The 112748-nt window shown below is 65.2% G+C and carries 104 protein-coding genes, 1 tRNA gene and 3 pseudogenes (1 of these 108 running past the window's edge); 53 read left to right on the top strand and 55 right to left on the bottom strand.

All coding sequences use genetic code 11. The annotated features are described in order from the left end of the window. The 4 genes from fdhF to ACUY1T_RS08410 all read left to right on the top strand — a co-directional run. Positions 1-2401: the 3' portion of a formate dehydrogenase subunit alpha gene (fdhF, locus tag ACUY1T_RS08425; protein WP_446021799.1), read on the top strand. It extends 503 nt beyond the left edge of the window; only the last 2401 of its 2904 coding nucleotides appear in the window; its start codon lies off the left edge, out of view; it ends in the stop codon at positions 2399-2401. Next, the gene (gene fdhD / locus ACUY1T_RS08420; RefSeq protein WP_446021798.1) at positions 2394-3224 is read left to right on the top strand and encodes a formate dehydrogenase accessory sulfurtransferase FdhD; all 831 of its coding nucleotides are present in this window, start codon (positions 2394-2396) and stop codon (positions 3222-3224) included. The genes fdhF and fdhD overlap by 8 nt, the downstream gene beginning before the upstream one ends. Before the next feature lie 7 nt (positions 3225-3231). Then, entirely contained in the window at positions 3232-3474 is a 243-nt protein-coding gene (locus ACUY1T_RS08415; protein ID WP_446021796.1) for a formate dehydrogenase subunit delta, read from the top strand. A gap of 301 nt (positions 3475-3775) precedes the next feature. Next, positions 3776-4435, top strand: coding sequence for a L,D-transpeptidase family protein (locus ACUY1T_RS08410; protein ID WP_446021794.1), 660 nt, complete (start codon positions 3776-3778; stop codon positions 4433-4435). Between the two features lie 13 nt (positions 4436-4448). Here the strand turns inward: ACUY1T_RS08410 and ACUY1T_RS08405 are convergent. The 9 genes and pseudogenes from ACUY1T_RS08405 to ACUY1T_RS08365 form a co-directional block, all read right to left on the bottom strand. After that, a tRNA-Sec gene (locus ACUY1T_RS08405) sits at positions 4449-4544 on the bottom strand. 45 nt (positions 4545-4589) lie between these two features. Beyond that, positions 4590-6530: a selenocysteine-specific translation elongation factor gene (selB, locus tag ACUY1T_RS08400; RefSeq protein ID WP_446021792.1), complete on the bottom strand. Its 1941-nt coding sequence runs from the start codon at positions 6528-6530 to the stop codon at positions 4590-4592. Continuing rightward, a pseudogene (selA, locus tag ACUY1T_RS08395) lies at positions 6527-7354 on the bottom strand (L-seryl-tRNA(Sec) selenium transferase); the annotation flags it as partial. The pseudogene selA and the gene selB, both read right to left, overlap by 4 nt. A 4-nt stretch (positions 7355-7358) precedes the next feature. Then, entirely contained in the window at positions 7359-7979 is a 621-nt protein-coding gene (locus ACUY1T_RS08390; protein WP_446021790.1) for a hypothetical protein, read from the bottom strand. A gap of 80 nt (positions 7980-8059) precedes the next feature. Continuing rightward, entirely contained in the window at positions 8060-8998 is a 939-nt protein-coding gene (fdhE, locus tag ACUY1T_RS08385; protein ID WP_446021789.1) for a formate dehydrogenase accessory protein FdhE, read from the bottom strand. Then, on the bottom strand, positions 8995-9684 hold the full coding sequence (locus ACUY1T_RS08380) for a formate dehydrogenase subunit gamma (RefSeq protein ID WP_446021787.1): 690 nt from the start codon (positions 9682-9684) through the stop codon (positions 8995-8997). Before ACUY1T_RS08380 ends, fdhE begins: the two co-directional genes overlap by 4 nt. Beyond that, a complete protein-coding gene (gene fdxH, locus ACUY1T_RS08375; protein WP_446021785.1) occupies positions 9681-10637 on the bottom strand; it encodes a formate dehydrogenase subunit beta in 957 nt (318 codons plus the stop codon). The genes ACUY1T_RS08380 and fdxH overlap by 4 nt, the downstream gene beginning before the upstream one ends. A gap of 22 nt (positions 10638-10659) precedes the next feature. Beyond that, entirely contained in the window at positions 10660-13728 is a 3069-nt protein-coding gene (fdnG, locus tag ACUY1T_RS08370) for a formate dehydrogenase-N subunit alpha (RefSeq protein ID WP_446021783.1), read from the bottom strand. A 213-nt stretch (positions 13729-13941) separates the two neighbouring features. Beyond that, positions 13942-14358, bottom strand: coding sequence for a hypothetical protein (locus ACUY1T_RS08365; protein ID WP_446021781.1), 417 nt, complete (start codon positions 14356-14358; stop codon positions 13942-13944). A 210-nt stretch (positions 14359-14568) separates the two neighbouring features. Between ACUY1T_RS08365 and ACUY1T_RS08360 the strand changes: the two genes are divergently transcribed. The 12 genes from ACUY1T_RS08360 (at position 14569) to ACUY1T_RS08305 (ending at position 30809) form a co-directional block, all read left to right on the top strand. Next, positions 14569-15909, top strand: coding sequence for an MFS transporter (locus ACUY1T_RS08360; RefSeq protein WP_446021780.1), 1341 nt, complete (start codon positions 14569-14571; stop codon positions 15907-15909). Between the two features lie 10 nt (positions 15910-15919). Further along, positions 15920-17086, top strand: a complete 1167-nt coding sequence (locus tag ACUY1T_RS08355) for a ChaN family lipoprotein (RefSeq protein WP_446021779.1) — start codon at positions 15920-15922, stop codon at positions 17084-17086. 191 nt (positions 17087-17277) lie between these two features. Next, a complete protein-coding gene (locus tag ACUY1T_RS08350; RefSeq protein ID WP_446021777.1) occupies positions 17278-19860 on the top strand; it encodes an EAL domain-containing protein in 2583 nt (860 codons plus the stop codon). Positions 19861-20341: 481 nt separating this feature from the next. Then, positions 20342-22075, top strand: a complete 1734-nt coding sequence (locus ACUY1T_RS08345) for a PilZ domain-containing protein (protein ID WP_446021775.1) — start codon at positions 20342-20344, stop codon at positions 22073-22075. Positions 22076-22327: 252 nt separating this feature from the next. Further along, positions 22328-22732: a ribonucleotide reductase subunit alpha gene (locus tag ACUY1T_RS08340; protein ID WP_446021774.1), complete on the top strand. Its 405-nt coding sequence runs from the start codon at positions 22328-22330 to the stop codon at positions 22730-22732. A 127-nt stretch (positions 22733-22859) separates the two neighbouring features. Further along, on the top strand, positions 22860-23423 hold the full coding sequence (gene ahpC, locus ACUY1T_RS08335; RefSeq protein ID WP_446021772.1) for an alkyl hydroperoxide reductase subunit C: 564 nt from the start codon (positions 22860-22862) through the stop codon (positions 23421-23423). A gap of 173 nt (positions 23424-23596) precedes the next feature. Then, a complete protein-coding gene (gene ahpF / locus ACUY1T_RS08330; protein ID WP_446021771.1) occupies positions 23597-25153 on the top strand; it encodes an alkyl hydroperoxide reductase subunit F in 1557 nt (518 codons plus the stop codon). 232 nt (positions 25154-25385) lie between these two features. Continuing rightward, positions 25386-26408, top strand: a complete 1023-nt coding sequence (locus tag ACUY1T_RS08325) for an amino acid ABC transporter substrate-binding protein (protein ID WP_446021769.1) — start codon at positions 25386-25388, stop codon at positions 26406-26408. Positions 26409-26584: 176 nt separating this feature from the next. Further along, positions 26585-27613 carry an amino acid ABC transporter substrate-binding protein gene (locus tag ACUY1T_RS08320; protein ID WP_446021767.1) on the top strand — a complete coding sequence of 343 codons (1029 nt, stop codon included), beginning with the start codon at positions 26585-26587 and terminating at the stop codon, positions 27611-27613. A gap of 115 nt (positions 27614-27728) precedes the next feature. Beyond that, positions 27729-28919: an amino acid ABC transporter permease gene (locus tag ACUY1T_RS08315; protein ID WP_446021766.1), complete on the top strand. Its 1191-nt coding sequence runs from the start codon at positions 27729-27731 to the stop codon at positions 28917-28919. Positions 28920-28929: 10 nt separating this feature from the next. Continuing rightward, the gene (locus ACUY1T_RS08310) at positions 28930-30030 is read left to right on the top strand and encodes an amino acid ABC transporter permease (RefSeq protein ID WP_446021765.1); all 1101 of its coding nucleotides are present in this window, start codon (positions 28930-28932) and stop codon (positions 30028-30030) included. A 50-nt stretch (positions 30031-30080) separates the two neighbouring features. Further along, a complete protein-coding gene (locus ACUY1T_RS08305; protein ID WP_446022434.1) occupies positions 30081-30809 on the top strand; it encodes an amino acid ABC transporter ATP-binding protein in 729 nt (242 codons plus the stop codon). Here ACUY1T_RS08305 and ACUY1T_RS08300 read toward each other — a convergent pair. From ACUY1T_RS08300 to ACUY1T_RS08290, 3 genes are all read right to left on the bottom strand, one after another. Beyond that, a complete protein-coding gene (locus tag ACUY1T_RS08300; RefSeq protein ID WP_446021763.1) occupies positions 30787-32322 on the bottom strand; it encodes a diguanylate cyclase domain-containing protein in 1536 nt (511 codons plus the stop codon). The two genes, ACUY1T_RS08305 and ACUY1T_RS08300, sit on opposite strands and share 23 nt — an antisense overlap. A gap of 104 nt (positions 32323-32426) precedes the next feature. Beyond that, on the bottom strand, positions 32427-32855 hold the full coding sequence (locus tag ACUY1T_RS08295; RefSeq protein WP_446021761.1) for a hypothetical protein: 429 nt from the start codon (positions 32853-32855) through the stop codon (positions 32427-32429). A 128-nt stretch (positions 32856-32983) separates the two neighbouring features. Beyond that, positions 32984-33574 (bottom strand): histidine phosphatase family protein, encoded by a 591-nt coding sequence (locus ACUY1T_RS08290; RefSeq protein ID WP_446021759.1) that lies wholly within the window; start codon positions 33572-33574, stop codon positions 32984-32986. Between the two features lie 170 nt (positions 33575-33744). On the opposite strand from ACUY1T_RS08290, the gene phnD reads away from it, so the two are divergent. The 6 genes from phnD to ACUY1T_RS08260 all read left to right on the top strand — a co-directional run bounded on the left by phnD (position 33745) and on the right by ACUY1T_RS08260 (position 39942). After that, entirely contained in the window at positions 33745-34746 is a 1002-nt protein-coding gene (phnD, locus tag ACUY1T_RS08285) for a phosphate/phosphite/phosphonate ABC transporter substrate-binding protein (protein ID WP_446021757.1), read from the top strand. A gap of 68 nt (positions 34747-34814) precedes the next feature. Then, positions 34815-35621 (top strand): phosphonate ABC transporter ATP-binding protein, encoded by an 807-nt coding sequence (gene phnC, locus ACUY1T_RS08280; RefSeq protein ID WP_446021755.1) that lies wholly within the window; start codon positions 34815-34817, stop codon positions 35619-35621. Continuing rightward, positions 35608-36417 (top strand): phosphonate ABC transporter, permease protein PhnE, encoded by an 810-nt coding sequence (gene phnE, locus ACUY1T_RS08275; protein WP_446021753.1) that lies wholly within the window; start codon positions 35608-35610, stop codon positions 36415-36417. Before phnC ends, phnE (ACUY1T_RS08275) begins: the two co-directional genes overlap by 14 nt. Then, positions 36411-37220 (top strand): phosphonate ABC transporter, permease protein PhnE, encoded by an 810-nt coding sequence (gene phnE / locus ACUY1T_RS08270; protein ID WP_446021751.1) that lies wholly within the window; start codon positions 36411-36413, stop codon positions 37218-37220. The genes phnE (ACUY1T_RS08275) and phnE (ACUY1T_RS08270) overlap by 7 nt, the downstream gene beginning before the upstream one ends. A 121-nt stretch (positions 37221-37341) precedes the next feature. Further along, complete coding sequence (locus ACUY1T_RS08265) at positions 37342-37770, top strand: host attachment protein (RefSeq protein WP_446021750.1); 429 nt, start codon at positions 37342-37344, stop codon at positions 37768-37770. A gap of 108 nt (positions 37771-37878) precedes the next feature. After that, positions 37879-39942 (top strand): methyl-accepting chemotaxis protein, encoded by a 2064-nt coding sequence (locus tag ACUY1T_RS08260; protein ID WP_446021748.1) that lies wholly within the window; start codon positions 37879-37881, stop codon positions 39940-39942. 20 nt (positions 39943-39962) lie between these two features. Here ACUY1T_RS08260 and ACUY1T_RS08255 read toward each other — a convergent pair whose 3' ends face one another. Beyond that, positions 39963-40889 (bottom strand): LysR family transcriptional regulator, encoded by a 927-nt coding sequence (locus ACUY1T_RS08255; RefSeq protein WP_446021746.1) that lies wholly within the window; start codon positions 40887-40889, stop codon positions 39963-39965. Positions 40890-41035: 146 nt separating this feature from the next. Here ACUY1T_RS08255 and ACUY1T_RS08250 point away from each other — a divergent pair, with 146 nt between their 5' ends. Further along, positions 41036-41812, top strand: a complete 777-nt coding sequence (locus ACUY1T_RS08250) for a ferredoxin--NADP reductase (RefSeq protein ID WP_411795646.1) — start codon at positions 41036-41038, stop codon at positions 41810-41812. A 344-nt stretch (positions 41813-42156) separates the two neighbouring features. On the opposite strand, the gene glnK is transcribed toward ACUY1T_RS08250, so the two are convergent. The 3 genes from glnK to ACUY1T_RS08235 all read right to left on the bottom strand — a co-directional run bounded on the left by glnK (position 42157) and on the right by ACUY1T_RS08235 (position 44327). Continuing rightward, the gene (glnK, locus tag ACUY1T_RS08245; protein ID WP_086509163.1) at positions 42157-42495 is read right to left on the bottom strand and encodes a P-II family nitrogen regulator; all 339 of its coding nucleotides are present in this window, start codon (positions 42493-42495) and stop codon (positions 42157-42159) included. A gap of 133 nt (positions 42496-42628) precedes the next feature. Beyond that, complete coding sequence (locus tag ACUY1T_RS08240) at positions 42629-43951, bottom strand: ammonium transporter (RefSeq protein WP_446021744.1); 1323 nt, start codon at positions 43949-43951, stop codon at positions 42629-42631. Between the two features lie 37 nt (positions 43952-43988). Then, a complete protein-coding gene (locus ACUY1T_RS08235; protein WP_159555400.1) occupies positions 43989-44327 on the bottom strand; it encodes a P-II family nitrogen regulator in 339 nt (112 codons plus the stop codon). Between the two features lie 290 nt (positions 44328-44617). On the opposite strand from ACUY1T_RS08235, the gene ACUY1T_RS08230 reads away from it, so the two are divergent. Further along, complete coding sequence (locus ACUY1T_RS08230) at positions 44618-44947, top strand: accessory factor UbiK family protein (protein WP_446021742.1); 330 nt, start codon at positions 44618-44620, stop codon at positions 44945-44947. 235 nt (positions 44948-45182) lie between these two features. Then, positions 45183-46688: a YifB family Mg chelatase-like AAA ATPase gene (locus ACUY1T_RS08225; RefSeq protein WP_446021740.1), complete on the top strand. Its 1506-nt coding sequence runs from the start codon at positions 45183-45185 to the stop codon at positions 46686-46688. A 6-nt stretch (positions 46689-46694) separates the two neighbouring features. Here ACUY1T_RS08225 and ACUY1T_RS08220 read toward each other — a convergent pair whose 3' ends face one another. Further along, complete coding sequence (locus tag ACUY1T_RS08220) at positions 46695-47174, bottom strand: hypothetical protein (protein ID WP_446021738.1); 480 nt, start codon at positions 47172-47174, stop codon at positions 46695-46697. After that, positions 47168-48151 (bottom strand): alpha/beta hydrolase, encoded by a 984-nt coding sequence (locus ACUY1T_RS08215; RefSeq protein WP_446021737.1) that lies wholly within the window; start codon positions 48149-48151, stop codon positions 47168-47170. The genes ACUY1T_RS08220 and ACUY1T_RS08215 overlap by 7 nt, the downstream gene beginning before the upstream one ends. 307 nt (positions 48152-48458) lie before the next feature. On the opposite strand from ACUY1T_RS08215, the gene ACUY1T_RS08210 reads away from it, so the two are divergent. Next, a complete protein-coding gene (locus ACUY1T_RS08210) occupies positions 48459-50633 on the top strand; it encodes a malate synthase G (protein ID WP_446021735.1) in 2175 nt (724 codons plus the stop codon). A 97-nt stretch (positions 50634-50730) separates the two neighbouring features. Here the strand turns inward: ACUY1T_RS08210 and ACUY1T_RS08205 are convergent, their stop codons facing one another. From ACUY1T_RS08205 to ACUY1T_RS08180, 6 genes are all read right to left on the bottom strand, one after another. Next, positions 50731-51663, bottom strand: coding sequence for a substrate-binding domain-containing protein (locus ACUY1T_RS08205; protein ID WP_446021733.1), 933 nt, complete (start codon positions 51661-51663; stop codon positions 50731-50733). An 82-nt stretch (positions 51664-51745) separates the two neighbouring features. Further along, positions 51746-52525, bottom strand: coding sequence for an ATP-binding cassette domain-containing protein (locus ACUY1T_RS08200; RefSeq protein ID WP_446021732.1), 780 nt, complete (start codon positions 52523-52525; stop codon positions 51746-51748). Further along, the gene (locus tag ACUY1T_RS08195; protein WP_446021730.1) at positions 52522-53607 is read right to left on the bottom strand and encodes an ABC transporter permease; all 1086 of its coding nucleotides are present in this window, start codon (positions 53605-53607) and stop codon (positions 52522-52524) included. Before ACUY1T_RS08195 ends, ACUY1T_RS08200 begins: the two co-directional genes overlap by 4 nt. A 56-nt stretch (positions 53608-53663) precedes the next feature. Further along, positions 53664-54683: a substrate-binding domain-containing protein gene (locus ACUY1T_RS08190; RefSeq protein ID WP_446021728.1), complete on the bottom strand. Its 1020-nt coding sequence runs from the start codon at positions 54681-54683 to the stop codon at positions 53664-53666. 121 nt (positions 54684-54804) lie between these two features. After that, entirely contained in the window at positions 54805-57327 is a 2523-nt protein-coding gene (locus ACUY1T_RS08185) for a PAS-domain containing protein (RefSeq protein WP_446021726.1), read from the bottom strand. 1 nt (position 57328) lies between these two features. Further along, on the bottom strand, positions 57329-58081 hold the full coding sequence (locus ACUY1T_RS08180) for a response regulator (RefSeq protein WP_446021725.1): 753 nt from the start codon (positions 58079-58081) through the stop codon (positions 57329-57331). A gap of 231 nt (positions 58082-58312) precedes the next feature. On the opposite strand from ACUY1T_RS08180, the gene ACUY1T_RS08175 reads away from it, so the two are divergent. Then, entirely contained in the window at positions 58313-58729 is a 417-nt protein-coding gene (locus ACUY1T_RS08175; RefSeq protein WP_434233119.1) for a PaaI family thioesterase, read from the top strand. On the opposite strand, the gene ACUY1T_RS08170 is transcribed toward ACUY1T_RS08175, so the two are convergent. Next, positions 58702-59109, bottom strand: coding sequence for a DUF423 domain-containing protein (locus tag ACUY1T_RS08170; RefSeq protein WP_446021723.1), 408 nt, complete (start codon positions 59107-59109; stop codon positions 58702-58704). The two genes, ACUY1T_RS08175 and ACUY1T_RS08170, sit on opposite strands and share 28 nt — an antisense overlap. 104 nt (positions 59110-59213) lie before the next feature. Here ACUY1T_RS08170 and thiS point away from each other — a divergent pair, with 104 nt between their 5' ends. From thiS to trmB, 3 genes are read left to right on the top strand one after another with little or no spacing between them, the layout of a single operon-like run. Beyond that, the gene (gene thiS, locus ACUY1T_RS08165) at positions 59214-59414 is read left to right on the top strand and encodes a sulfur carrier protein ThiS (RefSeq protein ID WP_263581705.1); all 201 of its coding nucleotides are present in this window, start codon (positions 59214-59216) and stop codon (positions 59412-59414) included. A 59-nt stretch (positions 59415-59473) separates the two neighbouring features. Beyond that, positions 59474-60271 carry a thiazole synthase gene (locus ACUY1T_RS08160; protein ID WP_446021721.1) on the top strand — a complete coding sequence of 266 codons (798 nt, stop codon included), beginning with the start codon at positions 59474-59476 and terminating at the stop codon, positions 60269-60271. Positions 60272-60295: 24 nt separating this feature from the next. Beyond that, complete coding sequence (gene trmB / locus ACUY1T_RS08155; protein WP_446021719.1) at positions 60296-61033, top strand: tRNA (guanosine(46)-N7)-methyltransferase TrmB; 738 nt, start codon at positions 60296-60298, stop codon at positions 61031-61033. Positions 61034-61043: 10 nt separating this feature from the next. On the opposite strand, the pseudogene ACUY1T_RS08150 reads toward trmB, so the two are convergent. Continuing rightward, positions 61044-61898, bottom strand: a pseudogene (locus ACUY1T_RS08150) (DMT family transporter); the annotation flags it as partial. An 86-nt stretch (positions 61899-61984) separates the two neighbouring features. On the opposite strand from ACUY1T_RS08150, the gene ACUY1T_RS08145 reads away from it, so the two are divergent. After that, entirely contained in the window at positions 61985-62893 is a 909-nt protein-coding gene (locus tag ACUY1T_RS08145; RefSeq protein WP_446021717.1) for a LysR family transcriptional regulator, read from the top strand. Between the two features lie 220 nt (positions 62894-63113). Here the strand turns inward: ACUY1T_RS08145 and ACUY1T_RS08140 are convergent, their stop codons facing one another. Continuing rightward, the gene (locus ACUY1T_RS08140; protein ID WP_446021715.1) at positions 63114-64031 is read right to left on the bottom strand and encodes an AEC family transporter; all 918 of its coding nucleotides are present in this window, start codon (positions 64029-64031) and stop codon (positions 63114-63116) included. A gap of 134 nt (positions 64032-64165) precedes the next feature. On the opposite strand from ACUY1T_RS08140, the gene ACUY1T_RS08135 reads away from it, so the two are divergent. Beyond that, a complete protein-coding gene (locus tag ACUY1T_RS08135) occupies positions 64166-64678 on the top strand; it encodes a hypothetical protein (protein WP_446021713.1) in 513 nt (170 codons plus the stop codon). Further along, positions 64675-65268, top strand: a complete 594-nt coding sequence (locus ACUY1T_RS08130) for an SCO family protein (RefSeq protein ID WP_446021711.1) — start codon at positions 64675-64677, stop codon at positions 65266-65268. The genes ACUY1T_RS08135 and ACUY1T_RS08130 overlap by 4 nt, the downstream gene beginning before the upstream one ends. Before the next feature lie 43 nt (positions 65269-65311). On the opposite strand, the gene ACUY1T_RS08125 is transcribed toward ACUY1T_RS08130, so the two are convergent. From ACUY1T_RS08125 to ACUY1T_RS08095, 7 genes are all read right to left on the bottom strand, one after another. Beyond that, positions 65312-66352 carry a prolyl oligopeptidase family serine peptidase gene (locus ACUY1T_RS08125; RefSeq protein ID WP_446021709.1) on the bottom strand — a complete coding sequence of 347 codons (1041 nt, stop codon included), beginning with the start codon at positions 66350-66352 and terminating at the stop codon, positions 65312-65314. A gap of 10 nt (positions 66353-66362) precedes the next feature. Then, on the bottom strand, positions 66363-67046 hold the full coding sequence (locus tag ACUY1T_RS08120; protein WP_446021707.1) for an FKBP-type peptidyl-prolyl cis-trans isomerase: 684 nt from the start codon (positions 67044-67046) through the stop codon (positions 66363-66365). A 102-nt stretch (positions 67047-67148) separates the two neighbouring features. Next, entirely contained in the window at positions 67149-67592 is a 444-nt protein-coding gene (locus ACUY1T_RS08115) for a universal stress protein (RefSeq protein WP_446021705.1), read from the bottom strand. A 31-nt stretch (positions 67593-67623) separates the two neighbouring features. Next, positions 67624-68907 (bottom strand): TRAP transporter large permease, encoded by a 1284-nt coding sequence (locus tag ACUY1T_RS08110; RefSeq protein WP_446021703.1) that lies wholly within the window; start codon positions 68905-68907, stop codon positions 67624-67626. A gap of 24 nt (positions 68908-68931) precedes the next feature. Then, positions 68932-69510: a TRAP transporter small permease gene (locus ACUY1T_RS08105; protein ID WP_446021701.1), complete on the bottom strand. Its 579-nt coding sequence runs from the start codon at positions 69508-69510 to the stop codon at positions 68932-68934. Positions 69511-69737: 227 nt separating this feature from the next. Continuing rightward, positions 69738-70754 (bottom strand): TRAP transporter substrate-binding protein, encoded by a 1017-nt coding sequence (locus ACUY1T_RS08100; protein WP_446021700.1) that lies wholly within the window; start codon positions 70752-70754, stop codon positions 69738-69740. A gap of 101 nt (positions 70755-70855) precedes the next feature. Further along, positions 70856-71380, bottom strand: a complete 525-nt coding sequence (locus ACUY1T_RS08095) for a TIGR02444 family protein (protein ID WP_446021698.1) — start codon at positions 71378-71380, stop codon at positions 70856-70858. Between the two features lie 76 nt (positions 71381-71456). Here ACUY1T_RS08095 and ACUY1T_RS08090 point away from each other — a divergent pair, with 76 nt between their 5' ends. After that, positions 71457-73409 carry an ATP-binding cassette domain-containing protein gene (locus ACUY1T_RS08090; RefSeq protein WP_446021696.1) on the top strand — a complete coding sequence of 651 codons (1953 nt, stop codon included), beginning with the start codon at positions 71457-71459 and terminating at the stop codon, positions 73407-73409. A gap of 91 nt (positions 73410-73500) precedes the next feature. On the opposite strand, the gene dtd is transcribed toward ACUY1T_RS08090, so the two are convergent. The 3 genes from dtd to thiD all read right to left on the bottom strand — a co-directional run bounded on the left by dtd (position 73501) and on the right by thiD (position 75741). Further along, on the bottom strand, positions 73501-73938 hold the full coding sequence (gene dtd, locus ACUY1T_RS08085; protein WP_446021695.1) for a D-aminoacyl-tRNA deacylase: 438 nt from the start codon (positions 73936-73938) through the stop codon (positions 73501-73503). A gap of 62 nt (positions 73939-74000) precedes the next feature. Beyond that, positions 74001-74846: a universal stress protein gene (locus tag ACUY1T_RS08080; RefSeq protein WP_446021693.1), complete on the bottom strand. Its 846-nt coding sequence runs from the start codon at positions 74844-74846 to the stop codon at positions 74001-74003. Between the two features lie 82 nt (positions 74847-74928). Continuing rightward, positions 74929-75741 carry a bifunctional hydroxymethylpyrimidine kinase/phosphomethylpyrimidine kinase gene (thiD, locus tag ACUY1T_RS08075; RefSeq protein WP_446021691.1) on the bottom strand — a complete coding sequence of 271 codons (813 nt, stop codon included), beginning with the start codon at positions 75739-75741 and terminating at the stop codon, positions 74929-74931. 35 nt (positions 75742-75776) lie between these two features. Between thiD and ACUY1T_RS08070 the strand changes: the two genes are divergently transcribed. Further along, a complete protein-coding gene (locus ACUY1T_RS08070; RefSeq protein ID WP_446021689.1) occupies positions 75777-76208 on the top strand; it encodes a YqaA family protein in 432 nt (143 codons plus the stop codon). A 39-nt stretch (positions 76209-76247) separates the two neighbouring features. Here the strand turns inward: ACUY1T_RS08070 and ACUY1T_RS08065 are convergent, their stop codons facing one another. From ACUY1T_RS08065 to ACUY1T_RS08045, 5 genes are all read right to left on the bottom strand, one after another. Further along, positions 76248-77651, bottom strand: a complete 1404-nt coding sequence (locus tag ACUY1T_RS08065; RefSeq protein WP_446022432.1) for a TRAP transporter large permease — start codon at positions 77649-77651, stop codon at positions 76248-76250. Between the two features lie 10 nt (positions 77652-77661). Further along, the gene (locus tag ACUY1T_RS08060; RefSeq protein ID WP_446021687.1) at positions 77662-78210 is read right to left on the bottom strand and encodes a TRAP transporter small permease subunit; all 549 of its coding nucleotides are present in this window, start codon (positions 78208-78210) and stop codon (positions 77662-77664) included. A 128-nt stretch (positions 78211-78338) separates the two neighbouring features. Further along, positions 78339-79094 carry an endonuclease/exonuclease/phosphatase family protein gene (locus ACUY1T_RS08055; protein WP_446022430.1) on the bottom strand — a complete coding sequence of 252 codons (756 nt, stop codon included), beginning with the start codon at positions 79092-79094 and terminating at the stop codon, positions 78339-78341. Positions 79095-79177: 83 nt separating this feature from the next. After that, positions 79178-79828, bottom strand: a complete 651-nt coding sequence (locus ACUY1T_RS08050; protein WP_446021685.1) for a thiol:disulfide interchange protein DsbA/DsbL — start codon at positions 79826-79828, stop codon at positions 79178-79180. A gap of 183 nt (positions 79829-80011) precedes the next feature. Further along, a complete protein-coding gene (locus tag ACUY1T_RS08045) occupies positions 80012-80632 on the bottom strand; it encodes a c-type cytochrome (RefSeq protein WP_446021684.1) in 621 nt (206 codons plus the stop codon). Positions 80633-80889: 257 nt separating this feature from the next. Here ACUY1T_RS08045 and yihA point away from each other — a divergent pair, with 257 nt between their 5' ends. Next, positions 80890-81507 (top strand): ribosome biogenesis GTP-binding protein YihA/YsxC, encoded by a 618-nt coding sequence (gene yihA, locus ACUY1T_RS08040; protein ID WP_446021682.1) that lies wholly within the window; start codon positions 80890-80892, stop codon positions 81505-81507. Between the two features lie 28 nt (positions 81508-81535). On the opposite strand, the gene ACUY1T_RS08035 is transcribed toward yihA, so the two are convergent. The 7 genes and pseudogenes from ACUY1T_RS08035 to argH form a co-directional block, all read right to left on the bottom strand. After that, the gene (locus tag ACUY1T_RS08035) at positions 81536-82294 is read right to left on the bottom strand and encodes an HAD family hydrolase (protein ID WP_446021680.1); all 759 of its coding nucleotides are present in this window, start codon (positions 82292-82294) and stop codon (positions 81536-81538) included. Between the two features lie 2 nt (positions 82295-82296). Then, a complete protein-coding gene (locus tag ACUY1T_RS08030) occupies positions 82297-83211 on the bottom strand; it encodes a tyrosine recombinase XerC (RefSeq protein WP_446021678.1) in 915 nt (304 codons plus the stop codon). Then, on the bottom strand, positions 83204-83941 hold the full coding sequence (locus ACUY1T_RS08025; protein WP_446021676.1) for a DUF484 family protein: 738 nt from the start codon (positions 83939-83941) through the stop codon (positions 83204-83206). The genes ACUY1T_RS08030 and ACUY1T_RS08025 overlap by 8 nt, the downstream gene beginning before the upstream one ends. A gap of 34 nt (positions 83942-83975) precedes the next feature. After that, complete coding sequence (dapF, locus tag ACUY1T_RS08020) at positions 83976-84809, bottom strand: diaminopimelate epimerase (RefSeq protein ID WP_446021674.1); 834 nt, start codon at positions 84807-84809, stop codon at positions 83976-83978. Continuing rightward, a complete protein-coding gene (gene lysA / locus ACUY1T_RS08015; protein WP_446021672.1) occupies positions 84809-86101 on the bottom strand; it encodes a diaminopimelate decarboxylase in 1293 nt (430 codons plus the stop codon). Before lysA ends, dapF begins: the two co-directional genes overlap by 1 nt. 60 nt (positions 86102-86161) lie before the next feature. Beyond that, positions 86162-86272: pseudogene (gene lptM / locus ACUY1T_RS08010) on the bottom strand (LPS translocon maturation chaperone LptM); the annotation flags it as partial. Then, positions 86269-87687, bottom strand: a complete 1419-nt coding sequence (gene argH, locus ACUY1T_RS08005) for an argininosuccinate lyase (RefSeq protein ID WP_446021669.1) — start codon at positions 87685-87687, stop codon at positions 86269-86271. The pseudogene lptM and the gene argH, both read right to left, overlap by 4 nt. Positions 87688-87944: 257 nt before the next feature. Here argH and hemC point away from each other — a divergent pair, with 257 nt between their 5' ends. From hemC to ACUY1T_RS07985, 4 genes are read left to right on the top strand one after another with little or no spacing between them, the layout of a single operon-like run. After that, complete coding sequence (gene hemC, locus ACUY1T_RS08000) at positions 87945-88883, top strand: hydroxymethylbilane synthase (protein WP_446021667.1); 939 nt, start codon at positions 87945-87947, stop codon at positions 88881-88883. Beyond that, on the top strand, positions 88884-89681 hold the full coding sequence (locus ACUY1T_RS07995; RefSeq protein WP_446021665.1) for a uroporphyrinogen-III synthase: 798 nt from the start codon (positions 88884-88886) through the stop codon (positions 89679-89681). Positions 89682-89687: 6 nt separating this feature from the next. Further along, entirely contained in the window at positions 89688-91214 is a 1527-nt protein-coding gene (locus ACUY1T_RS07990) for a uroporphyrinogen-III C-methyltransferase (protein WP_446021663.1), read from the top strand. After that, the gene (locus ACUY1T_RS07985; protein WP_446021661.1) at positions 91211-92479 is read left to right on the top strand and encodes a heme biosynthesis HemY N-terminal domain-containing protein; all 1269 of its coding nucleotides are present in this window, start codon (positions 91211-91213) and stop codon (positions 92477-92479) included. The genes ACUY1T_RS07990 and ACUY1T_RS07985 overlap by 4 nt, the downstream gene beginning before the upstream one ends. A gap of 64 nt (positions 92480-92543) precedes the next feature. Here ACUY1T_RS07985 and ACUY1T_RS07980 read toward each other — a convergent pair whose 3' ends face one another. Together ACUY1T_RS07980 and ybiO are read right to left on the bottom strand one after the other, a co-directional pair. After that, a complete protein-coding gene (locus ACUY1T_RS07980) occupies positions 92544-92708 on the bottom strand; it encodes a hypothetical protein (RefSeq protein WP_446021660.1) in 165 nt (54 codons plus the stop codon). A 246-nt stretch (positions 92709-92954) separates the two neighbouring features. Further along, positions 92955-95267: a mechanosensitive channel protein gene (gene ybiO / locus ACUY1T_RS07975; RefSeq protein WP_446021658.1), complete on the bottom strand. Its 2313-nt coding sequence runs from the start codon at positions 95265-95267 to the stop codon at positions 92955-92957. Positions 95268-95608: 341 nt separating this feature from the next. On the opposite strand from ybiO, the gene ACUY1T_RS07970 reads away from it, so the two are divergent. From ACUY1T_RS07970 to ACUY1T_RS07920, 11 genes are all read left to right on the top strand, one after another. Beyond that, the gene (locus ACUY1T_RS07970) at positions 95609-96583 is read left to right on the top strand and encodes a hypothetical protein (RefSeq protein ID WP_446021656.1); all 975 of its coding nucleotides are present in this window, start codon (positions 95609-95611) and stop codon (positions 96581-96583) included. Between the two features lie 146 nt (positions 96584-96729). Then, positions 96730-98820, top strand: coding sequence for a type VI secretion system Vgr family protein (locus ACUY1T_RS07965; protein WP_446021654.1), 2091 nt, complete (start codon positions 96730-96732; stop codon positions 98818-98820). A 3-nt stretch (positions 98821-98823) separates the two neighbouring features. Next, positions 98824-99795 (top strand): DUF4123 domain-containing protein, encoded by a 972-nt coding sequence (locus ACUY1T_RS07960; protein WP_446021652.1) that lies wholly within the window; start codon positions 98824-98826, stop codon positions 99793-99795. Between the two features lie 3 nt (positions 99796-99798). Beyond that, entirely contained in the window at positions 99799-103446 is a 3648-nt protein-coding gene (locus ACUY1T_RS07955; RefSeq protein WP_446021651.1) for a toxin VasX, read from the top strand. Continuing rightward, positions 103439-104461, top strand: coding sequence for a hypothetical protein (locus ACUY1T_RS07950; protein ID WP_446021649.1), 1023 nt, complete (start codon positions 103439-103441; stop codon positions 104459-104461). Before ACUY1T_RS07955 ends, ACUY1T_RS07950 begins: the two co-directional genes overlap by 8 nt. Then, entirely contained in the window at positions 104442-104645 is a 204-nt protein-coding gene (locus ACUY1T_RS07945; protein ID WP_446021647.1) for a hypothetical protein, read from the top strand. Before ACUY1T_RS07950 ends, ACUY1T_RS07945 begins: the two co-directional genes overlap by 20 nt. Beyond that, positions 104638-105645, top strand: a complete 1008-nt coding sequence (locus ACUY1T_RS07940) for a hypothetical protein (RefSeq protein ID WP_446021645.1) — start codon at positions 104638-104640, stop codon at positions 105643-105645. The genes ACUY1T_RS07945 and ACUY1T_RS07940 overlap by 8 nt, the downstream gene beginning before the upstream one ends. A gap of 542 nt (positions 105646-106187) precedes the next feature. Continuing rightward, on the top strand, positions 106188-106643 hold the full coding sequence (locus tag ACUY1T_RS07935) for a hypothetical protein (RefSeq protein WP_446021643.1): 456 nt from the start codon (positions 106188-106190) through the stop codon (positions 106641-106643). Then, the gene (locus ACUY1T_RS07930; RefSeq protein ID WP_446021641.1) at positions 106624-106815 is read left to right on the top strand and encodes a hypothetical protein; all 192 of its coding nucleotides are present in this window, start codon (positions 106624-106626) and stop codon (positions 106813-106815) included. Before ACUY1T_RS07935 ends, ACUY1T_RS07930 begins: the two co-directional genes overlap by 20 nt. Next, on the top strand, positions 106808-107827 hold the full coding sequence (locus ACUY1T_RS07925) for a hypothetical protein (protein ID WP_446021639.1): 1020 nt from the start codon (positions 106808-106810) through the stop codon (positions 107825-107827). Before ACUY1T_RS07930 ends, ACUY1T_RS07925 begins: the two co-directional genes overlap by 8 nt. Next, a complete protein-coding gene (locus ACUY1T_RS07920; protein WP_446021638.1) occupies positions 107808-107999 on the top strand; it encodes a hypothetical protein in 192 nt (63 codons plus the stop codon). Before ACUY1T_RS07925 ends, ACUY1T_RS07920 begins: the two co-directional genes overlap by 20 nt. A 167-nt stretch (positions 108000-108166) precedes the next feature. On the opposite strand, the gene ACUY1T_RS07915 is transcribed toward ACUY1T_RS07920, so the two are convergent. Then, a complete protein-coding gene (locus ACUY1T_RS07915; RefSeq protein WP_446021636.1) occupies positions 108167-108961 on the bottom strand; it encodes a hypothetical protein in 795 nt (264 codons plus the stop codon). A gap of 238 nt (positions 108962-109199) precedes the next feature. On the opposite strand from ACUY1T_RS07915, the gene ACUY1T_RS07910 reads away from it, so the two are divergent. Both ACUY1T_RS07910 and crcB read left to right on the top strand, forming a co-directional pair. Then, on the top strand, positions 109200-109580 hold the full coding sequence (locus ACUY1T_RS07910) for a CrcB family protein (protein WP_446021634.1): 381 nt from the start codon (positions 109200-109202) through the stop codon (positions 109578-109580). After that, entirely contained in the window at positions 109577-109966 is a 390-nt protein-coding gene (gene crcB / locus ACUY1T_RS07905; protein ID WP_446021632.1) for a fluoride efflux transporter CrcB, read from the top strand. The genes ACUY1T_RS07910 and crcB overlap by 4 nt, the downstream gene beginning before the upstream one ends. A 29-nt stretch (positions 109967-109995) precedes the next feature. On the opposite strand, the gene pgi is transcribed toward crcB, so the two are convergent. The 3 genes from pgi to ACUY1T_RS07890 form a co-directional block, all read right to left on the bottom strand. Next, positions 109996-111654 carry a glucose-6-phosphate isomerase gene (gene pgi / locus ACUY1T_RS07900; protein ID WP_446021630.1) on the bottom strand — a complete coding sequence of 553 codons (1659 nt, stop codon included), beginning with the start codon at positions 111652-111654 and terminating at the stop codon, positions 109996-109998. A gap of 41 nt (positions 111655-111695) precedes the next feature. After that, the gene (locus ACUY1T_RS07895; RefSeq protein WP_446021628.1) at positions 111696-112175 is read right to left on the bottom strand and encodes a methylglyoxal synthase; all 480 of its coding nucleotides are present in this window, start codon (positions 112173-112175) and stop codon (positions 111696-111698) included. Further along, positions 112172-112748, bottom strand: a 577-nt coding sequence (locus ACUY1T_RS07890; RefSeq protein WP_446021626.1) for a pyruvate kinase, incomplete at its 5' end; no start/stop codon positions are given. The genes ACUY1T_RS07890 and ACUY1T_RS07895, both read right to left, overlap by 4 nt.

Genomic DNA, 112748 nt, shown 5'->3' with positions numbered 1-112748 from the left:
CTTCGACCCCAGCAAGTGCATCGTCTGCTCGCGCTGCGTGCGCGCCTGCGAGGAGGTGCAGGGCACCTTCGCCCTGACCATCGAGGGGCGCGGCTTCGAGTCCAAGGTCGCCGCCGGGCAGAGCGAGGCGTTCATGGATTCCGAATGCGTCTCCTGCGGTGCCTGCGTGCAGGCCTGTCCGACCTCGACGCTGATGGAAAAATCGGTGATCGAGCAGGGCCAGCCGGAACACAGCGTGGTCACCACCTGCGCCTATTGCGGCGTTGGTTGCTCGTTCAAGGCCGAGATGCAGGGCGATCGGGTGGTGCGCATGGTGCCGTACAAGGGCGGCGACGCCAACCACGGCCACTCCTGCGTCAAGGGCCGCTTCGCCTTCGGCTACGCCACCCATCCGGACCGGCTCAAGACGCCGATGATCCGCGAGTCGATCGACCAGCCCTGGCGCGAGGTGGGCTGGGAAGAGGCGATCGCCTTCGCCGCCGAGCGGCTCAAGGCGATCCAGGCGAAATACGGCCGCGAGAGCGTCGGCGGCATCACCTCGTCGCGCTGCACCAACGAGGAGACCTACCTGGTGCAGAAGCTGGTGCGTGCGGCATTCGGCAACAACAACACCGATACCTGCGCCCGGGTGTGTCATTCGCCCACGGGCTTCGGCCTCAAGGCGACCCTGGGCGAGTCCGCCGGCACCCAGACCTTCGATTCGGTGATGAAGGCCGATGCCATCGTGGTCATCGGCGCCAACCCCACCGACGCCCACCCGGTGTTCGCCTCGCAGATGCGTCGTCGCCTGCGTCAGGGCGCCGAGCTGATCGTCGTCGACCCGCGTCGCATCGACCTGCTCAAGACGCCGCATCATCACGGTGCCCAGCATCTTGCCCTGCGCCCCGGCACCAACGTGGCAATGGTCAACGCCCTGGCCCACGTGGTGATCAGCGAGGGGCTGGAAGACCGTGAGTTCATCGCCAAGCGCTGCGATGAGTCGGGTTACCTGGCCTGGCGCGAGTTCATTCTCGACGAGCGTCACTCGCCCGAGAACGTCGAGGCGATTACCGGCGTGCCCGCCGAGCAGGTGCGCCGTGCCGCGCGCACCTACGCCAACGCAGCCAATGGCGCGATCTACTACGGTCTCGGCGTCACCGAGCACAGCCAGGGCTCGAGCATGGTGATGGGTATCGCCAACCTGGCGCTGGCCACCGGCAACATCGGCCGCGAGGGCGTGGGCGTCAACCCGTTGCGCGGGCAGAACAACGTCCAGGGCTCCTGCGACATGGGCTCTTTCCCCCACGAGCTGCCGGGCTATCAGCACGTCGGCGACCTCGCCGTGCGCGAACGCTTCGAGGCGGCCTGGGGCGTGGCCATCGACGACGAGCCGGGGCTGCGCATCCCCAATATGTTCGATGCCGCCGTTGCCGGCGACTTCAAGGCGCTCTACGTGCAGGGCGAGGACATCGCCCAGTCCGATCCCAATACCCAGCACGTGGAGCAGGCGCTGCGCTCGCTGGAGTGCCTGATCGTGCAGGACATCTTCCTCAACGAGACGGCCAAGTTCGCCCATGTGCTGCTGCCGGGCTCCTCCTTCCTGGAGAAGGACGGCACCTTCACCAACGCCGAGCGGCGCATCAACCGGGTGCGCAAGGTGATGCCGCCGCTGGCCGGCAAGCAGGACTGGGAAGTGACCGTGGACCTGTCCAATGCGCTGGGCTACCCCATGCACTACGACCACCCGGCGCAGATCATGGACGAGATCGCCAGCCTCACGCCGAGCTTTACCGGCGTCAGCTACGCGCGGCTCGACGAACTGGGCAGCATCCAGTGGCCGTGCAACGAGGAGCACCCGGAAGGCATGCCGACCATGCACATCGAGGACTTCCCCATCGGCCTCGGTCAGTTCGCCATCACCGACTACATCGCCAGCGAAGAGCGCTCCAACCGCCGCTTCCCGCTGCTGCTCACCACCGGGCGCATCCTCTCCCAGTACAACGTCGGCGCCCAGACCCGGCGCACCGACAACCAGGCCTGGCACGACGAGGACGTGCTCGAGCTGCACCCCGCCGACGCCGAGCTGCGCGGTGTGCGCGAGGGCGACTGGGTCGGCATCACCAGCCGCGCCGGCCAGACGGTACTGCGCGCCCGGATCAGCGACCGCATGCCGCCGGGGGTGGTCTACACTACCTTCCACCACCCGGGCAGCGGAGCCAACGTGATTACCACCGACAGCTCCGACTGGGCGACCAACTGTCCGGAGTACAAGGTGACCGCCGTGCAGGTCGAGAAGGTCAGCCAGCCGTCTGCCTGGCAGCGTCAGTTCCAGAGCTTCGACCGGCTGCAGCTCGAGCTGCTGCGCGGTGGCAAGGGCGAAGCGGGCACGAGCAGGCCCTCTGCGGAGCGTGCGAATGAGTGACGACCACAGCCGCTGCCTGGCCCCGGTGGATGTGCGCCGGGGAGGTGGCGGCGCCGAGCGGTTGGAGGACAGCATCGCGGTTGAGACCCCGGTGGCGCTGGTCTACAACGGCATTTCCCATGCCGTGATGATGGCCACGCCCGCCGACCTGGAGGACTTCGCCCTCGGCTTCAGCTTTACCGAGGGGATCCTCGAGGCGCCCGAGGAGCTCTACGGTATCGAGGTGCGGGCGGAGGTCGCCGGCATTGCCGTGCACCTCGATATCGCTGCCCAGCGCTTCATGGAACTCAAGCAGCGTCGCCGTAGCCTGGCCGGACGCACCGGCTGCGGCCTGTGCGGTACCGAGTCGCTGGAACAGGCGATCCGTCCGGTCCCCCGGGTCGAAGATGCGCCCGTGGTGGCTGACGGCGCCATTCAGCATGCCCTGGAGGCGCTGCGCTGGCACCAGCCGCTGCAGCGCGAGACCGGCGCCACCCACGGCGCCGCCTGGTGCGACCTCGACGGGCAGGTGCAGCTGGCGCGCGAGGACGTCGGCCGCCATAACGCCCTGGACAAGTTGATCGGCGCCATGCTGCAGCGTCGTTGCGATCCGCGTCACGGCTTCGTGCTGGTCTCCAGCCGGGCCAGCTACGAGATGGTGCAGAAGTGTGCCAGTGCCGGCATCGGCTGCCTGGTTGCGGTATCGGCGTCCACCTCGCTTGCCATCGAGCTGGCACGCCAGGCCGGCCTGATGCTGGTCGGCTTCGCCCGCCCGGGGCGCCATGTCATCTATCATCAGCCGGCCGCCGAGACAGCGCCGGCATTCCATGCCAGCGGAGGTTGATACCGCCATGAGCCGCAGCCAGCTCGACACCTTGATCCACATGGTGAATCAGATCGCCATCAACAATGCGCATTACGGCGACGCCGCCGAGCGCATCCATACCCACCTGAAGAAGTTCTGGGCTCGCAGCATGAAGCGCCAGATCGTCGACTACCTGCAGCAGGACGGCAGCCAGCTCTCGCCCCTGGCCAGGCAGGCCATCGAGCGGCTGGCGCAAAGCCAGGGAGAGGTTCGGTCGGAGAGCGCCTGAACCGGCGGGTTCACGCTTTTCAACGATACCAGGCGCCTCCCTCTTTCGCCTTAACTCCCCTGTGCTATATTCATCCCATGCGTCTCATGGCCCGGCCGGTGGCCGTGCCGACGGGCCATGGGCCCGAGCAAAGGCCAACTTCGGAGCGCCGCATAGCGCTCTTTCAAACCCTTGCCATGCGAAGCAGCCGTCGAAGGGAATCGTGCCATGACCATCGTGGCGCGGGCCACGGCAGGCCTCATGAATAACCGATCGGCTCAAAGCCGACGCCATAACGCTACTACGCACGGGGCAGGGGCTCATGAACAGGGCATTCTTCCAGGCTGCCGCCTTGACGGCAGGCTTCTTCACGTTCGGGTCGGCGGCACAGGCCAACATTCCCGATTCTTCCCACGAACTCGATGGCATGCTGGCCGGCCAGCCAACGCTGTGGCAGGTTCTGGATGCGGTTGCCATGCCCGAGGGGCTGACGGCCGACGAGGTCTGGCTTAGCATCGATCTGCGCAACCGTCAGGTGCGAGTGCTACGCGGCGAGACCGAGATCAAGCGCATCGAGCACCTCGCCTTCGGTGCCGGCGGCGCGGCGCCGCTGCGGGCCAAGGGCAGCTCGATGACGCCGCTGGGCGAGTTCCGCGTCGACCGCATCAATCGCGCCTCGCGCTTCGGCCTGTTCTTCGGCTTCGACTATCCCAACGCCCAGGTCGCCGAGGAAGCGCTGCAAAGCGGCAAGATCACGCTGCAGGAGTATTGGTACATCGAGGAGTACCGCGCGCGTCACGGCCGCGCGCCGCACACCACCTCGCTGGGCGGATTGATCGGCATCCACGGCCTGGGGCAGGGCGACCCCGACGTGCACCGGAGTTTCGACTGGACCGAAGGCTGCGTGGCGGTCAGCAACGAGGAGATTCGTGCGCTGGACCCGTGGTTGAGGATCGGTACGCGGGTGGTGATAAAGGGCTGAGACAGGCGGGAGCTGGCGGAAGAGCGTGGGAGTCGAACCCACCAGGGACCGCTGGCAGCCCCTGCCAGATTTGAAGTCTGGCCGCCCCACCGGGGGTCGATCCTCTTCCTTGAGCGGCTTCTCGTGACAGGACCCGTGCCAGGGCCAGGTTGCCCTATTGCCACATGTCGGCGTTGCGTATTACGCGCTCGTCACCGACGCGGCGCGTGTAGCCTACCCTATCAAAGAATTCGAGAATGTGAATGGCCAGCTTGCGGCCGGTGCCGATGCGGTCGCGAAAGGCGGCGGCACGTATCCGGCCGTGTTCCTGCTGCAACGTCTGCACGATGGTGGCCATCTCGGTCACCGTTTCGGCCGTATAGAAATGATCGCGGCGTACCTGGTAGAGCCGGCCGAGGCGGGCGCAGGCGATGAGTACTTCGCGGATACGCGCTTCGTCGAGGCTTGCTTCGCCAAGGCTTTCACTTGCGGCCAGGTCGCGCACTCGCGGCGGCTGGAAGGGCGCCGTGGCGATGTGCGTCTCGAGCTGCCGCCACAGCGTTTCGTCGGCTTCGCTTAGCGTGGCGCAGTGGCCGGGCAGGGCGACGAAGGGGCCATGGGCAGCTAGAGCGCCACGCTCGATCAGCCGCTCGATCAGCTCTCGGCTTATTGCTTCGGGCAGTTGGGGGATGGTCTGTCGCGCCAACCGGCCGCGCTCGGTGCCGAGCATCGAGGGCTCGCGTTCATGATTGTCTGCCACGGTTTCGACTAGCCGGTCCTGTAACGCCGTGATGGTCTCGGCGGAGAAGGCGCGGCTCTCCTCCCGGCTCTCCAGCATCTCTCCCCCCAGTGCCGCGACCGACTCGACCAGAGCCTCCAGGGTAGCGTTGGCATTACGAGCCAGAGCACGTAGGTCGACGCCCTCGGGCCGCAGGCGCAGTCCCATCTTCAGCGCCGGGCCCAGGTCGAGCGGTGCGGTGGCGGTGCACTCGGCCAGCGCGGCCAGCCAGGCGAGCCGCTCGGGACGTCGCTGGCCGCGGCGCGGCGGGTCGCCTTCGAGCACCACGCCGCCACCCAGCGTCACGCCCGCGCCGGGGTTGCGGATCACGAAGCGGTCGCCCAGGCAGGCGTGGACTGGCTCCTCGAGCACCAGCTGGCCCAGCATGCGTGCACCGGGGGCGAGATGCTGGCCTTCCAGCAGCGATACGCGGCCGCTGTAGCGGGCTACACCCAGATGAACATGCACTGGCGACCAGTGCTTGAGCGAATGGGCAGTGTCGAGCAAGCGCAGGTCGACGTCGAAGCGCTTGAACAGGGGTGTTTCCAGGGCCTCAGCCACTACCCAGTCGCCACGGCGCACGACGTCGCGGCTGACGTCGGCGCCGGCCAGGTTGATCGCCACGCGGTCGCCTTGGCGAGCGTGGCCGCTTTCGCGATGCTGGCGGCGCAGGCTGCGCACCCGCGGCGTAATACCGGAGGGCTCCAGGCGTACTGCGTCGCCCTGCACCACGCGGCCGGCTAGCGCTGTGCCGGTCACCACCAGCCCGGCGCCGCTCTTGGTGAAGACACGATCGACGATGAGTCGAAAGCCCCCCTGAACAGGCGCATCGCGCTGCCTGGAGGCCAGGGTCCAGAGGTGGTCGCGCAGGGTTTCCACGCCTTCACCCGTTTGGTTCGACACCTCATGAACGGGGGCGCCGGCCAGCGGCGTGCCGGCCAGCAGAGCATGGATCTCCTCGCGTACCTGGTACCTGCGTGCGGCGTCGACCCGGTCGATCTTGGTCATGGCCACCAGGCCGTGGTCGAGCCCCAGCAGGGTAAGGATCTGGAGGTGTTCGAGCGTCTGCGGCATCACGCCGTCGTCGGCGGCTACCACCAGCAGCACCGTATCGACGCCGGCACTGCCCGCCACCATATGGTGCAGGAAGCGCACGTGGCCGGGCACGTCGACGAAGCCGAGCTCGAGGCCCGCAGCCACCTCGGGGTAGGCGAAACCGGGCTCGATGGTGAGCCCGCGCGCCTTCTCCTCCTTCAGCCGGTCGGTGTCGATACCGGTGAGCCGGTGGATCAGGGCGGTCTTGCCGTGGTCGACGTGGCCGGCGGTACCGACGATCACGGCTGCTCTCCCTCGTCCTGCCGCGTGGCGGCGTGGTAGAGGCCGGGCAGCTCAGCGAGCTGATCGAGGAAGGCCGCTTCATCGGAAGCCTCGGCCAGGCAGCGCAGGTCGAGCTGCAATGCGCCGTCACCGATTCGCCCGATCACCGGGCGCGGCAGTTGACGCAGGGCGGCCTCCAGGCGGCGCAGCTCACGCTCGCGCTGGCGTCGTTGCCCGGCCTGGGAGCGCCATACCAGCGCCCGGCTGGGCAGGCGGTCCACCGGCAGCGAACCGCTGCCGAGCTGGCTGGCGCAGGGCGTCAGCGTCACCTCGAAGTCGGCCAGCAGTTCACGCACACGGGGCAGCAGACGCTCGCCGGTGGCGGCGATCTCCGCCTCGGGCCGGGCCAGCAGCGCCAGGGTGGGGATGTCGCGCTCGGGGGTGTCGCTGTCGCGGTAGAGGCGCAGGGTTGCCTCCAGGGCGGCCAGGGTCAGCTTGTCCAGGCGCAGGGCGCGCTTGAGCGGGTGACGCTTGATGGTGGTGATGGCTTCACGGCGACCAACGATGATGCCGGCCTGGGGGCCGCCCAAGAGCTTGTCGCCGCTGAAGGTGACCACGTCGGCACCGGCAGCGATGGCATCGCCCGGCTGCGCCTCGTAGGGCAGGCCGAGGGCGGCGAAGTCGGTCAATGCGCCGCTGCCCAGGTCGACCAGCAAGGGAAGGTCATGGGCGTGGGCGATCTCGGCCAGCTGTGCCTCCGGCACGCTCGCGGTGAAGCCGGTGATGGCGTAATTGGAGGTGTGTGCCTTGACGATAAGCCCGGCGTGCTCACCGATGGCATTCTCGAAATCATGCGGGTGAGTGCGGTTGGTGGCGCCGACTTCGCGTAGCCGGCAGCCGGCAGCCGGCGGCCTGCATGATGTCCGGCATGCGGAAGGCTCCGCCGATCTCGATCAGCTCGCCGCGGGAGATCAAGGCCTCACGGCCGGCACCCAGTGCGCCCAGGGCCAGCAGCACGGCGGCGGCGTTGTTGTTGACTACGGTGGCCGCCTCGGCGCCGGTCAGCTCGCATAGCAGGTCCTCGACCAGGCGGTCCCGGTCGCCGCGTCTGCCGCTGTCGAGCTCGTACTCCAGCGCCACCGGCTGCCTTGCGGCTTCCGCCATGGCTTCGATGGCCGCTTCGGCGAGCGTGGAGCGCCCGAGGTTGGTGTGGATCACCGTGCCGGTGAGATTGAATACCGTGCGACTGGCGGGGCGCGCCAGTTCGGCCATCCGCGCCACGGTACGCTCGGCCAGGGTCTCGGCGCTGGGTACGGTGGTTGCGGCGCGTGCCAGGTGGTCGCGCGTCTGATCGAGGATTTCGCGCACGGCGCGACGGGTGAGGCGATGACCGAATCGCTGGCGAGCCGCTTGCACGGTGGGATGAGCCAGCAGTGTGTCCACCGCGGGCAGGCTGCGTCGAACGTCCATTGTCGTCTTCATGTCCGTGCCGGAATCGGGGATCCCCTATGGCATAGCATGTCGGGCCGGGGCGCGTCCAACGGGTGGCGTCAGCCCTCGACGATCAGCAGCGGGTTGAAGCCGCTGCGGCGGTAGTCGTCCTCTTCGCCGAGCAGCAGGTCGAGCGTCAGGCTGGCCAGGTCGTCGGCCAGCGGCTCGACGTCGGCATCCAGGGCGCGTGGAAAGAGCTTGAGGTAGCTGGCGCAGTCGCCGCAGGCCTCGGCCTGGGCCACCGAGACGCTCTCTTCGTCGCCATCCCCAGCTTCAGGTGCCAGACTGAGGTAGTCGAGCTTGCCGCTCTGCTCGCACACGCTGCAGATGGAGCGCTCCAGGTACCACTGGGTGGCACACAGGCCGCACTGCAGGTAGCGTACCCCGCTACTCTGCGGGTCGGTCTCGATCACGCTGGCCACCGGCGGCGAACCGCAGCTGGGACACAGCGTGCGCACTTCGCCGCTGGGCCGCCCCGGGGCCTGGGGCAAAGTGTGTACCAGGCGCAGCCAGGCCACCTGCAGGGCGGCGGCCACCAGTGGCATCAGGCCGCGTGTCCGCGCCTCGCCGGCCTCGCCCGCCAGCACCTGGCGGGCCAACTGCCTGAGCGATTTCTCCGGCAGATCGCGCAGGGCGGCGAGCAGCGGGCGCTGGGCCTCGCCGACGTGCAGCTCCAACGCACCGAGCAGGGCCTCGAGCTCGCTGGGCAGGTCGATGTCGTCCTGCAGTGCCTGCACGTTGAGCGGCGGCATGCCGTGCTCGAGGGCCAGGGCGAAGGCCTCCGGCTCGGGCTGCCAGCCCGGCCTGGCCCGCTCCAGGGCGGCCTGCTGGGCCGTGGCCAGTTGGGCCATGAAGGTGAGGAACTCACCCAGCGGCTCGTTCTGCTCGGCGAGTGCCTGCAGGCGCCGGGCGCGGCGGGCGAAGTGGTCTTCGGCGGGCAGCCGGACCTCGGGCGGATGCATGACCCCCGTGGGGGCGTTGCCGAAAGGGTGTGTCACGGCGTCTCCTGTCCGCTGTGGTCATGGCGACGGCTGATCTCGCGCTGCTTGCGCTCTTTCTTCATCTCCTCCTCGTACCACAGGTCGTGGTGGTGGCGTGCCCAGGCCTTGCTGACCCGGCCGCGAATCATGGCCTGGAACGAGCCCTTGACCCAGATGCCCGAGTAGATGTGGATGATCAGGGTAATGATGGCGAGAAAGGCGAGGTAGGCATGACCCATCGAGGCCAGCCGGCGCAGGGTGATGGGCATCGCCTCGCCGACCAGGGGCTGCCAGATCATCACGCCGCTGATCAGCAGCAGGACGATGCAACCCAGCATGATCCAGTACACCAGCTTCTGCCCGGCGTTGTTCTTGCCCACCGGCGGCAGCTTCTCGTCGCGGTTGGCCAAGACGTCGTTGATCTGCTTGAGCCACTGGATGTCATGGCGGCGTATCAGGCTCTCCTTGAAGAAGCGAATCGCCATGATCACGAATATCAGCGCCATGAACAGGCCGATCCAGGGGTGCAGGATGCGGGTCATGGTCGGCCCGCCGAACAGTCCCGTCAGCGACCAGAAGAAGGGGTGGAAGAACGGCAGCCCGCTGAGTACCAAGAGCACGAAGCTGATCGCCACCAGCCAGTGAGTGAGGCGCTCTCCCAGGCTGTAGCGCCGCAGATGCGGGTCGGATTTGGCAAGGCTCATGGCCGTCCCTCACTTTTGATCTGCTCTTCTCCGGCCTCCCGCTCTCTCTGGCGGGCTTCGTCGTCACGCACCGCCTGCTCGTCCTCCTCGCCGTACTCCTTGGGCCCGGCGGTGACGTAGTGGAAAAAGCCGGTCAGGGCGGCCAGGCCGATCGCCGCCGAGGCCAGCGGCTTGGTCACGCCCTTCCAGGCGCTGACCATGGGGCTGATGCTCGGGTCCTCCGGCAGGTCGCTGTAGATCTGCGGCTTGTCGGCATGCTGCAGCACGTAGATCACGTGGGTGCCGTCGACGCCCTCGGGGTTGTAGACGCCAGCGTTGTCGAAGCCGCGGCTCTTGAGGAAGGCGGTGCGGGTCTCGGCCAGGTCGAGCATGTCGTCGCGGGTGCCGAACATGATCGAACCGGTGGGGCATGATTTAACGCAGGCCGGCTCCAGGCCGTGGAACACCCGGTCGGAGCACAGCGTGCACTTGTACGACTTGCCGTCCTTCTCCGAGATACGCGGCACATCGAACGGGCAGCCGGTGACGCAGTAGCCGCAGCCGATGCAGTGCTCGGAGTTGAAGTCGACGATGCCGTTGGCGTACTGCACGATGGCGCCGGGGGCCGGGCACGCCTCGAGGCAGCCGGGATCGGCGCAGTGCATGCAGTTGTCCTTGCGGATCAGCCACTCGAGGTTGCCCTGCTCGTCCTCGTACTCGTCGAAGCGCATCACCTGCCAGGTGTTGGGCGAGAGGTCGAGCGGGTTGTCGTACTCGCCGACGCACTCGCCGACCTCGTCGCGCAGGTCGTTCCATTCGGCACAGGCGACCTGGCACGCCTTGCATCCGATGCAGCGCGACACGTCGATCAGCTTGGTCACGCGGTCGGTGCCGCCGGTGCGCTCCTGCGGTGAGGGCACCTGGCTCGCCGAGCGGGCGATGACGTTCTGCAGGTTGATCTGTTCGCCTCTCATGTCTGGCCTCCTTGCCCTGTGCCTACAGCTTCTCGACGCGCACCAGGAACGACTTGTATTCCGGCGTCTGGGTGTTGGCGTCACCGACCGACGGCGTCAGGGTGTTGGTCAGGTACGACTTCTTGGTCTCGCCGAGATAGCCCCAGTGCAGCGGAATGCCGATCTGGTGGATCGTCTTGCCGGCCACTTGCAGCGGACGGATGCGCTTGGTCACCACCGCCACCGCGTCGATGTGGCCGCGCTTGGAGCTGACCCGAACCCGGTCACCCTTGGCAATGCCCAGCTCTTCGGCCAGGGTCTCGCCGATCTCGACGAACTTCTCCGGCTGGGCGATGGCATTGAGCCGGTTGTGCATCGTCCAGTAGTGGAAATGCTCGGTCAGGCGATAGCTGGTCGCGGCGTGGGGGAACTCCTCGAAGGTGCCGAAGTTCTCGCGGTCCTGCTCGAAGACCCGAGCCCCCGGGTTGTGCTTGGCAAGCGGGTTGTCCGGGTGAAGCGGGTTGTTGGCGATCGGCGTCTCGAACGGCTCGTAGTGCTCCGGGAAGGGCCCCTCCTTCATGCGGTCGCGGGCGAACAGCTGGCCACGTCCGGTCTGGTTCATGATGAACGGCCCCTGGTTCTCGCCGGGGGCGGACTCCACCGGGAAGTCGGGCACGTCGTTACCGACCCAGCGCTGGCCGTTCCACCACACCACCGCCTTGTTGGCCGCCCAGGGCGTGCCGTCGGGGCGGGCGCTGGCGCGGTTGTAGAGAATGCGGCGATTGGCCGGCCATGCCCAGGCCCAGCCCAGGGTCTGGCCGGTGCCGTAGGGGTCGGAGTTGTCGCGGCGGATCATCTGGTTGCCGGCCTCGGTCCAGCAGCCGGCGAAGAGCCAGCAGCCGCAGGCGGTGGAGCCGTCGGCGCGCAGCATGCCGAAGTCCTCGACCTGTTCGCCGGCGCGTACCACCAGGTTGCGGTCCTCGTCGAAGACGTCCTCCAGCGCCCAGCCGTTGTACTCCCGCGCCAGCTCCTCGGGGCTCGGCTCCTCGGGCCGGCGGTAGGGCCAGTGCAGGTTGAGGATGGGATCGGCGAAGGCGCCGCCTTCCTCCTGGTAGAGCCGCTGCAGTCGCAGGAAGATGCCGGCCAGTATCGCCGTGTCGGGCTTGGCTTCGCCCGGTGGAGGCGCCGCCTGCCAGAACCACTGCAGCCAGCGCGAGCTGTTGACGATGGTGCCGTCCTCCTCGGCGAAGGCGGTGGTGGGCAAGCGGAACACCTCGGTGTCGATCGTCGTGGGATCCACGTCGTGGTATTCGCCGTGATTCTTCCAGAACTCGGCGGTCTCGGTGCGCAGCGGATCGATCACCACCAGGAACTTCAGCCGTGACAGCGCCGCGGTGATCTTGGCCTTGTGCGGAAAGGCGGCCAGCGGATTGAAGCCCTGGCACAGGTAGCCGTTCACCTCGCCCTGGTGCATGCGCTCGAAGGTGTGCAGGATGTCATAGAGATCCTCGCCCAGCTTCGGCAGCCAGTCGTAGCACCAGTCGTTGGCCTCGCTGGCGGCGTCGCCGTACCACGCCTTCATCAGGCTGACGTGGAAGCGCTCGTAGTGGCGCCAGTAGGAGACCTCGTCGGGCACCAGCGGCGGCCGGGCGCGCTCGAGGATGTACTCCTCGTAGTCCTGCTCGTCTTCGCTGGGCAGCGACAGGTAGCCCGGCAGCAGGTTGGAGAGCAGCCCCAAGTCAGTCAGGCCCTGGATGTTGGAGTGGCCGCGCAGGGCGTTGACCCCACCGCCGCGCATGCCCATGTTGCCCAGCAGCAGCTGGACGATGGCGGCGGTGCGGATGATCTGCGAGCCGATCGAGTGCTGCGTCCAGCCCAGCGCATAGAGGAAGGTCATGGTCTTGTCGGGGGAGGCCATCTCGGCGGCCATGTCCCACACGCGCTGGATCTTCTCGCGCGGCGTGCCGCATACCGAGGACACCAGGTCGAGGGTGTAACGGCTGTAGTGCTCACGCATCAGTTGGAACACGCAGCGCGGGTGCTCGAGGGCCGGGTCGCGCAGGGCGTGGCCGTCCTCGTCGTACTCGTACTGCCAGGTCTCCATCTCGTACTCGCCGTTGTCGGCGTCGTAGCCGGTGAACAGCCCATCCTCGAAGCCGAAGTCCTCGCGCACGACCAGGCTGGCATCGGTGTAGGCGAGCACGTAGTCGCGCTGGAAGCGGCCGCTCTCGATCAGGTAGTGGATCAGGCCACCGAGGAAGGCGATGTCGGTGCCGGTGCGGATCTCGGCATAGTAGTCGGCCACCGCCGCCGTGCGGTTGAAGCGCGGATCGACCACCACCAGCCGGGCGTCGTTGTGCTCGCGTGCCTCCATCACCCAGCGGAAGCCCACGGGGTGTGCCTCGGCGGGGTTGCCGCCCATGGCGATGATCAGATCGGCATTGCGAATGTCGACCCAGTGATTGGTCATGGCACCGCGACCGAATGTTGGGGCAAGACCTGCCACCGTCGGTCCGTGTCAGACACGCGCCTGGTTGTCGAACACCACCATGCCGAGGCTGCGGGCAATCTTATGGGTGCAGTAGGCTGTCTCGTTGGTCGAGGCGGAAGCTGCCAGCATGCCGGTCGTGGTCCAGCGGTTGACCGTATCGCCGGCTTCGTTCTGCGCGGTGAAATTGGCGTCGCGGTCATCCTTCATGTGCCGGGCGATACGCTGGAAGGCTTCGTCCCAGGTGATCCGCTGCCACGCGTCGCTACCGGCCTCGCGCACCTGGGGGTAGCGCAGTCGCGACTCGCTGCGGATGTAGTCGAGCAGCCCCGCGCCCTTGGGGCACAGCGAGCCGCGGCTCACCGGATGGTCCGGGTCGCCCTCGACGTGATAGATGTCGTCGACGTTGTTGATCGCCGCATCGCCGCGGCTGTAGAGCAGCACGCCACAGCCCACCGAACAGTAGGTGCAGTTGCTGCGGGTGATCTTGGCGCCGGTCAGCTTGAAGTGGCGAATGGAAGCCACGGCGGGCTCCGGTGCGAAGCCCATCATGGCCAGGCTGGACGTGGCCATGCCTGTCGCACCGAGCTTGAAGAATTGTCTGCGTGTTACCCGTAGGGTCATGAGGCCTCCTGCCAGGTTCTTCCGCCCTCTTGTCGTTGGTATCGTCACTGTCTCGATAGCGTCCGGCTCCATGGCCGGTTGGGCTGCCCGCCGTGAGGCATGGCAGCGGGCGCGGCAACTTTCGCTGTGAGCGCGAGGATGCGCTGTACTCTCAAGCTTAGTGGCTTCGGCTCATATTGGAGCACGCGTGTTGTTTCGGTTCGTAACAAGCCGTCAGTCCGGTGAATGCCCGGCGCTGCCCTGCGGCTCACCATCCTCGCGCCGGCCAGTATCATCGGCGCCCAGCGGCTCGTCGGGCATGGCTTGCTCGTCGTCGTCGTCTTCGCGTTCGGGCGACTGGGTTTCGTAGGCCGGGCCGGCATCCGAAGCGGCGGGCGGGGTCTGAAACAGCTCGTCGCCCTGGGTTTCGCCGCTGCCGCTGCCCTGGTCCTGCTCATCCATGTCGGCACCGGTGATGCCGCTGGTGGTGCCGGCCCCTCCGGGGGTGACGTCGGGTGCTTCGGTGATCTCGGCGGGGTCCATGCCGGCAGCGCTCTCGTCCGGCGTGGCCGGGTCGGCAGCCAAGGCCGGGATGGCCCAGCCCAAGGCCAGCAAGACGGTGAGAAGTGGGGGAGTGAATCTGCCTGTCATGGGTTGCCTCCTTGCGTGCCGCGCGCCCGGTGTTCAGCTTCGAGCGTCTTGCTTCCCAGCGTAGACCCTGGCGGCCCAGGCCGATAGCGAGGCGCGGCGGCTTGGAGGGGAGCTGGCAAGAAGCACGGCGGCCTTCCTACACTTGGCCCAGGCAGCCTGTTCGGACACCGTGGGACGTCTCGCGTCCAGCATCGTCAATGGAGTGACACCTTGCGCAGTCTACCGGCAACCCTACCGATCCTCTTCGTCTGCGAAATCAGCTTCCTGCTCGGGCACGGCCTGATCATGACCCTGCTCGGGGTGCGCATGTCCATCGAGGGCTTCCCCTCGCACATGGCGGGCCTGCTGATGTCGAGCTTCTCGCTGGGCTTCGTGCTGGGCAGCTACCTGCTGGAGAAGCGCATCCGCAGCGTCGGCCACATCCGTGTGTTCGCCGCCTGCGCCGGCATCCTGGCGGTTACCGCCATGCTCCACGGCCTGTGGGTCAACCCCTGGGCCTGGCTGGCCTGGCGCCTGCTCGGCGGGGTGGCCACGGCGGGCATGCTGATGGTGATGGAGTCGTGGGTGTCGGGGGAATCGACCAACGAGAATCGTGGCCGGGTGCTGGCGCTGTACATGATCATCTCGACCCTGTCGCTGGCCGGCGGACAGTGGATGCTCAACCTGTCCGACCCCGCCGGGCCGGCGCTGTTCTCCCTCGTCGGCATGCTGTTCGCCCTGGCGCTGGTGCCGCTGTCGATCGTGCGTATCCACGGCCCGCGCCAGACCCACGACATCCAGCCGCAGAAGATTCGCCTCAAGGCGCTGTTCAAACGCGCTCCGGTGGGGCTGGTGGGCGCCTTCACCGCCGGCATGATGGTGCAGGCCTTCTTCGCCATGACACCCTTCTACGGCCAGGAGATCGGCCTGACCACCGGCGAGACGGCTCGCTTCATGGCGATCACCACCATGGTGGCGCTGTTCGCACAGTGGGGTCTTGGGCGACTCTCCGATCGCATCGACCGGCGCAAGGTGATTCTCGGCATGGCCGTGGTAATGACGATTTCCGGCGCCTTCGTGTCGATGCTGGTGCGCATCGACTTCTGGATGCTGGTACTGGCGGCCTGCTTCCACACCGCCATGCTGCATACCCTCTACGCGCTGAGCCTGGCTCATACCAATGACTGGCTGGAGCCCGGTGAAATCGTCGCCGCCAACGCCAAGCTGATGATCTGGTACGGTATCGGCTCGATCATTGGCCCGTTCTCGGCCTCGCTGGTGATGCAGGCGATCGGCCCCGACGGGCTGTGGGTCTTCCTCGGCGGCGCCTCGCTATTGCTGGCGCTGTTCGTGGCGCTGCGCCTCCGCCGTCGCCCCGGCGTGCCCGTGGAAGAGGTCGAGCAGGAGCCCTTCGTGGCGGTGCCGTCCCTGGAGACACCGCACTTCGCCGAACTCGACCCGCGCCTGGAGCCGACCCAGATGGAGTTCCACTTCGAGGAGGGAAGCGACGACGAGGCGCAGGAGGAGGCTGCCTGGCACGGCAGAATGGGCCATCATGAGGCGGTTCGATAAGGAGATACCGATGCGATTCTCGTCCGCCTTGTTCCGTGTGCCGGCATTGCTGGCCTGCCTGCCCCTGATGCTTGCGCACCTGCCGGCGCGTGCCGATACCTGTCCCGATCCCGGTCAGTGGTACCTGCCCGGTGGCGAGCGCCTGGATAGCGTTGCCCTGTTTGCCGAGCTGGCCGGGCGCGACGTGGTGCTCCTCGGCGAACGGCACGACCGCATGGATCATCATCGTTGGCAGCTGCATGTGCTGGCCGGGCTGCATGCGCTACGTCCGGACATGGTAATTGGCCTGGAGATGCTGCCGCGCGAGGCCCAGCCGGCGCTGGACGCCTGGGTCGCCGGCGAGCTCGGCGAAGCGGATTTCCTCGAAGCCAGCAACTGGCATGCCGCCTGGGGTTTCGACCCGGCGCTGTACCTGCCTATCCTGCACTTCGCGCGCCTGCACCGGGTGCCCCTCAAGGCGGTCAACGTGATGCCAGAGCTGCGCGGCCGGCTGGTCGAGGAGGGCTGGCAGGCGGTACCGGAAGGCGAGCGCTTCGCCATCTCCGCCCCGGCCGAGGCACTGCCTGACTACCGTGAGCGGCTGGCGGCCATTCACGCCCAGCACCCAACGGCGGACGAGGAGGGGAGCGACGAAGGCCTCCAGCGCTTCATCGCGGCGCAGCTGGTATGGGACCGCGCCATGGCCGCCGGGCTGGCGGAGGCCGGTGCCGAGGGCGAGCTGGTGGTCGGACTGATCGGCCAAGGGCATCTGCAGTACGGCCACGGCGTACCCCATCAGCTCGATGACCTGGGTGTCGGCGATCACGCCACCCTGCTGCCCTGGTCCGTGGCGAGCGGCGAGTGCGAGCCACCTGCGGGTGGGCTGGCAAGCGCGATATTCACGCTTGATGAAACCCCGGCGGAAACTTCGCCGCCGATGCAACTGGGTATCATCATCGTGCCCCATGAAGACGGGGTCGAGGTCCAGGGCATACTCGAAGGCTCCGTGGCCGAGCGTTCGGGTCTGGCGGAGGGGGATGTCATCCTGCGGGCGGCCGGCGAGAGCCTGGTGCAGCCCGCCGATCTCACCCGACTGGTGCAACGCCAGCCGCCCGGCACCCTGCTGCCGCTGGAAGTGCGCCGCAACGGCGAGGCGCATGAAGTGCTGGCGCGCTTTCCGCCGCGGAGTGAGGGGTGATCAGGCATATCGCTGCTCATGCGGAAAAGCCCTACGTTATTCAACGCCGCCTACCTGATGATCCCGTGGCTTAGGCCCCTTTCTTGTTTATTGACAGCTAATCTTGCCTAGCTTGCTTATCTCCTTCAGTATTCCCTAAAAATACTTCAGCTCTCCAACTGATCCAGAGGGGGCTATTTGGAGACAGTGACGTGATCGATGACCTCTCCCTGCTGGAGGCTCAGCAGGGCATCCATGAGTTAATCGCCCAGCAGGCTCCGCTGGAGCAGACCCTGGATGCGATTGCCCACTGGATCGGTATCATGCTCCCTGGCGCTGTGGTGGCCTTCATGCGCTACGACTCAGCACAGCGTTCACTCAGCCTTCTTCCCAACCAACGCTTCTCCCAGCGCTACACCGAACGCCTCCTGAATGTTCGCATCGGCCCGGGTGTTGCCTCCTTCGGGACAGCCGCTTACCTTCGTCGCCTGGTCGTTACGGAAGATATCAGCGTGGATCCGCGCTGGGAGCCCTTCCGTAACGCTGCCCTTGCCGAGGATCTCCGTGCTTGCTGGTCGAGCCCGGTGTTGACCGCACAGGATGAGCTGTTGGGGACGCTCGGTGCATATTTCCGGAAGCCGAGCGCTCCCAGCGAGTTGAGTAAGGGGCGTCTTCGCCAAGCTGCGGCTCTCGTCGCCCTGGCAATCGTCAGAGATCATGACAGTCACCGCCACCGGACACTAGCCGAGTGGCATCGCTCCCTATTCGTGAATCATCCCGACGGGGTTTATGAATTCGATCTCCAGGGCCGGTTCCAGCGTGGCAATAGCGCCCTGGAGCACATCACCGGTTATGCGGAGAAGGAGCTTCTTGGACGCCATTTCAATGAATTCGTAGACCCTGACTATCGCGAGTTGACTCAAGAAGCATTCAATGCGGCCAGGGCTGGAGCAGCTCGCCACTACGAAACCTTGGGCGTCCATGCCAAGGGTTACGCCTATCATCTGGAAGTTACCATTTTTCCTGTAACCGTGGACGGCAAGATCGTGGGTGTTTACGGGATCTGTCGTGACATCACGCAGCGCAAGCGTCAGGAGGCCATATTCCGGCTACTGCAACGCGGGATCGAGGCCAGCCCCAATGGGGTCCTCATGACCGAGTCAACCCAGGACATGCCGCTCGTCTATGCTAGTGGGGCCTTCTGCCGCATCACCGGGTATGAGCCTGAGGAGGTACTGGGTAAAAACTGCCGATTCCTGCAAGGCGATGAGACCGACCCCGAGTCCATTCGAGCTATCCGACAAGCCTTGATGGAGCGTACCGATGTTCAAGTTACGCTGCTTAATTACCGTAAGGACGGCACGCCATTCTGGAATCGGTTATCTATCAGCCCAGTCTTAAACGAAAGTGGCCGCTGTACCCACTTCATCGGCATTCAGGAAGACATCACACAGCAACGGAGCCAGGAGGCCCGGATAGCCTATCAGGCGACTCATGATCTGCTGACTGACCTGCCCAATCGGTCGATTCTGGATGACCGACTTGAGCGAGAGTTTCCGCTCAGCAGAAAAAACCAGAAGCTGTTGGTGGTGATGTATCTCGACCTGGACGGGTTCAAAGCGATCAACGATGGTCTAGGGCACCGGGTGGGAAATCAGCTACTAGTGGCTGTAGCTGACCGCCTACGCCAGCTGCTGGGCCCTGACGACACATTGGCCCGCCACACCGGAGACGAATTTGTCTTTTTGTTGCCGGGGTTTACGACGCGTGAAGAGGTGATAAAGGCCGCCGAGCGCATCCTCAAGACGCTGGAACAGCCGTTCGTGATCGAAGGTCGTGCCTTGCACATCAGTACCAGCATTGGAATCGCCTGTAGCGATGAGAGGATTCAGGATGCTCACGAATTGATGCAACATGCCGATCTGGCCGTGGAAGCGGCGAAACAGCAGGGTCGCAACACCTGGCAGTGGTATCGCGGGGAAGACAAACGAGACACGAGCAAGCACGTGTTGCTACGTCATGACCTTCACGAAGCGCTGCAGGAGAACCAGTTCGAACTCTACTACCAGCCTATTGTTGAGGCTGCCACGGGTAAGATTCGCAGCGTCGAAGCCCTGCTGAGATGGGATCACCCAAGACATGGGATGGTACCTCCCGGAGTGTTCATCCCCATTGCCGAGAAAACCGGCCAGATCATCCCTCTCGGCCGCTGGGTACTAGAACAAGCCTGCCAGACCTTGGCTGACCTGAGGGCCAAAGGAGAGCGAGTCTACCCGGTGGCGGTCAACATTTCCTCCCTGCAGTTCAACCGCGATGGCTTTCTCGGCGAGGTGCAAGGCATCCTGGATGAAACAGGTCTTCCACCTGAACTCATCGAGCTGGAGATCACCGAGAGTGTCCTGCTGGGAGGGGCAGAGCAGGCGATTGAGATAATCAGCAAGCTGCGAGGAATGAGCGTCTCCGTTGCACTCGATGACTTCGGTACCGGCTTCTCCAGTCTCAGTTACCTGCGTGACCTACCCATCCAAAAAATCAAGCTGGACCGAGCTTTCATTCACGATATCCTCGACAACTGCAGCAACGCAGCCATTGTTGAGGGCATCATCACCATGGCGCACCATATGGGCTTGGCAGTGGTGGCCGAGGGCGTCGAAGAGCGGGCACAGCAGGAAGATCTGATCCTGCGCGATTGCGACCTGCTCCAGGGCTATCTTTTCGCCAGGCCTATGCCTTTGCAGGAGCTTCTGATGCTGCCCGTCCAGTTGCCTAACGGAGTGTGTGACAGCATTGCGTAGGCGGCGTCATGCCGCTGGCGAGGGTGGTGGTTCCACTCGCGGCTGGCTTTCCATAGAATGGGCGTGCCCATGCTCCGCTCGTCTGCTCCAAAGCGAACGAGGTGCACTGTTGACGACAAAAAACCTCCCGATACTGACAACTTCGTCGCTTGGGCCGTGGGATCAGCACCGGAGATGGCTGGCTGTACTATCATGCTTTCTTGAAGGTGCGCAGAAGACTATCACAACACCTCCTTTACAGGGATGGCTAGCAGCAGCGCACGGCCAGAGCCTTGCGCATACCGGCTCAGGGCGTCGCTCTGTATCGCGATGACCGGTCGAGGATAAGGTTCTCCTTTTCACGAAACTCGCAGGCTTACTTCATACCACCCCATGGAGTCTGGCCGAAGGTTTTCTCGACAACCCTTAAGATGCATCTTATACACCTCTAATTGGTTGATATTTCAAGAACCTAGCTCTTGGCCTCAGCCGCAGGAAAGACATGAATACAGCCACTCACTCCGGAAATCCCTCAGCTCAAGTGATTCGCTCACTGCTTCAGCACAAGCACGAGCTGTCGGTGTACTCGAAATATGCGCCCTATGCTCTTCCGGCGGAAGTGACGGAATTGGATATTGAAGCGGGTTACCTTGTGCTGGAGGCGGAATACAGCGGATCCGACATAGAAAGCTATATTAGTGATGGCTACTTGAGCTTCGATATCGAGGCACTGAAGACTCCGGAGCCAAGAGAGCGAGAGGTTTACAGTATCAGCAACGTAGCGGCCAGGGTTCTCAAGACAGACAGCACGACCTATCGCCTGGAATGCCAGCTACCAAGATCGGTCTTCGTGCAAGAAAGCCGCGGAGAGATTCGCATCCCTTTCATCTTGGGAATGCAGGCTCGAGTCAGTGTCGAAGTGTACCTCCATGAGCTCAGCATCCCTGGGCGATTGCGAAATCTATCTGTCGGTGGCTGCATGGTGGATATCGATATCGCCGACAGTATCGCAATCACCGTGGATCAGGTCGTGCCTGGCATCACTCTTGAATTTCCCAATGGGGAGAGTTTCTTCGCGGAGGGGCGTATCCGCCACATGCGTCCGTTCGGCAACCATGGCTATGCGGCCGTGGGTCTTCAGTTCACCAACTTGACCGCGGCGCAGTCAGAAGCGTTGTTTCATTATGTGGCGGAAGCGGAACGAGAGGCTGCCTATCGGACGGGCACCAACGACAAGCTGTCTAGCCATTCTCCTCTGTTTATTCCTGGAGCCAAGGAGAAAAAGATTCTGCAGCGTGAAGAGCAAGAGCGCCAGAAGCAAATTCGGCAATCCCCCATGCAGCGTGGTGTGCTGGAAGTCGCCCACCAGCTTCAGGTCGGGTTGATGTACATGAAAACCCGTAGCCTCTTCCCGGAAGAGGTCCTCTATGACTGTGCCGATACCCTACTGTATCTGGTAACGCAGGATCGCAAGTCCCTGCTCTATGCTCTGGCCTTCCTGCGTGACGAACCGGACTGGGTGCGCCATGCGGTCCAGGTTGGCGGCATGCTGGCGGATATGATGCTGTTACGAGATCCACACTCCCCGCAGGTACGCGAAGCCGTATTGGGTGCTCTGCTGCATACCATGGGCAAGCCGCTACTGGTCAGCGAAAAGCTGCCATCGCTCAAAGCGCATATGAAGCCCTACCAGAAGGAAATTCTTAAAGGCCATGTCGAAGCACTGAGGGACAAGCTTCAAGCGTTGGGTTGGACGCCTAGCCCAGCCTGCCTCGATGTGCTGGAAAACGCCAATGAGCGCCTTGACGGGTCCGGTTACCCTGTTGGAAAGCGGGGCGGTCAACTTTCCGAGGTTGTCAGGCTAGTTTCGGTACTTAAAATGATCAATAAGCTGACCAATGAACGCAATGGCATCCCGCCACGGTCGCCCCTTGACGCCTATCGCTGGGTCAATGATGCTTCCGAGTCTTTCGACAAGACTGTGCTCGTTGAATATATCCAGCATTACGGGCTCTACCCAATCGGCAGTTTGGCCAAATTCTCCGGAGGCTTTCTAGCCTGGATTATTGATATCGATGCGAAGGGTATGCCCATAAAGGTCAACGTTATCAAGAACTTGGCATTCAAAGATACCAATATAAATAGTTGCTTGACGGCCAAGGATTTCTCTCAGGTCGGAAAGCTCGAAGGCATCGTGAACCCAGGGGATTATGGAGTCAAACTTCTCAAGGTGTAGTTTCACGTAAGAACTCGTGCTGACCGCCTGGCTTGAGCGTCAGGGCTCGGCCAATCGATACCTTATTTGCCCGACGCGTGCCTGGATGCCGGCACCTGGCTACTTGATGAGGCGACCCTGCGCGTCGTTTGGTCGCCCTAACCCCTTGCACGTCGCGGTGTCGGATGCGCTATCGTGTCGGAACCGTGCCGGGATCGCCCGGCGAACGTTCATGTGCCCGCGTTGGTGGGCGGTCATTCCTGGAGAATCGTCTTGGCCATTTCCCGTTTCGCCGACCTGCTGGATGAAGCACGGCGCCAACCCGAGCCACAGCGGCTGCTGTTCGTCTTCACCCGCGCCGAGCTGCCGGACAACCCCACTGCGGAGCAGCGCCAGCGCTTCGAGCAAGGGGAGGGCGGCGTGTTGACCCCGGTGCTGTGCGTCGACAAGACCCCCGATGAGCTCAGCGACATGGCGGCGCTGACGGCCGAATCGCAGAAGACCGGGCTCGAGTGGAACATCGTCTTCGTTGGAGCCCTGTCAGGCAGCGGCGGCGAGGCTGTGCCCGATGAAGCCGTCGAACGTCAGCTGCAGCGCATGGTCGAATCGCTGCAAATGGGCAATACCCAGGCTTTTCTGGCGCTGAACCGTCAGGGTGAGGCAGTGGCCTTGCAATGAGTCGCAGGTGCCACCATAGACAAGCCTTATCGGAACCATGGCGGCAATCAATTTTCGCCTATCGGTTGCGATGGATATGATAGGCCCCGTATTCGGATCACCCATCAATGACTTGGAGCGTTACTGAATGTCCCTGATCAACACCGAAGTCCAGCCGTTCAAGGCTACCGCTTTCCACAACGGCGAGTTCGTCGAAGTTTCCAACGAGAGCCTGAAAGGCCAGTGGTCCGTGGTGATCTTCATGCCGGCCGCGTTCACCTTCAACTGCCCGACCGAGGTCGAGGACGCCGCCGAGCACTACGAGGAGTTCAAGAAGGCCGGTGCCGAAGTCTATATCGTCACCACCGACACCCACTTCTCGCACAAGGTGTGGCACGAGACTTCACCGGCGGTGGGCAAGGCCAAGTTCCCGCTGGTCGGTGACCCGACTCACCAGCTGACCCGTGCCTTCGGTGTGCACATCGAGGAAGCCGGTCTGGCCCTGCGCGGCACCTTCGTGATCAACCCGGAAGGCGTGATCAAGACCCTGGAGATCCACGACAACGCGATCGCCCGCGATGTCTCTGAGACCCTGCGCAAGCTGAAGGCTGCCCAGTACGTCGCCGCCAACCCGAACGAGGTCTGCCCGGCCAAGTGGAAGGAAGGCGAAGAGACCCTCGCTCCGTCCCTGGACCTGGTCGGCAAGATCTAACCGATCCTGCGGCCCGCGAGGCTACCCTCTGACCTCGTGTGTACCACGCCCGGGCATTTTACTGCCCGGGCGCTCTTTCCAAGACGTGCAAGCTTCTGCCGCGCTGATTTCGGTCCGCGGTCGGGATACCTCTTGCCGTCGTTCTTGAGCCAGACATGAAGGAAACCGCGGTCATGTTGGACGACAATCTGAAAAGTCAGCTAAAAGCCTACCTGCAGAAGGTCACTCGGCCGTTCGAGATCGTCGCGTCCCTCGATGACGGCGCCAAGTCCAAGGAGCTTCACGGGCTGCTCAAGGACATCGAGAGCCTCTGCGACAAGATCAGTCTGCGCCTGGACGGTGAAGACGCGCGCAAGCCCTCCTTTGCACTGAACCGTCCCGGCGAGGATACCGGCCTGGTGTTCGCCGGCATTCCCATGGGCCACGAGTTCACCTCGCTGGTGCTGGCGCTGCTGCAGGTCGGTGGCCACCCGCCCAAGGTCAGCGACGATACCCTCGAGCAGATCAAGGCGCTCGAGGGTGAGCTGCACTTCGAGACCTACTATTCGCTGTCGTGCCAGAACTGCCCCGACGTGGTGCAGGCGCTGAACTTGATGGCGATCCTCAACCCGGGCGTGCGCCACGTCGCCATCGACGGTGCGCTGTTCCAGGACGAGGTCGAAGAGCGCCAGGTGATGTCGGTGCCGAGCATCTACCTCAACGGCGAGCCCTTCGACCAGGGCCGCATGAGCCTCGAGCAGATCCTGGCCAAGGTCGACACCGGCGCGGCCCAGCGCGAGGCGGCCAAGCTCAACGAGAAGGATCCGTTCGACGTGCTGGTGGTGGGCGGTGGCCCGGCCGGTGCCGCGGCAGCCATCTATGCCGCACGCAAGGGCATCCGCACCGGGGTGGCGGCCGAACGCTTCGGTGGCCAGGTGCTCGACACCATGGCCATCGAGAACTTCATCTCCGTGCCCTATACCGAAGGCCCCAAGCTGGCCGCGGCGCTGGAACAGCACGTCAAGGAGTATGAAGCCGACATCATGAACCTGCAGCGTGCCGTGAAGCTGATTCCGGCAGCCGACCAGGGCGGCGAGCACGAGGTGGTGTTCGAGTCCGGCGCCAGCCTCAAGAGCAAGACGCTGATTCTCTCCACCGGCGCCCGCTGGCGTGAGATGAACGTGCCCGGCGAGGCCGAGTACCGCAACAAGGGCGTGGCCTACTGCCCCCACTGCGACGGCCCGCTGTTCAAGGGCAAGCGCGTAGCGGTGATCGGCGGCGGCAACTCCGGCGTCGAGGCGGCCATCGACCTGGCCGGCATCGTCGGCCACGTGACACTGATCGAGTTCATGGACGAGATGCGTGCCGACGCGGTGCTGCAGAAGAAGCTGCGCAGCCTGCCCAACGTCGAGATCGTGCTTGGCGCCCGCACCACCGAAGTGAACGGCGACGGCACCCGGGTCACCGGCCTGACCTTTGAAGAGCGCGCCAGCGGCGCCATCAAGACGCTCGAGCTGGAAGGCATTTTCGTGCAGATCGGCCTGGTACCCAACACCGAGTGGCTCACCGACTCTTCTATAGAGCTGTCGCCGCGCGGCGAGATCGTGATCGACGAGCGCGGCATGACCTCGGTGCCGGGTATCTTCGCTGCCGGAGACGTGACCACGGTGCCCTACAAGCAGATCGTGATCGCCATGGGCGAGGGCTCGAAGGCCGCCCTGGGCGCCTTCGACTATCTCATCCGGCACTGACGTCGACCGCCCCGGCAGGCGTGTCGACCCCGGTCGTCCACTTTTCCTCCTCATGCGCTATCCGAATGCCCCGCAGGCCTGGCCTGCGGGGCATTTTCTTAGTGGGCTAAATATTCTTCGTTGAAGGCAAGGCGCGCGCAGGCGGCGAGACGCCGTGCAGGTAGCGTGAGGATGCGCTAAGCATAAGCGAGGCCCTGCCAGGGCTTTCATCCAATGACAACGAGGGAACGACATGACCCATTACGACAGGCTGGCTTGGTTGGCCTCGTCGGCGCTGATACTTGGTGGCGTCGGCTTGGCCCAAGCGGCCACGCTCGATGACGTTCGCGAGCGGGACCAAGTGCGCTGCGGCGTCAATGCTGCGCAGCCGGGCTTCTCGGCGCTGGACGACGAGGACAATTATCGGGGCCTGGATACCGATGTCTGCCGGGCCGTCGCCGCGGCGGTGCTGGGTGATGCCGGAAAGGTGCAATTCGTGCCGCTGAACTCGGTGGAACGGTTCACGGCCCTGCAGTCGAGCGAAGTGGACGTGCTTTCGCGCACCACGACCTGGACCTCGAGTCGGGATACGACGCTTGGCATCAACTTCACCGGCGTCAGCTACTACGACGGTCAGGCCTTCATGGTGGCCAGCGAACTGGGTGTAGAAAGCGCCACGGAGCTCGATGGTGCCGCGGTGTGTACCCAGTCGGGCACCACCAGCGAACTCAACCTGGCCGACTACTTCCGCACCAACGGCATGGAGTATGAGCCGGTGGTGTTCGATTCGCCGGAGCAGTCGATAGCGGGCTTCGAGACCGGGCGCTGCGACGTGCTCAGCTCCGATGCTTCCCAGCTCTACGCCCAGCGTATGCAGCTGGCCGACCCCGACAGCGCAGTGGTGCTGCCCGAAGTCATCTCCAAGGAGCCGCTGGGGCCTGCCGTACTCCAAGGCGACGACCAGTGGTTCAACATCGTCAAGTGGACGCTGTTCGCCATGCTCAATGCCGAGGAGTTGGGTATCACCCAGGCCAACGTCGATGAGATGCTCGGCTCCGAGGACCCGGACATCGCGCGTCTGCTGGGCCGCGATGGCAACTACGGCGAGGGCATGGGACTCTCCGCCGACTGGGCTTACCGGATCGTCAAGCAGGTGGGCAACTATGGCGAGATGTTCGAGCGCAACGTGGGGGCCGGCTCCGACTTCAATATTGCCCGTGGCCAGAACGCCCTATGGACCGAGGGTGGGCTGCACTATGCGCCACCGGTGCGCTGACAAGCCTGGTTGCACCAAGACGGGGCAGCGGTTCAGGCCGGATCGCCTCCGGCTTGAGCGTTGAATAAGAGTTTTGCCTGCACTATCGCTGCCTTGGAACAAACCTTGCTAAGGTGCAGGCACATGCTCCGGCATGCTGCGTTCAAGAACTCCAAACCATTTACGAGGGATCTTTCATGCGCGACAACAAGAACAAGTGGGTGTTGCTCACTTCCGCAGCGGCACTGGCTCTGGGTACCGCCTCCCTGGCTTCGGCAGACACCCTGCAGAACACCATCGAGCGTGGTGCCGTGCAGTGTGGCGTGAGCGACGGTCTGCCGGGTTTCTCCGCACCGGACGATCAGGGCGAATGGCAGGGGCTTGATGTCGATGTCTGCCGCGCCGTGGCCGCCGCGGTCTTCGGCGATGCCGAGGCGGTACGCTACATCTCGCTGAACGCCGTGGAGCGCTTCACTGCGCTGCAGTCCGGTGAGGTCGATCTGCTCTCGCGCAACACCACCTGGACCACCACCCGCGATACTACCCTGGGCTTGAACTTCGCCGGCGTGAACTTCTACGACGGCATCGGCTTCATGATCAACAAGGACCTGGGTGTTTCCAGTGCCAAGGATCTCGACGGTGCAGCGATCTGTGTCCAGTCCGGCACCACCACCGAGCTGAACGTGGCCGACTACTTCCGTGCCAACGGCATGCAGTTCGACCCGATCGTCTTCGACACCTCCGAGCAGACCGTGGGCGGCTACGAGGCCGGACGCTGCGACGTGCTGACCTCCGACACCTCCCAGCTGGCCGCGCTGCGCATCCAGCTCTCCAACCCGGATCAATCCGTGATCCTGCCGGAAGTCATCTCCAAGGAGCCGCTGGGGCCGGTGGTGCGTCAGGGCGACGACCAGTGGTTCAACATCGTCAAATGGTCGCTGTTCGCCATGCTCAACGCCGAGGAGATGGGCATCACCAGCGAGAACGTCGATGAGATGCGCAACTCCGAAGACCCGGACATCGCCCGCCTGCTGGGTCAGGACGGCAACTACGGTGAGGGCATGGGCCTCGACGCCAACTGGGCCTACAACATCATCAGCCAGGTAGGCAACTACGGCGAAAGCTACGAGCGTAACGTTGGCATGGGTTCACCGCTGCAGATCGAGCGCGGCATCAACGCGCTGTGGACCGAGGGCGGCATCCAGTACGCTCCGCCGGTTCGCTGATCGTACCGCCCGGGGCATCGCGAGGTGCCCCGATCCTCGTACTGGCCCCGGCCCGGATACACCCCGGGCCGGTTGGCTGATACCTGCTTGACGGATCCAGGCGGAGAGTTCCTTCATGTCCGTTCGACCCAAGGCCCAATCCATAGGCCCCAAACCGCCTTTCTGGCGCGATCGCGCCAAGCGGGCGTTGATCTTCCAGGCCCTGCTGATCGCTGCGGTGGTGGCCTTCCTGCTCTACATCATCGGCAACACCCAGGCCAACCTGGCCGCTCGCGGCATCACCACCGGCTTCGGCTTTTTGACCAATACCGCTGGTTTCGGCATCGTCCAGAGCCTGATCGACTACTCGTCGCAGAGCACCTACGGCCGAACCTTCCTGGTGGGCCTGCTCAACACCCTGCTGGTTTCCGCGCTGGGGATCATCGCGGCAACCATCATTGGTTTCATCGTCGGCATCGCCCGGCTTTCACCCAACTGGCTGATCGCGAGGCTGGCCAACGGCTATATAGAAATTTTCCGCAACATCCCGCTGCTGCTGCAGATCTTCTTCTGGTACTTCGCCGTTCTGCGCGCCATGCCCTCGGCGCGGGACAGCTACTCCCTCGGCGAGGTGATCTTTCTCAACGTGCGCGGCCTCTATGTGCCGGAGCCGCTGTTCGAGTCCGGCTTCGGCCTGATTCCCCTGGCCTTTGGCGTGGCCATCGTGGCCAGCATCGCGCTGACGATCTGGAACAAGCGCCGCCATGAGGCGACCGGCAAGCGACTGCCGGCGGGTTGGATCTCGCTGGGCCTGATCGTCGGCCTGCCACTGCTGGTGCTGGTGGCAACTGGCGTGCCGGTCACCTGGGACGTGCCGGAGCTGCGCGGTTTCAACTTCCGCGGTGGCTTTACCATCATCCCCGAATTCCTGGCCCTATGGCTGGCGCTGTCGATCTACACGGCGTCGTTCATCGCCGAAATCGTGCGCTCCGGTATCCAGGCGATTCCCCACGGCCAGACCGAGGCGGCCCAGGCGCTCAGCCTGCCGCAGAACCTGGTGCTGCGCCTGGTGGTGGTACCTCAGGCCCTGCGCGTGATCATCCCGCCGCTGACCAGCCAGTATCTCAACCTGATCAAGAACTCCTCACTGGCCACGGCCATCGGCTATCCGGACCTGGTCTCGGTGTTCGCCGGTACGACCCTCAACCAGACGGGCCAGGCAATAGAGGTCATCGCCATGACCATGGCGGTCTATCTCACCATCAGCCTGCTGGTGTCGATGTTCATGAACTGGTTCAACGCCCGCGTGGCGCTGGTGGAACGCTAGGAGAGGCGCCATGACGATTCAATACAAGATGATCGAGGCGCGACCGGCGCCGAAGAACACGGTAGGGCCAGTGGCCTGGCTGCGGGCCAACCTGTTCAGCGGTCCGGTGAACAGCTTCTTCACCCTACTGGGGATCTATCTGCTCTACCTGCTGCTGACGCCAACGATCCAGTGGGCCTTCATCAACGCCGACTGGATCGGCACCACGCGTGACGATTGCTCCCGCGAAGGGGCCTGCTGGGTGTTCGTCAGCGCCCGTTTCACCCAGTTCATCTATGGACTCTATCCTCGCGGCGAGATCTGGCGGGTCGATGTGACCTTCGTCACCTTTGCCGCCCTGATCGCCTGGCTGGCGCTGCCGCGGCTGCCGTTCAAGCGCTGGGTGGCGCTGGCAACGCTGGTGGCGTTCCCGATCTTCGCCTACTTCATGCTCTACGGAGGCCACTTCGGCCTGCCTCTGGTGCCGACCCACCGCTGGGGTGGCCTGATGCTGACCCTGGTGCTGGCCGTGGTGGGCATGGTCGGGGCATTGCCGATCGGTATCCTGCTGGCCTTGGGTCGCCGCTCGCAGATGCCCATCGTCAAGAGCTTCTGCGTGGTGTTCATCGAGTTCTGGCGCGGTGTGCCGCTGATCACGGTGCTGTTCATGGCCTCGGTGATGCTGCCGCTGTTCATGCCGACCGGCGTGAGCGTCGACCGCCTGATCCGGGCCTTCATCGGCATCACCCTGTTCCAGAGCGCCTACATGGCCGAGGTCATCCGCGGCGGGCTGCAGGCCATTCCCCGTGGCCAGGAGGAGGCGGCGGCGGCGCTGGGCATGAACTACTGGATGCGCATGGGCCTGATCGTACTGCCTCAGGCGCTGAAGATGATGATTCCCGGTATCGTCAACACCTTCATCTCGCTGTTCAAGGACACCACCCTGGTCATGATCATCGGGCTGTTCGACCTGTTGGGCATCGTGCAGGCAGCGCTGTCGGATTCCCGCTGGCTGGGCTTCTCCCTGGAAGGCTACGTGTTCGCCGCGTTCATGTTCTGGATCTTCTGCTTCAGCATGTCGCGCTACAGTCAATATTTGGAAAGAAAACTGCATACCGGCCATAAGCGGTAAGGACGAATAAGATGAACGAACAGGCAACCCAGGCCGGCGCCGAGACCCTGATGGTCGAGATGCGCGGCGTCAACAAGTGGTACGGCGACTTCCACGTACTTCGCGACATCAACCTCGAAGTGAAGAGCGGCGAGCGGATCGTCATCTGCGGGCCCTCGGGCTCGGGCAAGTCGACCCTGATCCGCTGCATCAACCATCTCGAGGAGCACCAGGCCGGCGAGATCGTGGTGGGCGGCGTGCCGCTGACCCAGGACGTCAAGCGCATCGAGCAGATCCGCCGCAGCGTGGGCATGGTATTCCAGCACTTCAACCTCTTTCCGCACCTCACGGTGCTGGAGAACTGCTGCCTGGCGCAGAAATGGGTGCAGAAGAAGCCGCGTCGCGAGGCGGAGCGGCTCGCCATGCAGTACCTGGAGCGGGTCAAGATCGCCGAGCAGGCGAAGAAATATCCCGGCCAGCTCTCCGGCGGTCAGCAACAGCGCGTGGCGATTGCCCGCTCGCTGTGCATGCACCCCGACGTGATGCTGTTCGACGAGCCCACCTCGGCACTCGACCCGGAGATGATCAAGGAGGTGCTCGACGTCATGGTGGAACTGGCGGAAGAGGGCATGACCATGCTCTGCGTGACCCACGAGATGGGCTTCGCCAAGACCGTGGCCGACCGCGTGATCTTCATGGACCAGGGGCAGATCATAGAGGAGAACGCGCCGGAACCCTTCTTCAACAACCCGCAGTCCGAGCGTACCCAGCTCTTCCTCAGCCAGATCCTGGGCCACTGAGGGTGGGTTCCGCCGGGTCCGCGTCGTTCTGCGGGCCCGGCGGAGTGCCGTGTTGTCCAAACATCAGCACCCGGTTGCGTCCGGCGTGCTTGGCGGCGTAGAGCGCCTGGTCGGCCTGGGCGGTGGCCAGCGCCTGGGCGTGCTGCGGGTCTTGCCCATGGGGCAGTCTGGCGATGCCGATGCTGAGGGTGATGTCGATATGGCGGGTCTTCGCGTCGCCGGCAAGCGACTGTAGGGGAAAGGAGCTATCGGCAACGCTGGCCCGTAGACGCTCGCCCAGTTGCAGCGCCTGGGCGTCGTCGAGGCCACCGACGAGAATCGCGAACTCCTCCCCGCCCACGCGGGCCAGCACGTCCTGACCACGCAACTCGTTGCCCAATTGGGTGGTCAGCAGCTTCAACAATGCATCGCCTGCGGGGTGTCCGTAGCAATCGTTGATCAGCTTGAAGTTGTCGATATCCAGCAACAGCAGGTGGCAGGGACCGGCGGAGGTACTGCCCAGGATCGCCTTCAAGTGACGCGTGAGTCCGCGCCGATTCATCACGCCGGTGAGTTCGTCGTATTCGGCGGCGATCATGGCACGCTCTTCGCCCTGTTTGCGCCGGGTGATGTCGATGACCAGGCCCGAGGCAATACTGAGCCGGTTGCTCTCATCGAAGGCCAGTTCAGCGACGATCTCGTGCCAGCGCATCGGCTCCTTGGCGCTGCGAAGCCGGACATCGAGACGGCAGCTCCGCCGAGAGCGGGCCAGGCATTCGCGCAGCTGCGCCCACAGGCGCTGGCGGTCGGCCGGGACGATGTGTGCCAGCAGGCGGCGTAGCGGCAGGCGGGCGTAGTCGTCGGGATAGCCCAGCGTGCGCAGCAGGGCGCGGGAGCACCAGGTCGATCCGCTGTGCAGGTCGACCTCCCAGATGCCGCAGTCGGCCACCTGCTGAAAGAGCTCCAACTGGCGCCGCCGGCTGGAGAGCTGGTGTCGATAGATGGCCGAGGCGATCAACTCGGCACCGACGACCAGGGCATCGAGACCGGTACCTTCCCAGTCGAGCGGTCGCTCGCAGTCGTCAATTCCCAGCGTGCCCCACCAGCGACCGTTCACCATGATGGGCACCGTGACCATCGAGCATATCCGTTGGCTTTCGAGGTTTTCGCGCAGCGGCCCGTTTGCCATCCGCTCGGTAATGAAGCGCTGTGCCACGCCACGCTGGCGCTCCTCGACCATCCGCTGATAGATCGGGTCGTCAAAGAGGGTGGAGAAGAAGCGGAAACGCTTGTGAGTGAGCTGGCGATAGCGCGGCGCGGCCGCCCATTCGAACACGTAGTCCTGAATGACGGCGTCATCCTGCAACTCGAGGAGTTGGAAGATCCACACGCGGCTGGCGCCGGAGGCCCGGCCGATCTCGCCCAGCAAGGCATCGACGCCGTCACCCCAGAAGCGCCCCTTCATCAGCGCCTGGCTGCCCCTGGCGAGGGCGGCGAGGAGGCGCTTGGCGTCGGGGTGGACCGGTACCGGCATGAGAAAGCTCATCCATCAGGCGGTAGGCCGATCATAACAGGGCTTTACATTCGGCTTACATAGCAACTTGCCTAGCGAATAGGCTAAGTTGCCATTGCAGATGCTCAGGTGCTTCCCTGGGGCTTGAGGGGCTCGGCGGGGCGTGTCACGCGAGCATTGCCCAAAACGCTGGGCTCGATTTCCACCGGGCGTGCCTCGCTGGTCCAGGCTGCCTGGCTGTCGTGTACGGCCGGCCGGCGCTCGAACGAGCGGGTGACCATGTCGCCAGGGGCAAAGCCGACCCGGGTACCCAGGTGGTGGGGTAGCAGGCAGAGCTCGACGACCAGGCGCAGGCCCAAGGTCGCGGCCAGCCAGAGTCCGGCGCCCAGCGCCAGGCTGGGCCAGGCGTAGCTCCAATCGACGCTGGCGAGCCAGGGTGTGCGCGGCATCAGCCACATCGCTGCGCCAGCCAGCAGACCGAGCTGGAGCACGAAATGGCTGAAGAGCAGGACGCCGCGGGACAGCGGGCGGCGGGGAAACAGGAACTGTCGCATCGGGCTCCTCCCGTTGACGCATCGCAGTACGATGAACTGGCCGACATCCCTGCCGACGATTCGATGCTAACCCAGATTGCGACGAGCGTCAGCCGTTACGTTGGGGCACTCGCTCAGTCGGGCATAGTTTAGTCGAGCATCGTGATGCTGGCGGGAAGCAGCGGCTCGCGAAGACGATGCTCGCTCAGCAGACGGCCTTCGAGGGCGGTCAGCATGATCTGCAGCGGGTCGCCGTGACTCACCAGCAGAATGGTTTCGTCGCGCAGCGCCTGTTCCAGCGAGGCGACCACGCCCTGCATGCGGGCGGCGACACTGGTCACGCTTTCGACGCCGTATTCGCGATGCTCCGGGTCGCGAGCGTCATGCGCCCAGACATCGGGGTAAAGACTATCCGCCAAGCCCTCGAAATCACCGAAGTCGCGTTCGCGCAGGCGTGGCTCGGGCTGCAGCGCGAGGCCGAAGCGAGCGGCCACTCGCCTGGCGGTTTCGGTGGTGCGCAGGAAATCGGAATGCAGGATGCGGGTCGGTGCCGGCCAGCGCCATTCGGCGAGCAGCGCTTCCAGCTGCGCCTCACCCTGCTCGGAGAGGCCGAACGAGGTGAGTCCCCGGGCCGGTGTGCTGATGATCAAGTGCCGTGCATTGGCCTGGCTATGGCCGTGCCGCATCAGCAGGTAGCGGTTGTTGCGTTGACCCGGGGCGGGGTGAAATCGGTTTGACATCGTATTGTCACACTACCTAGATTGGTGGTTAGTTTCGTTTGTGATCATTATGGCATGCGCATGTTCGCTTCCGAGCAGGATGGGCGGGATCACCCAAGTCATTCGATCCTGCCATAATGCTTATGACGACATCGACTCAAATAATTACAGTGATACAGAGAGACACGCCAATGACAATGTCCAAGATATTCGGCCGTTCCCCCTTCGCCACCCTGGCCTTCACCTCGCTATTGCCGCTGACCCTGCTGGTGTCGGCCCAGGCCCAGGCCGACTGCCCCCGCGGCGACCTGGATGACCTCTACTGCGATGAAGATGGCAACATGGTTGCCGACCGCCCCACCGACGAGTCGCAATGGGCCAACCCCGATACGCTGATCTTCGCCTACACTCCGGTGGAGGATCCGGCGATCTACTCCGACATCTGGCAGCCCTTCATCGACCACTTGCAGGAGGTGACCGGACGCAACGTGCGCTTCTTCGCCGTGCAGTCCAACTCGGCACAGGTCGAGGCCATGCGCAGCGGACGGCTGCACATCGCCGGCTTCTCCACCGGCCCGACACCGTTCGCCGTGAACCTGGCAGGAGCGGTACCTTTCGCGCTGATGGGCTCCGACGACGGCCAGTTCGGCTACACCCTGCAGGTGTTCACCCACGTCGATTCCGATATCGAGGAGATGGAGGATCTCAAGGGCAAGCGCGTCGCGCATACCTCGCCGACCTCAAACTCCGGCAACCAGGCGCCGCGCGCCCTGTTCCCGGAACTCGGCATCGTGCCCGACGAGGATTACGAGGTGGTCTACTCGGGCAGCCACGACCAGTCGATGCTCGGCGTAGTCGCCCGCGACTACGATGCCGCCCCGGTGGCCTCCGAGGTGGTCGAGCGCATGGCGGCGCGGGGGCTCTACGACGAGGAGGATGTGCGGTTGATCTACGAATCCGATCGCTTCCCCACCACCTCCTACAACTACGCTCACAACCTGCATCCCGATCTGGTCGAGAAGATCGAGGAGGCCTTCTTCTCCTTCGACTTCGCCGGCACCGCGCTGGGCGACGAATTCGAGGGCGTGGAGAAGTTCATCCCGATCAACTACCAGGAGCACTGGGAGGTCATCCGCACCATCCAGGCCGCCAACGACGTGCGCTACACCCGCGAGGACCTGGAGCAGGAGTGAGCCTGGCGAATGCTGGGGCCCTCGGCATGACCGGGGGCGCTCCTTTTCCTGTGACGTGAGGTGGTTGAATGCTGGAGATTTCGAAACTGGTCAAGCGCTACGGCCGTGACAAGCCGGTGCTCGAGGGGCTGGACCTGGTAGTGAAAGGCAGCAGCGTGGTGTCCATCGTCGGTGCCTCCGGGGCCGGCAAGAGCACCATGTTGCGCTGTATCAACCGGTTGGTGGAGCCGACCTCCGGCTCGATCAAGCTCAACGGTGCCGAGCTGGTCAATCTGCGAGGACGCGAGTTGCGCCGGGCCCGGCGCAAGATCGGCATGGTGTTCCAGGGCTTCAACCTGATCGACCGGCTCACGGTGATGGAGAACGTGCTGGCTGGGCGGCTCGGCTACGTCAACCTGTTCCAGGCGATCACGCGGCGCTATCCCCAGAGCGATATCGAGCGCGCCTTCCAGTTGATGGAGCGGGTGGGCATCGCCCACTACGCCAACAAGCGCGCCGACGAGCTTTCGGGCGGCGAGCGCCAGCGCGTCGGAGTGGTACGGGCGCTGATGCAGGAACCCGAGATCCTGCTGGCCGACGAGCCGACGGCCTCGCTCGACCCGCGCACCTCCGAGCAGATCATGAAACTGCTGCAGAGTCTCGCCAGCGAACTCTCGCTGCCGGTGCTGATCAACATCCACAACGTGGCCCAGGCCAAGGCCTACACCGAACGCATCGTCGGGTTGCGTCACGGCAGGATGATCTTCGATGGCCTGCCAGCCGATTTCGACAAGGAGGCGCTGGACGCCATCTACGGCGGCATCGAGACGGCAGAGGAGGAGATCACCGAGGAGCCCGGACGAGCGACGCAAGGGGTGGCGCATGACTCGACCTGACCGTACGGCCTTGCCACACACCTGGCGCAAGCCGCCCTTCATCGCCAACCCGGTGCTGCGTTATGGGCTGTGGCTGGTGGTGATCGTCTATCTGGTGTGGGCCTTCGGCTCGCTGCCGTTCAACTGGGCGCGCATCAGCGAAGGCCTGCCGCGGGCGGCACGCATCTTCGGCGGTGGTTTTCCGCCCAGCTTCGAACGCAGCGGCCTGCTGATCACCGGCTTCAAGGAGAGCTTTCAGATCGCCATCCTGGCGACGTTGCTGGGGGTAGCACTGTCGATTCCCTTTGCGGTGATGGCGGCCAAGAATGTCGCCCCCAAGCCCATCTATCTGCTCGGTCGCGCGGTAATCATCGTCTCGCGCAGCTTCCATCCAGTGATCGTCGCCATCCTGTTCGTTGCCGCGGTCGGCTTCGGTCCCCTGGCCGGCATCCTCACGCTGACGATCTATTCGATCGGCTTCGTCGGCAAGCTGTTGGCGGAAGAGATCGAGGAGATCGACTGGGGCCAGGTGGAGGCGATGAAGGCCGCCGGGGCGGGCTACCTCGCCACCCTGGTCTACGCCGTGTTCCCGCAGATCCTGCCGCGCCAGGTGGGGCTCTCCATGTACCAGCTCGACAGCAACCTGCGCGCTTCGGCAGTGGTCGGCATCGTCGGCGCCGGTGGCATCGGCGGCACCCTGATGAATGCCTTCGGCCGCTACGACTACGATTTCGCCTTCGCGATCCTGATCACGATCATCGCCGTGATCCTGGTCAGTGAAGGCATCAGCGGCTGGGTGAGGAAGAAGATATGGTAGATCATGCCGGAGCCTTGGCCGACCGCGTGTGGCAGCGCTACGACCGCAAGCAGCGCCTGATTCGCTACGCCGTGCTGCTGGCCACCGTGATGGTGGTCTACTGGGCGGTACGTGACATCGACATCTTCTGGCCCTGGGTATGGGACGCGCCGAATCAGATATCGAGCCTCGGGGCGCGCATGTGGCCACCCGATCCCTCGCGGCTGGCGGCCATCACCAACGCATTGCTCGAGACGGTGCATATCGCCACGCTGGCCACCGTGTTGACCATCTTCATCGCCCTGCCGGTCTCCTACATCGCCGCTCAGAACACTACCCCCAACCGCGCCTGCCTGTGGCTGGGCCGCTTCATCCTGGTCGCCAGCCGTTCGGTGAACACCATCATCTGGGCACTGCTGTTCGTGGCCATTTTCGGCCCGGGGGTGCTGGCGGGAATATTGGCCATCATGTTCCGCTCGGTGGGCTTCATCGGCAAGCTGATGGGCGAGGCGATCGAGGAGATCGACCGCCGCCCGGTGGAGGCCATGGAAGCCACCGGTGCCTCCAAGGCCAAGGTGATCGCCTACGCCGTCGTGCCGCAGGTGATGCCGGCCTTCTTCGCCATCGTCATCCTGCGCTGGGACATCAACATCCGCGAATCGACGGTTCTGGGGCTGGTGGGTGCCGGTGGCATCGGGGTGATCCTGCAGGGGGCGATCGATACCTTTGCCTGGCCCACCGTGGCCACCATCCTGATCGCCATCATCGTGCTGGTGCTGATCGGCGAGGCAGTGACGGGGCTTCTCCGGCGCAAGGTACTCTAGTCGATTGACCCTGAAAGGTCGGGAGTCGGTTGACCCTGGAGGGTCTGGTTGCCATGTTGAAGGAAGAAAGCCCGCAACGGGATTGGCGGGCTTTTCCTTCAACTCGACTCAAGGAGAGGCTATGACAACGTATATCGTGGTGGCGGATGCGGCTCGCGCGCGCGTGTTCACCCGCGAGGCGCTCAAGCTGGAGGAGAGGGAGAGCCTGGTGCATGCCGAAGGGCGCCTGCACGAGGGGGATCTGGTCACTGGCGCCACGGGTAGCGTCGACGAGTCGATGGCTCATACGCGACGCGCCAGTCGCGGCGACAGCGTTGCCCTGGACCACGAGGCGGAGATCTTCGCCAAGCAGATCGCCGAACGCATCTACAAGGCCCGGGTAGACAACAGCCTGGACAAGCTGATACTCGTCGCCCCGCCTCGCTTCCTGGGTGTGCTGCGCGACAAGCTCGACGGACCATCCAGCAAGCTGATCATCCACACCCTGGACAAGGACCTGTCCAAGGCGCCGCTGAACGATATTCAGGAGGCCGTCAGCGATATGCGCTGATCGCGCCGAGACTTTCGTCTCAAGGCGCGGGCGTTCTTGCCGATAGAGTGAGCATGGCTGCGAAGTTTTCTTCGCTGCCACTTGCTTCCTACTTCAGCGAGAGCGCCCATGCACCTCAGATCGATCCGCCAGTTCGTGGTCCTGCTGGCCGGCCCCTGCCTGTTGACCGTGGTCGGGGTACTGGTCATCTACGGCCTGTTCTCTTCGGCACGTACCCAGCAAACCGTCGAGGCCCATACCCGTGAGCTGCTCGAAGGGGCCGTGGACGAGCGCTTGGCGGTGCTGGCGAATGCCGAGGCCGGGCGTATCCAGCGTGAACTCGAGCATGCGCTGACGCTGGCCACCCAACTGGCCGACACCAATGCGCTGATGGGTCAGCGGGACGCCGGCGGTCGCCGTGCTCTCTCCCTGAGCCGGCGCGAACTCTCCAATCTGGTTCGCCAGACCGTCGTCGAGAACCCCTCGCTGCTGGACGCCTTCATCGGCTGGGAGCCCGACGCCTTCGGCCGCGATGCGTTGCATGCCGATCTCGGCGAGAGCGAGGGCTACGATGGCAGTGGGCGCTTCATGCCCTGGTGGTACCGTACCGGGGAGGGCGGCGTCGAGGTGCTGCCGCTGGGCGAGACGATGGAGAGCACCACGCCACTCGCCAGCGGCGTGCGCGAGGGTGAGTACTACCTCTGCCCGCGTGAGACGCTCGCGCCCTGCATCATCGACCCGGCACCCTACGACTACGGCGGCGAGACGCTGCTGGTCACCTCGTTCAACGTGCCGATCCTGGTCGACGGTGCATTCCGTGGTGTGGCCGGCGTCGACCTGGCGCTCGACTTCATCCAGGCGCTGCTGCTCGAGGCCAACCAGGCGCTCTATGGCGGTGCGGGCGAGATGGCGCTGGTGGCGGGGCGCGGTGGCCTGGTAGCCCATACCGCCAATGCCGAGCGGCTCGGCGCCGCGGCGAGCGAGGCGTTCGACAGCGAGGTGCTCGGTGCCATCGACCGGGCGCAGTCACAGGGGGCCAGCGTAAGCCAGGCGCGGGAGGGCATGCTGGAGCGCTATCAGCCGTTCACCATCGGCGCAAGCGAAGCGCCCTGGACGCTGCTGATCCGCTTGCCCGAGGAGGCGGTGATGGCCGAGCTGGCAACGCTGCAGGAGGTGTTGGGCGAGCAACGTCGCGCCGATACCCTGGGCATGGCGCTGGTCGGCCTGATGCTGGCGGCGCTGGGTCTCGCGGCGCTGTGGTGGATCGGTACCCGGGTCTCGCGGCCGCTGCGCCTGTTGGCCGATCGCATGCGCGAGATCGCCAGCGGAGACGGCGACCTGACCCAGCGCTTGCCGGTGCGCGGGCGCGACGAGAGCGGCAAGCTCGCCACCCAGTTCAATGCCTTCGTCGACAAGATCCACGACGTGCTGCTCGACGTGCGTGACAGTAGCGAATCGGTACACCTGGCGGCCAGCGAGATCGCCAACGGCGGCGAGGACCTGTCGCGGCGTACCGAGCAGGCCGCCGCCAGCCTGCAGCAGACCTCGGCCTCGATGGAGCAGATATCCGCCACCGTCGAGCACACTTCGGCCTCCTCACGCGAGGCCAACGGCCTGTCGAAGTCGGCCGCCGAGGTTGCCCATCGCTCGGGCGAGGCGGTCGGCCAGGTGGTGGAGACCATGCAGGAGATCAGCCGTTCATCGGAAAAGATCGGCGAGATCGTCAAGGTGATCGACGGCATCGCCTTCCAGACCAACCTGCTGGCGCTCAACGCTTCGGTCGAAGCGGCCCGGGCCGGCGAGCACGGCCGCGGCTTCGCCGTGGTCGCCGGCGAGGTGCGTCAGCTCGCCACCCGCAGCGCCGAGGCCTCGCGCGACATTCGTGCGCTGATCGAGGCCTCCAGCCAGCGCGTCATCACCGGCACCGAGCTGGTTGGCCGCGCCGGCGAGAGCATGGGCGAGCTGATGGCCAGCGTGAACCGGGTAGCCAACATGCTCGGCGAAATCAGCATGGCTGCCGGAGAGCAGAGCGACGGCATCGGCCAGGTCAGCGTGGCCGTGGCCGACCTCGACCGCACGATCCAGCAGAACGCGGCACTCGTGGTGGAGTCCACCACCGCCGCCGAACAGCTCAGCGAGCAGGCCGACCGCCTGGCCCAGGTCGTCGGCGGTTTCCGGCTGCGTGATCGCTGACGGGCAGAGGGGCGGGAGGGTCAGGAGACCGGCGGCAGGTCGATCTGGTCGCTGCGCTGGACCCCCTCGGTCATCTGCCGGCACAGGCGCAGGAACTCGCGCATGCCGGTGGCCATGTACTTGTGACGGTGCCAGATGAAGGCGAACTGACGGCTCAAGTCGAGTTCCGGGGTGGGGATCGGCACCAGGCTGCCGCGGCGGAAGGCATCGCGCAGCGCCAGCTTGGATACGCAGCCGATGCCGAGGCCCGACTCCACTGCCCGCTTGATGCCTTCGGTGTGCTCCAGCTCCAGCAGGGTATTGAAGCGTCCGCGCCGGTGCCGCGCGGCCTGCTCCAGGGTCATGCGCGTGCCCGAGCCCTGCTCGCGCATGATCCACGCCTCGCGCAGCAGGCGGTCGAGTTCCACCGGCCCCTGCCCGGCCAGCGGATGGCGGGGCGAGCAGAACACCGACAGCTCGTCCTCCACCCACGGCTGGGTGATCACGTCCTCCTCCTCGCAGTGCCCCTCGATGAGTCCCAGGTCAAGCTCGTGCTGGCGCACGCGATCGACGATTTCCCGCGTATTGCGTACCGCCAGGCGTACCCGGCTGCCCGGGTGGCGCTGCATGAAGTCGCTGATCAGCAGCGTCGCCAGATAGTTGCCGATGGTCAGGGTGGCGCCCACGTCGAGCGAGCCGATGCCCTGCTGGCCATGTAGGATCTCCTCGATCTCCTCGGCGCGGTCGAGCAGGGCCACGGCCTTGGGCAACAGCTGGAAGCCCAGCGCATTGAGCCGTAGCCGCTTGCCGACGCGGTCGAGCAGTTGGCAGTCGAATTGGCGTTCGAGTTCGGCCAGGGCGGTACTGGTGGCCGATTGGGACAGGGAGAGGGCGCGAGCGGCACGCGAGACGCTCTCGTGCTGGGCGACGGCGACGTAGACCTCGAGTTGGCGCAGGGTGAAATGCATGAAACGGCTCGGTTTTGATCTATATCAGTAGTATAGATAAAGGATATCCATACAATCCAATTAACAGATAAACCTTGCGCTCTTATAATGCAAGCAAATCGTTTTTCCCCTCGAGTTATTCGATATTGGAATAGATAGGAGCCGGCATGAGCAAGTTCGCACTGGAAGACGTTCTGAGCGTTCACCACTGGAACGATACCCTGTTCAGCTTTCGCACCACCCGCGAGCGCAGCCTGCGCTTCAAGAACGGTCAGTTCGTGATGATCGGCCTGGAAGTGAACGGCAAGCCGCTGATGCGTGCCTATTCCATCGCCAGCCCCAACTACGAGGACCACCTCGAGTTCTTCAGCATCAAGGTGCCCGACGGCCCGCTGACCTCGCGCCTGCAGCACCTCAAGGTGGGCGACCAGATCATGGTCAGCCGCAAGCCCACCGGCACCCTGGTCACCGACGACCTGCTGCCGGGACGCAACCTCTACTTCCTCTCCACCGGTACCGGCCTGGCGCCGTTCATGAGCCTGATCCAGGACCCGGAGGTGTACGAGCGCTACGAGAAGGTGATCCTGGTGCACGGCGTGCGCAGCGTCAGCGAACTGGCCTATGCCGACTTCATCCAGAAGGAGCTGCCGGCCCACGAGTACCTGGGCGACGAGATCAAGGAGAAGCTGGTCTACTACCCCACCGTGACCCGCGAAGAGTTCCACACCATGGGGCGTCTCACCGACCATATCCGCAGCGGCAAGCTGTTCGAGGATACCGGCGTGGCGCCGATGGATCCCAAGCAGGACCGCGCCATGATCTGCGGTAGCCCGGCGATGCTCGACGAGACCAGCGCGCTGCTCGACGACCTGGGCTTCAACATCTCGCCGCGCATGGGCGAGCCGGGCGATTACGTCATCGAGCGTGCCTTCGTCGAGAAGTAAGCGAAACGTGGGCTGCGCTCGGTCACGCTTCGGGCGCTCGTAGACGTTTCAAAAAACCCACGCCCTCATGGTCGTGGGTTTTTGGCTACTTGCGGCAGTTCCGACGACAGGCCTACGCGGAGGCGCTGTGAACCCATCCCTGGGCGCTACCGATGCCATCCATGGCATCGGACCTCCGCTTCGCCCTGTCCCCGGTCCTGCCTGTATCTTTTAGCGGCTACACCGCATCCTTGCCGGTTTCGCCGGTACGGATGCGGAGGTGCGGCTATCCGATCACCTGCTCCAGCGGGGTGATGAAGATCTTGCCGTCGCCGATCTTGCTGAAGGTATAAGCGCGACCTGGCTTATACCGCGTCCTTACCGGTTTCGCCGGTACGGATACGGATCACCTGCTCCAGCGGGGTGATGAAGATTTTGCCATCGCCGATCTTGCCGGTATTGGCTACCTGGGTGATGGCATCGATGACCTGCTCGACCAAGTCGTCGTCGATGGCGATCTCGACCTTTACCTTGGGCAGGAAGTCGACCACGTACTCGGCGCCGCGGTAGAGCTCGGTGTGACCCTTCTGGCGGCCGAAGCCCTTCACCTCGGTGACGGTGATGCCCTGTACCCCGATCTCCGAAAGCGACTCGCGAACGTCGTCGAGCTTGAACGGCTTGATGATGGCGGTCACCAGTTTCATGGTCTGTTTCCTCATGGTCGGGCAGGGTTCATGATGAACCCGAGCGGGTACGGATCGTTGGCCTCAAGCATACACCGCCCTTGGCAGGAAGAAAAAAGGCTCCCCGTAGGGAGCCCGGTAAAGCCTGTATCGCTTACTCGGCGTGCGGCTGGCCGATCGGTGCGCCGACTCCGTAGCCGCCGGACTGCGGGCGTCCACCGCTGCCGCCGTAGACCTTGGCGACGCTGAACTCGGGATAGGCCTCCATGCCGCATTCGGCCAGGTCGACCCCTTCGTACTCTTCCTCCTCGCTGACGCGGATGCCCATGATCGCCTTGAGGATCAGCCACACCGCCAGGCTGGCAACGAAGACCCAAGCGAAGATGGCCAGTGCCCCGATGATCTGGACGCCGAAGCCGGTATCGGTCGACAGCGGCACCGCCAGCAGGCCCCAGAGTCCGACCACGCCGTGCACCGAGATGGCACCGACCGGATCGTCGATCTTCAGCTTGTCGAGCGTGACGATGGAGGCCACCACGATGATGCCGCCCACGGCGCCGATCAACGTGGCACCCAGTGCGGAAGGTGCCAACGGTTCGGCGGTGATCGCCACCAGGCCGGCCAGGGCACCGTTCAGCGCCATGGTCAGGTCGGCCTTGCGGAACCACAGCTTGGCCAGAATCAGCGCGGCGATGACACCACCGGCCGCGGCGGCATTGGTGTTGACCAGCACCTGGGCCACGTTGTTGGCCGAAGATACGTCGGAGAGCTTGAGCTCGGAGCCGCCGTTGAAGCCGAACCAGCCCATCCACAGGATGAAGGTGCCCACGGTGGCCAGCGGCAGGTTGGCGCCCGGAATGGCATGGATGCTGCCGTCCTTGCCGTACTTGCCCTTGCGCGGGCCGAGGATCAGCACGCCGGCCAGCGCCGCGGCCGCGCCGGCCAGGTGCACGATGCCGGAACCGGCGAAGTCGGAGAAGCCCAGGGCGTCGAGCCAGCCCTCGCCCCAGGTCCAGTAGCCCGACACCGGGTAGATGAAGCCGGTCATGACCACGGCGAAGGCGAGGAAGGCCCACAGCTTCATGCGCTCGGCAACGGCACCGGAGACGATCGACATGGCGGTGGCGACGAACACCACCTGGAAGAAGAAGTCGGCGCGCATGGAGTAGTAAGGGGCGTCGTCGCCACCGGCGGTAACCGCGTCGACGCTGTTCTCTCCGCCGATCAGCACGCCCAGGTTGGGCAGGATGCCGCCGGCATCGCTCGAATACATGATGGCGTAGCCCACCAGCAGGTACATGGTGCAGGCAATGGCGAACAGGGCGATGTTCTTGGTCAGGATCTCGGCGGTATTCTTGGCGCGCACCAGGCCGGCCTCGAGCATCGAGAAGCCGGCAGCCATCCACATGACCAGAACGCCGCATATCAGGAAGTAGAAGGTGTCGAGCGCGTAGCTCAACTCTGCAAGTTCACTCATGGGAGTTTCTCCATCGCTCTTGTAAGGTAAGCAGCCGTCACACGGCCTCGGCGCCGCGTTCGCCGGTACGGATGCGGATCACATCCTCCAGCGGAGTCACGAAGACCTTGCCGTCGCCAATCTTGCCGCTGTTGGCGGCGCTGCAGATGGCGTCGAGCACGCTCTCGACGCGGGAGTCGTCCACGGCAACCTCGACCTTCACCTTGGGCAGAAAATCGACCACGTATTCGGCGCCACGATAGAGTTCGGTGTGGCCCTTCTGGCGACCGAAACCCTTCACTTCGGTCACGGTGATGCCCTGGACGCCGTTGTCGGCCAGCGCCTCGCGTACGTCGTCGAGCTTGAATGGCTTGATGATGGCGGTGATGAGCTTCATCGCATCTCTCCCTGCTGGAATAAAGGCGGCGGGGGTCGCCAGCCGGCTGTACTGCGCGTAATGCGCAGACCATGCCAGGCTGAGTTTTGCTTCTCATAAACAGGAGGTTGCAGGCGTATTCCGTTGTGTCATGCGCTTCAATGGCGCAGCGGTCATAGCCGCCTTGCACCAAGCTGGTGCTGGTTCGTGGTGCGGATGCGCCATGACGGAGCGGGAGAAGAGAATGCGTCGTGGCGGGGCCTTGCGTATGCTGTAGAGCAACATGTGCAAGCCAACAGGAGAAGCGCACCATGGCGAATCAGGACCCCATCAGCCGGCTGGCACAACAGCTGGGCGAGCGCCTGCAGGGCGCGGCTCAGGCGCCGGAGGAATTTCAGAAGGGCGTGCAGCAGATCGTGCGTGGTGCCTTCGACCGCCTCGAGCTGGTATCGCGGGAGGATTTCGACATCCTGATGGACGTGCTGCAGCGCACGCGGATCCGCGTCGAAGCCCTGGAGCAGCAGGTCGCGGCCCTGGAGAAGGCGCTGGCGGCCCGCGAGACTCCCGCGCCCCAGGCGACCCTCACGCCGCCCAAGGACGCCGACGAAAACGAAGCAGGGGCCGACGAAGCCAAGCGCTGAGCCAGCGTGGAGAGCCCGTTCTGGCACAGTGCTAGTATCTAGCCCTTACGCTAATGAAACACTGCATAAATGCCTGCGCGAGCGAATCGCTGCGTTGCGCGGTGCCGAAGCGTCGGACCGGCGGATCCTCACATATACCCCATATGCTCCGGTTCCTGTGCTCCGTGCGCCTTGCGCCTCATCTCGCTCGCCAATTTATTCAGCGTTTCTCTAATGGACTGCGAGGGACTGCACGATGCTGGCGATCGTTGCCACACGGGCCGGCCTGGGGCTGGAAGCGCCCGAGGTACAGGTCGAGGTACATCTGGCCAATGGCCTGCCGGGGATGACCCTGGTCGGCCTGCCCGAGGCCGCCGTCAAGGAGAGCCGCGAACGGGTGCGCAGCGCCCTCACCAACGCCGGCTTCGATTTTCCCAATACGCGAAGAATCGTGCTCAACCTGGCGCCCGCCGACCTGCCCAAGGTCGGCGGGCGCTTCGATCTGCCCATTGCGCTGGGTATCCTGATCGCCTCGGGCCAGCTTCCGGGCGAGGCGCTGGAAGGCATCGAGAGCGTCGGCGAGCTAGCGCTGGATGGCCGCCTGCGCCCCATCAGCGGGGTGCTGCCGCTGGCCCTGGCCGCCAGAAAGGCCGGACGCAAGCTGATCGTGCCCAGGGAGAACGCCGACGAGGCGGCGCTGGCCGGTGATCTGCAGGTCTTGCCCGCCGAGCATCTGCTCGACGTCATGGCGCATCTGCTGGGGCAGAAGCCGATCGCCGCACATCGCCTCGAAGCGCCACCCGTCGTCGACTCCCGCGAGGGCGACCTGGCCGAGGTCCGTGGCCAGCACCAGGCCCGGCGCGCGCTGGAGATCGCCGCGGCCGGCTCGCACAATCTGCTGTTCGCCGGCCCACCCGGTACCGGCAAGACCATGCTGGCGAGCCGCCTGCCCGGCATATTGCCGGAGCTCACCGAGGAGGAGGCGCTGGAAGTGGCCGCCATCCGTTCGGTGTGTGGCCTGCCCCTGGCCGAGCAGTGGGGGCGGCGGCCCTTTCGTGCCCCGCACCACACTGCCAGCGCCGTGGCCCTGGTCGGCGGCGGCTCCTGGCCGCGGCCGGGCGAGATCTCGCTGGCCCACCACGGCGTGCTGTTCCTCGATGAGCTGCCCGAGTTCAGCCGCCACGTGCTCGAAGTGATGCGCGAGCCGATGGAGTCGGGCCGTATCCATATCGCCCGCGCCAACCACGAGCGTAAATTCCCCGCGCGCTTCCAGCTGGTGGCGGCCATGAACCCCTGCCCCTGCGGCCACCTGGGCGACCCACGCCAGGCCTGCCAGTGCACCGCGGCGCAAATCCAGCGCTACCAGTCGCGGCTCTCGGGGCCGCTGCTCGACCGCATCGATCTGCAGATCGAAGTGCCTGCACTGCCGCCGGAGCAGCTCACGTCGCGCGAGGTAGGCGAGAGTTCGGCCGAGGTACGCGCCCGGGTCGTGGCCGCACGAGAGCGACAGTACGCACGAGGTGCGCTCAATGCCCACCTTGGCGGGTGCGAGCTGGAAGCGGCCTGCGCCCTGTCGACGGCGGATCGCGCCTGGCTGGCTGGGGTGCTCGAGCGCCTGCGCCTCTCGGCGCGCGCCTACCACCGCGTGCTGCGGGTGGCGCTGACCCTGGCCGATCTCGCGGCCAAGCCGCGCCCGGAGCGCGGCGAGCTGATGGAGGCGATTGGGTATCGGCAGCTAGATCGGCAGCTGCGCCAGGCATAGGGGCTGCTACAGCGCCGTGGCGTCGAAGGCGCCCTCGATCTCGGTCTCCCACAGCGCACTCTCCGCGTCGGGGCGATAGAGCGACAGGGTGAGACGGTAGGGCAGCAGATCGCGGTCGGAGAGGCTCAGGCGTGGCGCGGTGGCCTCCAGGCGGCTCTCCATGCGCCACTGGTGGTCGCCTCCCTCGCCGCTCATGGCGGGGCGCCAGTCGATCACCTGGGGGCCGTCGCTGGCACCCAGCAGGGCGCGAGTGAGGCTTTCCAGGAAGCGCTCGCTGCCGATCTCGAGACTGTCGTCCACCGCCGGCGATACCAGCAGCAGCACCTGGTCCTGCGGCGGTTGCAGGGCGTCCACGTTCATTACCCTGGCGACGGCACGGTCGCTCAGGTTCTGCAGCGCGCGACGAATGGGGTCGGGTTCGGGGGGCTGGGCGGCGCATCCGGCGAGTAGGGCGAACAGCAAGAGCAGAGCGATAGGTCTCAGCATCGGGAGAAGCGCTCCTGGGCGGCCGGGGCAAGGCCTTGCTCCAATTCGGCAACGAAAGCGTCGAGAGAGGCGAACAGGGCGGCGCGAATGGGCTCGGCCTCGTTGACCAGATGATGGCGCGCTTCCGGATGACGCTGGATGCGGGCGTTGGGAAACTTGCGTTCCAGCACCGCCAGGTTCCACTCCCAGTCGACGGTGAGGTCCTGCTCCCCTTGCAGGATCAGGGTGGGGAGGTCGCTGGAGGGGAGGGCGAGCAGCTGGGGCATCCAGCGGCGCATGGCACTGACCCAGTTGAGCGACAGATGTTCCGGCTGCAACGGGTCGTGTTCGCGCAGGAAGGCGGCAAACTCGGCGTCGGTGGAGTTGGCCCCGAAGCGGCGCGGCAGGGTTTCGACGAAAGGACCCACCAGGGTATGCAGCCATCCCGCCTGGGGCCAGCCGAAGGGGCGCACCAGGGGCGCGAGCAGGACCAGGCCCGACCAGTGCCCTTCGCCAGGCCGGCTCAAGGCATCGGTGGCGAGAATGGCGGCGCCGGTACTCTGACCGATGCCAAGCCAGGGCCGCGGGGCCAGGCCCTCGGCATCCAGCTGATCCTGCAAGGCATGCAGGCAGTCGCCGTAGTGAGCGAAGTCATCGATACAGGCACGCTTGCCACTGGACAGGCCGTGCCCCGGCAGATCCCACAGCACCACCCGCCAGCGTCGTTCAAGCAGGAGTTCCAGCAGGTGACGATAGAGGCCGAGGTGGTCGTAGTAGCCATGCACCACGAATGCCGTGCCGACCGGCTCCGCCGGGCTCCATACCTGAGTCCACAGCTGGTAGCGCTGTGCATCCACGTAGCCGACGTAGAGACCGATCCGCTCGGTGAGCAGCGGGGCGAGGCCGTAGTGGGCCAGGTAACCGTTCAGCGAGGGCTCTCCCTCGGCACGGAAGGGGGCGATGGGCCCCAGGGCCTGCAGGGGGCTGAAGTCGGTCATGGCGTTCTCCCTCGGGTCAAGGCACTGTCCCCTCGAATCCTTTCGTCTTCAGCGGCACACAAGTGTGCAGCAAGTTTACCTACCGGCCATGCTATTGGGTGAGTTATCGCTGTGATAAGCCACGCTTTTACTGACCATTTGGTCAAATTATCGGACCTTAACCCTATGTCTAGTAGGGTAGCCCTTCCTTCGGGTTTACATATGGAACAGTTTTCCACAAAATTGGCGCCTTCGCAGTGGTATCACCCCCACGAATTGCGGCTGGCCGAGAGCTTGTCATCGGCCGCCACGCAGGAGGAGACTTCCCATGTCCGAACGTGTCACACGCCATCGTCTCCAGGTGGCCGCTGAACTGGACCGCTTCATCAACGACCAGGCTCTTCCCGGTACCGGCCTGGATGCCGAGAGCTTCTGGGCCGGGGTCGATGCCATCTTTCATGATCTGACACCAAAAAATCGTGAATTGCTCGCCGAGCGAGAGCGCTTGCAAGAGCAGTTGGATACCTGGCACCGCGAGAACCCCGGCCCGGTGCGCGACATGAGCGTCTATCGCGCCTTCCTCGAAGAAATCGGTTACCTGGTGGAGGCGCCTTCACAGGTTACCGTTTCCACCGCCAACGTCGACCGCGAGGTTTCCACCCAGGCCGGGCCGCAGCTGGTGGTGCCGGTGAGTAACGCCCGCTATGCGCTGAATGCCGCCAATGCCCGCTGGGGCAGCCTCTATGACGCACTCTACGGTACCGATGCCATCGCCGAAGAGGACGGCGCCGAGAAGGGCACGAGCTACAACCCCAAGCGTGGCGAGAAAGTCGTCGCCTACGCCCGTGGCGTGCTGGACCTGGCCGCGCCGCTGGCTACCGGTTCCCATCGTGACGCCGTCAAGTACGTGCTGCGTGACGGCCATTTGATAGTGACCCTCGAAGGTGGCCGCGAAACCGGCCTGAAGGAGCCGGGCAAGCTGATCGGCTACCGCGGCGAGGCCGGTAGTCCCGAGGCGATCCTGCTGGCCAACAACGACCTGCACCTCGAGATCCAGATCGACCCCGGCCACCCCATCGGCCAAACCGACCCGGCCGGTGTCAAGGATCTGCTGGTCGAGGCCGCGCTCACCGCGATCATGGATTGCGAAGACTCCGTGGCGGCGGTCGATGCCGAGGACAAGGTCGGCGTCTACGCCAACTGGCTGGGCCTGATGAAGGGCGATCTGGAGGAGGCCATCGAAAAAGGCGGCAAGACCTTCACTCGTCGCCTCAACGAGGATCGCCACTACACCACGCCGAACGGCGGCAGTCTGACTCTGCCGGGCCGCTCGTTGATGTTCGTGCGCAACGTCGGCCACCTGATGACCACCCCGGCGGTACTCGACGCCGACGGCAACGAACTGCCCGAAGGCATCCTCGACGGCATCGTGACGAGCCTGCTGGCCATCCACGACCTCAAGAAGGGCGAGGGCGAGGCGCGCAACTCGCGTCAGGGCTCGGTCTACATCGTCAAGCCCAAGATGCACGGGCCGAAGGAGGTCGCCTTCTCAAACGAGTTGTTCGGCCGCATCGAGGACCTGCTGGGTCTCTCTCGAGACACGCTCAAGATGGGCATCATGGACGAAGAGCGCCGCACCTCGGTCAACCTCAAGGCATGTATCAATGAAGCCGCTTCGCGGGTGGTGTTCATCAATACTGGCTTCCTCGACCGCACCGGCGACGAGATGCACACCGCCATGGAAGCGGGGCCGATGATCCGCAAGGGTGACATGAAGAACGCCGCCTGGATCGGCGCCTACGAGCGCAACAACGTCCAGGTCGGCCTGGCCTGCGGCCTGCGCGGCCGTGCCCAGATCGGCAAGGGCATGTGGGCCATGCCCGACCTGATGGCGGCCATGCTCGAGCAGAAGATCGGCCACCCCAAGGCCGGCGCCAACACCGCTTGGGTACCGTCGCCCACCGCTGCCGCGCTGCACGCGCTGCACTACCATCAGGTCGACGTCACCGAGATCCAGCGCGAGCTGGAGGCCCAGGGCGAACCCGACCTGCTCGACGACCTGCTGACCGTGCCGGTGGTCGAGAAGGCCGAATGGTCCGATGCGGAGCGGCAGCAGGAACTCGACAACAACTGCCAGGGCATCCTCGGCTACGTGGTGCGCTGGGTCGAGCATGGCGTAGGCTGCTCGAAGGTACCCGATATCCATGACGTGGGGCTGATGGAGGACCGTGCCACCTTGCGTATCTCCAGCCAGCACATTGCCAACTGGCTGCACCACGGCGTGGTCGATGCCGAGCGCGTGCAAAAGACCCTGGAGCGGATGGCCAAGGTGGTCGACGAGCAGAACGCCGGCGACCCGGCGTATACCGCCATGAGCGCCGACTACGAAGCCTCGACGGCGTTCAAGGCGGCCAGCGACCTGATCTTCAAGGGCCGCGTGCAGCCCTCCGGTTATACCGAGCCGCTGCTGCACCACTGGCGTGCCGTGCACAAGGCCAAGTAAGCCCGCTTCCCGCGACGGGACAAGCAGGAGCGCCCCTGCCGGGAGACCGGCGGGGGCGTTTTGTTCTCAGGCAGCGGGTCGACGCTCCAGCATCGCGTCACTCTGGGGGAGCGCCGCCCCAATGATCGAACGTCTCGGCATTCTCCCTGGTGACCAGGTGCGTGGAGAGCCGGATCACTTGGTTTTCCTGCCGTTCGCTCGCCGCCAGGTGTCTCAGGCTTTCGCGAATGGCCGTTTCGGCCATTTGACGCGGGGATTGCGCGGCGCTGGCAACCAGCAAGGGTGGAGACTCTCGTAGCGCTGCAACACCCTCGGGAGAACCGTCCACCGCAACGATGAACAGATGGGGCTGCCCGGCCAGGCGCGCGGCACTGGCCGCTCCCATGGCCGAGGGGTCGTTGATGGCGAAGACCGCCTCCAGGTCGGGGTAGGCATTGAGCAGATAGGTCATGGCCTCGAGACCGCCACTGTAGGTGCCACCACCGTTGTGGTCGTCACTGAGCAGTTCGATCCCAGGGTGCCGGTTCAGCACCGCACGGCAACCGGCCACTCGGTCGGTCACCGATGAGACCGGCGCACCGTTGATGATCGCCACGCGCCCGCTGTGCCCCAATCTCTCGGCCATGTAGCCACAGGCCACCGCCCCCGCCTGAACGTTATCGGTGGTCACGGTTACGTCTGCCCCTTGCGCATTGATGTCGACCGCCGCCACGACGATACCGGCCTGCTGGGCTCGCCGGACGGCCGGCCCGATGGCCTCGCTGTTGGCGGCGGCCAGCACGATGATGTCCATGCGCGCTTGCGTGAAGGCGTCGACCTGGTTGACCTGGCGCTCGAGGTCGTAGGCGCTGGACCTGACCTCCAGGGTGACGTCGCCGGGGTGCATCGCTCGTGCCGACTCACCGAGGGCCACTGCCAGGGTGGCGAAGAAGGGGTTGCCGAGATCCGCCACGCTGACGCCGATCCTCAATGGCTCGGCGTGGAGATGAGCGGCATATAGCGAGAGCAGGACGATGAGCAGCTTGCGCATACGGGCTTCCTGAGCGAAAAGTGCGAAGCGGCGACGGGTTTCGCCACCGCATCGCACCGGATATTGCCGCCTAACTCCCGGGTCATGCCACGCCGGGGTCTACCTCCGTGGCGCCGGTCATGATGGCGACGGCATCGGACATGCTATGCGTATCCGGACGGATCACGGCAGCCCGGCGGCCCAGGCGATGTACATGAATCCGATCGGCAACTTCGAACACATGCGGCATATTATGGCTGATCAGGACGATCGGTAGGCCGTTGTCGCGGAGTTGCTGGATCAGGTTCAGCACCCGTCGCGACTCCTTGACGCCCAAGGCCGCCGTCGGTTCGTCCAGAATCACCACCTGGCTGCCGAAGGCCGCCGAGCGGGCTACCGCCACCCCTTGACGCTGGCCACCGGAGAGCGTCTCCACGGCCTGATTGATGTTCTGGATGGTCAGCAGCCCGAGATCGGACAGCTCTTTTCGCGCCTGGCGCTGCATCTCCGCCTTGTCGAGCATGCGAAACACGGAACCCAGGATGCCGGGCTTGCGCAGCTCGCGGCCCAGGAACAGGTTGTCGGCGATACCCAGTGCCGGCGACACGGCCAGTGTCTGGTAGACCGTTTCGATACCGGCGGCACGGGCTTCCATCGGGTTACTGAAGCGTATGGGCTTGCCGTGCATGCGGATCTCGCCCTGGTCGGGTATCACGGCACCGGACAGGGCCTTGATCAGCGTCGACTTGCCCGCCCCGTTGTCGCCGATCACCGCCAGCACCTCGCCGGGGTACAGGTCGAAATCGGCCCGATCCAGCGCGGTGACCCGCCCATAGCGTTTGATCAGACCGGCTGCTTCCAGTATGGGGGAATGACTATTCATGCCGATGCCCTCCGAATCCACTGATCGGTGGTCACGGCAACGATGATCAGCATGCCGACGGTAAACTCCTGCCACAGCACGTCGACCCCGGCCAGGGCCAGCCCGTTGCGGAATACGCCGACGATCAAGGCGCCGATCAAGGTGCCGAAAATGGAGCCTCGCCCGCCGAACAGGGAGGTACCACCGATCACCACGGCGGTGATGCTGTCCAGGTTGGCGGTATAACCCGCCTGTGGGCTGACCGAGCCGGTACGTCCGATCAGCAGCCAGGCGGCGATGGCGCAGATGAGACCGGCGACGATGTAGACCGACAGCAAGACCCGGCGCGTGCGGATCCCTGCCAGCTCGGCGGCATCCTTGTCGTCACCGGTGGCATAGACATGCCGGCCCCAGGCCGTCCAGTTCAATGCGTACCAGACGGCACAGAAGATGGCGAGCATGAGGATCGAGCCATAGGTGAAGCGAGCCCCGAACAGCTCGAAGGCGGTGCCGCCCCATTGCAATAGCGGCGCCGTTGCCGCGATCTCCTGCGAGCGAATGGCCTCGCTCTTGGAGTACCACAGGTTCAGGGCGAAGAAGATGTTCCAGGTACCGAGGGTGGCAATGAACGGCGGCAGTTTCAGCCGTGTCACCAAGGTACCGTTGAGCAGACCACAGATGGCACCTGTCAGCAGGCCGATGGCCAGCGCCAATGACGGAGGCAGGCCGAAATCGATGGCCATGCGCCCCATGACCACCGACGTGAGCACCATGATGGCGCCAACGGAAAGGTCGATGCCCATGGTCAGGATGATCAGCGTCTGGGCGATGCCCAGTGTGCCGATGATGGTCACCTGCTGCAGTATCAGCGACAGGTTGAATGGCGCCAGGAAGCGTTCACCCACCAGCAGCATGAAGGCCAGCACGGAGGCGACCAGCACCAGCGCCGGCGCTGCCGTCGGGTTGGCATGGAAAAAGCGATGGGCCCGCCGGCCCAGGGAGAGTACCTCCTCCTCGAACCGGGCCACCTGACCGGGCGAGGCGTCCGCCATACGCTCATGAGCGGCGACGTCGTTTGGGCCTGAATGGTTGGGTTGTGTCATAACTCACCTGTTGGTAGGTCGGCGCCCAGGAAGGACGCCGACAGACAACGACTGCCTCAGCCCCAGCACGTTTCCAGGCCATCGCTGGATGAAACCGAAGGGATCTCCTCTACCGGGGAATCGGTGATCAGCTCCACCCCGGTATCGACGAAGTCGAGCCCGTCCGATGCCTGCGGCCTTTCACCGGTCTTGGCGTAATTGACGATCGTCTCGACCCCCATGGATGCCATCCGCAAGGGGAACTGCATCGAGGTGGCACCGATCACGCCATCCGCGACGTTGCGCACGCCCGGACACCCGCCATCGACCGAGACGATGGTCACCGCATTCTCTCGGCCGGCGGCTTTCAGGGCTTCATAGGCGCCGGCGGCAGCCGGCTCGTTGATGGTGTAGACCAGGTTGATGCCGGGATCCTTCTGCAGCAGGTTCTCCATGGCCCGCCTGCCACCCTCCTCGGAACCCTGGGTCACGTCGTTGCCGACGATACGCGGGTCGTCTTCGTCGCCGATGTCGTTGGGGTCGTTGAGATCGATGCCGAAGCCCTGCAGGAAGCCCTGGTTACGCGCGACGTCGACGGTGATCTCGCTGGTGCTCAGATCCAGCAGCGCGATTCTGGCATTGTCGGCCTCGTCGCCCATTGTGGCCCGGGCCCATTGGCCGATCAGTTCACCGGCCTTGAAGTTGTCGGTTGCCAGGGTGGCATCGGCGGCGTCAGCCGGGTTCAGGGGGGTATCCAGGGCGATGACCATGACCCCAGCTTGGCGAGCACGCTCGATGGTGGGCACGATCGCCACCGGGTCGTTGGGGGTGATCAGGATGCCCTGAGCCCCGGCAGAGACCAGGTTCTCGATGGCCTGCACCTGCGAGTCGTTATCGCCGTCGAAGCGGCCGGCAAAGGTGCGCAGCTCGGCACCCAGCCTATCGGCCTGAGCCTGGGCGCCCTCGCGCATCTTGACGAAGAAAGGATTGGTATTGGTCTTGGTGATGAGGCCCACCAGTACCTCGTCGGCCATTATCGTCGGCGTGACGAAGGTTGCTGCCAAACCCAAGGTCAGCGCGGATAGAGACTTCTTCATGGTGTGCTCCTGAGCGTTGTCGTTATACCAGTGACACGAGACACCATGGCCGCGGGATGCTAACCAACGATTTCATCGCCGCAAGGCGATGTGAAATATTTGAAATATTCGTCGCCGGACTTCAGCAGTCGGGGGAGGGAGCGGCGAAAAAGGCTTGCCATTGCTCGGGACGGATCGGCTTCTGCAGGAAAGCGTCGCCCATGGAGAGCCCGTACTCACGCTCCAGCGCTTCGCGCGGCATGCCCGACGCCAGCACGACCGGAATCTTGGGCCAGTGGCAGCGCACCTGCTCACGCAGGTCGACCCCGCTGAGCGCACCGTTCAAGTTGACGTCGGTGAGGACCAGGCCCGTCGACGCGGCATTGTCACGTAACCAGTCGAGCGCCTGTTCGGCATGGCGGAACGACTCGACGGGACGGTGGGCGGCGATGAGTTCCGCTGTCACCCGCCTGACCTCGGTGTCGTCTTCGACCACGACCACGCTCTTGTCGATCGGAACCGTCACGGCGAGCACGGACGTGGCGGCAGGAAGGGGAGGGGTCGTGAAGTCTCGTACCGGCCAACTCAAGCGCACCGCCGTACCCTGTCCCGGTTCGGACTCCATGCTGAACTCGCCGCCACTTTGGGTGACGAAGCCATACACACTGCTCAACCCCAGGCCACTGCCCTGGCCCATGGGCTTGGTGGTGAAGAAGGGCTCCAGTACCCGCGCTTGCAGCTCGGCCGGTATGCCTTGGCCGGTATCGCTGACGGTGATGGTTACTACCGGCTGCTCGCCTGGTGTGAAGCCGGTGGCAATGATGAGTTGGCCGCCCTGTGGCATGGCCGCACTGCTGTTCAAGGCCAGGTTGAGAATCGCGTTTTCCAGTTGCGAAGGATCGATATAAAGCCGTGTGTCCGGGGCCTGCAGTCGGATCAGCAGTTGGACATGCGCCGAGACGCTGTACTCGAGCAGCTCTTCAAGACCGTCGATCAGGGCATCGATATCGACCCATTCCGGCTGCAGGTGCTGCTTGCGACTGAAGGCGAGCAGGCGCTGTACCAGCTGGGTGCCCCGTTCACCGACATCCAGGGCGCGCTCGGTATATTTACGAGCCCTCTCGGGCAGGGCGGTCTGCTGTTCGAGCAATTGCAGGTTGCCGAGAAGCGCCGCCAACAGGTTGTTGAAGTCGTGGGCCACGCCGCCAGTCAGCTGGCCCAGGACCTCCATTTTCTGGGCTTGCTGCAGTTGCTGCTCGATCGTCCGCCGGTCGCTGAGGTCGCTATAGAGGGTCACGAAGCCGCCACCGGGCATGGGTTGGCTGCGAAACTCGATGACCCGGCCATCGTCGTAATGGCGCTCGAAGCTCTGGTAGACCTGATGACGGCGGACGTTGATCGTGTTCATGTCGACCGAGTGGTTGGCCAGCGTCACGTTGCGATGAGGATGCCGTGCCATCTGACGCTGTACCTCGGCCAAGGGCATGCCAATACTGATCGCCCCTTGAGTCAGGCCGAACATGTCCAGGTAGCGGCGGTTCCAGGCAATCAACCGGTCGTCGGCGGAAAAGACGCTGAGCCCGTCCTGGATTTCGTTGAATACCGTCTCCAGCAGGTGCTTCTGGGCGCGCAGTTCGTGCCCCGCCTGTTCGATGCGCCCGGCGTGGTCGCGAAAGACTTCGTAAGCCCTGGCCAGCGTTCCAATTTCGTCGTGACGGGTGATGGCGATATGTTTGGGGGCTTCACCGCCCTGCGCCAGTTGCACCATGTCCTGCGTGACGACCCCCAGGTCGCGTATCGTCTTCAGGTTGCCCATGTAGTGCAGGATGACGCCCAGGATCAGCAGCCCGGACATCAGCATCATGCCCAACAACACACGGTCGACCTGGGAGTGGACCGTTTGTTGCTGGATCACGACCTGGCGCTGCAGGGTACTGGCGAAGCCGTTGACCTCGCGGGTCAAGCGCTCGGATCTGGCCCGCAGGCTGGCCAGCAGGAACGCTTTTTGCTGGGTGATCTGTGCCATTTGCGAGGCACTGGCTTCCGCCAGTTCCAGTAGCCGCTGATAGGCCGAAGCCTGCGGCATCTCCGGATCTGGAGGCTCGGCCAGTATGGCCCACTGTTCTATCCACTGGTCAGGATCGCTGAGTCCTTGATAAAGCGCTTGCAGTATCTGCCAGTGTGTCAAGGATGGCTCCCCTCCGACTCCGGCACCTTGCCCGGCGATCTGGGTAACTTCGAACTGGGCCGTCAGCAGATCCTCGCGAATGAAGAGCTCGGTCTCCATCAGGTCGGTCAGGCGGTCGATATCGGCTTGCAACGCGTTTAGCTGAGCTTCCAGCATCTGTCGGAAGGAGCGGTCGCGGATCGAGGCGGCCACTGCCACCAGCGATTGGAAGCGCTGGGTCAAGCGGTCACGTTCGATCTGCAGCAAAAAGGGTTTGGCGGCCGAAGCCACGTAGGGCGCCAGGGCGGCCAATTGCGCCACTTCCTCGGATAGCGTCAGCGCGGTGCGAATCTCCGGCAACGTACGGGCCTCGAACTCGCTGACGGCATTGCGGGTCTGGGTCAGGCCGAACCAGGCGACCAGCACCAGGCCGATCGCCAATAGCGTTGCCACGACCAGTGCCACCTGGGCACGACGCTGCAATGTCCAGCGTCCCATGTCAGCGTTTGCGAACCTGGGCTTGGAAGACATAGCCCAGGCCTCGTTCGGTCAGAATGTAGCGGGGACACTTGGGGTTGGCTTCGATCTTGCGGCGCAGGCGCAGAATCAGCACGTCGATGCTGCGGTCGAAGGAGTCGCTATCGGTGCCACGGGTGCGCTCCAGCAGGCTATCGCGGCTGAGTACATGATTGGCCGAGGTGACCAGACTTTCCAGCAGGTTGTATTCGCCGAAGGTAAGATTGACCGGTCGATTGTAGGGGTTGTAGAGCACGCGCCGGGTCAAGTCGAGCCGCCAGTCGTCGAACCATAGGCATTCGTGATCCTGGTCGGCGACGGCTTGCAGCGTCACGCTGAGTAGCTTGGAGCGGCGCAACAGGGCATGCACCCGCGCCATCAGCTCACGCAAATTGAAGGGTTTCATCAGGAAGTCGTCGGCCGCTACCTCCAGGCCCAGGATGCGATCGGTTTCATCCCCTTTGCCGGTCAGCATCATGATCGGCACCGGGCTGGTCGCTCGTATCTCGCGAGCCACTTGCAGGCCGTTCTCGCCGGCCAGTTTCAGGTCGAGCACGATCAGGTCCACAGGGTCGCGGACAATCAATTCATGTAGTGCCTGGCCACTTCTCAGGGCACTGACCCGGTAGCCCTCCTCTTGAAGGATATCCTGCAGGACATCCAGCATATCGACTTCATCGTCTACCACGGCAATGTGGTACCGGGCATGGTTCGTCACGGGGTTGGGTGTTGTCATTGTCTCTCCCGCCGGGGCGCAAGCGCCCCCGACCTGTCGCGAATGAATCCTTGCATCGACATGTTAATGGAAGATTTCAACATTGCCGGTGTGAACCGTCCATTGAACGATTCGGATCATGGCGTTGTTGAGACATTGGTGTGGCTTTCCCTGGGTGTGGCTGTGCGGAAGGTGTGGCTTGCGTTATCTTGAGCCTCGATGTCCACCGTCTCATGCTGCCAGGAGAGCCCCATGCCCGTGATGACCGCCGCCGCCATCGAGGATTTTCTCGACGAAGTGTTTCCCCAGCGCGCCGGCACCATCGAGGCGGTCGACCATATGCGGGCGACCATGAGCCTGGCCATCGAGGATGAACACCTGCGGCCGGGGTCCAGCGTCTCTGGGCCTACCTTGATGGGGCTGGCCGACGTCTGCCTCTACGTGGCGATCCTGGCCCAGATCGGCCCCGAGCCGATGGCCGTGACCACCGACCTCAACTGCCATTTCCTGCGCCGCGCCCGCGGCGACCGCGACCTGATCGCCAACGCGCGCGTGATCAAGCTGGGCCGGCGCCTGGCGGTGGGCGAGGTGCAGCTCTTCTCTGCCGGCGACGAGCGCCCGGTGGCCCACGTCACCGCCACCTACGCCATTCCCGATTCGGACGATTGAGGGGCGGGTCTGGCGCGCAGCGTACAGATGGCAAGCGTCAGCCAGCCGGCGATCATCAGCACGCCGCCGAATGGCGTGATCATTCCCAGGCCGCGCAGCCCGGTCAGCGCCAGCGCATAGAGAGAGCCGGAGAACAGCAGCATTCCCGCTGTCCAAAGGACGAGCACGAGGTACTGGCCGCGGGTTGGCCGCGCGGCGCGCCAGGCCAGCACGCCGAGCATCGCCAGGGTATGCCACATCTGGTAGCGCACACCGGTCTCGAAGGCCGCCATCAGCCGCTCGGGCAACTGACCCTGCAGGGCATGGGCGGCGAAGGCGCCCGCCATCACCGCCAGCGCGCCCGATAGCGCCGCCAGGCACCACCACCCGCGATCGTGCATTCGTGTTTCCTCCTGCGGAAAGGGATTGCCGCCTACCGTACCGCGGGGGGCGCTAAGGGGCTACAATATCGGCCCGCGACACTCGTCAACGTAGAGAGGACGCCATGCAGATCCAGCTCAACGGTGAGGCCCGCGACCTTGCCCCCGGCCTCACGGTGGCGCAATTGATCGACAGCCTCGGCCTGAGCGGACGGCGCATCGCCGTCGAGCGCAACGAGGAGATCGTGCCGAAGAGCGAGCACGGCACCACCCCCCTGACCGACGGCGACCGTATCGAAATCGTCCACGCCATCGGGGGCGGCTAGAGGCGCTCCTGCCCGACCGTTTCCCGATCCAGACTCCGCTACAGACACAGGCCCATGCGATGACAGACTACTTCCAGGATCAGCCGCTGCAGATTGCCGGCCACGCCTTCACTTCCCGCCTGTTGGTCGGCACCGGCAAGTACAAGGACTTCGACGAGACGGCCGACGCCATCGTCGCCTCGGGCGCCGAAGTGGTCACCTTCGCCGTGCGCCGTACCAATCTTGGCCAGGAGGCCGGGCAGCCCAACCTGCTCGACGTGGTGCCGCCGGAGCGCTTCACCCTGCTGCCCAATACCGCCGGCTGCTACACCGCCAAGGATGCCGTGCGTACCTGCAAGCTGGCGCGTGAGCTGCTCGACGGCCACAAGCTGGTCAAGCTCGAGGTGCTGGGCGACGACTCGACGCTCTACCCCAACGTGACCGAGACCCTCAAGGCGGCCGAGGAGTTGATCCAGGACGGCTTCGACGTGATGGTCTACACCAGCGACGATCCCATCGTCGCCAGGGAGCTGGAGCGCCTGGGCTGCTGCGCCATCATGCCGTTGGGTTCGTTGATCGGCTCCGGCCACGGCATCCAGAACCCGCACAACATTCGCCTGATCATCGAGCAGGCCAGCGTGCCGGTGCTGGTCGATGCCGGGATCGGTACCGCTTCCGATGCCGCCATGGCCATGGAACTGGGCTGCGACGGCGTGCTGATGAACTCTGCCATCGCCCATGCGCGCCAGCCGGTGCTGATGGCCAGCGCCATGAAGAAGGCCGTCGAGGCCGGCCGCGAGGCCTTCCTCGCTGGGCGCATGCCGCGCCGACAGACTGCGGACCCCTCCTCGCCCTTTGCCGGCCGCATCAACGGCTGAACCACCGGAGCAGCTGCGAATCCCATGAGTGATCTGCACCACGACACCACCACCGGCCCGCAGGGGCCGGATGCCCCGCTGCATCGTCGCGGCATCAAGAGCTACGTACTGCGCGCCGGGCGTATGACCCAGGCCCAGACCCGTGGCCTGGAAGAGGTCTGGCCGCGGCTGGGCCTGACCCTGGCAGACGGATACCAGGACCTCGATGCCCTGTTCGGGCGCCGCGCGCCGCGGGTGGTGGAGATAGGCTTCGGTATGGGCGCCTCGCTGATCGAGCAGGCCGAGACTCATCCCGACACCGACTTCATCGGCATCGAGGTGCACGCCCCTGGCGTGGGCAAACTGCTCGACGAGGCCGACAAGCGCGGCCTGAGCAATATCCGTGTCTATCGCGAGGATGCCCTGGCGGTGCTCGAGCAGTGCCTGCCGGAAGCCAGCCTCGATACCCTGCAGCTGTTCTTCCCCGACCCCTGGCCGAAGAAGAAGCACCACAAGCGGCGCATCGTCCAGCCCGCCTTCGTCGAGCTGATTCGCAGCCGCTTGAAGCCGGGTGGCAAGCTGCACATGGCCACCGACTGGCAGGCCTATGCCGAGTGGATGGCCGAGGTGATGGCGGCCGCGCCGGGTTACGTCAATACGGCGACGCCCGAGACGGCGCCCTATGTGCCGCGTCCCGAGTTTCGTCCGCTGACCAAGTTCGAGGCGCGCGGTGAGCGCCTGGGACACGGCGTGTGGGATTTGATCTTCGAGCGCTGCGAATAGCCAGGCCGGCACCGACGCCGGCCAGCACCATGCCAATAAGCCCTGTCGGGCCAAGGCGCTCGCCGAACATCGCCGCGGCCCACAGCAGCGTCACTCCCGGCGTCAGGTGCACCAGCGCCGAGGTCAGCGTGACGCCCAGCCGGCGCAGGCTGGCGACGAAGAAGCCGTATCCGCCCAGGCTCGACAGCACCACCAGCCAGCCGATGGCGGCGAGGAAAGAGGGTTCCAGCGTCGGCGGTGACAGCTTTCCTCCCTCCACCACCAGCGCGGCCAGCAGGAAGATTCCCGCGGCTGCGAGCAACTGGGCCAGCAGCGTGGCCGATAGCGGCATGGCGGGCGCCTGACGCACCGCCAGTACGCTGCCAAGCGTGACCGAGACCACCGACAGCAGCGGCAGCAGATAGGCCCACCACGGCGCGGCCAGCGGCTGTTGCATGTCGGCGGCCACACACAGCGCCACGCCCAGGGTGGCGATGACCATTCCCAGCCAGCCACGCGGCCGCAGGCGTTCTCCCAGCAGAGGGCCTGCCAGCACCGCCGCCAGCAGCGGCTGCAGGGCAGTGATCAGCGCCGTGACCCCGGCGCTGACGCCCAGGTCGATGGCAAGGATCACGCCCAGCAGGTAGCCGCCCATGGTCAGGCTGCCGACGGCCATTTCCCGCCGCATGTATTCCGCCCTCGGCGCTTCGCCGAGCCTCCACCGGCACCATAGGGCGACCAGCAGGGCGGCCAGCAGAAAGCGCCAGGCGAACAGGCTGAGCACCGGGGTGTCGAGTGCGCTGGCGAGCCTGCCACCGACGAAGCCCGAACTCCAGCACACCACGAAGCCGGCAGCGATCAGCAGCGATAGGGCTTGCTGTGGCATCGTCGTCCTCCTCGGTTTCCAGGAACTTGAGCCTGACGGCCAACCAGGTTTCAATGAAGCGATATTTTTTGCAGGTAGAATTCAATATGGCTGAAGTCTCGACGGCGACACTGGATCTCGAACTGCTACGCAGCTTCCAGGCCGCGGCCCAGTTCGGCTCGCTGGCGGCGGCGGCCGAACAGCGCCACCGCACCGTGAGTGCCATCAGCATGCAGATCAAGCGCCTGGAGGCGCTGCTCGACGCCCGGCTGCTGGAAAGAGGGCCCCGTGGCGTCGTGCCTACCGCCACGGGGGAGGCGCTGCTGCAGGAAGCGCGTGAACTGCTGCGCATGCACGACGGGATCATCGCCCGCTATGCCGGGCGTGGCCTGCGGGGGAAGGTTCGCTTCGGCCTGCCTGAGGATTACGCCCGCGAGCTGCTCGGCGACGTGTTGCCCGAGTTCACCTCGCGCCATCCCGAGGTGTTGCTCCAGGCGGTGACGGCCACCAGCGGCGAACTGGCGCGACAGCTGGGGCGCTCGCGGCTGGATCTGGCCGTGGTGCTGGACCGCCCCATCCCGATTTCCGGTGGTGAGCCGCTGTGGCGCACCACGCCGGTGTGGGCCGCGCCGCGGGCCGCCAGCCTGACCGAGCGGGCCAGTCTGCCGCTGGCCCTGCATGAGGTCGATTGCCCCTACCGGGCGCTGGCGACCGAGGCATTGGAACGGCTGGGCAGGCCCTGGCATGCGGTATTTACCAGCACCAGCATCCACGCCATCGAGCGTGCAGTGGAACAGGGCCTGGCGGTCAGCGTGCTCGATCGCGAACGCTTGACCCCAGCCATGCGCGAGCTGGGGGAGGCAGAGGGGTTACCCGTTCTAGGACGCTGCGAGGCACGGCTGCACTTTGCCCGGCTCGTCGAACCAGGCTCGCGGCCTGCCGCGGAGGCGCTGGCCGAACTGCTGCGCGAGCGCCTGCGCGGGCGGGGACCTTGGCGCGGTGCCGTATCGTCTTGAGTTAGAGAGCGTAGTAAAAAGCAGCAATGAGGGGTGTTTTCTGAACAAAAAAAGCGCCTCCAGAGGAGGCGCAGGCAAGACCGTGACTAGCAATGAGGGGGAGAAACCATAGCGGGAAACTGGCGGTTCCCCTAATGGCCGTGATGCCTCATCAACACCACGCATCCAATGTAATTCATTCTCATTATCGATGTCAACACGAATGCGAATGTTTTTTATTTCAGCTTCCTGCAAGATGCAGCCATAGGGGTAGAGTGAGCATGGCAAGCAGCGTCTGGCCGGTAATCAGTGCGGCCATCAGCTCGGCATCGCCGCCCAGCTGGCGCGCCAGGATATAGGCCGAGGTGGCGGTGGGCAGGGCGGCGAACAGCAGCGCCACGTCGCGACTGACGGCATCCAGCCCCAGCAAGAGCGCCACGCCGAACACCAGGGCGGGCATCAGCACGAGCTTGACCAGATTGGAGGCCCACACCCCACGGTCGATTCGCAGCAGCGCCTGCGGGCGCAGGGCGACGCCAACTGCGACCAGACCCAGCGGCAGGGCGGCCCGCCCGAGCAGCTCCACGGTCGCCCCGCTCCAGCCGGGCAGGCCGATGCCGGTGAGGTTGAGGCCGATGCCGGCCAGGCAGGCCAGGATCAAGGGGTTGCGTACCAGCGCCGCCAGGCTCTTGCCCAGGCTGGAGGGACCAAGGGTGCCGGCGGCAATGAAGCTGGCCACGCACAGCACGTTGACCACCGGGACCATCAGCGCCACGGCAACCGCTGCCACCGTGGCACCGGCCGAGCCATGCAGCGCGGCGGCACCGGCAACCCCCACGTAAGTATTGAAGCGAAGCGCGCCCTGGAACACCGAGGTAAAGGCCGCGGGCTCGAGGCCCAGGCGACGCTGAGTGGTCCAGAGCACCCCAGCGAAGATCAGCATGCCGCCGAGCAGGGCAACTGCCAGGCGAACCACTGGCACTTCGCCCACGTTGGCGGTCGCCAGGGTAGCGACCAGCATGGCGGGAAAGAGCAGGAAATAGATGACCTTTTCGAGCTGCGCCCAGAACTCGCCGTTCGGCTGGCGTAGCCGTCCCAGGGCGGCGCCGAGCAGTATCAGTAGGAACAGGGGGCCCAGCGCATCGGCAACGCCTTCCATCTCGGTATCCTTGATCGTCTGACTTGACCGACACAACCGTTAAACCCTGCGACAACGGTACACGTCAGGCCGGGTGGCAAATGCTGGTAAGCTTACCGTCTATTGCCGTCCAAGGAAGTGCTGCTTTCGCTGCCATGTCTTCGCCCACCTCGCCCGATGCCGGCGAGCCCCGCTTTCCGGGGCTGCGCCTGATGATGCTGGCCACGCTGCTGACCCTAAGCGTGGCGCTGTGGTATTTGCTGTCGCACCTGGTACGCGGTGATCCCGATGTCGACTGGTATTTCGCCACGCTGCCCTGCGACCTCCACCAGGCTGCCTGCAGCGCCAGCCTTGGCGATGGGCGCACGCTCACCCTGAGCGTCGAGGCTCCCCGGGGCATCCATGCGCTCGAACGCCTGCCGCTGACGGTACGCGTGGATGGCATCGAGGTGCGGTCGGCCAGTGTCGATTTCGTGGGTCGCGACATGGACATGGGCTTGCATCGCTTCCCCTTGAGCAAGCAGGATAACGGTCGTTTCGAGGGGGTTGGCCAGGTGCCGATCTGTACCGAGTCGGTCATGCCCTGGCAGGCTCAGGTCGTGGTGGAAACCCCCGAAGGCCGGTTGGGAAGCCGATTCGATTTCACGGTGGAGCGGAGTTTGCCATGAAGCGGCAACGTATAGGGGTGGCGCTGGGCGCACTGATCGTCGTGGTGGTTCTCGGCGGTCTGTTTGGTTACCAGCAGCTACAACAGGCCGATGACGGCAGCCCGCGGGGCGGGCCGGTGGAGCTGCCCTCGACCCAGGGCGATTTCTCCCTGACCCAGCTCGAGGACGATCAGTTGGCCGTGCTGTTCTTCGGCTACACCTACTGCCCGGACGTGTGCCCGATGAGCATGGCGGTCATGCGTCAGGTGATGCAGAGGCTGGACGAGGAGCAGCGCCGTCGCGTGGTCCCGGTGCTGGTTTCGGTAGACCCCGAGCGCGACACGCTGGAGCGCCTCACCGAGTACGTGAGCTATTTCGGTGACGACTTCATCGGCGCTACCGGCAGCCAAGAGCAGTTGGAAGAGCTGGCCGATCGTTATGGCGTGGTCTGGCGTCGGGTGGAAACCCCCGACTCGGCGATGGAGTACACCGTCGACCACAGCTCGTCCCTCTATCTGGTCGATCGCGAGGGCAGGATTCTCCAGCGGGTACTCTACTCACCGACGCCGCATGCGCTGCGCTCGGCGCTGGAGCATGAACTCGGCGGTTGAGGCTGCCCGCCGCGCCGCCCTCCATCCATTGGATGCTCGAAGCCTACTCTTCCTCTTCCGCAGCTTCCTCGAGCCGCTCGATCATGCCCATCAGCGCCTTGATCTGGGTGCCTTCCCGGGTGTCATGCAACGGGTCGAGCTGCCAGGTACTTTCGGCAAAGCCCCACCAGTCCCAGCAGCCCTGGGGGTTGGCAAGGCTGGGGCTGGCCTGGGGATAGAGCACCACGCGGCGATTGGCTGCGGCCCACTCGTTCAGGCCGCTGTAGCGGACGAAGGCCTCGTCGATCTGCCCTTCGGTCATGCCACAGCCATGCAGGGCCAATGTCAGGCTGCAGCCCCCCGACTCGCAGCCCTCCGGAACCAGCACGTAGCCGGCATCGCCCAGGCCACGGGCATCGAACGGGGTCTGGTCGAAGCGCAACAGTTGGGTTGACGATATGGCTTGCGCTGGTTCCAGCGGCCCATGCAGCCAGGCCAACGCCTCACCGGCCACATCCATGCCGCAGGCCAGAATGTGGGTGCCGCCGCCGCTACGGCACTCGGCCAGCTGGTTGTGTGGAATCCGCTCGTTGCTCTCGATGGGCCAGCCATGGCCGACGCCGGGCGACTGGACCACCTTCAACTGCTCCTCGGGACTTGCCAGCCAGCCGGCCAACTGCTCGGCCAGTGCCATGCCGAGAGAGGGGGCCACTACGCTGTCCGCTTCACCATGCCAGACGAAGGCGCGCAGTGCGGCAAGCTCTTCGGCTTCTCCCACCAGCCCGCGGGACTGATAGTCGCGCAGGTGCACGTTCAGGCCGGCAAGGTCGGGCGGCCCTCGCCGTGTCGCCATGCACTGGCCGAGCGCCTGGCCCAGGCCGCCCTGGGCGCAGCTCCACGGGCCTGCGGCAAGCACCGCCACGCCCTGAAACCGTTCCGGCCAGGCAACGGCCAGTTGCGTGGCCATGTAGCCTCCCGAGGAGATGCCGATCACGCTGAGGTCGCCAGGGGCGGTGGCGAGCCGGGGCAGCTCCGGCAACCGCTCTTCGGCGTTTGCGGCGGACACCAGCAGCAGCCCGGCGGCCAACAGGAACGAGGCTTTCATTCGCCAGGCGTCATTCCATGACATCAAGCAGTTCGACGCGGAAGATCAGCGTCTCGTTGGGGCCGATGGGGCCCTGGCCCTGGGCGCCGTAGCCGAGTTCCGGCGGAATGAAGAGCATCCAGGTATCGCCCACGCTCATCAGTTGCAGCGCTTCCTGCCAGCCCTCGATCACCTGATCGACACGAAAGCTCAGCGGCTGACCGCGCTCGAAGGAGCTGTCGAATACCGTGCCGTCGACCAGGGTGCCCTCGTAGTGCACCTCGACATGCGAGCTCGGCCCGGGGCTCTCGCCGTCGCCATTCTCCAGCACTTCGTACTGCAGGCCCGAGTCGGTCGTGGTGACCTCCTCGCGCTCGGCGTTCTCGGCCAGGAAGGCCTGCCCTTCGGCGAGATTCAGCTCGGCCATCTCCTCGGCCTCGGCTTGGCGAGCGGCCAGCGCGTCCTGCTGGAATTTGCTGAGGGTCGCGGCCATTTCATCCGCTTCCATCGCCAGGTCGTTGCCATCGATGAGGTCGCGAATGGCGTCGGTGAAGGCCTCGACATCGAGGTCGGGATACTCCTGGGCAATGCTCTGGCCATAGGCGACGCCCAGGCTGTAGCTGAGGCGTTCGTCCTCGGTTTCCGGTGCAGCCAGAACGAACGGCGCCGCGGCCACCAGGGCAACCAAGGAGGCGGAAGTCAGCAGTGTCTTCATGCAGAGTCCTATCGAGTAGTCATTGAGCGGCGTGCAACAGTATTCGGACTCTATCAGGGCAGCGAGGGTTCCGCACCCGCGATGCTGCCGGTCACGGCAGGCTCATACCACCAGGGTGGGGCAGTGAGCGGAACCCGCGACACGTTGCGCCACGCTGCCCAGCAGCAGGCTCTTCTCGCCGTTGGTGCCCTGGGCGCCGATCACGATAAGGTCGCACTCCCGCTTGCGCGCGAAGCGCACGATGGTGCGCGAAGGGCGCCCGCCCTTGACGAAGGCGCGCAGCCGGGCCGGGTCGGCGCCCAGCTCGACCGCTTCGCTCTTGGCGTGCACGGCGACCTCGGTGGCGTACTCCTTCAAGGCATCGTCGGGAATGTCGAGCTTCGCCGGTCGCACCATGGAGAGCGATGCCTCCAGCAGGCTGTGGTGCTTGAACACGCACAGCACGTAGAGCTCGGCACCGGTCAGCAGATGCAGACCCACGGCCTTCTGCAGCGCCTTCAGGGCGCCCTTCGAGCCGTCCACCGGTACCAGTATGCGATTGAACATCTCAGCGTCTCCTCAGCATCGGGGTGGCCCGCTAGCGGAAGGCCAGGTCGCGCAGGAACAGCGCGATCTGCGGGAACATGATGATCAACGCCGCCGACAGGATCAGCATGAAGACGAAGGGCGGCGTGCCGCGGATCACCTCCCAGTAGGGTCGCTTGAAGATGGCGATGGCGGTGAAGATGTCACAGCCGAAGGGTGGCGTCGCCGAGCCTATTGCCACCTGCAGCGTGATCAGCACGCCCACCAGCACCGGGTCGAGGCCGGAGGCGGCGATCGCCGGGGCGAAGATCGGCGTCAATACCAGGATCACCACGATGGGATCGACGAACATGCAGGCAATGAAGAAGGCTATGGAGATGGCCACCAGCACCCCGATGGGGCCCGCCTCGTTGATGCCGAACGCCCCCAGCAGGGTCTGCGGAATCTGGGCGAAGGAGATGATCCAGGAGAAGCCGTTGCCCACCGCCACCAGAATGAAGACCACTGCCGTGATGAGGCCGGTGGACTTGGCGATGGTGTACATGTCCGGCAGCTTCAGCGAACGGAAGACCACGAATTCGAGCAGCACGGCATAGAGCACGCAGGCCGCGGCGGCCTCGGTGGGGCTGAAGATGCCGCCATAGATGCCGCCCACGATGAGTACTGGGAAGCCCAGCGGCCACAGTGCATCGCGTACCGCGAGTGCGCGTTCCTTCCAGCTCGACTTGGGCTCGGTGGGAACTTGGTGGACGATGGCGTAGATGATGCAATAGACCGAGAACATGGCCAATATCAGCAGGCCCGGGCCGATCCCGGCGATGAACAGCTCGCCGATCGACGTACCCGAAATGACCCCGTAGATGATCATGCCGATGCTCGGCGGTATCAGGAAGGCGATGTCGCTGGAATTGATGATCAGCGCCAGAGTGAAGGAATCCTTGTAGCCGGCCTTGAGCATGCGTGGCCGCAGCGGCGAACCCACTGCCACCACGGTGGCTTGGGTCGAACCCGATACGGCGCCGAACAGGGTGCAGGAGGCGGCGGTACTCACCGCGAGCCCGCCCTTGATATGGCCAACGAAGCTCATGACCATGTCGATCAGGCGCCCGGCCGACTGGCCGCGGGTCATGATGTCGGCGGCCAGGATGAACATCGGCACGGCGATCAGCGCCGTGGGGCGAATGCCCCCCATCATCTGCTGGATGAGCGTTTCCATCTGCCCGAAGCCGCCAAAGGTCATGTAGAAGCCGACGAAGGCAGCCGTCGCCAGCGGGATCATCATCGGAAACCCCAGCAGCAGGAGCACGATCATGATGGAGAGTATGATGGGTGTCATGGTTATTGTTCCTCGCGCCCTGCGTCAGACTTCCGTTTCGGTATCCTTGTAGCCATCGACCACATGGGTCGATAGATAGACGTCACGGGAGGTGAGATTCTTGATCGCGGTCAGCAGATATTGAATGCCGGTAATGGTGAAGCCGACGGGCACCCAGAGGTAGATCGCCCATACCGGGATGCTCAGCGAAGGCAGCACGCGACCGCGGCCGTAAAGGGTCTCGATATAGCCGATCGAGAAGTAGCAGAGCACGAACATCACCAGTGAAGTGAACAGGCTGATCGCAATCATCAACCAGCGGCGGCCGCCGGTAGGCAAGGCATCGTAGATCGCCGACATGCGGATATGACGACCGTGACGGGCTGCATAGCCGAGCCCGGCGAAGGTGATCATCACGATCAGGATGCGGTTGATCTCCTCGGAGAAGTGCAGACTCTCGCCAAAGGCGAAGCGACTGATCACGTTGGCCACGGTATTCACCGCCATCAGGATCACGCCCAGCGCCAGAATGACCGACTCGGCGCGGCTGATCCATGTGTCGACGATACCGAGCGGGCCGGGGAGCGTGGAACGGTAGTTCTTTTCCGAATCTTCTTCTGTCATGCGACCGGTCTCCTGGGGGGACTTCCCTGCAAGGACTCCCTGCAAGACTTCCTGCAAGATAGTGAAGCGTCATTTCCCTCGCCAAAGGGTAAGCGACATGAGTCCGGCAAAAGTGCGCCGGCTTCAACGCTGTTTGGCCGGGGTAACGCTCTGGCCGTAAACACGAAGGGGCAGCCGGCCGGCTACCCCTTCATGCATTTCACGGTGAGTGGCCCGTGCTTGCGGGGTTACTCGCCGGATACGGCTTCCAGGTCGGCCTTGAACTGTTCGAGCAGCTCGCGACCGCGCTCGCCGGTCATTTCGATGAAGCGCTCCTCGACCTGGGGTGCACGCTCGCGGAAGGCCTGGATCTCGTCCTCGTCGAGGCGTGTCACGGTGACCTCGCTGGAGGCTTCCTGGATCTTCTCGAGGGATTCGTCGGCCAGACCGGAGATGTGCTCGATGGTGTGGTCGTAGGCCGCATCGGCTGCGTCACGCACCAGCTGCTTATCCTCCTCGGAGAGGCCGTCGAAGAAGTCCTGGTTGGCCATCATCGCGGTGGTGAACCAGCCATGGCCGGTGAAAACCAGGTGCGGAGAGACCTCATAGAGACCGCCGGACTCGATCCAGAAGATCGGGTTCTCCTGGCCTTGGATGATGCCGGTCTGCAGGCCGCCATATACCTCACCCCAGGGCAGCGGGGTCGGCGTGGCGCCGAAGGCCCGGTAGGTCTCGGAGAGCAGCGGGTTGGTCATGGTGCGGATGTTCTTGCCGCGCAGGTCTTCCGGGGTACGGATCGGTTCGTCCACGGTGACGACCATCTCGCCTTCCGGGTACATCTTGAGCAGCTCGAGGCCCTGCTCGGCGTAGAGTTCCGGGAACGTCTCGTTGATGGCCACGCTCTCGTCGAAGAACTTCAATACGGTTTCTTCGTCGGTGGGCAACAGGTAGGGAATGAAGAAGATCTGGGCTTCGGGAATCAGGGCGCCGGTGAAACCGGGGGACTGGTTGACGAACTGCAGGATGCCGGCCTGGGTCTGCTCCATGATATCGTCGGATTCACCTAGCTCGCCGAAGCGGTAAACCTGAACGGTGTGGTCGGAGTTTTCCTCGATGTATTCCTTGAAGGCGACGGCAAATACGTCCTGAACGTCACCCTCGAATTCCTCATGCGCATAGCGCCAGTTATCGGAATAGGCGGCAGCCGACATGCCGAACAGCATTGCGCCGATACTGGCAGTGGTCAACAGCTTGGTTGCCTTCATTATTATGTTCTCCTCGCAGGTTGGGCCCGTGAAAAAAGCGATATCAACAGGCATCGGTAGCCACAAAAGGCTACACAGCTTTTTTCAGGCTAGCGTGCCCCCTACAGAGGGTCAAGCTGGCATTCGAGGGTTTGAGCTGCCAAAAGTTGCGCTTTTTTCTGTAATTTCCAGCGACTTGCCAGAGAATTTTCGAGACTTGGTGCAGCAGTGGTTAGCACTGCCAGATGCTCGGTCTGCTCGGCCAAGCGCTGGAGTCGCTGCAGGGTTTCACGCTCGGCCGCCAGTTCGGCCTGCTGGATTCGTCGACGCACCTCGGCAGTGCCGGGGCTGTGGGCAGCCTCGGCCTTGAGCTGGCGACGCAGGCCACGCAGCGGTAGCGTCACCTCTTCCTGCCAGCGGCGAATGGCCATGAGCCCGGGCGGTTCTTGTGCCAAGGTCAGGCGGTGGCGATAAAGCCAGCAGTGCCAGAGTAGCTCGCACACGTCGACGCCCGCTTCGTCCTGCAATAGCAGGCAGGCGGCTTCCACGCCGGGGCGGCCATAGAAGGCCAGGGCAAAATCCCACAGCGGGTCGGCGCCAAGGCCGGCCCGCAGAGCGGCGCCCGTTGCGGTAGAATCGTTCTTCATGATCCGGTCGCCGCCGCCGGGCCCTGCTAGCAGGCCCTGTGCGGCGTCGTCACCCTTTCTGCCAGTTGGAGCCTGCATGATTGCACTGCGCCAGGTTGCCCTGCAACGCGGCACCCAGACCCTGCTCGAGGATGCCGAGCTGACCCTGCACGCCGGCCACAAGGCCGGCATCGTCGGCCCTAATGGGGCTGGCAAATCCAGCCTGTTCGGCCTGCTACTGGGCACGCTCGGACCCGATCGCGGCGAGATCGAGATGAGCGGAGGGCAGCGCATCGCCCATATGGCCCAGGAGGTCGATGCGCTGGATCGCGCCATCGTCGACTATGTGCTCGACGGTGACCGCGAGCTGCGTCAGGCCGAGGCGGATCTGGATGCGGCGCGTGAGCGCGGCGATGCCCACCGCGAGGCCGAGCTGCACGGTCTCATCGAGGCGCTGGACGGCTACAGCGCTCCTTCCCGTGCCGCCCAGCTGCTGATCGGGCTGGGGTTCACCCAAGCCGACCTGGCGCGGCCGTTGTCGGCGTTTTCGGGTGGTTGGCGAATGCGCGCCAACCTGGCGCGTACGTTGTTCATGCCTTCGGACCTGCTGCTGCTCGACGAGCCCACCAACCACCTGGACCTCGATGCCCTGCTGTGGCTCGAGCAGTGGCTGGTGCGCTATCCCGGCACGTTGTTGCTGATCTCCCACGACCGCGACTTCCTCGATGCGGTGTGCGACCACATCGTCCACTTCGATCGGCGTCGGCTGGTGCTCTACCGGGGCAATTACTCCACCTTCGAGCGCACCCGTGCCGAGAAGCTGGCGCTGCAACAGGCCGAAGCCGCCAAGCAACAGGCGCGCCGCGAGGAGATCGAGCAGTTCGTGGCGCGTTTCAAGGCCAAGGCGAGCAAGGCGCGCCAGGCCCAGAGTCGCATGAAGATGCTCGAGCGAATGGGCGATATCGCCGTGGCCCATGCCGACTCGCCGTTCCATTTCACCATTTCCGCCTCGGACAAGACCTCCCACCCTTTGTTGGTACTCGATCAGGCCCGGCTCGGCTATCGGGACGAGGCGGGTCATGAGAAGGTGCAGCTCGATGAGGTCAAGCTGACCCTGCTGCCGGGGCAGCGGATCGGCCTGCTGGGCCCCAACGGGGCCGGCAAGTCGACCCTGATTAAGTCGCTGACCGGCGAGCTGCCGCTGCTGGCGGGCAGGCGCATCCCCGGCGAGCATCTGGCCGTCGGCTACTTCGCCCAGCACCAGCTCGAGGGGCTCGACATGGCGGCCACGCCGTTCATGCACGTGCAGCGGCTATCGCCCACTGCCAGCGACCAGGCGATTCGCACCTTCCTCGGCGGCTTCGGCTTCAAGGGGGACGACGCCTTCGGCGAGGTGGGACGTTTCTCCGGTGGCGAGAAGGCGCGTCTGGCGCTGGCCCTGGTGGCGTGGCGCAAGCCCAACCTGCTGCTGCTCGACGAGCCGACCAACCATCTCGACCTGGAGATGCGCGAGGCGCTTACCGAGGCTCTGGCCAGCTTCGAGGGCACGGTGATCCTGGTCTCCCACGACCGTCACCTGCTGCGCGCCACCGTCGACGAATTCTGGAAAGTGGCCGACCACCGCGTCGAACCCTTCGACGGCGACCTGGAGGATTACCGCGCCTGGCTCAAGGCGCGGCTGGAGGGCGAGCGCCGTGAGGCACGGGTCGACAAGGCCGAGCGGCAGGCGGAGAGCGCCGCGCCCAAGGAGGACCGCAAGTCGGCCCGCCGCGCCGCTGCCGAGCTGCGCGAGAAGCTGCGCCCGCTGAAGAAGGCGCGCGATCGCGCCGAGCAGGCGATGGAGAGGGCGCAGGGCGAACTCGCCGTAGTGGAAGAGGCGCTGGGCGAGGCCGAACTCTACACCGACCCGGCGCGCAAGGCCGAGCTCACCGAGCGGCTGGCCCGCCAGGGCGAGCTGAAGTCGCGGCTGGAAGAGTTGGAAGCCGAGTGGCTGGCCGCCGAGGAGGCGCTCGAGGCGATGGAGGAAGCCGAGCTTCGCTCGGAGACATAAGACGCGGCTACGCCGCTCGAAGAGGGAAGACCGGCGCTTCGCGTCCTGAAGATGAAAAGCTAGAGCTAAAGATTGTCTTCCCTCTTCCCTCTCAACTCTCCAGTAGAAACGTCACCGGCCCATCGTTGACCAGCTCGACCTGCATGTTGGCGGCGAACTCGCCGCTTTCGACCCGGGGCCAGGCCGCCCGGGCGCGCTCGAGCAGGTAGTGGAACAGCCGCTCGCCGTCGGCCGGCGGCGCGGCGCTGGAGAAGCTCGGGCGCAGCCCCTTGCGGGTATCGGCCGCCAGGGTGAACTGCGATACGAGTAAGAGCCCGCCCTCGACCTGTTGCAGGTCGAGGTTCATCTTGTCCGCCGCGTCGGCGAAGACCCGATAGTGCAGCAGCTTGTGCAGCAGGCGCTCGGCGGCGGTCTCGTCGTCGCCCTTCTCTACCCCCACCAGCGCCAGCAGGCCGTGATCGATGGCGCCCACCACTCGTTCATCCACCGTTACGCTGGCGCGGCGCACGCGCTGTATCAAGGCCTTCATAGGGTGAGGTTTCCTTTCTGGCTACGAGTTCGCCGAAAGGGTATCACGCCCGGCAGAGGGTGTTACCAGGCGCGGCACAACATGATGTCACAATGCGGCTCGGCGAGTAGCGCCTCGGTGATATGGCTATGGCGACCCAGCTGACCGCGGCTGCTCAGGGCCAACAGGTCGGGAGGCTGGCGCCGCAGCTGAGTCAGCAGTACCTCCAGCGGCTCGCCCTGCTCGAGCACCAGCTCGACTTCCGGCACGCTGTCGAGTTCGCCCATCAGTTGGTCGGTTTCGCGCTCGAGCTGACAGCGCAGTCTTTCCACCTCGCGATCGCGCCAGCGGGCGTAATCGCTGTCGGAGCCCAGCTCGCGTTCGCCGGGAATGTCCCAGGCGTGCAGCAGGGTCAGATTGCCCTCGGGGAAGCGCTTGAGCGTTTCGCGCAGGGTGTTGCGGCTGGCCAGCGAGAAGTCCACCGGTACCAGGATATCCTGCCAGTCGCGGTTGGCCGGCTGGGACACCGACAGCACCGGGCAGGGCGCGCTGCGTAGCACTCGCGCCAAGGTGGTGCCGGCGACCAGGTCGGGTTGGCCGCGCTTGCGGTGGGAACCCAGCACGATCATGTCCACCTCGCGGTCGTGGGCCTCGCGAATGATCTCGGCGTAGGTGGCACCGGCCACCGTCTGCAACATCACGCTCGGCTCCGGCAGCGCATAGTCTTCGCGAATATCCGTCAGGATCGCCTGCATGTCAGCGACGACCGCCTCTTCAAGATCATGCAGCACCCGTCGCGGCAGGTAGGGGTCGAGCACATGAATGACGTCCAGGCGCGCGCCGCTCTCGACGGCCAGGCGAATGGCACGGGCGAAGGCGGCACGATTCTCGGCCGAGAGGTCGCAGGCAAACAGCAGGGTCTGAGTCATTGAAGTCTCTCCGTTGCGGGTGAGCCTGGCAGGACAGACTTCAGCATGGGCGGCACCTGGCAAAGGCGCAAGCGCCGTTTCGCTACCACCACTGGTGGAAATGATGCACGGGACCGTGACCTTGGCCGACGTCGAGCCGGCGGCTCTCGGTCAGCGCCGCCTCGAGCCAGTGCTTGGCCGTGGCGATGGCTTGCGGCAGCGTATCGCCCTGCGCCAGGCGGGTGGCAATGGCCGAGGAGAGCGAGCAGCCGGTGCCATGCAGGTTGGAGGTGTTGATTCGGGTGCCTTCGACCCAGCGCGGGTCGCCGTCGCCTATCAGCAGGTCGGGGCAGCTCTCGTCGCGCAGGTGGCCGCCCTTGAGCAGCACGGCCCCGGCCCCCAGCGCAGTGAGCCCTGGCGCCATGGTCAGCATCTCGCCGCGGCTGGCCGGTACCGGGCTCGCCAGCAGCACCGCCGCCTCGGGCAGGTTGGGTGTGATCAGGTCGGCCAGCGGTACCAGCACCTCGCGTACCGCGGCGATGCCGGCATCGTCGACCAGGATGTCGCCGCTCTTGGCCACCATCACCGGATCGAGCACGACCCAACGGGGGCGCCGTGCATGCAGGGCGTCGCGAATGGTCTCGGCGACTTCGAGGCTGGCCACCATGCCGATCTTCACCGCGTCGATCGTCACGTCGTCGAGCAGGGTGTCGAGCTGCAGGCGGATGAACTCCACCGGCACTGGATGTACGCCGCGTACGCCTCGGGTGTTCTGGGCCGTCAAGGCGGTAACGACGCTGGTACCATAGGCGCCCAGCGCCGAAAAGGTCTTGAGGTCGGCCTGGATGCCTGCGCCGCCGCTGGGGTCGGAGCCGGCAATGGTGAGAACGTTGGGAATGGCGCGGTCGTTCGTCATGGCGTCTCGTCCTGCAAGCGTGTTGGGAGTGCTGAATGCTGAGTCTGTTCCTGGTGGCTTTCGTCAGTGCCACGTTGCTGCCCGGCGGCTCGGAAGTCTGGCTGGCGCGCCAGTGGTGCCTGGGCCAGCCGCTGCTGGCGCTGTGGCTGGTGGCCACCTCCGGCAATACCCTGGGCAGCCTGGTGAACGTCTGGATGGGCCGCTATGCGCGTCGCTTCCAGGACCGGCGCTGGTTTCCCGCTTCGCCACGGGGCCTGGCACGGGCCGAGCGCTGGTATCACCGCTTCGGCGAATGGAGCCTGCTGTTCTCCTGGGCACCGCTGATCGGCGACCCGCTCACCGTGCTGGCCGGTATCTTCCGCCTGCCCTGGTGGCGGGCCATCCTGCTGATCGCCCTGGCCAAGGGGACGCGCTACGCCGTGGTGCTCTATCTCGCCCAGGCATGGCTCGCTCCCCTCTGTCAGTGAATGCGGGGCCAGTGAACACGGGGGCAGTGACCCCGTACCCTACAGCATGGAAGGCAGCCAGGTGGCCAGCCCCGGGAACAGCGCCAGTGCCACCAGCATGCCCAGCTGCATCAGAATGAACGGGATGACACCGCGGTAGATCGCGGAGGTCGGCACCGACTCCGGTGTCACCCCGCGTAGGTAGAACAGCGCAAAGCCGAACGGCGGCGTCAGGAACGAGGTCTGCAGGTTCACTGCGATCATGATGCCCAGCCAGATCGGATCGAGGCCCATCATCAGCAGCACCGGCCCGACGATCGGCACCACCACGAAGGTGATCTCGATGAAGTCTAGGATGAAGCCGAGCAGGAAGATCACCAGCATCACCACTAGGGTGGCGCCGACGACGCCGCCGGGCAAGGCCTCGAACATCTCCTTCACCAGCTCCTCGCCGCCGTAGGCCCGGAACACCAGTGAGAACAGCGCGGCGCCGATCAGGATCAGGAACACCATGCTGGTGACCTTTGTCGTGGTGAATACCACTTCCCGCAGCATCGGCACGTCCAGCCTGCGGTTGGCCAGGGCCAGCAGGAAGGCCCCGGTGGCACCCACCGCCGAGGCCTCGGTGGGCGTGGCGAAGCCGCCAAGGATCGAGCCCAGTACGGCGACGATCAGCAGCACGGGAGGTATCAGCCCCTTGATCAGCAGGGGCAGGATGCTGCCGCTGTGGCCGAGCTCTTGCTTGAGTGCTTCACGGTCGGCGGGCGGAGCGCACTCCGGCTTCAGCCAAGCGATCACCAGCAGGTAGACGATATAGGCCACCACCAGCAGCAGGCCGGGAATCAGGGCGCCGACGAACAGATCGCCCACCGACACGGTCTTGGGGCTCCACACCCCCATGGCCAGCTGGGCGCGCTGGTAGGCATTCGACAGCACGTCGCCGAGCAGTACCAGGGCGATGGAGGGAGGGATGATCTGGCCCAGGGTGCCGGTGGCGCAGATGCTGCCGGTGGCAAGCGAAGGCGAGTAGCCGCGCTTGAGCATCGTTGGCAGCGACAGCAGGCCCATGGTGACCACGGTGGCGCCGACGATGCCGGTGGAGGCGGCCAGCAGCATGCCGACCAGGATCACCGAGATGCCCAGTCCTCCGCGCAGCGAGCCGAACAGCAGCGCCATGGCATCGAGCAGGGTCTCGGCCACCCGCGACTTCTCCAGCAGCACGCCCATCAGTACGAACAGCGGTACCGCCAGCAGCGTCTGGTTGGTCATGATGCCGTAGAGGCGATTGGGCATGGCGCCCAGCATGCGTGCCTCGAAGGGCACCGCCACGCCCATCTGCAGCAGCAGGTGGCCGAGGCCTGCGAACATCAGGGCGGTGCCGGCCAGCGCCAGGGCGACCGGGTAGCCCAGCATCAGCACGGCACAGACGGTGAAGAACAGGAACAGGGGCATGAAATCGAGCAGGGCTTCCACGTCACACCACCTCGTCGTGTTCGGGGGTGTTGCCCGGCGCACGGCCGCGCAGGATCAGTACCTGGCGAATCACCTGTGCCACGCCCTGCACCAGCAACAGTGCCATCATCACCAGGATCAGCGACTTGAGCAGGTAGACCGCAGGAATGCCGCCATCCGGCGAGCGCTCGAGAATCGCCCAACTGCTGCGCACGTAGCCGAAGCTCGAGATGGCGATGAACAGCGTTACCGGAAACAGCAGCAGCAGCGTACCCAGCAGGTCGATCCAGGCGCGGCCACGGGCGGAGAGCTTGCGGTAGAAGATGTCGACGCGGACATGACCGTCATGGCGCAGCGTCCAGGCGGCCCCCAGCATGAACACCATGGCATGCATGTACATGACCGATTCCTGCATGGCCACGCTGTGGAGGCTGAAGACGTAGCGCATCACCACGATGGCGAACTGTACCGCCATCATGAGGACCACCAGCCAGGCGATGGAGCGGCCCACGACTTCGGTAAAGCCGTCGAGCCATGCGAGCAGGACCGGATCGCGGTTCGCAGTTTGCATGGGAAATCTCGTGTCGCAGCGAATCAGGGACCGCATCATCGCCGATTCCACGGCGGGCGTCATCCCTGGGCCTCAACGCCCACCCCGACGGGATGGAACCTCACAGCCCTCGATACGCCGGGTCGGCGCTAGAGGCTCTGGCGTTTGTGCAGCTCCTCGAGCACCTTCAGGCATCTCGATGGCAGTGCCACGTCGACGGCGATCGGCAAGTGATCGGAGAACAGGTGGTCGAGCACGCGCACGTCCTGGGCTTTGAGCGAGCTGGAGATCAGGATGTGGTCCAGTGCCCGACGCGGCTGCCAGGAAGGGTAGCTGAGCAGCGGCCGGACGGGGTGCAGCGGCAGCGAGGCGCAGAAGCGCGTGTGGGTATGCAGCTGGTCCGGCGTGCAGTTGAGATCGCCCATGACCACCACGTGCTGCAGCGGCTGGATGATCTCGCTCAGGTAGTCGAGCTGGCGCACCCGGCCCCGGTGGCTCAACGCCAGGTGGGCGACGAACAGGTGCAGCGCGTCCGGGCCGTCGCCGTAGCGGGCATGGATGGCGCCGCGCCCGGGCAAGGTACCGGGCAGGCGGTGCTCCTCGACCTGGCTCGGGGCGAGTCGCGACAGCAGCCCGTTGCTGTGCTGGGCGAAGCGGCCCAGGTTGCGGTTGAGCTGCTGGTAGTGATGCGGAAAGCCACCGCGCGTGGCCAGGTACTCGACCTGGTTGACGTGGCTGGAGCGAAAGCTGCCACCGTCGACCTCCTGCAGGCCGACGATGTCGAAGCGGCTCAGTACGTTGCTGACCATGTCCAGCCGCCGTGTGCGGTGGGGATGCGGTAGCAGGTGCTGCCAGCTGCGGGTCAGGTAGTGGTGATAGGCCGATGTCTGGATGCCCACCTGCATGTTGAAGGTGAGCAGCTTGAGGTGCCCACCTTCCAGGGTCGGGGTCCTGGCGTCGACCAGGTGCGAATGCTCGACGGACACGGTCAGTCTTCGCGCTCCTGGCGCACGCGTTCGATCAGCGCGTCGGCGATCTGCGGCATGTTCTCGAGGCTGCCGGCACTGCTGGGAGTCACCAGGTAGCGGCCGTCGACGACCAGGGCCGGCACGCCCATCAGGCGCATGGCACGCATACGCGCATGGGCCTTGTTGACCTGTGCCTTGACGGAGAAGGCATCCAGCGCCTGGCGGGCTTCCTCTTCACTGACGTCGTACTGGCTGAGGAAGCGGGCGATGCTGTCGGCGTCGTTGAGCCGCTGCCCCTCCTCATGGATGGCATGGAAGATGTCGGCGTGGGCTTCCTCGCGAATGCCCAGCTCCTCGGCGGCATAGAAGACCATTGCATGGGTGTTCCAGTCGCCGCCCATGGTGGCTGGCATGTGCACCACCTCGACGTCTTCGCCCAGGGTCTCGTACCAGTCGGTGACGCTGCTCTGCAGGTTGTAGCAATGCGGGCAGCCATACCAGAACACCTCGGTCACCTCGACCTGGCCCTCCCCGGCGCGGGTCTCGATGGGCTCGGGCAGCTTCTCGTAGTGTTGTCCCTCGACCAGGTTGTCGGCGGCGGCCAGCGTCGCCAGGCCCAGGCCGGCGATGGCAAAGGCGGCTGACTGGAGGATACGGAAGGGCTTGAACATGGACTCGGACTCCTTGGAAGTTCGCCGTGAAGCGGCGGCTGACCATCTTGGCGCTTGCGTCGATCACTTTGAGCGCTGGTGCCGCTCACGGTTCCCGATCGATGGCGATTGCAAAGACGGCGAAGGCGGCTCGTGGCCGCCTTCGTGCCGGCCGTGGGCCGGCAATTGCCAGTCGGCGGGCGCTCAGTGCAGGCCGTGAATGTAATTGGCCACGGCTTGCATGTCGGCATCGCTCATCTTGGCGGCGATGTCGCCCATCATGTTGCCCGGGTCGTTGGTCCGCTCGCCGGAGGCGAAATCCTGCAGCGTAGCGACGAGGTACTGGGGCAACTGGCCGGAGAGTGCCGGGTAGACGGCGGTGTTGATACCGGCAGCGGTGGGGCCGTGGCAGGCCGCACAGGCGGGGATGCCCTTGGCCATGTCGCCGGCACGGTAGAGTTCCTGGCCGCGCATCAGCGCTTCCTCGTCCGGGTCGGCCTGCCCGATGTTGGCATCCTGCTGGGCATAGTAGGCGGCGACGTCCCAGGCGTCCTCGTCGGAGAAGTCATCGACCTGGCCGACCATCTCCGGCACCAGCCGGTTGCCGTCGCGGATGTCGATGATCTGCTTGGCCAGATAGGTCATCTGCTGGCCGGCGAGATGTGGGAAGGAGGGTGCAGAACTGATGCCGTTCTGGCCATGGCAGGCCGCACAGCTTTGGGCTTTCTCGCGACCAGCGGCAGCGTCGGCGTCTGCTTCCAGGTCGGCGTGAGCGACGCCAACGGCGCCGAGGGTTATTGCCAGGCTTGCCAGTAACTTTCTCATCGCTGTTTCACTATGCCGTTATGGATTGTACCGGTACGCATCCTGGGAGCTGACCCGCCTCGCCGGATTCCAGGCCGGCCTTGCCTTGTACGGAGCGCCGCTCGGGGCGGTCGCTGCCGGCAAGAGCACGATGCTACACTAGCGCGCCCAGGTCGCAGAAAAAAGACACCGCATTATAACGAAACAAGCCGGCATCGGAAATGGAGGGCGAGAACCCGACGGTGCCCTCTCGATATTACCGGCAGGAAGTTGAGGCCATGACCCGATTGAATTACCAGACCGCGCGCTTCCTGACCAGCGCTCCCACGCTTGCCCAGTGCCCATTCGACGACGGCGCCGAAGTGGCTTTTGCCGGTCGCTCCAATGCCGGAAAATCCAGTGCGATCAATACGCTGACCCGGCAGAAGGCGCTGGCGCGCACCTCGCGCACGCCGGGGCGTACGCAGCTGATCAACTTCTTCACCCTGGGCGATGACGCTACTCGCCGCCTCGTCGACCTGCCCGGCTACGGCTATGCCAAGGTGCCGGAATCGGTCAAGCTCGAATGGCAGCGCCACCTGGCCGAGTACCTGCAAGGGCGGGGTTCCCTGCGCGGCCTGGTGCTGGTCATGGACGTGCGCCATCCGCTCACCGAATTCGACCAGACCCTGCTGGGCTGGGCCGACGATCAGGACATGCCGGTGCACATCCTGCTGACCAAGGCCGACAAGCTGAAGTCCGGCGCGGCCAAGAACGCCCTGCAGCAGGTGCGCAGTCGCCTGCGTGAGTGGGAAGACCTGGTGTCCGTCCAACTGTTTTCGTCGCTCAAGCGCGAAGGTGTCGACGAGGCCTGTGCCCGGCTGGACGGCTGGCTGGCCGACTCCGACGGAGTGTAGCGATCCCCTCGAGCCCTAATGGCTCACATCATGGCGGCGCTTTCTGGCCCAGCCTGCGCAGCAGCGCGGGCAGCTCGCGGACGTGATCGAGGCGGTGAATGCCGGGCGGCAGGGGCAGGTCGTCGACATGCGGTGAGATCCAGGCCACCCGCATGCCCAGGCGCCGCGCCGGTTCGACATCCTCGCGCCAGGAGTCGCCCACGTGCAGTGCGCGAGCGGGTGACGCGCCCAGCCGCGCCAGCGCCGCCAGGAAGGGGCGTGGGTCGGGCTTGGGGGCGAATATCTCGCCCGCGGCGATGGCCACCGGGAAGTGCCGGCCGAGCGCCAGGCGCTGTACGTCCACGTTGCCGTTGGTGATGCTGGCCAGGCGATAGTGCCGGCCGAGCTCCGTCAGCAGCGCTTCGACCTCCGGGTGCGGCGCAACCCGGTGACGCAGCTCCATGAAGCGTGCCATCGCCGCCCTGGCCCAGCGCTCCGCCGTGGCCGGGTCGAGACCGTACTCTCGCAACATCTCTCGCAGTGCCTGCTCGCGCAGCCAGGTGAAGTCGCCGCGGCGCAACGGATGGGCGCTGGCCAGCGCGCGGCGGCGGCGTTCGAAGCAGTCCAGCGGGAACTGCTCGACAAAGCGCTGCGAGAAGGAGCGCCCGTCCTGTGACAACCACTCGTGCAGGGCCTCGTCGAGCCAGGCGTAGTGGCCGGTTTCGGTGGCGACCATGACGCCATGGTTGTCCCACAGGGTGTCGTCGAGGTCGAAGGTGATGGCCTGGAGAGGCAGTGATTCAGTCATGATCATGCATCGGAAGATTCGTCGTTGCGCCGCCGAGCGCGAGGATGGGCGGCATCGTAGCTGGCCGCCAGATGCTGCCAGTCGAGCTTGGTATAGACCTGGGTGGTAGAGAGGTTGGCATGCCCCAGCAGCTCCTGCACGGCGCGCAGGTCCTGGCTCGATTCCAGCAGGTGGCTGGCGAAGGAGTGGCGCAATCGGTGCGGGTGCAGGTGCTCGGGCAGGCCTCGCCGACGGGCCACTTCGGTCATGCGCTTCTGGATGGCGCGATGGCCGAGCCGCTGGCCACGGTTGCCGACGAACAACGCCATCTGCCCGGGGGCGGCCAGCGCCGAGCGACACGCCAGCCAGGCGTCGAGCGCGCGCCGGGCGCTGCGCCCCACCGGTACCTGGCGCGGCTTGCTGCCCTTGCCGAGGACCCGCACGCGACGGCTGTCGAGGTCGCCGAGGTCGAGGCCGGCCAGCTCTGCCAGGCGCAGGCCGCTGGAGTAGAACAGCTCCAGCATGGCCTGGTCGCGCAATGCCAGCGGCGAGCCGTCATGAGGGGTGTCGAGCAGCTGGGCGAGCTGGTCCACGTCCAGTGGCTTGGGCAGGTGGGCGGGCTGGCGCGGCGTCGGCACCAGCTCGGCTGGGTTGTGTCCGAGAGCGCCCACCTTGACCAGGAAAGTGCCGAAGTGCGAAATGGCCGCGCGCCGTCGCGCCAGGCTGCGTGGCGCCAGGCCGCGGCTGCGCTCGGCGCCGAGAAAACGGCGTACCAGGCCCACGTCCAGTTGGCCACCGTCGACGACGTCGCGGGTCTCCAGGAATTCCGCCAGCGCCTCGAGGTCATGGCGATAGGCACTCAGTGTGGCGGGGCTGGCAGTCGTCGACAGCGCCGCCAGGCAGGTTTCCAACTGCTGGCGCAGAGGGGTGTCAGCCATGCTTCGGCGGAGTCGTATGGGTTGGCGGCGCGTGGCGCAGCAGCAAGCGTGCCAGCACGTCGCCCAAGTACTCGGTGAACAGCGTGTCCATGCTGGCGCGGAAGTGGTCGGGGTCGGGGCTGGCCAGCACCAGGTACCCCATCGGCTCACCCAGGGTCAGCCGGGCCAGGGCGCAGGAGCCGGCCTGGCGCGGTGGCCGCACGTGGGGCAGCAGGCGCCCCCAGTCGGTGGGTGTGAGCCGGGTGCAGCGGCTGGTGCGCCCGTCGAGCAGCGCGGCCAGGCGTACCCCGGCATGCTCGTCTAACACGTGGCGCGGCGGCTGTGGCGGCAGCGGCTCGTGGTCGGTGAAGTGGGCCGGGCACCACAGCGCCACGGCCGGGATCTGGAAGTGTTCGGCCATCTGGGTGGCCAGCGCCTGACCCAGGGCGTCGGCATCCTCGGCTTCCAGCAACGCCAGTACCAGCTCGCGGGTGCGGCGATACTGCACCTCGTTGTGGCGCGCCGATTCCAATAGCTGCTCGAGCCGCCACTCGGCCTGCTCCGCGCGGCGGCGCAGGTCATGCACCAGGCGCTCCAGCAGCGAGGTCGTGCCATGCGCCTCGGGGTGGGGCACCTTGAGCTGCTGCAGCAGTCCTTCACGGCCGACGAAGAAGTCCGGATGCCGGGCGAGCCATTCGGCTACCCGGTCCGGATCGAGGGTCTTGCGCGGTTCGGGGACGGCTCGGGTCATGCGTGGCTCCTTCGGTTCGGGTGGTCCCGGCAAGTCAGGTCAGGGCGATGCGTCCCTCGAAGACGCGTTCGGCGGGGCCGGTCATGAGCAGTGGGGCATCGCCACCGGGCCATTCGATGCGCAGGTCGCCGCCGCGCAGGTGCACCGTGACGGGGCTCTCCAGCAGGCCCTGGCGCATGCCGCTGGCGACTGCCGCACAGGCGCCAGTACCGCAGGCGAGGGTCTCGCCGCTGCCGCGTTCGAACACGCGTAGGCGGATCTCGTGTGGCGAGACCACCTGCATGAAGCCCACGTTGACCCGTCGCGGAAAGCACGGATGGTGCTCGATCATGGGGCCAAGGCGCTCGACCGGAGCCGTATCGACATCGTCGACCCGTAGCACCGCGTGGGGGTTGCCCATCGAGACGGCTCCGAACTCCAGCGTTTCGCCGTCCACCTCGAGTCGATGCAACGGGCGATCCTCGGCGGCATCGAAGGGCAGCGTCTCCGGCGCGAAGCGCGGGCTGCCCATGTCCACCGTCACCTGGCCGTCATCCTGTACTGCCAGCGTCAGTGGCCCGCCTGCGGTTTCCACGTGGATCTCGCGCTTGTGGGTCAGGCGTTGGTCGCGCACGAAGCGGGCGAAGCAGCGAGCGCCGTTGCCGCAGTTCTCCACCTCGCTGCCGTCGGCATTGTAGATGCGGTAGCGAAAATCCATGTCGGGGTCGCGTGGCGGTTCGACGAGCAGCAGCTGGTCGAAGCCCACGCCGAAACGGCGGTCGGCGAGCTGGCGAATCTGCTCGTCACGCAGGCGCGCCCGCTGGGTGACCAGGTCGACCACCATGAAGTCATTGCCCAGGCCATGCATCTTGGTGAAGTGCAGCAGCATCAGCGGTGCTCTCCGTCCTGTGCCGCCGCCGGTTCGGGCAGCAGCGACTCGCCGGCCCACAGGTCTTCGATCGACTCGCGTCGTCGTACGATGTGGTAGCTGTCGTTGTCGACCATGACCTCGGCGGGGCGCGGCCGGCTGTTGTAGTTGGAGGCCATGACGAAACCGTAGGCGCCGGCGGAGCGCACCGCCAGCAAGTCCCCGGCGCCGATCGCCAGCTCGCGGTCCTTGCCCAGGAAGTCGCCGGTTTCGCAGACCGGGCCGACCACGTCATAGGTGGCGCTCTCGCGCACATGGCGGGTATCGACCGGGATGATCGCCTGCCAGGCTTGGTACAGTGCCGGCCGGATCAGGTCGTTCATGCCGGCATCGACGATGGCGAAATTCTTCGTCTCGCCGGGCTTGAGGAACTCGACCCGGGTCAGCAGCACACCCGCATTGGCGGCAATCGAGCGACCCGGTTCGAACAGCAGGGTCAGGCCGGTGCCGTGCTCCCACTGGGCCAGGCGCTCGAGCAGCGAGGCGGCATAGTCGAAGGGTTGCGGCGGGCGCTCGCCGCGGTAGGGCACGCCGAGCCCGCCGCCGAGGTCCAGATGTTCGACCGTGATGCCGCGCTCGCGCAGACGCTCGAGCAGTACCAGCAGGCGATCCAGGGCGTCGAGGAAGGGTGCCAGCTCGGTGAGCTGCGAGCCGATATGGCAATCCAGGCCGACGATCTTCACGCCCGGCAGGCGTGCGGCCAGCTCGTAGACGGCCAGCGCCTCATCCACCGGGATGCCGAACTTGTTGTCCTTCAGCCCAGTGGAGATGTAGGGATGGGTGCCGGCGTCGACGTCCGGATTGACCCGCAGCGACACTGGCGCCACCTTGCCCAGCCGCTCGGCCACGGCGCTGAGGCGTTCGAGTTCGGGACGCGACTCGACGTTGAAGCACTTGATGCCGACCTCGAGCGCCCGGGCCATCTCGGCCTCCTGCTTGGCCACGCCGGAGAACACCACCTTGGCCGGGTCGCCGCCGGCAGCCAGCACGCGCTCGAGTTCGCCCATCGATACGATGTCGAAGCCGGCGCCCAGGCGTGCCAGCAGGCCCAGCACCGCCAGGTTGGAGTTGGCCTTCACCGCGTAGCAGATCAGGTGCGGGTGGCTGCCCAGCGCTTCGGTATAGGCGCGGAAGTGGCGCGTCAGGGTCGCCTTGGAGTAGACGTAGCAGGGCGTGCCGATCTCTTCGGCCACCTGGGTCAACGGGACTTCCTCGCCGTAGAGAACGCCGTCGCGATATTCGAAGTGATCCATGATTCAGTCCGTGTCCTCGTCGTCGGCGTCGTTCTGCTCATCCTGTTGCGCCGCGGGGCTGCCGTAGCGCTCCTCGGCGGCTTCGTCACCGGGCAGGTAGAGCGGTCCCTTCTGGCCGCAGCCGGCCAGCAGCGCGAGCGACAGTGCTGCCAGCGCAAACGCCCGACTCATGCCTCGCGTCCCAGGGTCGCCAGTGCCTCGCGGGCGCGCTGCGCGGCGGCGCGTACCTGGTCCGGCGCGGTGCCGCCGATGTGGTTGCGCGCCGCCACCGAGCCCTCTAGGGTCAGCACGTCGAAGACGTCGTCCTCGATCACGTCGGAGAACTGGCGCAGCTCGGCAAGGCTCATCTCGGAGAGGTCCTTCTTCTCGCGCAGGCCGAAGGCCACCGACTGGCCGACGATTTCGTGGGCGTCGCGGAAGGCTACGCCTCGGCGTACCAGATAGTCGGCGAGATCCGTGGCGGTGGAGAAGCCGCGGCGGGCGGCTTCATACATGCTCGCCTTGCGCGCTTCGATGGCCGGCACCATGTCGGCGAACGCCTTGAGGCAGTCGCGCACCGTGTCGAGGGTATCGAACAGCGGCTCCTTGTCCTCCTGGTTGTCCTTGTTGTAGGCCAGCGGCTGCGATTTCATCAGCGTCAGCAGGCCCATCAGGTGGCCGTAGACGCGCCCGGTCTTGCCGCGCACCAGCTCGGGCACGTCGGGGTTCTTCTTCTGCGGCATGATCGAGCTGCCGGTGCAGAATCGGTCGGGCAGGTCGATGAAGTCGAATTGGGCGCTGGTCCACAGCACCAGTTCCTCGCTCATGCGCGACAGGTGCATCAGCAGGATGCTGGCGAAGCTGGCGAACTCGATGGCGAAGTCGCGGTCACTGACTGCGTCCAGCGAATTCTCGGCGGGGCGTTCGAAGCCCAGCAGCTCGGCAGTGACGTGGCGGTCGATGGGGTAGGTGGTGCCGGCCAGCGCCGCCGCACCCAGCGGCATCACGTTGACTCGCTTGCGGCAGTCGAGCAGGCGCTCGTGGTCCCGGGCGAGCATTTCGTGCCAGGCCAGCAGGTGGTGGCCGAAGGTCACCGGCTGGGCGGTCTGCAGGTGGGTGAAGCCGGGCATGATGGTGTCGGCCTCGCGCTCGGCGAGTTCGATCAGCCCTTCTCTCAGGCGCTTGAGTTCACCCGCGACCACGTCGATCTCGTCGCGCAGGAACAGGCGGATGTCGGTGGCCACCTGGTCGTTGCGCGAGCGGCCGGTGTGCAGCTTCTTGCCGGTGATGCCGATCTTGTCGGTCAGGCGTGCCTCGATGTTCATGTGCACGTCTTCGAGCTTCACCGACCACTGGAACTCGCCGCGCTCGATCTCGCCGCGGATCTCGGTGAGGCCCGCGACGATGGCGTCGCGTTCGGTATCGGACAGTACGCCCACCCGTGCCAGCATGGTGGCATGGGCGATGGAGCCCTGGATGTCCTGCAGGGCGAGGCGTTGGTCGAAATCGACCGAAGCGGTGAAGCGTTCGACGAAGGCATCGGTGGGTTCGCTGAAGCGACCGCCCCAGGACTGGTTGGTGCCGGGGTTTGTGGAACTAGGGCTCATCGGCGTGGGCATCCTGCGTGTTGCATGCTGTGGTGTTCGAGAGCCGCGCGCGGCGGCTACAGTCAGGTCTTGCAGTGTACCAGAGTCGGCGCGGGTGGCGAGGGGCGGCGGCGGTAGCGCGGGAGACTCGATTTTTCCTGTTTCGCCGGGTGCTTTATGATGAGTGTCAATGACCGTCTACCGGCCGGTGACGGATAATGTTGCGGCAACGACTGCTGAGCAGGGGCCGCCCGGGCCCGCTGAATGGGGAGAACCACGTGCGATCCAACACAACGCTGCGCATTGCCACCCGCAAGAGCCTGCTGGCCATGTGGCAGGCCGAACACGTTCGCGACCTGCTGATGGCCGAGCATCCCGGGCTCGAGGTGGAGTTGGTCGCGCTCTCCACTCGTGGCGACAAGATCCTCGACACGCCGCTGGCGAAGATCGGCGGCAAGGGGTTGTTCGTCAAGGAGCTGGAAGAGGCGATCCTGGACGGCCGCGCCGATATCGCCGTGCATTCGATGAAGGACGTGCCCATGCATTTCCCCGAAGGCCTGGGCCTGTCGGTGATCTTCGCCGGTGCCGAGCCCACCGATGCCTTCGTCTCCAACCGCTATGGCTCGCTCGATGAGCTGCCCGAAGGGGCGCGTATCGGTACCTCGAGCCTGCGCCGCGGCCTGCAGATGCGCGAGCAGCGTCCCGACCTGGAGATCCTCACCCTGCGTGGCAACGTCCAGACCCGCCTGGCCAAGCTCGACGCCGATGAATTCGATGCCATCATCCTGGCCACGTCCGGGCTCAAGCGCCTGGGGCTCGGCGAGCGCATCGCCCAGGAGCTGCCCCCCGAGGTGTGCCTGCCGGCCTGCGGCCAGGGCGCGCTGGGCATCGAGTGCCGCATCAGCGACCCGGAGCTGATCGCGCTGCTGGCGCCGCTGGACGACCCCATCACGGCGACCCGGGTGCGCGCCGAGCGCGCCATGAACACCCGTCTCGAGGGTGGCTGCCAGGTCCCCATCGGCGGCTATGCCACCTTCGAGGACGACGGCCAGACCCTGTGGCTGCGTGCGCTGGTGGGCAACCCCGAGGGCACTGAGGTCCTGCGTGCCGAAGGACGCGGTTCGATCCACGAGCCGGAGGCTCTCGGCGTACGGGTGGCGGAAGACCTGCTGGAGCAGGGTGCCGGCGAAATCCTGGCGCAGGTTTACGGCGCCTGAATGGCTGCCGGGCTTCCCGTCCTGATCTGCCGGCCTGGCGAGCGTGCCGCTGCCCTGGCGGCGGCCATCGAGGCCGCGGGCTACCCAGTGGCGAATCTCGATGCCATGGCGTTGGAGGCGCTGCCCGAGACCCCGGCGATGCGCCAGGCATGGCTCGACTTCGACCACTTTCACAAGGTGGTGGTGGTCAGCCCCTTCGCCGCCGAATGCCTCTACCATGCCTTGGATCGCTACTGGCCGCAGCTGCCGCTGGGTGCGGCCTGGTATGCGGTGGGGGCGGCCACCGCCGAGGCCTTGCACGAACGGCTCGGTGTGCGCGTGCACCTGCCGGTGTCCGCGGCCGGCGAGGACACCAGCGAGGCGCTGCTCGAACTCGCTTCGCTGCGCTCGCTCGACGGCCAGCGTGTGCTGCTGGTGGCCGGCGAGGGAGGGCGAGCGCTACTGGCCGATACTTTCTCGTCGCGCGGTGCGCGGGTCACGCGGCTGGCGCTCTATCGGCGACGCCTCCAGCCGCCACCCGCCGCCTTGCAACAGCGGCTCGCCCGGGGCGAGTTCCGGGCACTGGTAGTGAGTAGCGGAGAATTACTCGAACATCTGGCAAGATGGTGCACCAGGGCCACCTTGAACCAACCGCTAATCGTGTCGAGTCGCCGGTTGGCTACACTGGCCGACGACTTGGGGTTTCGCACTCCCGTGGTGGCACCGGGGGCCACACCGGCAGCGCTTGCCGGCGCAGTGGCCGAGGCCTGTGACCAGGAGGATGCCGATGTCGATCAAGATGATCTCGAAAAGGGCTAGCGACTGATGAGCAAGCAGACCAACGAGCAGGATGAACAGAAGGCGCCTTCCGGAAAAAAGGGCAAGGACGACAAGGGCCGCGAGGCCGGGGCCAAGGACAAGCCCGGCAGCGACGCTGGCCAGGGTCGCTCTCAGGAGCGTGGCGATTCATCACCGCCGCCAGTGGAAGGCAAGGCAGGCGAGCAGAAGCCGGCAGCTTCCACCGGCACTCCCGCGGGCCAGGGTAAGGGCGCCTCGACAGACTCACCTGCTCCGACCGCTGCCAAGAGGGAAGACGACGTCAAACCGACCTCTGACAAGGCCGGCGGCAAGCCCGCCGCCACGAAGCCGGAAAGTGACAAGCCGGCCGCGACCGGCAGCAAGGGGGGCGATGCCAAGCCGGCCGCTTCCGGCCAGACCCCGGCCAGCGACAAGGCCGGCAGCGACGCACCCAAGGCGGCACCGGTCGGAGGCGGCGGCAGGCCAACCTCGACCACCGCTGGCGGCGACGGCAAAGGTGGCGGTCGTGTCGCCGGTGTGCTGGCGCTGATCCTGGTGCTGTTCCTCGGCATCGGTGCGGGCCTTTTTGCCTGGAACACCTGGGAGCGCCTGGACGCCCAGCAGCAACGTTTGGCCGAACTCGAGGAGCGTGCCAGTACCTCGGCCGACGAGTTCGCCAGCCTGCGCGAGCAGCTCGAGCGCGGAGAACAGGAACGCGACGCTGCCCTTTCGCAGGCGGTCGAATCCATGCAGGGCGAATTCGCCAGCTACCGCAGCGAGGTCGACGGCGCGCTCGACCAAGTGCTCGACGAACTCTCCCGCGAGCAAGACACCGACGAGCGTGAATGGCTGCACGCCGAGGCTGCCTATCTGCTGCGCCTGGCCAACCAGCGCCTGCAGCTCGAGCGCGACGTGGAAGGTGCCGCTGCCCTGCTGCGCACCGCCGATGCCCGCCTGAACGAAGCCGACAACCCGGCCCTGCTCTCGGTGCGCCGTGCCATCGCCTCGGAGCTGTCGATTCTGGATGGCGTGCCGGAGGTCGATCGTACCGGTCTCTATCTCGCTCTGAACGCTCAACAGCAGCGTCTGGCACAGCTGCCGCTGTCGCGTGAACTCGAGGAAATCCCGGCGCGCTCCGGCATCGAGGAGGCGCCCAGCGGTGGCTGGGAGGAGCAACTCTCGCGCTTCGGCCAGGAGCTCAAGGACCTGATCGTCATTCGCCATCACGACGAGGCGCTCGAAGGGCTGGTCACGCCGGAACAGGAGTCCTACCTGCGCCAGAGCGCGCGCCTGGTGCTGGAACAGGCCCAACTGGCGCTGCTCAAGGAGGAACAGGAGCTGTATGAGGCCAGCATCGACAAGGCGCTGGAGCTGATTCGCGGCTACTACGATACCGAGCGCAGCGAGGTTCAGGCAGTCATGCAGCGGCTCGAGGAGCTCAAGGGCGAGACCATCCAGCCCGAGCTGCCCGACATCAGCGGTTCCCAGCAGGCCCTGGCCGAATTCATCGATCGTCGTTTCGGTTCGCGCGGCGGCCAGGGAGATGAGGCATGAGAAAATTGCTGCTGATCGTTCTCCTTGGTCTGGCACTGGGAGCGCTATTCGGCCAGCTGATGGTATCGGTACCCGGCTACTGGCTGGTGCGGGTGGGCGATACCTCCTACCAGACCTCGTTCTGGTTCGGCCTGATACTGCTGCTGGCGGCGTTCCTGATCCTGCATTTCGTGCTGCGAATATTGATGCGCCTCAGCCATCCCGTCAGCCGGCTCAAGGTGTGGAACCGGCGAACCCGCCACCGCAATGCCATGAAGCGCACCGTGCGCGGCCTGGTGGCGCTGGCCGAAGGGCGCTGGAAGCGCGCCGAGAGGTCGCTGGTCAAGGCTGCCGACGACTCCAGCACGCCGCTGGTCAACTATCTTTCCGCTGCCCTGGCGGCCCACTACCAGGGCCGCTACGAGCAGGCCGACACGCTGCTCAAGCGAGCCCACCTCTCCACCGAAGGGGCCGACAGTGCGGTGGGCCTGATGCAGGTCCAACTGATGCTGGATCGCCAGCAGTACGAGGAGGCGCTGGCGATTCTGACCCGTCTCGATAGGCAGATGCCCAATCACCCACAGGTGCTCAAGCAGCTCAAGCAGGCCTACCTCAGCGTCAACGACTGGGACGGCCTGCGTCGGCTGATGCCGCGCCTGGCATCGCGCCAGCTGATTTCGCCACAGGAGCGCAACCAGTTGGAGCTGCGTGCCTACAAGGAGCTGCTCGTTCACGAGGCGCGCGATCCGAGTAACGTCGAGCGCATTCGCAGCCTGTGGGCGGACATGCCGGATGCACTGCGCGGCAACGTCGAGCTAGTGGTGCTGTATACCGAGGCGCTGGTGCGCGGCAACGAGGAGGGCATCGCCGAGCGCCTGCTGCGTCACTCGCTCAAGGAGCACTGGGACAGCCGGCTGGTGTTGCGCTACGGGCTGCTCAACGTCGACCCGGCGCGCCAGTTGGTGCATGCCGAGAAGTGGCTGCAGGAGCGGCCCAACGACCCCGATCTGCTGCTCACACTGGGCCGCCTGGCGCTGCGCAACGCCTACTGGGGCAAGGCCCAGGAGTACTTCGAGGCGAGCCAGCGCCAGCGTCCCAGCGGCGTGGTGTGCGCCGAACTCGCGCGTCTCTACGCCAACCTGGGCGAGCACAACAAGAGCCAGCTGTACTATCGCCAGAGCGTCGAGCTGCTCGACAAGTCGCTGCCCTCGCTGCCCCAGCCCGCCGAGCCGGCAGTCCAGCCTGAAAAGTCCGACGAGGCGAAGGCCAAGAATAAGGCCGGCTGATAGCCGTTGCCTCGATGCAGAAAACCAGAAGGGCGCCACAAGGCGCCCTTCTGCTGTGTGCTGCTCACACCCTTTGGTTGGGCAGGGCGAAGGAGACCGCCTGGTCGCTGACCTTGGGCAGCAGGATGGAATTGCCGCCCACCGCGAAGGTGACATACTGCTTGCCCTCGTCGGTATAGACCGCCGGCATCGAGACGGCGGGGGCATCCACCAAGTGCTTCTTCAGCACTTCGCCGCTCTCCGGATCGACGGCGCCCCCTGCGGTTTGCTTGTCATGGTAGCTCCGTCCCTTGAACGCCTTCGAAGCATGGTTGGCCGCGCTGGCGGAGCGCTGGCAGCGCTACGCCAGAGCCCAGGAACAGTATAGGCACGCCCCACGACTCTTCCGGCCGGCGTTCTGCTCGAACCAGGACCGAGACGACAACGCCTTCCACCGTGCGGTGCAAGGCGTGTCGTATTGCTTACGGCCTACCGCTTACCGCTCATCCTCATGGTCGCCCTGGGGTGCCGGGTCGGGTTTGGCGCGCGGATCGTCTTCGCTTTCGCGGCTGCTTTCGCCGGAGCGGGGCTGGCCGCCGGGGCGGCCGTCGATGTCGAAGTTCTGCTGCATCAGACGCACGTTGGCCGGCGGCGCTTCGCCCTCCTTGCCCACGCCGAAGTAGAGCGTGGTGTGCGGGAAGGGGATCTCGATGCCCTTGGCGTCGAAGTGCAGCTTGACCAAGCGGTTGTAGGCACGTCCCACGCCCCATTGTGTGCCCGGCGTGGTCTTGATCCGCACGCGGATGTTGATCGAGCTATCGCCGAGACCCGTGACGCCGGCCACTTCCAGCGGTGCGACGATGCTCATCTTGTGGGTCTCGTCGGTGGCCAGCTCGTCGAAGGCTTCGCGCAGGGCGACGATCGCCTCGTCGATGCTCTCGCGGTAGGCAATGCCGTACTCGCCGACGTGGTAGCCGAACTCACGCATGAAGTTGGACACCGTATCGACGCTGGAGAAGGGCACGATGTGATAGGCCCCGGCCAGGTCGCGGATGCCCACCGAGCGGATGCTGAGGCGCTCGGCAGTGCCGGTGATGCCGCCCACCGAGACCACGTCACCGGTGTTCATGGCGTTTTCCACCTGAATGAAGATACCGGTGATGATGTCTTGCACCAGCTTCTGGGCGCCGAAGCCGATGGCCAGGCCGAGCACACCGGCACCGGCAATCAGCGGACCGATGTTGATGCCGATCTCGGACAGCACGATCATCCCGGTCATGGTGATCAGGGCGATGGCCAGGGCGTTGCGGAACAGGGACAACAGCGTTTTGGCGCGGGCGTCGGGCTCGCCGGAGCCCGTTTCCGGATTGAGCTTGTGCTCGATCACGCTGGCCAGGGCCAGCCATACGCCAATGGCGACCAGCAGGATCACGGCCACGCTGACCAACGTGCCGATCAGTCCACGGCCGGGTTCGGAGGCGTACCAGGCGGCCAGATCGAAGGCGCCCCAGGCGTTGAGCACCAGCATCACCACCGCCACCAGGATCACGGTGCGGATGACCCGCAGCGCGTTGGGTATGTAGCTGTTGAGCCGCGGCTCGAGCTGCGGCAACTTGCGGCGCAGATCGTCGGAGAGCCGGATGCGCCGGCCGATGATTTGTGTCAGCAAGCTCGACAGCAGCATGCCGACCACCACCACGACCACGGTCTTGAGCGTGGCGAAGAGCACGAACGGCAGGGCGTCCACCGGACGCGTCAGGGTCAGTACCAGCACCATCAGGAAGTAGGCCAGGGCGAACAGGTGCCAGGTGCGGGCGAACAGCTGCAGCGAAATCCGGGTGGCAGTGAAGTCGGAGCGGGCCGCCATGGCATTGAGCTCGTCGCGAAGGCGAGTGCGGTTCTTGAGCACCACCGCCACGGCGTAGATGAAGGCGCCGAACATGATCAGCGCGCCGACACCCTGGCCCAGTGTGGGTGCCAGATAGAAACTGACCAGTGGCACCACCACCAGCAGGCCGTAGCCCACCAGGCCGACCAGCCGCGCCAGCCAGCGGTTCCAGTATGAGGCCTCACTGGAGCTGATCGGCAGCAGCCGCAGCCCCTCGTAGCGGGAGGCGAACAGCATGCGCATGGCCGCCTTGATCAGCTCGATGATCAGGAAGGCATTGAGGAACAGCGAGGCGCGGGTCGACAGCTCGCCGGCTTCGCCGATGGCGAAGGTGGCGATCAAGTTGCCGCCGACGTAGGCCAGCGCCACTACCAGTACGTCGATCAGCGCCGCGACGGTGACGCAGAGCACCAGGCGGATGATCGGATTGAGCCCGCTTTCCTGCCGCGACCACTGGCTCAGTCGGGAGAAGAGCGGCCGCGACAGGTGGCGAAACCCCATGAACAGGAGGAAGGTGGCGAGGATCACCAGCCCCAGGTTGATCACCGCGGTGGTGAAGTCGCCCCAGTTCAGGGCGGTGGTATCGGTATCGGCGCTGAACAGCCCTGCCACGATGTCGACCAGGTTGCGAACCTCACCGCCGACGTCGCTGACGACGCGGCTGGTCATTTCTGCCAGCCGCCTGGGCAGCGATATCGCTTCCTCTACCTGACCGGTCTCGGCGGCCAGCGCTGGGTCGGCGGCCTGGCGGCGCAGGTGATCGATCAGCTGTTGCCGGGTCTGCTCGTTCTCGAGCAGCTCGGCAAGGGCTTCCGGGGCGGGAACGGCGTCGTCGGCAGGCTGGGCCAAGGCCGGTGCAGCGACCAGCAGGGCGAGTATCAGCCAGCCGAACAGCCAGGGAAGAAACCGGTGTGCTATCACGCATGACCTCCGTCTCGGGCGTGTCGGGCGGGGAACGATATGTATTTCGTCCCGCTAATGATAGGGCGTTAGGGCTCGGGGGACGAATGGGTAGTTATTAGTTATGCAGACATTGTACATAACTATTCTTGTGTGTCATATTTGCCATGCGTCCTTCCCCAGGGCGCGATTCCCTGATAGAAGCTCTATCCTCTTGGCCATCCTCCCTCCGGATGGCTTCTTTTTTTGTTTGGCCAAGATTAGTCAGGCTCTAGCCAGGCTGAGTCCTCCGTTCGTATGGGCTATCCTGTCACTCCCCCGGCTAAATAGAGCCGTTCCGCCCAAGCCATAAATGCATCGACATGACCAAGGGATACGACTCTCTTTCCACACCTTGGACGCAGCGCGAGATCGCACTGCTGCTACAACATTACCCTGTGCTGGAAGCCTCCGAGGTGAGGCGCCAGTTCCTCCCTCACCGCAGCAGCAACGACATCTACACCAAGGCCCAGCAGCTCGGTTTGCACAAGGCAGCGACGGCGGACCCCGTGGAGTCGCCGCCCTGGACCGAGGAGGAGCTTGGGTTGTTGCGGCGCCATTACGACGTGCTGCCCGGAGCCGACCTGCATCGGCAATACCTGCCGCGCAGAAGCGTGGAAATCATCCAGCGCAAGGCGCGGCGGCTGGGCTTCGACGTGCCGCGGCACGTCGCCAGCCAACCCTGGACCGAGCGTGAATTGTCAGTCCTGCAACGACACTACGCTGCTCTGGGGGCGGCGCAGGTGCATCACGCTCATTTACCCCACCGCACCGTCAAGGCCATCCAGCACAAGGCGAGACAGCTAAATCTTGTGTACCGTGCAGCAGGGACAAGTTCTGTATCACGGCGTTGGACGGACGAGGAGCTCGCACGGTTCCGCCAGCACTACGGCACGCTGCCCGTGCCGGAGTTGCAGCGGCGCTACTTCCCCGAGCGTTCGGCGGCCGCCTTGCGGCGTCTGGCCACGGGGCTGGGATTGTCGCGAGCGGACTACTCGCAACCCTGGAGCGATGAGGAAATCGCTCTGCTGCGGCACCACTACGCCCAGGGCGGTCCACCAGCAGCGGCCAAGGCATTGCCGCATCGTTCGAGTGTCAGTCTGCGCGGCAAGGCGAAGAAGCTCGGGCTGCACTGCCCGGTACCGGTGGCGGGCGAAGGCTGGACGGAGGAAGAACGCCAGCGCCTGGCCTGCTTGCAGCATCTGCCTTTGCCGGAACTGCTCGCGCATTTCCCCGAGCGCAGCCGCCGGTCAATCGACAGCCAGCGCAGCCGCTTGCGGCGAGGACGACACAAATAAGCGTGAATGGCTGACAAGCCGTATGGCAAATGTCTTACACGCCGCCCATTGTCTCCCTGCCGGGCATCGACTACGGTAACTCACTCTCACGGTTCCTAACCTCTTGATACCAAACATCCCATTGCTCACCGCAGGGAGGCGCGAGTATGGCCGGATCGCACGGCTTGGCATTCACCTTGGAACGCGATGGCGCCGAAGGTCTCGATCTGGCGGTGGTGACGTTCACCCTGGAGGAGGAACTGTCCCAGCCCTTCGAGCTCAGCGTGTCCTTCGCCAGCCGCGACGGCGGCATGACCGCCAAGGACTGGCTCGACGTCAATGCCACCCTGACGGTGTGGCAGGATGGCGAGCCGGTGCGCCGGGTCACCGGCGCGGTGGCGCGCTTCGCCCGCGGCGATACCGGCCACCGGCGCACTCACTATGAGGTCGTCATTCGCCCGGCGCTATGGCGCCTGAAGCTGCGCCACAATTCGCGGATCTTCGAAAACGCCCCGCCGCTGAGCGTGATCCAGACCCTGTGCGAGGAGCACGGCATCACCGACGTAGCCTTCGCCATCCGCCGCGAGCCGCAGGTTCGGGAATACCTCACGCAGTTCCGTGAGCACGACCTGACCTTCCTCCAGCGCCTGGCGGCGGAGGAAGGTATCTTCTTCTATTTCGAAGCCGCCGAGGGTAGCAGCCGGGCAGTGTTCGCCGACGACGCACAGCTGTTACCTAACCTAGGCAGCAAGACCTACCACGCCCGCGCCGGGGGCTCCCTGGCCGATGCGCGCTATCTCTACCACCTGCGCCAGGAGTCCTCGGTAGCGCCCGCGGCGGCGGTACTACAGGACTATTCGTTCAAAAAGCCAGACTACGCCCAGTTGCACGAGCACCACGCCGATGGGCTCGAGTCCCATGCCCAGCGTGGCGTCGTCGATAACAATGGGTACGAGCATTACGACTTTCCCGGCCGCTTCAAGGCCGACGCCTCCGGCGAAGCCTTCACCCGCGTGCGCCTCGAGTACCTGCGCCGCGACGCCTACCTGGCCAAGGCCGAGAGCAACCTGCCCGAGCTGTCGCCCGGCCACCGCTTCACCCTGGCCGACCACGACGTGGACGAGTACAACACCGAGTGGCAGGTGGTGAGCATCCGCCACGAAGGGCACCAGCCCCAGGCCGTGCAGGAGGACGCCGTGGCGGCGGCGGAAGGCGGCGACGCCACCCGCCTGACCAACAAGCTGTCAATGATGCCGGCCAGCCGCACCTGGCGCCCCAAGCCCACCACCCGGCCCCGGGTCGATGGCCCCCAGGTGGCCACGGTGGTGGGGCCCGAAGGCGAAGAGATTCACACCGACGAATTCGGCCGGGTGCGCGTGGTGTTCCCATGGAATCGCGAGGGTACGGCCAGCGCCTGGCTGAGGGTGGCCCAGGGCTGGGCCGGTGCGGGCTACGGCATGTTCGCCCTGCCGCGAATCGGCCATGAGGTGGCAGTCGCGTTCTGGGACGCGGACCCGGACCAACCCTACGTCAGCGGCAGCGCCTACCACGCGGTCAACACCCCGCCCTATGCCCTGCCCGAGCACAAGACCCGTACCGTCATCCGCACCAAGAGCCACCAGGACGAGGGCTTCAACGAAATTCGCCTGGATGACCGTACCGGCGACGAGGAGATCTGGATCCACGCCCAGAAGAACCTCAACTTCCTGACCCTCAACGACCGCCGCGAGGTGGTCCAGCACGACAGCCACCTCAAGGTGGAGAACGACCGTCTCGGCGAGATCACGGGCAACGACCACCTGACCGTACGCGGCCAGCAGTACCGCCAGATCGACGGCGACGACCATGCGCGTATCGGCGGCTCGGCACACCGCCGCTATGGCGATGCCCTGCTCGCCGAGGCCGGCCAGCACATTCACGTCAAGGCCGGCGACAGCGTGGTCATCGATGCTGGCGCCAGCATCTCCCTCGCCGCCGGCGGCAGTTTCATTACCCTGTCGCCCAGCGGCGTGGCGATCAGTGGCCCCAGCATCAAGCTCAACTCCGGCGGCAGCCCGGGCAGAGGCGCCGGCCAGGCCGCACAGGCGGCACTGCTGCCGGGCCACGTGACGCCGGAATCCCCCGAGTGGCCCAGCGTGCCCGAGCACCGCCTCGAACAGGCGGCGGCGCTGCGTTCGCCGATCATCGAGATGTGTCAGAAACCCACCGACGGCAGTCCCTGCCCGTTGGGCCAGAGCTGTCCTTGCGAGGAGGGCTGAGGCATGCCGGTATTGCACCAGGCGCAGGCGCTCGACTCGCTGCTGCCCTCTGCGCTGTCCCGCTGGCTGGTGCTCGACCGGCTGCCCGATACGCTAAAACGGCTCTACGATCTGGAGGAGATGCCGGTCTACGTGCCGCTGTATGCACGTACCCGCTTTGCCGGCAGCCTTGCTCAGAGCCCCCTGCTGGTGTCGGTGAGCGATCCGCTCGCGCCCCTCTGGCAGGCCTTCGTCGAGGGGTACGGTGAGACGCCGCTGCGCGGCGTCATCGTCACCAGTCATGCACCTCAGGCCGAGGTGGTGGCCCACCTGCGGGCGCGCCTGGAAATCCGGTTCTATGGCCAACGCAAGGGGCTGCTGCGCTTTTACGACCCCTGGATCGCCGCCCACCTCTTCTCTTCGGCCGCCGCGAGCCGCCATTGGCTGGGGCCGTTGGAGCGTGTGGTGTGGCATGGCGGCACCTTCGAACAGCGCGCCGAGGCAGGCAGCCAATGGTATGCGTTCGCCGCCGCCGAGCCGGATGCCCCAGCGCCGTCACTGGCCATGCTGCCAGACGACAAGCCGCTGGCCCTGGCGCCGGAGCAGGAAGCGGCCATGGAGCGTTACGCCATGCGCTGGCCACTGTGGCGCCAGCAGGTCGAGCGCCACGGCCTGGACGAGAACGTCCAAGCCCACGCCCAGCGCTTCGTCAGCGCCTGCCGGGAAGCCGAGCGTTTGGCGCTGCCTCCTAGCCAATGGGCCGATTACCTGGCCTGGCGTTTCGCCGCTCCCGATGCAGTCTGGCCCGAGGGAATTCTCGACATGCCCGTGGCCTCTCGTCTGGCCCACCTGCAATGGCAGGCCGAGCTTGCCCAGACGAGCGCCGCCACCCAAGAGGCCAATGGCACTCGCCACAGCACGGATGCCCTGGCAAAGAACGAAGACGACGAGGTACTGGCCCTGCTGGCAGGGACGCATGCAAGGGAGAGAGGATAAGCCATGAGCGATGAAGTGCGCGGTGGGCCGCTGAGCGAGCCAGGCCCGGCCTGCGAGCCCAAGATGCTGATCGTGGAAGTCATGGGCAAGGAGCACCCCGAGGGCCAGGATCTCGTGCTGTTCGACCGCTACCGCGAGGGGTATCTGAGCGATCCGGCCAAGGAGACGCTGGAACCCCTGCCGTCCAGGGTCAGCGTGCTGCACAAATGGCGCTGGGAAGGCATGCGTTCCGTCGACGTGCACCTGGAGATCGCAAGCGAAGCCGGCGAGCCGATCCGCCTGCCACTTTATGAGCGCCTCTGGGACACCCCCCGCCAACAGCGCACCCACCAGCGCTGTGTCGTCCAACCGGTCATGCCCATGGCTCTGTGGCGCTCGCTGGACGGCGCCGCGCTTAACGGAACCCGACGCGAGGCTCTACCGCTGCGGGCCGGCTACCTGTACGTCTTCTATCGGGACCTGGCCTGGCGCGAAATCGAGGTCACCGCCAATGCCGAGACGGGCCAACTCGAATTCCGCGACATCGATCTGGCCGCCCACTGCGATGCCGACGGCCGGTGCCAGGAGGATCGCCGACCGGCGGCGGGTGTCGCCCTCGAGGAGATCTGGCTACCGCTCAGGGAGAATGGCCGTACCGTTGACGGTGCCCTCGAAATCGCCTATTCCGAAGTGCAGTGGTCGGCGGCGCGCCTCAACTACCTTCAAGACGACAGCCGGGCTCGCCGCACGCGCTGCCATACCCCCAACCTCAGCGCGGCCAACAACCTTGCCTCCCCGGGCAGGCTCTACACGCTCTCCCAGGAGGAGCCCCAGCGTCTGCGCCTGCCCTTCCTCGAACAGCAAGTGGCCCAGCCGGAGCGGGTCACCCGGGACCTGGCTGGCGAGGCATTGCCACAATTGCTCGATCAGGCCGTGAGCGAAGCGCAAGCGTTCGGTGATGCCCAGCGTGCCGCGCAGTGCGCACGCGAGGCCAGCAATCCCGACTCGCCGCTGTTTCTCAACGCCAAGGCGCGCCTCGACGCCCTGGCCTCGTTGAGCGCCCACGCCGCCGGCGAGCCCGCGCCGGATGCCACCCTGTGGCAGGGCGAGAGCGGCGAGGATTGCCTGGCCGATGCCTGTGCCCGCCAGATTCCGGGGCTGGTCCTTGCCGATCCCCTGTTCGAGCTGCGCCAGGCCATGTACGGCTGCCAGGCCAGCCTGCAGTACTTGCAGGCCATCCCCAGCCTGGCAGCGCAGGACGACTTCTACGAATGCGCCGCCCTGATCAACCAGACGGTGCTGCCGCAACGCAACAAAGCCGGCCAGAACAACCAACTGCACCGCTATGCCCGTAGCGCCGATCTCAGTGAGACCGGCGAACTGAGGCGCATCCTGCGCAGCGCCCAGCGCGAAACCGCACGTGCACAGCTCGCCGCCTACCAGGCGCGCCTGCATCAGCTGCTGCTGGCGCATGAAACGCCGGTTCTGTTGGCCGACCTGTTCTCACTGGAAGGCCACGACTACCTGGGGGCCTACTCCCTGGCGGCCGACCTGCTCGACGCCTTGCGCGTCTCCCCCGAGCAGGCCGACGCCCTTTACGCCGAACCGCTGACGGGCCCCTCATCGGGTCAGCGCTTTCTGGCCGACGTGCTGCGGGACGGCAGCGGCTACGCCCTGCACGCCCTGCTGTTTCCCAGCGACGAGGCCGCCTCGATGGCGGTGCCGCTGGCGCTGCCCGAAGAAGAAGACAACCCCGGCGACGGTCGGGTCCGCCTCAAGGCCCTGGCCGAGCAGGCCGAACTCGAGGTGCCCGACGACGCGGACGACGTGCAGCTGCTGGAAACTTCCATGCTCGCCCTGCTGGCCAATGAAGACGACTTTCCCTGGAGCGGCGAACTCAAGCGTTGGGCCAACGCCGTGGACCTGATCCTGGGGCGCTTCGCCGAATACGGCGCAGCGCTCTCCGATCAGATGGCCGCCTCCGCGCTGGCGGTACCGGCGCAGCGCCTCGCCCGGGTCGGCCTGGCCGAGCTGCTGGGTGACGTGACCGCCCGGCAGCGGGCGGGCATACCCGAAAACGCGGTGATTCTCGGCGTCCAGGACCGAGCAGGAAATATCATCAACGGCCTGAGCGACAGCGACCGCCGAAGCGATGCCCATGCGCGAGCCCGCCGCTGGTTCGACGGCGTGGTGCGCAAGGCCACGGGGCAGGAACTCACCCCCCGGCTGGCCCAAGGCCTGGCGAGGGCCGGTGAAGCGATTGGCGAGCAGCACCTGACGGTGCTGGTGGCCGAACCCGACTCCCGGGCCGCGCAGCTCGCCCGCAAAGCAGAGCAAAGCACCGCAAGTGCCCGGGATCTAGGGCGGGCTACCGATGCGATTCGGTTGCCATATGTGATTGCAGTGTTTGAATTTTTTAATTTAAGGCAAGAATGGAAACGTTTAGAGCAAGTAGAATCAACAAGGCAGCAGATTGGCACGCTGAGTGCCTTATTCGATTTATCTATCGCGTCCGCAAAAGCCATAGAGTTTTATGGTGAACGCCATAACCGGATGAATGCTCTACGTACCCGAGGTATCAGCCGCGAGTATCCGTTGGGCAATGCCCTGATGCGCTCGCAATTCACTGTCTTATCTGCGCTTGGAGGACAACTGAGAGGCGTCATCAGCGTGGTCAATGTCGCCGGAGTAGCAGCCGGCGTGCTGAGCTCCGCCTTGCTGGCCGTGGATGCCTGGCAGCGCTTTCAGCATGGCAATCTGGGTGCGGGCATCGCCCTGAGCGTGGCATCGGTCGGTACCGCGGTGGTGGCCGGCAGCGCGCTGTTCAAGACCAGCCCGCTGTGGCTGGGCCTGGGCCCGGTGGGCTGGATCGCCCTGGGGATATCGGTGGCGGCGGTACTCGCTTCCCTCTGGCTGCGTGACAACGCGCTGGAGGAGTGGCTGCGCCTTGGCCCCTTCGGCAGCAACGAACGCTACGGCTGGCGCCACGATCCGCAAGAAGCCTTCGAACGCCTGATCAGTCAGTTCGCCGGCATTCGCATCCGTATCGATGCCATCGGCGCGGCCACTCCCGAATCGGTAGCAGCCGACTCGGCCCAGCATCCGGCGCCCGGGGTGATGAGTACCACCGCCCCGGTGGGCCATGTCGACCGCCTGACCGCCGAGCATGACCTGCGCCACGTTCCGGGGCCCTTCGCCAATACCCGGGTGGTGGTCAAGAGCAACATCCCTGGCCTGGCGGAAGGCTGGGACCAGGTCGTCCATCTGCGTTTGCGGATCATCACCGAGCGCAAGCACGAGTCCCGCCGGGAAGGATACTTCGAGTGGCGGCAGCGGGAGAGCCGCTGGAGCGAGCCGATAGCGCCCCTGTTCGAGCGTCACACCGCCGACGGCCGCGAGTACTACCTCTGGATACCGCCGCCTGAGGTCACGCCGGGCAACTGGTTGAGCGCCGAGCAGCGTACCCGCCGCGAACTCGCGGTGCGTGTACAGTGGCAAAAACTCGATGGGACCGAAGCGGCGCTGCCGGCATTGCCGCGCCTGCTGCCGGCACCGGGGCCCACCGAGACGGCCAATGCGGCCGAAGCGCTGCAGCCCAACTTCGAACGTACCGGCCGGCCCTACTGGGCCGACGAACAGACCCATCGCGACACCGGGGAGTCCCATGGCTGACACGCCCATCACCTACGCCGCCGATGCCTATACGCCTGAGCGGGCCCAGCAGCCGCGTTCGGAGGAGTGCCGCCACTCACGGCGCTTTCGCCTGGCCGCCGCCAGCGGCCAGCGCCTGCCGCGCCGTCAGCCCACCGTGGACATGGCACCCACGACCCGTGGCATCCGCCTGGTACCGCCCCAGGAGCTGCGTAAAATCGAGAGCCAATCCTACTACCGGGTGCGGCCGGAAGACCGGCCAACGCACCCGGTACGCATGGATGAGGAATGCCTACGCTATACCAGCCAGACCAAGCGGGATTTCTTTTTTGGTGTTATTCGAGCACTCGGTTTCATAGGCCTGGTATGGATGACCCCACTTGCAATTCTGGGAATCACAGCGATGGCAGCCTCATTCGCTGCAAATGCCAGATATGGCGGTTTTCTATCCAACTTTTTCGGATATTCTGGATGGAGTATCCTCTTGTTTTTAGCGCTCCCAGCTTTAATTATGTGGGGAGGGGCGCATTTAATCTATCGGCTCTTCCCAAACTGGACCTCAGGCTATCAACCCGGCCCCATGTGGGAGCTGAACCGCGCCACCGGCAAGGTGGTCGTCTTCGCCAATCCCGGCAAGAGCAGCACCGCCTGGCAGGTGGCCCACGAACTGCCCTTCGAGGAGTTCGACTGCTACCTGCAAAGCACCCCCAGCCACCAGGGCCTGCCGCAGTTCAATCTCAGCCTGGTGCACTACCGCGAGGAGGCCCACGTCGCCCTGGTGGGCATGTTCAGCGCTACCAGCAGCCACGTAGAGCAGCGCGCCGCCTGGGACATGATCCAGCGCTATATGGACACCTCCCAGCCACTGCCGGACATCCCCGTGTTCGAGATCTACCGATCGCTCGATCCGGCCACCATCGAGCATGACCGGCGTACCAGGCGCAATCCGCGCTTCTGGCGCGACATGGACGACGCCACCTACGAGCGCCACGTCAGCGAGCATCAGGACAAGTTGAATGCCTTCTACCGCGGCTGAGGTGGCCTTCATCGCGCCCAAGCCCAATGCCGCTTCCGACGCCCTGCCACGCCTGCTCCCAGCGCCGGGGCCAACCGAAACGGCCAGCGCAGCCGAGGCGCTGCAGCCCGATTTCGACCGTACCGGCCGACCCTACTGGGCCGACGAACAGACCCATCGCGACACCGGGGAGTCCCATGGCTGAAACACCCATCACCTACGCCGCCGATGCCTATACCCCCGAACGGGCCCACCAGCCACGCTCCGAGGATTGCCAGCACTCACGGCGCTTCCGCCTGGCCGCCGCCAGCGGCCAGCGCCTGCCACGCCGCCAACCCACCGTGGATATGGCGCCGATGCGCGAGCTGCGCGACACCCCGCCGGCAAGGCTGCGGGAGATCGAAGCCATGCCGGGGCATACGCCCCGGCCACCAGACCGCCCCGAACACCCCCTGCGCTGGGATGAGGAGTGCCTGCGCTATACCAGCCAGACCAAGCGGGATTTCTTGTTTGGAGTGATGCGTGTTTTAGGTATGGTAAGTTTTTTCTTATTTCTTTTTGTTGGAGTGCTAGTAATGGCGCTCCTGTTTGCTATGTCGTGGGGAGACAGCCAAATTGGCTCTGAGCATTACTTGGTAATGGGAAAGGTCATCGGCTTTTTATGTATTATCGCCCTCTCATTATGGGGGGGGGCGAATTTAATCTATCGACTCTTCCCCAACTGGGCCTCAGGCTATCAACCCGGCCCCATGTGGGAACTGAATCGCGCCACCGGCAAGGTGATCGTGTTTTCCAATCCCGCCAAGAAAAGCACCGCCTGGCAGGTAGCGCATGAGCTGCCCTTCGAGGAGTTCGACTGCTACCTGCAAAGCACCCCCAGCCACCAGGGCCTGCCACAGTTCAACCTCAGCCTGGTGCACTACCGCGAGGAGGCCCACGTCGCCCTGGTAGGCATGTTCGGTGCCACCAGCAGCCACGTGGAGCAGCGCGCCGCCTGGGACATGATCCAGCGCTATATGGACACCTCCCAGCCACTGCCGGATACCCCCATGTGGGAGGAATTCCGCTATCTCGATCCCACTACCCTTGAACATGACCGAGACACCGGGCGCAACCCGCGCTTCTGGCGCGACATGGACGACGCTACCTACGAGCGCCACGTCAGCGAGCATCAGGACAAGCTGAATGCCTTCTACCGCGGCTGAAACGCCCATCACCTACGCCGCCGATGCCTATACGCCTGAGCGGGCCCAGCAGCCGCGTTCGGAGGAGTGCCGGCACTCGCGGCGTTTCCGCCTGGCCGCCGCCAGCGGCCAGCGCCTGCCGCGCCGTCAGCCCACCGTGGACATGGCCCCCATGGCACGAGGCATCCGCCTGGTGCCGCCCCAGGAACTGCGCGAGATCGAAAGCCAGTCGTACTACCGGGTTCGGCCGAAGGACCGCCCCACGCACCCGCTGCGTATGGACGAGGAGTGCCTGCGCTATACCAGCCAGACCAAGCGGGATTTCTTGTTGGGAGTGATGCGTGGGTTAGGTATGGTGGGCTTTTTCATGTCCCTATTCGCCATCTCTGCTTTAACCATTATGATTATAGTTATACGCAAAGGGCTTCCTCCTCGTGAGGAACTAATAATCATGGGTGAGGTATACTTTATTTTTCTTTCTGTAACACTTGGCATGTGGGGGGGGGGCAAACTTAATCTATCGCCTCTTCCCGAACTGGTCCTCAGGTTATCAGCCCGGCCCCATGTGGGAGCTGAATCGCGCCACCGGCAAGGTGGTCGTCTTCTCCAATCCCAGCAAGAGCAGCACCGCCTGGCAGGTGGCCCACGAGTTGCCCTTCGAGGAGTTCGACTGCTACCTGCAATCCACCCCCAGCCACCAAGGCCTGCCGCAGTTCAATCTCAGCCTGGTGCACTACCGCGAGGAGGCCCACGTCGCCCTGGTGGGCATGTTCGGTGCCACCAGTAGCCACGTGGAGCAGCGTGCCGCCTGGGACATGGTCCAGCGCTACATGGACACCTCCCAGCCACTGCCGGACATTCCCGTGTTCGAGATCTGCCGCCCGCTCGACCCGGCCACCATCGAGCATGATCGAGACACCGGGCGCAACCCGCGCTTCTGGCGCGACATGGACGACACCACCTACGAGCGCCACGTCAGCGAGCATCAGGACAAGCTGAATGCCTTTTACCGTGGCTGAGCCGCCCATCGCCGAGCGCACCTCCAATGCCCTGCCGCGCCTGCTGCCGGCGCCGGGGCCGACCGAAGCGGCCAGCGTGAGCGAGTCGCTGCGGCCCGATTTCGAACGTACCGGCCGACCCTACTGGGCCGACGAACAGACCCATCGCGACACCGGGGAGTCCCATGGCTGAAACGCCCATCACCTACGCCGCCGATGCCTATACGCCTGAGCGGGCCCAGCAGCCGCGTTCGGAGGAGTGCCGGCACTCACGGCGCTTTCGCCTGGCCGCCGCCAGCGGCCAGCGCCTGCCACGCCGTCAGCCCACCGTGGACATGGCACCAATGCGCGAGTTGCGTGACACTCCACCGGCCAAGCTGCGGGAGATCGAAGCCATGCCGGGGCATACGCCGCGACCGCCAGACCGCCCCGAACACCCCCTGCGCTGGGATGAAGAGTGCCTACGCTATACCAGCCAGACCAAGCGGAATTTCTTCTTTGGAATAATCAGAGTTACAGGAATTGTAGGTATTTTCTGGCTTACTCCAATAACTTTTCTTACAGCTATCATTCTGGCAGCAATCGATGCAAACGACGCCAGGACTGGTAACTTTTTTTTCAATTTTATTGCTTTTTTTTGGTGGGAAGGAACACTGCTAGTACTTATTGGAAGTCTAGTTCTATGGGGGGGGGCAAATCTAATCTATCGTCTCTTCCCCAACTGGTCCTCAGGCTATCAACCCGGCCCCATGTGGGAACTGAATCGCGCCACCGGCAAGGTGGTCGTCTTTTCCAATCCCGGCAAGAAAAGCACCGCCTGGCAGGTGGCCCACGAACTGCCCTTCGAGGAGTTCGACTGCTATCTGCAATCCACCCCCAGCCACCAGGGTCTGCCGCAGTTCAATCTCAGCCTGATGCACTACCGCGAGGAGGCCCACGTCGCCCTGGTGGGCATGTTCGGTGCCACCAGCAGTCACGTGGAGCAGCGCGCCGCTTGGGACATGATCCAGCGCTATATGGACACCTCTCAGCCACTGCCGGATACCCCCATGTGGGAAGAATTTCGCCATCTTGATCCCACCACTCTTGAACATGATCAGCGTACCGGCCGTAATCCGCGTTACTGGCGGGATATGGATGATGATGCGTTTGCGCAGCGCGTCAACGAGCAGCAGGACAAGCTGAATGCCTTCTACCGCGGCTGAGGCGGCCATCGTCGCGCCCAAGCCCAATGCCGCTTCGCGGCGGCTGCCGGCACCGGGGCCCACCGAAACGGCCAGCGCAGCCGAGGCGCTGCAGCCCGATTTCGAACGTACCGGCCGACCCTACTGGGCCGACGAACAGACCCATCGCGACACCGGGGAGTCCCATGGCTGACACACCCATCACCTATGCCGCCGAATCCATAAAAGTCATCTTCAGGCCGTACAGGGACAGTATTCTCCTGACTCATGCCTCTATAGTCAGCAGTGTTTTCTGCCGATTTCCTGGGCCGCGAGTGGGTAATCAGCGCCACCAAGCGCTGATTACCTGTAGCTCTGTCATCAGGAATCTTGCAGCAGCGACCGTATCTGCCGGACGTTGGCTTCGAGTTCCGCCTTGAAGGTGTCCATGCGCTCGGGGTCGGCTGCACCGAGAGGCGGAAGCATCATGCCAAAAACGCCGTTACTTGGCTGCAGTGTGCTCAGCCGCTCCTCGACTTGTTCCGCTTGGGTTCTGACCTGCTGGGCATAATGACCGTTACAGGGCGGCGGAGCGTACCAGCGCAAGTTGTTCGGCAATGCGACGTCTCGTGATTGGGCCTCGTTTTTTGCGTCGTTCAGTGCCGTGCAGAGTTCATCGAAAGTCGTGAGCCGTTCATCGAGCGATGCCAGGAGGTTGGCGATGGTCTCCTTCGCTTCTTCGATCTGGGCCTGTTGATGGCGCTCGCGAGCCTCTGCTGCGGCTTGCTGGGCTGCCAGCCTAGAGGGTTCTGCAAGTTCGCTGACGCGCTCCCCCAGTTGGCGTTCATCGAAATGGGCCAGCTCCAGCCCCATGGGGTTGCGGTCAGGGTTTTCGAGATACTCTCTGAGCCCGACACGGCACTCTGCCTTCATCTGCCCGAGGAATTCGGCGGGAATGTCCTTGACGATCTCGTCTTCCAGCCCGGAGAGCAGGCGAACGCACTCCTCCAGGCCGCGGGAGATGCTGGGAGGAAGCTGTTCGCCGTGAGCCTCTCTGCTTTCGCCCAGCAGATGGAGCAGTTGTTCGTCGCTTACCTGAGGCGTGGAGTTGCCACAGGCGGCAAGGAGGGGAAAGGCGATAAAGGCCAGTCGGCGTGCATGGCGTGTGCTCTTCAAGGTTCCTTCCTCATTATGTTGGGGATGGGCGATTGCGAATCCCTAGGGTATGGTCGGAGCATATTAGAGCTAAGCGGTTTCTGCCGCCAGGCCCAGAGTGAAGGGCGCGAAGCATGCTTGGCTTGCCGCATTGTCAGGGGGCTTGGCTAGTCCATCATGAGTCGCTTTTTGTTCATTGCCGACGACTCGGCTAGCATCGGCAAGCGAGAGCGGCGACGACAGGGGGATGCGGGTGAACATGGGGTTACTGCTGATGGTGGCAGCGGGAGGTGCGTTGGGGGGCATGGCGCGACTGGCAGTCTCCAATCTGTTCGCCAGGCGGGTGGGATCGGCGTTTCCGTGGGGCACGCTGGCCGTCAATCTCAGCGGAGCGCTGCTCGCGGGCGGGCTGGCCGGCTGGTTCGGCATGTCCCATGAGGCGGGCATGCCGAGGGGGTGGTCGCTGCTGGTGGTAGGGCTGCTGGGCGGCTATACCACCGTTTCCTCCCTGAGCCTGCAGAGCCTGGCCTTGTGGCAGAGTGGGCGTCGGCGTGCCGCGCTCGCCAACATGGCAATCACCCTGGTTGCCGGATTGGCGCTGGCCGCCTTGGGCTGGTGGCTGGTGGGGTGGTTGGCATGAGCGGCTGGCGCAGCTATGCGGCGGTGGGACTGGGCAGTGCCCTGGGTACGTCGCTGCGCTACCTGGTGTCGCTGTCCACGCTGGCCGTGCTTGGCACTGCCTTTCCCTGGGGCACGCTGGTCGTCAACCTGCTGGGTTCGTGGTTGATCGCTGCTTTTGCCGCCCTGGTTTCCTTGCGCGGCGGCAGGGCTGCCCGCTGGCAGCCCTTCCTGGTGGCCGGTTTCTGCGGCGGCTTCACGACCTTTTCTCTGTTCAGCCTGGAAACGCTGCATCTGCTAGAGATCGGTCGGCCTGGCCTGGCGCTCATCTACGTCCTGCTCAGCGTGCCGCTGTGGCTGGCCGCGGCCTGGCTGGGCGATCGCTGCGTGCGGGTTCGCCACGGCTGACGCGCCTGCTGCCTGCACCGACCCTTCACTCAGCGCCTGGTCTTTTCGGTGGCTTTCCTGGCCGCCTTGTTCGTCTTGGCCGGCTCGGGAGCCTCGGGCTCGCCTCGGAAACGTTCGCGCACCAGCGCCAGCAGGCCCTGGGTCGAGGCGTCGAAGTCCTGGCTGTGTTCGTCGATGCGCTCGCTGATCTCGCCGGCGATACGCTTGCCCAGCTCCACGCCCCACTGGTCGAAGGAGTTGATGTTCCAGATCACTCCCTGCACGAATACCTTGTGCTCGTAGAGTGCGATCAGCGCGCCGAGGTTCTTCGGCGTCAGCTCGTCGAGCAGCAGTACGCTCGAGGGGCGGTTGCCGGGGCAGCTGTATGGGTCGAGCCGGCTGCCGCGCTGGCTGCCTTCCATGAAGGCGTTGGCCTGGGCCAGCATGTTGGTGAGCAGGGCGAAGTGATGCTCCTCCATGCCCGGCTCTGGCTTGAGCGAGGCGATGAAGTCGATCGGCACGTAGCGTGTGCCCTGATGCAGCAGCTGGAAGAAGGCGTGCTGCCCGTTGGAGCCGGTCTGGCCCCAGACGATGGGCCCGGTCTTGTAGTCCACCGGGTGACCGAAGATGTCCACCGACTTGCCGTTGGACTCCATGTCGAGCTGCTGCAGGAACGAGGGTAGCTGATGCAGTGCCTGGTCGTAGGGCACGATGGCCTGAGTCTCGGCGCCCATGAAGTTGATGTGCCAGATGCCGATCAGTGCCATCAGCACCGGCATGTTCTCGCGGAAGGGGGCGGCCAGGAAGTGCTGGTCCATCTCGTAGGCACCCTGGAGCATCTCCATGAAGCCGTCGAACCCCACCGCCAGCGCAATGGGCAGGCCGATGGAGGACCACATCGAGTAGCGGCCGCCGACCCAGGCCCAGAACTCGAAGACGTTCTCCTCGCGCACGCCGAAGGCCATGGCGGCCTTCTTGTTGGTGGATGCGGCGACGAAGTGGGCGCCCAGGTCGGCCTCTTCGCCGGCATTGTCGAGGAACCAGCGGCGCGCGGTCTTGGCGTTGAGCAGGGTCTCCTGGGTGGAGAAGGTCTTGGTCGAGACGATGAACAGGGTAGAGGCGGGATCGAGGCGGGCCAGCACCTTCTGGATGTGGGCACCGTCGACGTTGGAGACGAAGTGGAAATTGAGTTCGGGATGGCGGTGCTTGAGCAGCGCGCGACAGGCCATGTTGGGGCCGAGATCGGAGCCGCCGATACCGATATTGACCACGTCACGGATGCGCTTGCCGCTGTAGCCCTTCCACTCGCCGTTGCGCACGGCCTCGGCGAACTGACGCAGCTGCTCGCGGGAGCGGCGGATCTCGGGCATCACGTCCTTGCCGTCGACCATCACCGGGGCATCGCCCATGTTGCGCAGTGCGGTGTGCAGGACGGGACGGTCCTCGGTGACATTGATGATGTCGCCGGAGAACATCTGGGCGCGGCGCTGCACCAGGGCGGAGTGGTCGGCCAGCTCGATCAGCTTGGTCAGCACCGCCTCGGAGACCTGGTGCTTGGAATAGTCGAGGAACAGCCCACCGACACGCAGGCTCATCTTGTCGAAGCGCTGGGGGTCGGCGGTGAAGTAATCGCGAATGCGGTCGTTGGCGATTTCCTGACGCAGCCGCATGAGGGCCTGCCAGGTGACGCTACGGGTGAGCTGGAACATGGTTTCCTCGCACGTGCGCGGGCTCGGCCCGCCATCTCTCGTTATTGGGGGTTGCGTGTGGCCATCCAGGCGTCGGCGTCGGGAATGGCCATCTCGTAGGGCTGGCCGAGCCAGGGTGAGCTGATCAGGAAGTCGGCGCTGGCGGCATTGCATGCCACCGGCACGTTCCACAGCGCGGCCAGGCGTAGCAGCGCCTTCACATCGGGATCATGTGGCTGGGGCGCGAAAGGGTCCCAGAAGAAGATCAGCAGGTCGAGGCGCTGTTCGGTGATGCGCGCACCGATCTGCTGGTCACCGCCGAGCGGGCCGCTCATCAAGCCTTCCACTTCGAGCCCGAGGCTTGCCGAGAGGCGCCCGGCGGTAGTGCCGGTGCCCACCAGCTCGTGCTCGACCAGGGTGTCGCGCCAGCGCGAGGCCCATTCGAGCAGCTCACTCTTCTTGCCGTCGTGGGCGATCAGTGCGATGCGCTTGCGTGCCGGCAGGGTGCGCTGCACGCTGCGCCGGGGGCGGCTGTCGGTCATGGCTGGCCTACCTCGAGGATCTTCAGGGTATTGGTTCCGCCGTGGGCGTTCATGTGGTCGCCCCGGGTCAGGATGACATGATCTCCCGGTTCGGCAATCCCCTTCTCCACCAGCAGCGCCAGCGCCCGGTCGTTGAGTTCGCCAGCCGCCATCGTGGTGGTGTCGAACGGCAGCGAGACCACCCCGCGGTAGAGCGCCATGCGGCGCTGGGCGATGGGGCTGTGGGCGAGCCCGACGATGGGCAGCCCCGAGCGGATGCGCGAGGCGATCAAGGGCGTGTAGCCGGTGGAGGTCATGCAGGCGATGGCGGCCACCCCGGTGAGGTGGTTGGCAGCGTACATGGCGGAGAGCGCGATGGTCTCGTCGATGCGCGAGAAGCCCTCGTGGATACGGTGACCCGACTCCTGGGCGACGCGCTCGCGCTCGGCGCCCAGGCACACCCGGCGCATCGCCTCGAGCGTTTCCACCGGGTAGTCGCCGGCGGCGGTCTCGGCCGAGAGCATCACCGCGTCGGTGCCGTCGAGCACGGCGTTGGCGACGTCGAACACCTCGGCGCGGGTGGGCAGCGGCGAG

Source organism: Billgrantia sp. Q4P2 (assembly GCF_052806135.1).
Note: the sequence above shows the minus strand (reverse complement) of the source record. Positions and strands in the feature narration are given on the sequence as shown.

Bases quoted from the DNA above. Each gene is read 5' to 3' on its own strand.
- fdhD (WP_446021798.1), top strand. From the start codon at position 2,394: ATGAGTGACGACCACAGCCGCTGCCTGGCCCCGGTGGATGTGCGCCGG.
- ACUY1T_RS08415 (WP_446021796.1), top strand. From the start codon at position 3,232: ATGAGCCGCAGCCAGCTCGACACCTTGATCCACATGGTGAATCAGATC.
- ACUY1T_RS08410 (WP_446021794.1), top strand. From the start codon at position 3,776: ATGAACAGGGCATTCTTCCAGGCTGCCGCCTTGACGGCAGGCTTCTTC.
- ACUY1T_RS08390 (WP_446021790.1), bottom strand. From the start codon at position 7,979: ATGGACGTTCGACGCAGCCTGCCCGCGGTGGACACACTGCTGGCTCAT.
- ACUY1T_RS08380 (WP_446021787.1), bottom strand. From the start codon at position 9,684: ATGAGCCTTGCCAAATCCGACCCGCATCTGCGGCGCTACAGCCTGGGA.
- fdxH (WP_446021785.1), bottom strand. From the start codon at position 10,637: ATGAGAGGCGAACAGATCAACCTGCAGAACGTCATCGCCCGCTCGGCG.
- ACUY1T_RS08365 (WP_446021781.1), bottom strand. From the start codon at position 14,358: ATGACAGGCAGATTCACTCCCCCACTTCTCACCGTCTTGCTGGCCTTG.
- ACUY1T_RS08355 (WP_446021779.1), top strand. From the start codon at position 15,920: ATGCGATTCTCGTCCGCCTTGTTCCGTGTGCCGGCATTGCTGGCCTGC.
- ACUY1T_RS08345 (WP_446021775.1), top strand. From the start codon at position 20,342: ATGAATACAGCCACTCACTCCGGAAATCCCTCAGCTCAAGTGATTCGC.
- ahpC (WP_446021772.1), top strand. From the start codon at position 22,860: ATGTCCCTGATCAACACCGAAGTCCAGCCGTTCAAGGCTACCGCTTTC.
- ahpF (WP_446021771.1), top strand. From the start codon at position 23,597: ATGTTGGACGACAATCTGAAAAGTCAGCTAAAAGCCTACCTGCAGAAG.
- ACUY1T_RS08325 (WP_446021769.1), top strand. From the start codon at position 25,386: ATGACCCATTACGACAGGCTGGCTTGGTTGGCCTCGTCGGCGCTGATA.
- ACUY1T_RS08320 (WP_446021767.1), top strand. From the start codon at position 26,585: ATGCGCGACAACAAGAACAAGTGGGTGTTGCTCACTTCCGCAGCGGCA.
- ACUY1T_RS08315 (WP_446021766.1), top strand. From the start codon at position 27,729: ATGTCCGTTCGACCCAAGGCCCAATCCATAGGCCCCAAACCGCCTTTC.
- ACUY1T_RS08310 (WP_446021765.1), top strand. From the start codon at position 28,930: ATGACGATTCAATACAAGATGATCGAGGCGCGACCGGCGCCGAAGAAC.
- ACUY1T_RS08305 (WP_446022434.1), top strand. From the start codon at position 30,081: ATGGTCGAGATGCGCGGCGTCAACAAGTGGTACGGCGACTTCCACGTA.
- ACUY1T_RS08300 (WP_446021763.1), bottom strand. From the start codon at position 32,322: ATGCCGGTACCGGTCCACCCCGACGCCAAGCGCCTCCTCGCCGCCCTC.
- ACUY1T_RS08295 (WP_446021761.1), bottom strand. From the start codon at position 32,855: ATGCGACAGTTCCTGTTTCCCCGCCGCCCGCTGTCCCGCGGCGTCCTG.
- ACUY1T_RS08290 (WP_446021759.1), bottom strand. From the start codon at position 33,574: ATGTCAAACCGATTTCACCCCGCCCCGGGTCAACGCAACAACCGCTAC.
- phnD (WP_446021757.1), top strand. From the start codon at position 33,745: ATGACAATGTCCAAGATATTCGGCCGTTCCCCCTTCGCCACCCTGGCC.
- phnC (WP_446021755.1), top strand. From the start codon at position 34,815: ATGCTGGAGATTTCGAAACTGGTCAAGCGCTACGGCCGTGACAAGCCG.
- phnE (WP_446021753.1), top strand. From the start codon at position 35,608: ATGACTCGACCTGACCGTACGGCCTTGCCACACACCTGGCGCAAGCCG.
- phnE (WP_446021751.1), top strand. From the start codon at position 36,411: ATGGTAGATCATGCCGGAGCCTTGGCCGACCGCGTGTGGCAGCGCTAC.
- ACUY1T_RS08265 (WP_446021750.1), top strand. From the start codon at position 37,342: ATGACAACGTATATCGTGGTGGCGGATGCGGCTCGCGCGCGCGTGTTC.
- ACUY1T_RS08260 (WP_446021748.1), top strand. From the start codon at position 37,879: ATGCACCTCAGATCGATCCGCCAGTTCGTGGTCCTGCTGGCCGGCCCC.
- ACUY1T_RS08255 (WP_446021746.1), bottom strand. From the start codon at position 40,889: ATGCATTTCACCCTGCGCCAACTCGAGGTCTACGTCGCCGTCGCCCAG.
- ACUY1T_RS08250 (WP_411795646.1), top strand. From the start codon at position 41,036: ATGAGCAAGTTCGCACTGGAAGACGTTCTGAGCGTTCACCACTGGAAC.
- glnK (WP_086509163.1), bottom strand. From the start codon at position 42,495: ATGAAACTGGTGACCGCCATCATCAAGCCGTTCAAGCTCGACGACGTT.
- ACUY1T_RS08240 (WP_446021744.1), bottom strand. From the start codon at position 43,951: ATGAGTGAACTTGCAGAGTTGAGCTACGCGCTCGACACCTTCTACTTC.
- ACUY1T_RS08235 (WP_159555400.1), bottom strand. From the start codon at position 44,327: ATGAAGCTCATCACCGCCATCATCAAGCCATTCAAGCTCGACGACGTA.
- ACUY1T_RS08230 (WP_446021742.1), top strand. From the start codon at position 44,618: ATGGCGAATCAGGACCCCATCAGCCGGCTGGCACAACAGCTGGGCGAG.
- ACUY1T_RS08225 (WP_446021740.1), top strand. From the start codon at position 45,183: ATGCTGGCGATCGTTGCCACACGGGCCGGCCTGGGGCTGGAAGCGCCC.
- ACUY1T_RS08220 (WP_446021738.1), bottom strand. From the start codon at position 47,174: ATGCTGAGACCTATCGCTCTGCTCTTGCTGTTCGCCCTACTCGCCGGA.
- ACUY1T_RS08215 (WP_446021737.1), bottom strand. From the start codon at position 48,151: ATGACCGACTTCAGCCCCCTGCAGGCCCTGGGGCCCATCGCCCCCTTC.
- ACUY1T_RS08210 (WP_446021735.1), top strand. From the start codon at position 48,459: ATGTCCGAACGTGTCACACGCCATCGTCTCCAGGTGGCCGCTGAACTG.
- ACUY1T_RS08205 (WP_446021733.1), bottom strand. From the start codon at position 51,663: ATGCGCAAGCTGCTCATCGTCCTGCTCTCGCTATATGCCGCTCATCTC.
- ACUY1T_RS08200 (WP_446021732.1), bottom strand. From the start codon at position 52,525: ATGAATAGTCATTCCCCCATACTGGAAGCAGCCGGTCTGATCAAACGC.
- ACUY1T_RS08195 (WP_446021730.1), bottom strand. From the start codon at position 53,607: ATGACACAACCCAACCATTCAGGCCCAAACGACGTCGCCGCTCATGAG.
- ACUY1T_RS08190 (WP_446021728.1), bottom strand. From the start codon at position 54,683: ATGAAGAAGTCTCTATCCGCGCTGACCTTGGGTTTGGCAGCAACCTTC.
- ACUY1T_RS08185 (WP_446021726.1), bottom strand. From the start codon at position 57,327: ATGGGACGCTGGACATTGCAGCGTCGTGCCCAGGTGGCACTGGTCGTG.
- ACUY1T_RS08180 (WP_446021725.1), bottom strand. From the start codon at position 58,081: ATGACAACACCCAACCCCGTGACGAACCATGCCCGGTACCACATTGCC.
- ACUY1T_RS08175 (WP_434233119.1), top strand. From the start codon at position 58,313: ATGCCCGTGATGACCGCCGCCGCCATCGAGGATTTTCTCGACGAAGTG.
- ACUY1T_RS08170 (WP_446021723.1), bottom strand. From the start codon at position 59,109: ATGCACGATCGCGGGTGGTGGTGCCTGGCGGCGCTATCGGGCGCGCTG.
- thiS (WP_263581705.1), top strand. From the start codon at position 59,214: ATGCAGATCCAGCTCAACGGTGAGGCCCGCGACCTTGCCCCCGGCCTC.
- ACUY1T_RS08160 (WP_446021721.1), top strand. From the start codon at position 59,474: ATGACAGACTACTTCCAGGATCAGCCGCTGCAGATTGCCGGCCACGCC.
- trmB (WP_446021719.1), top strand. From the start codon at position 60,296: ATGAGTGATCTGCACCACGACACCACCACCGGCCCGCAGGGGCCGGAT.
- ACUY1T_RS08145 (WP_446021717.1), top strand. From the start codon at position 61,985: ATGGCTGAAGTCTCGACGGCGACACTGGATCTCGAACTGCTACGCAGC.
- ACUY1T_RS08140 (WP_446021715.1), bottom strand. From the start codon at position 64,031: ATGGAAGGCGTTGCCGATGCGCTGGGCCCCCTGTTCCTACTGATACTG.
- ACUY1T_RS08135 (WP_446021713.1), top strand. From the start codon at position 64,166: ATGTCTTCGCCCACCTCGCCCGATGCCGGCGAGCCCCGCTTTCCGGGG.
- ACUY1T_RS08130 (WP_446021711.1), top strand. From the start codon at position 64,675: ATGAAGCGGCAACGTATAGGGGTGGCGCTGGGCGCACTGATCGTCGTG.
- ACUY1T_RS08125 (WP_446021709.1), bottom strand. From the start codon at position 66,352: ATGAAAGCCTCGTTCCTGTTGGCCGCCGGGCTGCTGCTGGTGTCCGCC.
- ACUY1T_RS08120 (WP_446021707.1), bottom strand. From the start codon at position 67,046: ATGAAGACACTGCTGACTTCCGCCTCCTTGGTTGCCCTGGTGGCCGCG.
- ACUY1T_RS08115 (WP_446021705.1), bottom strand. From the start codon at position 67,592: ATGTTCAATCGCATACTGGTACCGGTGGACGGCTCGAAGGGCGCCCTG.
- ACUY1T_RS08110 (WP_446021703.1), bottom strand. From the start codon at position 68,907: ATGACACCCATCATACTCTCCATCATGATCGTGCTCCTGCTGCTGGGG.
- ACUY1T_RS08105 (WP_446021701.1), bottom strand. From the start codon at position 69,510: ATGACAGAAGAAGATTCGGAAAAGAACTACCGTTCCACGCTCCCCGGC.
- ACUY1T_RS08100 (WP_446021700.1), bottom strand. From the start codon at position 70,754: ATGAAGGCAACCAAGCTGTTGACCACTGCCAGTATCGGCGCAATGCTG.
- ACUY1T_RS08095 (WP_446021698.1), bottom strand. From the start codon at position 71,380: ATGAAGAACGATTCTACCGCAACGGGCGCCGCTCTGCGGGCCGGCCTT.
- ACUY1T_RS08090 (WP_446021696.1), top strand. From the start codon at position 71,457: ATGATTGCACTGCGCCAGGTTGCCCTGCAACGCGGCACCCAGACCCTG.
- dtd (WP_446021695.1), bottom strand. From the start codon at position 73,938: ATGAAGGCCTTGATACAGCGCGTGCGCCGCGCCAGCGTAACGGTGGAT.
- ACUY1T_RS08080 (WP_446021693.1), bottom strand. From the start codon at position 74,846: ATGACTCAGACCCTGCTGTTTGCCTGCGACCTCTCGGCCGAGAATCGT.
- thiD (WP_446021691.1), bottom strand. From the start codon at position 75,741: ATGACGAACGACCGCGCCATTCCCAACGTTCTCACCATTGCCGGCTCC.
- ACUY1T_RS08070 (WP_446021689.1), top strand. From the start codon at position 75,777: ATGCTGAGTCTGTTCCTGGTGGCTTTCGTCAGTGCCACGTTGCTGCCC.
- ACUY1T_RS08060 (WP_446021687.1), bottom strand. From the start codon at position 78,210: ATGCAAACTGCGAACCGCGATCCGGTCCTGCTCGCATGGCTCGACGGC.
- ACUY1T_RS08055 (WP_446022430.1), bottom strand. From the start codon at position 79,094: ATGCAGGTGGGCATCCAGACATCGGCCTATCACCACTACCTGACCCGC.
- ACUY1T_RS08050 (WP_446021685.1), bottom strand. From the start codon at position 79,828: ATGTTCAAGCCCTTCCGTATCCTCCAGTCAGCCGCCTTTGCCATCGCC.
- ACUY1T_RS08045 (WP_446021684.1), bottom strand. From the start codon at position 80,632: ATGAGAAAGTTACTGGCAAGCCTGGCAATAACCCTCGGCGCCGTTGGC.
- yihA (WP_446021682.1), top strand. From the start codon at position 80,890: ATGACCCGATTGAATTACCAGACCGCGCGCTTCCTGACCAGCGCTCCC.
- ACUY1T_RS08035 (WP_446021680.1), bottom strand. From the start codon at position 82,294: ATGACTGAATCACTGCCTCTCCAGGCCATCACCTTCGACCTCGACGAC.
- ACUY1T_RS08030 (WP_446021678.1), bottom strand. From the start codon at position 83,211: ATGGCTGACACCCCTCTGCGCCAGCAGTTGGAAACCTGCCTGGCGGCG.
- ACUY1T_RS08025 (WP_446021676.1), bottom strand. From the start codon at position 83,941: ATGACCCGAGCCGTCCCCGAACCGCGCAAGACCCTCGATCCGGACCGG.
- dapF (WP_446021674.1), bottom strand. From the start codon at position 84,809: ATGCTGCTGCACTTCACCAAGATGCATGGCCTGGGCAATGACTTCATG.
- lysA (WP_446021672.1), bottom strand. From the start codon at position 86,101: ATGGATCACTTCGAATATCGCGACGGCGTTCTCTACGGCGAGGAAGTC.
- argH (WP_446021669.1), bottom strand. From the start codon at position 87,687: ATGAGCCCTAGTTCCACAAACCCCGGCACCAACCAGTCCTGGGGCGGT.
- ACUY1T_RS07995 (WP_446021665.1), top strand. From the start codon at position 88,884: ATGGCTGCCGGGCTTCCCGTCCTGATCTGCCGGCCTGGCGAGCGTGCC.
- ACUY1T_RS07990 (WP_446021663.1), top strand. From the start codon at position 89,688: ATGAGCAAGCAGACCAACGAGCAGGATGAACAGAAGGCGCCTTCCGGA.
- ACUY1T_RS07985 (WP_446021661.1), top strand. From the start codon at position 91,211: ATGAGAAAATTGCTGCTGATCGTTCTCCTTGGTCTGGCACTGGGAGCG.
- ACUY1T_RS07970 (WP_446021656.1), top strand. From the start codon at position 95,609: ATGACCAAGGGATACGACTCTCTTTCCACACCTTGGACGCAGCGCGAG.
- ACUY1T_RS07965 (WP_446021654.1), top strand. From the start codon at position 96,730: ATGGCCGGATCGCACGGCTTGGCATTCACCTTGGAACGCGATGGCGCC.
- ACUY1T_RS07960 (WP_446021652.1), top strand. From the start codon at position 98,824: ATGCCGGTATTGCACCAGGCGCAGGCGCTCGACTCGCTGCTGCCCTCT.
- ACUY1T_RS07955 (WP_446021651.1), top strand. From the start codon at position 99,799: ATGAGCGATGAAGTGCGCGGTGGGCCGCTGAGCGAGCCAGGCCCGGCC.
- ACUY1T_RS07950 (WP_446021649.1), top strand. From the start codon at position 103,439: ATGGCTGACACGCCCATCACCTACGCCGCCGATGCCTATACGCCTGAG.
- ACUY1T_RS07945 (WP_446021647.1), top strand. From the start codon at position 104,442: ATGCCTTCTACCGCGGCTGAGGTGGCCTTCATCGCGCCCAAGCCCAAT.
- ACUY1T_RS07940 (WP_446021645.1), top strand. From the start codon at position 104,638: ATGGCTGAAACACCCATCACCTACGCCGCCGATGCCTATACCCCCGAA.
- ACUY1T_RS07935 (WP_446021643.1), top strand. From the start codon at position 106,188: ATGTGGGAGCTGAATCGCGCCACCGGCAAGGTGGTCGTCTTCTCCAAT.
- ACUY1T_RS07930 (WP_446021641.1), top strand. From the start codon at position 106,624: ATGCCTTTTACCGTGGCTGAGCCGCCCATCGCCGAGCGCACCTCCAAT.
- ACUY1T_RS07925 (WP_446021639.1), top strand. From the start codon at position 106,808: ATGGCTGAAACGCCCATCACCTACGCCGCCGATGCCTATACGCCTGAG.
- ACUY1T_RS07920 (WP_446021638.1), top strand. From the start codon at position 107,808: ATGCCTTCTACCGCGGCTGAGGCGGCCATCGTCGCGCCCAAGCCCAAT.
- ACUY1T_RS07910 (WP_446021634.1), top strand. From the start codon at position 109,200: ATGGGGTTACTGCTGATGGTGGCAGCGGGAGGTGCGTTGGGGGGCATG.
- crcB (WP_446021632.1), top strand. From the start codon at position 109,577: ATGAGCGGCTGGCGCAGCTATGCGGCGGTGGGACTGGGCAGTGCCCTG.
- pgi (WP_446021630.1), bottom strand. From the start codon at position 111,654: ATGTTCCAGCTCACCCGTAGCGTCACCTGGCAGGCCCTCATGCGGCTG.
- ACUY1T_RS07895 (WP_446021628.1), bottom strand. From the start codon at position 112,175: ATGACCGACAGCCGCCCCCGGCGCAGCGTGCAGCGCACCCTGCCGGCA.